Here is a 113183-nt window from a genome sequence, read left to right on the forward strand (position 1 = left end):
TGCTGCGGCGGCGGCGTGTGGCGCGGCTCCTGGGGCTCGGGCGTCGCGTAGCTCGCGGGTGCGCTGACCTGTGGCTCCGCGTAGCGCGGCTCCTGGTAGGGGGACGGGGCGGCGCGGGGAGGCTCGGGCTCGTGGAAGGCCGCGGGGGCGGGGTCGGGGGTGAAGCGGGGGGAGAAGTGGTCGGGCAGGTTGCCGGTCGGGGCGACCCTTAACGGCGGCGGCTCGGCCAGGTCGTAGTCGTAGTCGCGCGGCGGCACCGGGGCGAGCTTGCCCGCTATCCGGGGCACGAACGGCCGGACCGTCGCCTCTTCGGCCTGCGGCTCGACGTAGTCGTCGGCCGACAGGCGCATCGCCTCGTCGTCGTAGGGGGAGACGTGGCGGCGGCGCGGGTCGAAGAGCCACTCGGCGTGGCGGGTGTGGCCGTTCCAGACGTACCCGAGCTTGATGCGCCACAGGTTGTCGTCGCGCTTGCAGGAGTCCCAGTCGATCTCGTCGGCGGGCACGCCGCGCCGGGTGAGGCGCTCGGCGACGAGCTCGCCGAGCGTGGGGCGGGCGGCGGCCTCGCCGGGGAGGCGGACGGCGCACCGCTGGGCCTGCTGGGCCATGTATTCGCGTTCCTGGAGCACCGGCCCCTCGAACCAGCGGACCCTCTCGACCGGGATGCCCGCCGTGGCGGCGATCTCCTCGGCGGTCTCACCGGCGCGGATCCTGGCCTGGATCTCCTTGGGACGCAACGGGCTCTCCACTTCGATCTCATATTGACCGAGACGGGAGAAGTTGCCGCGGACGGCAGCACGGAGCCGGTCGTCGACGGGCAGCGTGAAGCGGGTACCTCTCCCGGCCGTGGCCAGGACGAGATAGGTGCCGTCCTCACTCACCGCGACGAGACGGAGCTCCTGCATGCGAGTCCCTTCGTCGTGCGAAATCTTCCCCCGGACCCTTGAGTCTCTCGCGTGAGCCGGTTGCCTTCCAAGCACCGTACCCGGCATGTCCGAACATCGCCTTCTCCAGGGGCTGCGGAGGCGACATGAAGCCGGTCACATTTCCATAGGGCGGATTGGCGGCGCGGGCCACGGCCGGCCGGTGGCCGCCCGCGTCTCGCTTCGTCGCGTTCACCCTGCTATAGACGGGCTGGTTGAGCAAGCGATTCAGGGTCCTGGTCGGATTCTCGCGTGAGACGTACTGGATGGAGGTGAACTTGGGTCAACTGAACGGAGAACTAGGCGCCCAGGACACGGTCCAGGTAGGCGTTGGCGAAGAGGCGGTCCGGGTCGAGCCGGTCACGTAGTGCGAGGAAGTCAGTGAAACGCGGATATACCTGGGAAAGGTAGGCGGCGTCCGTGTTGTGCAGTTTGCCCCAGTGGGGCCGCCCGCCCAGCCCGGTCATGATCTCCTCGACGGCGGCGAAGTAGCCGGGGTTCGGCGTGCGCCGGTAGACGTGGCAGGCGATGTACGCCGAATCGCGGTCGTAGGCGGTCGAGAGCCAGGCCGTCGAGGGCGGCGTGACCCGCACCTCCACCGGGAACGAGATCCGCCACGGCGACCGCTCCACCAGGGCGCGGACCTCCCGCAGGGCGTCGGCCAGGTGGCGGCGCGGGATCGCCCACTCGGTCTCCAGGAACCGCACCTCGCGCACGCTGGTGAACACCTTGTACGCCGTGTCGGAGCTCTCCGACGTGCCGAGCACCACCCCCGACAGCCGGTTGACCGGCGGGATGATCGCGGGGAACCGCGCCCCCACCCGGTTGGCCGCCCCGAACAGGGTGTTCTCCACGAAGACGTCGTCGAGCCAGGTGCGGAACCGGCCCGGCGCGTGCTGCCCGCCGGTCGCCCGGTTGTTCCGCTTCACCAGGCACAGGTCGGTGTGGGGGAGCCAGAAGAAATCGAGGTGCTCGTTCTCCAGCGTGAGCGTGTCGAGGGCGTCGAGGATCTCCCCGAACCGCATCGGCGAACGCTGGTTGCGCAGCAGGAAGGCCGGCTCGACCCGGAAGGTCACCGCCGTCACCACGCCCAGCGCCCCCAGCCCGACCCGGGCCGCGTCGAACAGGTCGCCCTCCGAGACCGTCACGGTCGAGCCGTCGGCCAGCACGAGGTCGAGCGCGGTCACCTGGTCGGCCAGCCCGCCGACCGACCGGCCGGAGCCGTGGGTGCCGGTCTGGACGGCGCCCGCCACGGTCTGGAGGGTGATGTCGCCCATGTTGGCCAGCGCCAGCCCGCGCCGGTCGAGCTCGACGTTCAGCACGTGGATCGGCGTGCCGGCGGCCACGGTGACGGTGTCGTCGCCGATCGACAGGATCCCGGTCAGGCCCTCGGGCCGGAGCATGATCCCGTCGGTGAGGGCCACGCCCGTGAAGGAGTGGCCCGTGCCGACCATGCGGACCGTGCGGCCCTGCCGCCCGGCGGCGGTCACCGCCTCGGCGACCTCGGCGGGTGAACGGGGCGTGCGCGTCTCAGCCGGAGTGATCGACTGGTTGCCCGCCCAGTTCGTGAACGTCATGAACGCGAACGATACTCAGAAACGACCGGCGTGCGTAGCCACCCGGATCCCAGCAGGCCCACGAGGGCCGCCAGCAGGGCGCAGCCGAAGGCGAAGCCGTAGGCGTTGGAGGCGCCGAAGGTCTCCGCCAGGTGCCCGCCCGCCCACGCGCCGATGGCCACGCCGAACCCGATCGAGGTCGACAACCACGACATGCCCTCGTTGAGCTGCGGGGCCGGGACCAGCCGCTCGATCAGCGAGAAGCCGGTGATCAGGGTGGGCGAGATGGCCAGGCCCGCGAAGAACAGCGCGACCGCCATCGGGGCCGGCTCGCCGATCAGCACGATCGGGGTCAGGCCGACGGCGAATACGCCCAGGCCGCGCACGAACCGGCTGCGGAGGGTGAGCTTCCAGGCGCGGGAGCCGTACCAGAGACCCGAGACCATCGACCCGGCGCTGAACGAGGCCAGCAGCAGCCCCGCCACGGCCTTGTGCCCGTGCTCCTGGGCGAACGCCACGGTGACGATGTCGACCGTGCCGAACACCGCGCCCATGCCGAGCAGGACGACCGACAGCAGCGCCACACCCGGGATCGCGATCGGCGAGCCCCGGTGCTCCCGGTGCCGCACGACCGGCGGCTGGCTCGACTTGAGCAGCGAGAACGCCAGGGTGCCCGACACCGCCAGGACGACGGCGACGATGAGACCGGCGTACACGTTGAGCGAGGTGGCCACCAGCGCGGTGAAGGCCGGGCCGGTGACGAAGATGACCTCGTCGGCGACCGACTCGAACGAGAACGCGGTGTGCAGCCTGGCCGGGTCGTCGAGCAGGTGCGACCAGCGCGCCCGCACCATCGACCCGAGCTGCACCGCCGTCATGCCGGCCAGCGCGGCGGCGGCGAACAGCGTCCACACCGGGGCCTCGGCGTGGGCCAGCAGCATCAGCGCCACCAGCGCGCCGCCGTGCGCCAGCACGGCCGGCACGACGATCCGGGCCTGCCCGAAGCGGTCGCTCAGCCGCCCCATGACCGGCGCGCCCACCGCGGTGGCGAGAGCGAAGGCGGCCGCGACGGCGCCCGCCGTCGCGATGGATCCGGTGACCGCCGAGACGAGCAGGGTGATCCCGATGCCCAGCATGGACATGGGGATACGCCCGACGAAACCGGAGATGACGAAGCCCTTCGCACCTGGCGTGCGGAACAGACCTCGATACGTACGCATGAGAGCAGTCCTCTACCCGTTCCCAAGCGTCCGGGCGAGCCGATGACGGCTGCGGCCATGGGGGATTGGGATGGCACGCGGACGACTACTGCTTACTCCCCTTGAAACTCTTCTGACCATGGCTCACGGCCGATGTGGATGGCAAGTGAGTTTCCGGTCGATAAGGTACCAACGTGAACCAGGCTCCCCGTCATCCCCGGTTCACGCCGCTCCGTGCCCTCGTGACCGGGCTCGCCGCGACCATCGTGCTGACGGTTGCCGCCGGCGGTGTGTTCCTCCTCAACGACACCGGCCGTCCCGTCTCCGGCGAGGCCGCCGTGTCGCCACCGCCGCCGGCCGCGCCGCCCCAGCCGATCGCGCCGTCGGCGCCGCCCCGGCAGATCGGCGGGCCGGGCGTCCCGGTCACCCCGCCGCAGTTGCTCGGCATCGCGCCGCGGCCGGTGCCCCAGGAGACGGTGCTGCGCATCGCCAAGGTGAAACACGTCGAGAAGGTCGCCCTGGTGGGCGGCGGCGGGGTCAGGTTGTCGGGCCACCCGCTGCAACTGCTCGCGGTCGAACCGGCCCAGTTCCGTTCCTGGACGCCCGAGCCGGTCGCCCAGCATCCGGAGGTGTGGAGCGCCATCGCGCGCGGCGAGGTGGTCGCCGACCCGGCCGTGATGAAGCGGCTCGGCATGGTGCTCGGCAAGGAGTACCAGGTCGACAACGGCCCCCGCCTGCGCATCGCCGCCTCGGCCCACCTCGGCTTCCCCGACATCGACGGCCTGATCTCCAAGGACCTCGGGGCGCGGCTCGGCTTCTCCGACGGCGTCGTGGTGCTCGTGCACGGCGACAACGTGAGCGGGACGCGGGTCCGCAAGCTGATGGGCGACGGCTCCAGCGTCGTGCCCATCGGGAAGGTCAAGGAGGAGGCGGCGCGGCAGCCCGCCGCCCGGACCACCCTCGTCGGCCGCCCGGCCAGTTACCTGGAGCTGTACCAGAAGGCGGCGGCCGTCTGCCCGGGGTTGTCGTGGACGGTCCTGGCCGCGATCGGCCAGGTCGAGAGCGGTCACGGGCGCAACAACGGGCCCTCGTCGGCCGGGGCCCTCGGGCCGATGCAGTTCATGCCGGCCACCTGGCGGGCCTACGGCGTCGACGGCGACGGCGACGGGGTGGCCGACATCTGGAACGCCTACGACGCCGTGCCCGGCGCGGCCAACTACCTGTGCGCCACCGGCGCGGCCGGTGGCGGCGAGAGCCTCAGGAAGGCCGTGTGGGCCTACAACCACTCGTGGGACTACGTGAACAAGGTGCTGGGACTGGCCGGCGCCTACGCCCGCGCCTACCCCTGAGGCCGAGGGCGCGAGGGAGCGGGGCAGCAGGTGACCGGACAGGCCGTCGGCTCGGGCTCGTTCATCAGGTCGCGGATCATCTCGACGAACCTCGGGTGGGTGCCGGCCGTGCCCGCGCGGGCCAGGCGCATGCCCAGCTCGCCGGCGCGGTCGCGGGCCTCGACGTCGAGGTCGTAGAGCACCTCCATGTGGTCGGAGACGAACCCGATCGGCACCAGCACGACCGACTCGACCCCCTTGGCGTGGAGGGTCTCCAGGTGGTCGCACACGTCGGGCTCCAGCCACGGGATGTGCGGCGGCCCGCTGCGGCTCTGCCAGACCAGGTCGAAGTCGCCGGCCCCGACCTCGGCGGCGACCAGCGCGGAGGCCTCCCGCAACTGCCGCTCGTACCCGTTGCCCCGCGGCCCGGCCGAGGCGGCCATCGACACCGGGATCGAGTGGGCCGTGAACACCAGCCGCGCCTCGCCGCCGACCTCGGCGAGGGCCGCGCGGGTGCGGTCGGCCATGGCCGCCACGAACCCCGGATGGTCGTAGAAGTGGCGCATCTTGACCAGCTCGGGGCCGCCGGGCACCGCCGCGGCGGCCCGCGCGATGTCCTCGCGGTATTGGCGGCAACTCGAATAGGACGCCGTGGCCGCCGTCGCGAACGCCGCCGCCTTCCGGACCCCGTCGGCCTTCATCTGGGCGACGGTCTCCTCCAGGAAGGGGTGCCAGTTGCGGTTGCCCCAGTAGACCGGCAGGTCGACGACCTTGCGCAGCTCCTCGACCAGCGCCCGGTTCTGCGCGTTGATCGGGCTGGCCCCGCCCATCGACTGATAGTGGGCCTCGACCTCCAGCAGCCGCTCGGGCGGCACACCCCGTCCGCGCACCACGTTCTCCAAGAACGGGAGCACGTCCTCGGGCCGCTCGGGCCCGCCGAACGACAGCACGACGATCGCGTCGTAGTTCCCCATGTGCCCAGCTTAGGGGGGTAGGTTCGACGGATGAGCTCGATCTTCCAGGATGTGCGTGACTACGTCGCCGTCCCCCGGACGGCGTCGTTGCGACTCGCCCCCGACGGCTCCCGGCTCGTGGCCGTCACGCAGTCCCTGAACCCCGACCGCAAGAGCTACGGCACCGCGATCTACGACATCCCCCTCGACCCGTCCGGCGAGCCCACCCGGCTGACCCGGTCGGCGAAGGGAGAGGGAGGCGCCGTCTTCACCCCGGACGGCGACCTGCTCTTCGTGTCCGCCCGCCCCGACCCCGCCGAGAAGGACGCGGACGACCGGCCCGCCCTGTGGCTCCTGCCGAAGACGGGCGAGGCCCGCCGCCTGGCCACCCGCCCGGGAGGGATCTCCGGCGTGCGGGCCGGCGGCTCCTCGATCGTGTACGCCGCCGACGTCTTCCCCGGCGACCTCGACTCCGAGCGCGACCGCCGCAAGGAACGCGAGGAGGCCGGGATCAGCGCGATCCTCCACGAGGGCTACCCGGTCCGCTTCTGGGACCACGACATCGGCCCCGGCGGCCCCCGGTTGTTCTCGCTGGAGCACGGCGACCTGACCCCCGACGCGGGCAACGCCCTGCAGCGGACCTCCTTCGACGTCACCCCCGACGGCGCGACCGTCGTGGCGCTGTGGCGCGACGACTTCCCCGGCGGCGACTACCGCGCCCGCGTGGTCGCGCTGACGGGCGGCGAGCGCCGGGTCCTGGCGAGCGACGACGACCACAACTTCGAGGGCCCCGTCGTGGTCTCGCCCGACGGCCGCTACATTGCGTGCCACCGTGAGCGCCTCACCTCGGAGACGGTCTCGGCCAGGGGCGAATTGTGGCTGATCGACCTGGAGACCGGCGACCAGCGCGCCCTGGGCGACTCCGGCTACTCGATCGCCTGGGCCCCCGACTCCTCCTTCCTGTACGCCGCCTGCGACGACCGCGGCCGCCGCCCGATCTTCGCGGTGTCCCTCGACGGCGAGCGCCGCCGGGTCACCCCCGACCACGGCGCCTACACCGAGATCAACGTGGCCCCCGACGGCACCGTCTACGCCCTGCGCGGCGCGGTCGACCACCCGCCGGCGCCGGTCAAGCTCGTCGAGGGCGGTTACGTCGTCCTGCCGTCGCCGACCCCGGTCCCCGACCTGCCCGGCACGCTCACCGAGATCACCGCCACCGCGGAAGACGGCACCGAGATCCACGCCTGGCTGGTGCTGCCCGCCTCCGACGAGCCCGCCCCGCTGCTGCTGTGGATCCACGGCGGCCCGCTCGGAAGCTGGAACGACTGGTCGTGGCGCTGGAACCCGTGGATCATGGCCGCGCGGGGCTACGCCGTCCTGCTGCCCGACCCCGCCATGTCGACCGGCTACGGCCAGGAGATGATCGACCGGGGCTGGGGCGAGTGGGGCCCGGTCACCTTCGGCGACCTGATGGCCGTCACCGACGCGGCGTGCAAGCTCCCCGAGATCGACGAGACCCGCACCGCCGCCATGGGCGGCTCGTTCGGCGGCTACATGGCCAACTGGGTGGCCGGCCACACCTCCCGCTTCAAGGCGATCGTCACCCACGCCTCCCTGTGGAACCTCGACCAGTTCGCCGGCACGACCGACGTCTCCTCCTACTGGCAGCGCGAGTTCGGCCTGCCCGGCTCGCCGCGCTACGAACGCCTGTCGCCGCACCACCGGCTCGACCGGATCAGCACGCCGATGCTGGTCATCCACGGCGACAAGGACTACCGCGTGCCGATCGGCGAGGCCCTGCGGTTGTGGTGGGACCTCCAGCGCACGGGGGCCGAGGCCAAGTTCCTGTACTTCCCCGACGAGAACCACTGGATCCTCAAGCCCGGCAACACCGTCGCCTGGTACGAGACGATCCTCGCCTTCCTGGCCCACCATGTGCGGGGCGAGGAGTGGCGGCGGCCCGGCTCGGTGGCCTGACCCCCGCGTCGTGAGGACCGAGGCGCGAAACGAGCCGTTCAACCGGCCTCGATAGCCTGGGCGCATGCCGCTGAACCCGGACAAATTCCTCGATCTCGCCCGGAGCATCGCGATCGAGGCGGGCGACCTGCTCCTCGCCGAACGAGCCGCGCTGTCGGCCCGCCCCGAAGTGGTGGAGACCAAGTCCAGCCCCACCGACGTCGTGACCGCCCTCGACCGCGCCGCCGAGGACCTGATCCGGGCCCGGATCGCCGAGAACCGCCCCGACGACGCGATCCTCGGCGAGGAGGGCGGCGACACCCCCGGCGCGGGCGACGCACGCTGGGTCGTCGACCCGATCGACGGGACCGTCAACTTCCTCTACGGGCTGCCCGCCTGGTCGGTGTCGATCGCCGTCGAGGTCGACGGGGAGATCGTGGCCGGGGTGGTCAACGTGCCGCCGATGGGCGAGGTCTTCACCGCCGTGCGCGGCGGCGGGGCCTTCCTCGACGACCGGCCGATCACCTGTTCGACCGGGGTGCCGCTCGACCGGGCGCTGGTCGCGACCGGCTTCGGATACGCCGCCGGGCGGCGGGCCGTCCAGGCCCAGGTGCTGGCCGAGGTGCTGCCCCGGGTGCGGGACATCCGCCGCGGCGGCTCGTGCGCGGTCGACCTGTGCTCGGTGGCGGCCGGGCGGGTGGACGCCTACTACGAGCGCGGCACCAACTACTGGGACCACGCCGCCGGCGGGCTGATCGCCCAGGAGGCGGGCGCGAAGGTCGGCGGGCTGCGCGGGACGGCGTACAACGTCGAAATGGGCCTGGCCGCCGCGCCCGGGCTGTTCGGGCAGCTCCACGACCTGCTGCTGACGCTGGACCCGGAACGAGACCGGTAGGAAGACGGACCCCGCCCGGCCGGTCGGCCGGGCGGGGTCCGCCGCTGCTCGGAGTTCAGCCTGGGTCAGTCAGCGCTGAAGCGGGATGCCGTGGTCGTCGGCCAGCCTCCGAAGATCCTCGATCTCGGCGGTGAGGGTGTCGGCGAGGAAGACGTCACCGGACGACTCGGCCTCCTGGAGTCCCTTGTAGGCCTGGTCGAGCCGGGTTTCGATCGTGGTCGTGAACTCGCCCATCTCACCTTCTTTCCTATGGGGTTTCATCGAGCCGACGCGGAAGCGGACGCGCAGGCTCGGGGGTATGACCACCTCTACCCACCCCGCTTAAACGCCTAAACATGGAAATTTCTCCATCTCGGGATGCGGCTTACCGTGCACTTACGGTCACTGCCGCGAGAATGAACCCACCTGATGAAGGAGGAAGCCCGATGCGGGTGCTTGTGGTGGAGGACGAGCGGGTGCTCGCCGACGCGATCGCGACCGGTCTGCGCCGGGAGGCCATGGCCGTCGACGTCGCCTATGACGGTGCCGCGGCCCTGGAGAAGACGGGCTACATCGACTACGACGTGATCGTGCTCGACCGCGACCTGCCCAAGGTCCACGGCGACGAGGTGGCCCGGCGCCTGGTGGCGCAGCGCAGCGCCTCGCGGATCATCATGCTGACCGCCAGCGGCGACGTCGACGACAAGGTCGAGGGCCTGGAGCTGGGGGCCGACGACTACCTCGCCAAGCCGTTCGTCTTCATGGAGCTGGTGGCGCGGGTGCGGGCCCTCGGCCGCCGGTCGGCCGCCGCCCTGCCGCCGGTCCTCGAACGTTCGGGCATCCGGCTCGACCCGGGCAAACGCCTGGTCACCCGGGACGGCGGCGAGATCACGCTGACGAAGAAGGAGTTCGCGGTCCTGGAGGAGCTGCTGCGCGCCGAGGGGGCCGTGGTCAGCCAGGAGGACCTGCTCGACAAGGCGTGGGACGAGAACATCGACCCGTTCACCAACGTGGTCCGCGTGACGATGATGACGCTGCGGAAGAAGCTGGGCGAGCCCCAGGTGATCGAGACGGTGCCTGGAGTGGGGTACAAACTGTGACCGACTGGACCGAACGCAAAGAAGAGGTGACCGCGGAGCGCCCCAAGCCAGCCGACCGCATGACGTCGCCGGTGGGCACCGGCCCCTACCGGAGCCAGCAGCCCCCGCCGCCGAGCGGCCCGCCCGCCTGGGACGGGCCGCCGCCCAGCGACGCCCAGCCGGTCAGGCCGCCGCTCGCCGAGCAGGTCAAGGAGCTGGCCGGCCGCCTCAGCATCCGGTGGCGGCTGACCATCACCTACGGCGCCATGTTCTTCGCCGCCGGGGCGCTCCTGGTGTTCGTCATGTACTCGCTGGTCGGCTGGGCCATCAAGGACGCCTGGACGCCGGTGCCCCTGGGCGGCGACGTGCCGGCGGAGCTCGCGCAGATGTGGGACGACTACTGGATCGGCCAGCGCAGCGCGACCATCGAGGCGGCCCAGACCTACGTGCTCCAGCGGTCGCTGATGGCCCTGCTCGGGGTGGGCATCCTCGCCCTGATCCTCGGCTACGTCGTGGCCGACCGGGCGCTGAAGCCGGTCATGCAGATGACCGCGACCGCCCGCAAGCTCTCGGAGACCTCGCTGGCCCACGAGCGCATCGACCTCCAGGGCCCCGACGACGAGCTCAAGGAGCTGGCCGACACCTTCGACGCCATGCTCACCCGGCTCAACAGCGCCTTCGACGCCCAGCGCAGGTTCGTCGGCAACGCCTCCCACGAGCTCAGAACGCCGCTGGCGATCAACCGGACCGTCCTGGAGGTCGCCCTGTCCGACCCGGAGGCCTCCGAGGACCTGAAGGTGCTCGGCCGGACCCTGCTCGGCACCAACGCCCGGCACGAACGCCTCATCGAGGGCCTGCTGCTGCTCGCCCGCAGCGAACGCGACCTGTCGGTGCGCAAGTCCGTCGACGTCCAGGACGTCGTGAAGACCGCCGTCGACCAGCTCGCGCCCTTCGCCGCCGAAGCGGGCGTCGACGTCGCGTACGATCTCCACCCGGCCCAGGCCACCGGCGATCCGGTGCTGCTCGAACGGTGCGTCAGCAACCTGGTCGAGAACGCGATCAAGTACAACAACGAGTCCGGCGGAAAAGTCTGGGTGCGATCGGGAATCGTTGACGGGGCCTCCGTTGTTCAGGTCGCCAACACCGGCATTCTGGTCCCTGCCTACGAGGTCGACGCGCTCTTCGAGCCCTTCCGGCGGCTGCACGCCGACCGGATCGAGTCGGCCAAGGGGGCGGGACTGGGACTGTCCATCGTGCGTGCCATCGTGCGCGCCCACGGGGGGACGGTCACGGCGGTCCCGCGTGACGGCGGCGGCCTCGTGGTGACGGTGCGACTGCCGGGCTCGGCCCCCGCGGCGACTCCCTCGGCGCGGTGATCGTGCCCTGCTGCACATCCACTCGCGCAATGTGGTTGGATGTGCCGTCGAACGCGGTGGGTCATCCCGCCAATGCTGTGGTTTCGCCATATTTGGCTAACCGGAGCCGAGGTGGGGAACACCCTCGCGAGTCGGGAGGTTCAGCGTCCATTCATCCGGGGTACCGAATGCCCGGTATGGGCGCCACCCTCCCGAAGCGTCAGAGATATAGATGAGGGGGATGGAGTACGCAAATGGCTACCGACTACGACAGCCCGCGCAAGACTGACGACGACCTGAGCGAAGACAGCCTTCAGGAACTCCAGGCGCGGCGCAGCGACAAGTCGTCGGGCAGCATCGACATCGACGAGACCGATCTGGCCGAGTCGCTCGAGCTGCCGGGGGCTGACCTGTCGAACGAGGAGCTCTCGCTCCGAGTGATCCCTCGGCAGGCCGACGAGTTCACCTGTTCACGGTGCTTCCTGGTGCATCACCGCAGCCAGCTCGCCTCCGAGAAGAACGGACAGCAGGTCTGTCGCGAGTGCGCGGCCTGATTCCGGGAAGGGTCCGTTGATGGCTTCGGAAGCGGATCAGACCAGAGATCAGAACAGAGATCGCGAAGGCGACGACGAAGTCGCCGAGATCATCGGCAAGCTTGTCAGGCAGGATGAACCGGGGGAAACTGACGGCGCCGAGCGGCGCAGGCTGCTCGGCCGCCTCAGCGGGGCACTGGCCACGTCCGCCAGGAAGGCGGGCGCCAGCGGGGTCGGCCGCGGCCGCTGGCTGGCCGACCTGTTCGTGACCGTCGCCATGCGGCTGCCGATCCGCGATCTGGCGACCCTGCAGGAACATCACTACGGTCTCACCGGCGAGCAACTGGCCGACGACCTCGTCCGCACCGCGACGAAGGCCACGATGGCCGTCGGCGCCGTGGGCGGCGCCCTGGCCGCGGCGGAGTTCGCCGCGCCCCCTCTCCTCCTCTCCGCTCCGGCGCAGCTCGTCGCCGAGACCGTCGTCGTGGCCGCCATCGAGGTCAAACTGCTGGCGGAGCTCCACGAGGTCTACGGCGTGCAGGTGCCCGGCACCCGGCCCGCGCAGGCGGCGCAGTTCGCCGTCGCCTGGTCCAAACAGCGTGGGGTCGACCCCCTGACACCCTCGTCGCTCACGCTCGCCCTCGGGGCGGCGGCCAAGACCTCGCTGCGCAACCGGCTCATGCGGACCCTCGGCCGCCACCTCACCACCCTCGGCCCCTTCCTCACCGGCGCCGTCGCCGGAGGAACGCTCAACCGGCTCGCCACCAAGCGGCTGGCCCAGGCCGTGCGCGCCGATCTGCGCCGTCAGCGCGGTCTTCCCCCTGCTCCGCAGAGCTGATATCAAACCGTTACCCCATGGTCTAAACCATTCGGTAACAGGTCACGACCTGCGGGAGATCATTCTCACACTTGACGTAATGAATTGTGCACGTCGATGGGGGTATGGGCGGTTCCGGGGACCTTACGTATGGTTGTTCGTAAGGCGATAACTGGAGGGCTCATGCGTGGCACCAGCTCGTTCCTGATCGTCGCGAACCGGTTGCCGGTCGACCGTGTGGGCGAAAAACAATGGCGTCGCAGTCCCGGCGGCCTCGTGACCGCGATCGCTCCGGTGATGCAGCGGAGGGACGGGGCGTGGCTCGGCTGGCACGGCGCGGCCGGGGAGGAGCTCAAGCCGTTCGACCACGACGGGATGCACCTCATTCCCGTGCCGTTGTCGCAGCTTGAAGTCGAGTTCTATTACGAGGGATTCTCCAACGCCACGCTGTGGCCCCTCTATCACGACGTCGTCGCCACCCCCGTCTACTCGCGGGTGTTGTGGGACGCGTACCGGGCGGTGAACGACCGGTTCGCGCGGGCGGCGGCCGACGCGGCGGCCCCCGGGGCGGTGGTGTGGATCCAGGACTACCAGCTCCAGCTCGTGCCGGCGATGCTGCGCAAGCTGCGGCCCGACCTGAAGATCGGTTTCTTCCTGCACATCCCCTTCCCGCCCGCCGAACTGTTCTGGCAGCTTCCCTGGCGCAAGGAGATACTGGAAGGCCTGCTGGGCGCCGACCTCGTCGGGTTCCAGCGCCCCGGCGGCGCCTCCAACTTCGTCCGGCTCGCCCGGCGGGTGCTCAACCTGCCCGCCAGCCGCAACGAGATCCAGGTCGACGACCGGATCGTGCGTGCCGAGGCCTACCCGATCTCGGTCGACTTCGGCTCCCTCGACCAGCTCGTCCGCGAACCCCACATCATGACGCGGGCCAAGGAGATCCGGGCCGAGCTCGGCAACCCCGACCACGTGCTGCTGGGCGTCGACCGGCTCGACTACACCAAGGGCATCGGGCAGCGCCTCAAGGCCTACGGCGAACTGCTCGCCGAGGGCCGGATCGAGCCCGGCGAGGCGGTGTTCGTGCAGATCGCCACGCCCACCCGGGAACGGGTCGAGGAGTACATCCGGCTGCGCAACGACATCGAGCTCCAGGTCGGCCGCCTCAACGGGGAGTACGGCCTGTTCGGCTGGTCGCCGATCAACTACATGCACCAGTCGTACAACAGGGAGGAACTGGCGGCCCTGTACTGCGCGGCCGACGTCATGGTCGTGACGCCGCTGCGCGACGGCATGAACCTGGTCGCCAAGGAGTACGTCGCCTGCCGCCACGACCTGCGCGGCGCCCTGGTGCTCAGCGAGTTCGCCGGGGCCGCCGACGAGCTCAAGCACGCCTACATGGTCAACCCCTACGACATCGAGGGCATGAAGCGGGCCATGATGACCGCCATGCACGAACCGCCCCACGAGCTGGGCCGCCGGATGCGTTCCCTGCGCCGCCGCGTCGCCACCCACGACGTCGACCGCTGGGCCAGCGACTTCCTCAAGGGCCTCGAAGCCTGAGGGGTGAGGCACGACCGGCCTCCGGCCGGCCGCGTCTCCCGTTTCAGTCCTTGAGTTCCTCCGTCACGTCCTGGGCCATGTCCTTCCAGTTCTTCCAGCGCTTCGCCGCGGCCCTGGTGGCGACGATGCGGGTGACCTCCATGCCCAGGCCCATCACGACCGCGTAGGCGATGGCCTCGCCGAGGCTCACGTCGGGGGAGTCGACGCTGGCCGGGGGCTTCCTGCCGGTGGCCTTCTCCCAGGCGAAGGACAGGGCCTTCTTGGCGACGAAACCGACGGCCAGCCCCACCAGGCCGCCGACGATGCGCCACTGCATGTCCGGTTTCTCTTCCTTACCCGCCATGATCCCTCCTCGGTAACGACCTTATTCTGGTGCGTCCGCCAGGCCCGTACGCCATAACATCTGGTGGCATGACGACTCAGCGACCACTGCCCCCCGACAGGCCCTCCCTCGACGGCTTGGAGCAGGCGTGGGTAGACCGCTGGGCCGCCGACGACCTCTATCGGTTCGACCGGTCGCGTCCGCGCGAGCAGATCTTCTCGATCGACACGCCGCCTCCCACCGTCTCCGGATCACTCCACGTCGGCCACGTCTTCTCCTATACCCACACCGACACGATCGCCAGGTTCCAGCGGATGCGCGGCAAGGCCGTCTTCTACCCCATGGGGTGGGACGACAACGGCCTGCCGACCGAACGCCGGGTCCAGATCGTGTTCGGCGTCCGGTGCGACCCCTCGGTCCCCTACGACCCCGATTTCCAGCCGCCCGACAAGCCCGGCAAGCAGCAGGTGCCGATCTCCCGGCGCAACTTCATCGAGTTGTGCGAGCGGCTGACGGTCGACGACGAGAAGGCGTTCGAGGAGCTGTGGCGGCGCCTCGGGCTGTCGGTCGACTGGTCGATGACCTACCAGACGATCGACGCGAACGCGCGGGCGGCCTCCCAGCGGGCGTTCCTGCGGAACCTGGAGCGCGGGCAGGCCTACCTCGCCGAGGCCCCGACGCTCTGGGACGTCACCTTCCGGACCGCCGTCGCCCAGGCCGAGCTCGAAGACCGCGAGTGGCCGGGCGCCTTCCACCGCATCGCCTTCCACCTGTCGCCCGAGCAGCAGGCGCAGGGGTTCGCCGGCCGAGTCTGGATCGAGACGACCCGGCCCGAGCTGATCCCGGCCTGCGTCGCGCTGGTCGCCCACCCCGACGACGAGCGCTACCGGCCGCTGTTCGGGTCGACCGTGCGCACCCCCCTCTTCGGGGCCGAGGTGCCGGTCCTGGCCCATCACCTGGCCGAACCCGACAAGGGCTCGGGCATCGCGATGATCTGCACCTTCGGCGACGTCACCGACGTCACCTGGTGGCGCGAGCTCGAACTGCCCACCCGCGCCGTCGTCGGCTGGGACGGCCGGATGCTGCCGGACGCGCCGGAGGGCGTGAACGCGGAGCCGTACCAGGAACTGGCCGGGAAGACCATGCACAGCGCCCGCGAGCGCATCGTCGAGATGCTCGCCGCGAGCGGCGAGCTCGAAGGGCAGCCCCGGCCGGTGAAGCGGCCGGTCAAGTTCTACGAGAAGGGCGACAAGCCCCTTGAGATCGTGACCACCCGCCAGTGGTACATCCGCAACGGCGGGCGCGACCCCAAGCTGCGCTGGGAGATGCTCGACCGTGGCCGCGAGCTGATCTGGCACCCCGCCCACATGCGGGTCCGCTACGACAACTGGGTCGAGGGGCTGGCCGGCGACTGGCTGATCTCCCGGCAGCGGTTCTTCGGCGTGCCGATCCCGGTCTGGTACCAGCTCGACTCCGAGGGCGAGATCGTCTACGAGGCGCCGATCGTGCCGCCCGAGAGCATGCTGCCGATCGACCCGTCGAGCGACGTGCCGCCCGGCTTCACCGAAGACCTGCGCGGCAAGCCCTTCGGCTTCGCCGGCGACCCCGACGTCATGGACACCTGGGCGACCTCGTCGCTGACGCCGCAGATCGCGGGCGGCTGGGAGCGCGACGCCGACCTGTTCCGGCGGGTCTTCCCGATGGACCTGCGGCCCCAGGCCCACGAGATCATCCGCACCTGGTTGTTCTCCACGATGGTCCGGGCCCACCAGGAGGAGGGCGTGCTGCCGTGGAAGCACGCCGCCATCTCGGGCTGGATCCTCGACCCCGACCGCAAGAAGATGTCGAAGTCCAAGGGCAACGTGGTCACGCCCATGGGTCTGCTGGAGGAGTACGGCTCCGACGCCGTCCGCTACTGGGCCGCGAACGGCCGTCCGGGCACCGACACCACCTTCGACACCGGGATGATCAAGATCGGCCGCCGGCTGGCCATCAAGATCCTCAACGCGTCGAAGTTCGTGCTCTCCTTCGACGACAACCCCGGCGAGATCACCGCGCCGCTCGACCTGTCGATGCTGGCCGCCCTCGACGAGGTGGTCCGCGACGCCACCCGCGCCTTCGAGGCCTTCGACTACACCAAGGCCCTCGAACGGACCGAGCGGTTCTTCTGGGCGTTCTGCGACGACCACCTCGAACTGGTCAAGGCGCGCGCCTACGACGGCGACGCCTCGGCGGTGGCCGCGCTGCGGGCCGCGCTCGACACGCTGCTGCGGCTGTTCGCGCCGTTCCTGCCGTTCGTGACCGAGGAGGTCTGGTCATGGTGGCGGGAGGGCTCCGTCCACACCGCCGCCTGGCCCTCCGTCGCCGGTCGCGGCGGCGACCCCGAGGTGCTCGAAGCGGTGGCCGACGTGCTGGCGCGGGTGCGCAAGGCCAAGTCGGCGGCCAAGGTGTCGATGCGGGCCGAGGTGACCCGGCTCGACGTGCGCGGGGAGAAGGCCGAACTGGTCAGGCTCGCCCAAGACGACCTGTGCGCGGCGGGCAACGTCGAGGAGTTCGTGCTGGAGCGGGCCGAAGGCCCGCTCGTGGTCAACACCGTCCTCGAAGAAGCCTAATCCGGTTGCGCGTCCGGCCCGTTCCCGTGCCAGGCTGGACGCGTGATCGCAGAACGTGAGCACGCCCATCCGGTGAAGGGCCGGCGGGCGAGCGTGCCGCCCACCCTGAACATCGTCGCGGCCTGGTCGTGGCGGCTCATCGTCGTCGGCGTGGTCGTCTACTTCTTCGCCATGATCCTCGCGCGGCTCAGTTTCGTGACCCTCCCGGTCGCGATCGCGTTCCTGCTCACGGCGCTGCTCTACCCGATCACCAGCCGCCTGCGCCGGGCCGGGTTCCGGCCGATATACGCCACCTGGACGACCATGTTCGTCGCGCTGGCGTTCATCGGCGGGCTCGGCTTCCTGATCGGCAACCGGGCCAACGACGAGTTCCCCGGGCTGGTCGCGCAGATCCAGAAGACCGCGCGCGACGTGCAGGCGTGGCTGCTCACCGGGCCGCTCCACCTGCGCGAGGCGCAGATCGCCGACTTCGTCGAGGAGCTGACGCGGCAGATCAACGAGCAGCGCAGCCAGATCACCGACACCGTGCTGACCGGCGCGACCGCCCTCGTCGAGGCGCTGGCCGCGATCGTGCTGCTGCTGTTCGTGACGTTCTTCCTGCTCAAGGACGGCGACCGGATCTGGGCATGGTTCCTGCGGGCCTTCGGCGGCGTGGCCGACCGGGTCGACCGGGCCGGCCGGGCCGCCTGGCGCACCCTGTCCCACTACGTCCTGGGCACCGTCGCGGTCGCGGCCGTCCATGCCCTGGTCATCGGCATCGTGCTGGCCGGGATGCGGGTGCCGCTGTGGGCGCCGCTCGCGGTGCTGATCTTCTTCGCGTCGTTCATCCCGATCGTCGGCATCTTCTTCGCCGGCGGCGTCGCCACCCTCGTCGTCTTCGGCTCGCAGGGCTGGGTGTACGCCCTGATCTTCGTCGGCGTCCTGGTGGTCGAGCAGCAGTTGGAGAACCACGTGCTCCAGCCGCTGATCGTCGGCCGTGCGCTGGAGTTCCACCCGCTGGCCATCATCATCGTGCTGGCGGTCGGCGGCATCATCGGCGGCATCGCGGGGGCCGTGGTGGCCGTCCCGGTCACGGCCGTGATCTACCGGGCGCTGCCCGAGCTGCGCCGCGACCGGCCCGAGGAGCCGCCCAAGCCGGTCGAACCCGACCCGCCCGAACCAGAGCCCTCACCAGGCGCGGGAGACGCGGCTCCGGGTGGTCCCAACCGGTAGGGTTGCGATCCATGAGTGTCGAGGTGCTGATCCACCGGCTCGACCCTGAGCTGCCGCTACCCGCATACGCCCATCCGGGTGACGCGGGTGCCGATCTCTACGCGGCCGAAGACGTCGAGCTGCTCCCGGGCGAGCGGGCCATGGTCGGCACGGGCGTGGCGATCGCGCTGCCCGACGGCTACGCCGCCTTCGTCCACCCACGTTCCGGGCTGGCCGCCAAGCACGGCGTGACGCTGGTCAACGCGCCTGGAACGGTCGATGCCGGATATCGAGGCGAGATCAAGGTGACGCTGCTCAACACCGACCTCAAGGAGGCCGTCCGGCTGCGGCGCGGTGACCGCGTCGCCCAGCTGGTCATCCAGCGGGTCGAGAAGGCGGCGTTCTACGAGGTGGAGCGGCTCCCCGGATCGGCGCGCGGCGCCGGCGGCTTCGGCTCCACCGGCAGATAGGAAAGGTGACCATCGTGTTCCGACGCCGACGCGGCGCGGCCGAGACCCCGTCCGAGCCCACTCCAGGCCAGCAGACGGCCACCGCACCCGAGGGCCCCGCCCGCGAGTCCGGCCCGTGGGACGCCGCCGACAGCTACCCCCAGGCCGACCGGGTCGACCTGGGCGGGCTCCACCTGCCCATCGGGCCCGACTTCGAGGTCCAGCTCCAGGTGGCCGGCGACCAGATCGTCGGCGCGCTGGTGCTGGCCCACGAGAGCGCCCTGCAACTGCACGCCTACGCCGCCCCGAAGAGGTCGGGCCTGTGGGACGACCTTCGCGTCGAGCTCAGCCGCGACGTCGAGTCGGCCAAGGGCACCGTCGAGGAGGCCGAGGGCCCCTTCGGCACCGAGCTCCACGCGGTCGTGCCGCAGCAGAACGGCCCCGCCGCGTCCATCCGCTACATCGGCGTCGACGGGCCGCGCTGGTTCCTGCGGGCCGTGATCACCGGCCGGGCCGCCGTCGACCCGGCGGCCGCCGCGGTCCTCGAAGGCGTGGTGCGCGAGGTCGTGGTCGTCCGGGGCGACGACCCGATGGCGCCGCGCGAGGGCATCCCGCTCCAGCTTCCGCCCGAGGCCCGCCAGGCCCTGGAGGAGCAGTCCGAAGACAAGGGCTACGACCCCTACGAACGCGGCCCGGAGATCACCGAGACCCGGTGAATTCCCGCTTTGCCCGGTCGATATGGGACCGTTATGCACCTGGACGCCCATCGCCTAGGCTGAAGCATCATGAGCACACAGGAGCCCGTCAAAAAGGGCGGACTACGCGGCTTCTTCCGCCGGCTGGCCACCAGCCAGGCCGAGCTGGAGGCGGCCGAACTCCGGGAAGACCTCGAAAGCCACGGGGCCACCCCCATCGCGGCGTGTGGCGAGCGCCAGCGTTTCTGCGTGGCCGGTACCCTTCGTACGGTGACCCTCCGGCCACGAGGCGGCGCCCCGGCCCTGGAAGCCGAGTTGTACGACGGCTCCGACGTCATCGACCTGGTCTGGCTGGGCCGACGCAAGATCGTCGGCATCGAGCCGGGCCGGGTGGTCCGCGCCGAGGGCCTCGTGAGCCTGCAAGACGGTCGCAAGGTCATGTTCAACCCGCGGTACGAACTGCGCCCAACCGGGTGACGAGGAACGGTGAACCACACGTGAGCACTGCCGAAGAGGCCGCACCCCCACCCCCGGTGAGCGCCCACGAGACCGTCGAGGCCGTGGTCCGGGCCCAGATCGCCAAGGCGTTCGGCGGCAGGCGGGGCACCGTCGAGGCGGCCGTGCCGACCATCGCCTTCACGCTGACCTGGATCTTCACCGAAGACCTGAAGTTCTCCGTGATCCTCTCGGTGGCCCTGTCGGTGGTGCTGCTGGTCGCCCGCATCGTGCAGCGGTCGACGCCGCAGTTCGTGCTCAACAGCCTCTTCGGCATCGGCATCGGCGCGTTCTTCGCGCTGCGCAGCGGCAACGCGGAGGACGCGTTCCTGCCCGGCATGCTCTGGATCGCCGTCGTCGAGGCGCTGATGATCCTGTCGATCCTGGTGCGCTGGCCGTTCCTGGGTTTCCTGCTGGGGGCCACCAACCCCGACGACCCGATCGCCTGGCACCGCGACAAGGGCATCGTCGACCTGTGCGTGAAGTTGTCGTGGATCATGGCCCTGCCCGGCCTCATCAAGCTGGGCGTGCAGATCCCGCTCTACCTGGCGGGCAACGTCTTCTGGCTCGGCATCGCCAAGGTCGCCCTCGGCTGGCCGGTCTACCTGGCCGCGCTGGCCACGGTGGGCTGGATGCTGGCCCGCGGACGGACCGTCCAGCCCACCACCTGACCCGCCGGTGACCCGTCAGTGGGGCGCGAGGAGCTGGCTCAGCTCCTCCTCGACCTCCTGGCTGGCCACGAACAGCAGTTCGTCGCCGGCCTCCAGCGGGTCGTCGGCCGAGGGCACCAGCACCCGGCCCTCGCGCAGGATCGCCACCAGCGCCGAATCGGTCGGCCACGGCACCGAACCGGCCCGCTGGCCCACCACGGGCGCGTCTTCGGGCAGGGTCAGCTCGACCAGGTTGGCCTGACCCTGGCGGAAGGTCATCAGCCGCACCAGGTCGCCGACGCTGACCGCCTCTTCGACGAGCGCGCTGATCAGGCGCGGCGTGGAGACCGCGACGTCGACGCCCCACGACTCGTTGAACAACCACTCGTTCTTCGGGTGGTTGATGCGGGCGACCACCCGCGGCACGCCGTATTCGGTCTTGGCCAGCAGCGAGACGACCAGGTTGACCTTGTCGTCGCCGGAGGCGGCGATCACGACGTGGCAGGCGTTCAGCCCGGCCTCGTCGAGCGCGGAGATCTCACACGCGTCGGCGAGCAGCCACTCGGCCCTCGGCACGCTGTCGATCTTGATGGCCTTGGGGTCGATGTCGATCAGCAGCACCTCGTGGCCGTTCTCCAGGAGCTCGGCCGCGATCGAACGGCCGACGGCGCCCGCCCCGGCGATCGTGACGCGCATCAGTTCTCCTCGGTCTCGGCCGGCGTGCCGGACAGCACCTTGTTGATGTGGTCCATGTGGCCCCCCACGGCGACGACGTGGAGCACGTCGCCCTCCTGGAGCACGGTGTCCTGGGCCGGCACGACCGCCTCGCCCATCCGGTTGAAGAACGCGACCCGGCCGCCGACGGCGCTCTCCAGGTCGACGGCGCGGGTGCCGATCCAGGCCGGGTTGTAGGTGACCTCGGCCAGCACGACGGTGCCCGTCGGGTCGCGCCACAGCGGCTCGGCGCCCTCGGGCAGCACCCGGCGCAGGATCTGGTCGGCCGTCCAGCGCACGGTGGCCACGGTCGGGATGCCCAGCCGCTGGTAGACCTCGGCGCGGCGGGGGTCGTAGATGCGGGCCACGACGTTGTCGACGCCGAAGGTCTCGCGGGCGACGCGGGCGCTGATGATGTTGGAGTTGTCGCCGCTGGACACGGCGACGTAGGCCTGGGCCGACTCGATGCCCGCCTCTTCCAGGACGTCTCGGTCGAAGCCGATCCCGGTGACCCGGCGCCCCCGGAACCCCGCGCGCAGGCGGCGGAACGCCTGGGGATCACGATCGATGATCGCGACCGAATGGCCGTTGTCCTCCAGGATGTGGGCGAGCGTGGATCCCACGCGCCCGCACCCCATGATCACGATGTGCATGCTCCCCGCCGATGTCGAGACGTCGATGGGGACAGTATCCCGTCTACGGGCACCGCCGCGTGCCGTGTCCCTGGTCAGGGCGGCTACGCTTCTCAGTCGTGCCAAAGGTGACGGATCTCGTCAAGCGCCTTGTCGTCGGGCGGGCCTTGCGCAGCACCGAGCTGCACGGGCAGCTCCTGCCCAAGCGCGTCGCCCTGCCGGTCTTCGCCAGCGACGCGCTCTCCTCCGTGGCCTACGCGCCGCAGGAGATCCTCGTCATCCTCTCGATCGCCGGTGTCGCCGCCTACAACTTCAGCCCGTGGGTCGCCGTGGGCGTCGTCGTGATCATGCTGACGGTGGTGGCGTCGTACCGGCAGAACGTGCACGCCTACCCGTCGGGCGGCGGCGACTACGAGGTCGCCACGGTGAACCTCGGGCCCAACGCCGGGCTCACGGTGGCCAGCGCGCTGCTGGTCGACTACGTGCTCACGGTGGCCGTGTCGGTCGCCAACGGCGTCGACTACGTCGGCGCCACGATCCCGTTCGTGGCCACCCACAAGCCGCTCGTGGCGATCGTCATCGTGGTGGTCCTGACGCTGATGAACCTGCGGGGCATCCGCGAGTCGGGCATCGCGTTCGCGGTCCCCACCTATCTCTTCATGGCGTCGGTCATCGGGATGATCCTGTGGGGGCTGTTCCGGCTGGTCGTCCTGGGCGACCAGTTGCGCGCCCCGACCGCCGGGTTCGACGTGGTGCCCGAGGAGATGGACCTGGCCGGGTTCGCCCTGGCGTTCCTGGTGCTGCGGGCCTTCGCGTCGGGCTGCGCCGCGCTGACCGGGGTCGAGGCGATCAGCAACGGCGTGCCGGCCTTCCGCAAGCCCAAGAGCCGCAACGCCGCCACCACGCTGCTGCTGATGGGCACCGTGGCCGTCAGCATGTTCGGCGGCATCATCTTCCTGGGCCTGAAGGCGGGCGTGACGGTCGCCGAGCCGGCCCACGTCGCGGGCGGCCTGCTGCGGCCCGACGGCACGGCGGTCGGCCCGAACTACTACCAGGAGCCGATCATCTCGCAGGTCGCCTCGGCCGTCTTCGGGCCGGGAACGCTCCTGTTCATCCTCGTCTCGGCCGTGACGGCGCTGATCCTGTTCCTGGCGGCCAACACGGCGTTCAACGGCTTCCCGGTGCTGGGCTCGATCCTGGCGCAGGACCGCTACCTGCCCCGCCAGCTCCACACCCGGGGCGACCGGCTGGCCTTCAGCAACGGCATCATCATCCTGGCCGCCGGGGCGGGCCTGCTGATCTGGGCGTTCGACGCCGACGTCAGCAAGCTGCTGAACCTCTACATCGTGGGCGTGTTCGTGTCGTTCACGCTCAGCCAGACGGGCATGGTCCGCCACTGGACCCGGATGTTGCGCACCGAGACCGACGCAAAGGTCCGGTTCGAGATGATGCGCGCCCGGGTGATCAACGGGTTCGGCGGCGTGATGACCGGGATCGTGCTCGTGGTCGTGCTGATCACGAAGTTCACCCACGGCGCCTACATCGTCTGCATCGCCATGCCGGTGCTGTTCCTGATGATGAAGGGCATCCGGCACCACTACGACGCGGTCGCGACCGAGTTGTCCGCGCCCGAGGACGACATCGACGCCTCGATGCTCCCGGCCCGCAACCACGCGATCGTGCTGGTCTCCAAGATCCACAAGCCGACGCTGCGGGCCCTGGCCTACGCCCGCGCCACCCGCCCCTCGACCCTGGAGGCCGTCTCGGTCGGCGTCGACCCGGCCGAGTCGCAGCGCCTCCAGGAGGAGTGGGACCGGCGCGGCATCCCCGTGACGCTGAAGATCCTCGACTCGCCCTACCGCGAGATCACCCGGCCCATCCTCGAATACGTCAAGTCGCTGCGCCGCCGCTCCCCGCGCGACGTGGTGACGGTCTACATCCCCGAATACGTCGTCGGCCGCTGGTGGGAGCACCTGCTCCACAATCAGAGCGCGCTGCGGCTGAAGGCCAAACTTCTGTTCAAGCCCGGGGTCATGGTCACCAGCGTGCCCTGGCAGCTCCAGTCGGCCGACCGGGTCATCGGCCGGGTCGAACCGGCCGCCCCGGGGTCCGTGCGGCGGCCCTACGGATCTTCGTCCGGTCGGTCCGATGGCCAGCCCAAGGCATGATGGGAGAATGCTTGAACTGACGGTGGGCCAGGTGGCCAATGGCGGATGGTGCGTCGCCCGGCACGACGGGCGGGTGGTGTTCGTCAGGCACGCGCTCCCGGGAGAGCGCGTGCGGGCCGAGGTCACCGAGGAGACGGCCCGGTTCCTCCGCGCCGACGCGGTGGAGATCCTTGAGGCCTCGCCCGACCGGGTGACCCCGCCCTGCCCCTTCAGCGGGCCCGGCAGGTGCGGCGGCTGCGACTGGCAGCACGCCTCTCTGGAGGCGCAGCGGCGCCTGAAGGCCGACGTGGTGGCCGAACAACTCTCCCGCCTGGCGGGCATCGACCGGGAGATCACGGTCGAGGAGGTGCCCGGCGCGCCCGACGGCCTCGGCTGGCGCACCCGCGTCCAGTACGCGACCGGCCGCGACGGCCTCCTGGGCCTGCGCCGCCACCGCTCCCACGACGTCGAGCCGGTGACCGACTGCCTGATCGCCGACCCGGCGATCGAGGAGCTGCGCGTCGCCACCGAGGGCTGGCGCGGCGCCGCCTCGGTGGAGTTCATCGCCTCGACCGGCGGCGACCACGCGGTCGTCGTGACCCCCAAGCCCCATCGCGACGTGCGCATCCCCGACATCGACGCCAGCGTGATGCTCGACGAGGGCCGGCGCGGCACCCGCGTCCTCCAGGGCCACGGCACCCTCACCGAACGCGTGGGCGACCGCGACTTCCGCGTCTCGGCCAGCGGCTTCTGGCAGGTCCACCCCGGCGCCGCCGCGACCCTGCTCGACGCCGTCCTCGACTTCGCCCAGCCCAAGCCGGGCGAGTGGGCCCTCGACCTCTACTGCGGCGCCGGCCTGTTCGCCGCCGGCCTGGCCGAGGCCGTCGGCCCGTCGGGAGCCGTGCTGGGCATCGAGAGCGAGGCCCAGGCGGTGCAGGACGCCCGCTGGAACCTGCGCGGCGTCGCCCAGGTCTCCTTCGAACGCGGACGCGTGGAGGAGGCCCTCGACCGGCTGGAGATCGAACGCGCCGACCTGGTCGTGACCGACCCGCCCCGGGCGGGGCTCGGGCGCGAGGTGGTCGACCGGGTGGCGGGGCTGCGGGCCTCCCGGATCGTGTACGTGTCGTGCGACCCGGCGACTCTGGCGCGGGACATCAAGTGGTTCGGGGAGCTCGGGTACGAACTGGCGGACATCCGCGCCTTTGATCAATATCCGATGACGCACCACGTGGAGTGTGTGGCGCTGCTGGTCAGAGGCTAGGGCCTGCGGCTGACCTGGGGTTTTGCATCTCTCGATAGTTCCGCAAAACTCCAGGTCGCTCCATCAAGCGCCAAGATCATTGCGCATTGAGTGCGCACGATCTTGCCGCATCATTCCAAGATCACGACTCTGGGCCGGTCACTCAGGGTGGTCGACAACCCAGGTACCCCGGCGCGCCTCCGTCACTACCCGACCCTCCGCGCGGACGACGCTTAGCGCCTGACGAACCGTGTCCCGGGCCGCGTCGTAGATGTCCATCAGGTCCGGCTCGGAGGGAAGGCGCCGGCGCCACTCGCCCGACTCGATGCGGGCGCGCAGAAATCCAGCTATCTGCTGGTAGAGGGGTGTCTGCGAGTCCCGGTCGAGCATCCTCGGAGGCCACCCCGCCGACTTCCGGCAGGTGCTTTCACAGCGGAAGGTCGGTGAGTGAGGTGGGTTCGTGCGCCACAAAATGCCTTCTGGAGGGCTCTCTGAGGGTCTGCTCCAACCCCGCCTCACTACCTAACATCGCTCACTTTTCCAGGTCGCAGCCTTGTCGGCCCGGGTTGGCCAGGGAAGGGGATCAGTAATGCCGTTAGCGCCCCATGGTCACCCTCAGACGGAAGTCTGCGGGGTCCAGGCGGGGAACGTTGTGGGTGTTCGTGTGACCGTCTCCCAGAACGGATGCCGGAGCTTGGCATCGACGGCGGCCCGCTGGCCCGCCAAGGCCTTGGGTCACGCCTCGCGGGTCGCCGCTGCGGCGGCCGACGAAAACGGGCGCGAGCCACGCCTGCGTTCTCGCCTCAATCCCCGGAGCTGGACCGGGGGAGCGCGATTCTCGGCAGCTTGAAAGGCCCATGACCAAGGGTTCCGGTCATGGGCCTTTCAACGTGCCGGACTCTGCCGACCTGAGCGCTTACCGAGGGGCGAGCGACCCCGGCCCCGTGTCCTCGTAGGTGATGGAGCTCGTGTTCACATAGGCCGACGGGTCGGTCTTGGTCGCTGTCTGTCCCACCCCTTGATCCCTAGCTGGCACAGCGGGAGGCAGAAATCCGCCCCGGGAACGCGGAAACGCCCTGCCTCCACGAGGGAGACGGGGCGCAGCCTTGCGACGGGCGAGCCCTCGGACCGCGCATCGGCGCGGGCCTCTTTCCGATCGTCTGCCGGAAGGCACCGGCGGTCAGTAGCCGGGCTTGCCCGTGACCCCCGGCAGGCCGGGGAGCAGCTTCCCCATGTCGGCAGGGTTGGGCATGCCCGCACCCATGCCGGGGATCGCCTTCGCCAGGTCGACGAGGCTGCCAGGAGGCACCGGGGTCGCCCCGAGCATGTTCGCCGGGACCTTCGACACGGCATCACCAATGTCAGGCAGCGTCAGCGGTGCCAGCAGGCCCCCCTTGTCCGGGGCAGGGTCGGCATGAGCCGGTCCGGCCAGCATCACGGCGATGACGGCGGCTACGGCGGCGGCCACCGTGAGACCCGCCTTCACCGGGCGGAGCGTTCCCTTCGGCATCTCTAGTACCGCCCCCACGCGGGCGGGGCGACCAGGCCGCCGAGGAGGTTCGCGGAAGCGCCCGCGAATGGCTCCACCACAGGGAACAGGTCGCCGAGGACGCCGGAGGGTGACGGGTCGGCGTGGGCTGTTCCGGCCAGCATGACGGTGACGGCGGCCAGGGTGAGTCCGGCCGTCCCCACCACCCTTCGGCGCGTTCCCTTAAGCATCTGCTCGCTTCCTTTCGCTCTTGATCTTCTGGCAGCAGAAGATTGGCAGGGACGATCAGGCAGAAGTGCATGGTGCGACGGGCATGGATGAACGTTGACGGCACGCGTGCCATCTAGTGATGAAGAAGAAGCGCCCCACCCCCCGGCCTGGAGCCAGAGGTAGGGCGCTTCGTTTTGTCCAGAGCGGGCAACCGCCATGTGAAGGCAGAGTCGGGGTTACCCGATGCGGGGCGCGGTCATCTCCGGGCCGGCGTGCGGCTCGACATGGCCACGCACCTACGCTGACGTCAGGACGGCGACGAAGCCCATGACGCTGGCCACCTGCACGGCCGACCAGTCCAGGCCGAACGTCGCCCCGAGCGTGAGCAGCGCCTGCGCGACACCAAGGATGGCGGCCTGCAGCGACGAGCCGCCGTCGGTGGCCCGGGTCGCCCACGCGGTGGCGAAGCCGAGCAGGGCCGCCGCGGCGGCGTTGACGACGGCCGGCCACTGTCTCGAAGACGTCCCCAGGGGCCGGTCGCGGAGCCGGTCGGGTGCGTGCGGCTGGGTCCAGGCCATCGCACGCACCCAGGCTGCCTCGTCGGGTATCACAGTGCGGCCCCACCAGTGCATATACCGGACCTATACCGGCGTCCCCGACAGTCGTCCCACGCCAGATAATCCGCTTTCAGGCAGGAGACGACGTGAAGTCGAGGACCAGAAGAGCAGTCATCGCCGCCGTGATGGCGGCCGGAATCTCGGGAATCGGCCTGGGGGTCACGACACCCGCTTATGCCGCTCCGACGGCCGCCACGGCAGGCCCGCCCCACGACTACCCCCGCATTTACAAGGGGTATCCCACCCAGTTCGCCTGCGTCCTCAACAAGACCGTGCTGAGCAGCCAATACGGCTGGTACCAGTCCTGGTGCGAGTACAACTGGAACTCGCCGGAGGACTCGGACTACTGGCTCTGGTACGTCGAAAAGTGATGCGCCGACAGCGGGCAGGCGGCGATGAGGCCGCATCAGGCGCTCACTGCGCGTGAGCGCCGCACCGCGCCGCACCGCGCCGCACCGCGCCGCGCCACACGGACCGCGCCGTCCAGGCCGCCGACGGTGAGGTGGTGGCGGCGGTCGAGGGGGCGTGCCGGAGACCGGGCACGCCGATCGAGGTGCCGTTCGGCTACTGACGCGGGGCGGTCAGGATCTGGGCGACCGCCTCGGCCGGGGCCGCGCCTCTGATCGACAGTTCGCCCAGGCTGTTCTTGGTCTGGAAGGCGACCAGGGTCTTGGCGTCGGCGACCGTCAAATCGTCGGCGCTGGCCAGGACCGGGGTCAGGCCCAGGTGGGGCCAGGCCGGGCGGTTCAGCAGGCGGGTGAGCTGGCGGTTGGCGGCGTGGGCGGCGTCGGCGAGGGCGCGGAGGTTGTCGCGGGCGCCGGGGCTGAACGGCACCAGCACGTTCACCCTGCCGATCTCGGCGCCCGCCGCGCGGGTGGCCCTGAGCATCGCGCGGTCGGCGATCGACAGGCCCGCCCTGGTCGCGGGGAGGGTCATCGTCACCGTCAGTTCGGAGCCGACCCGGCGGGCCTCCTCCTGGAGGCGCTGGATGGCGGCGGCGCGGCGGCCCGTCGTGGCGGGGTCGGCCGAGTCGGTGACCTCGAAGTCGATCAGCTCGGGGCGGTAGGCCTTCAGGACCGACCGGTAGGCGCGCAGCAGCCGGGCGGGGCCGGCGCAGGTCGCGGCCAGTTCGGCGCCACGGGGGCCGCCGAACGACAGGCCCACGGGGCGGCCGGTCTTGTGGAGGGTCGAGACGAGGGGTTTCTTCGCCGAGGCGGGCAGGCCGCTCCACGTGGGGAGGCAGCCGGTGGCGTTGACGTGGCCGACCAGGTAGGACGGCGCCCGCGAGACCCCGCCCTCGGCGCGGATCGCGTCGACGAACGTCACGTAGGGGACGGTCTGTTCGGGTTTGGGGGCCACCGCGACGGCGGGGGCGGCGGCCACCGGCGGGGAGACCGGCGCGGCCCATTCGGGCAGCGGCTCGGCGGGGAGCAGCACCAGGGCGGCGGCCGTGGCGCCGGCGAGGGCGGTCGCCGCGGCCATGACGAGGGCGCGCGGAGGGGTGCCCACGGGGCGGGGCCGAGGAGCGGAATCCATTTGATTCACCACCGAGCGTCGCGCTACGACTACTATCCGCAAGGGACCCTAGCAAGGGCCGGACGGCGATAATGGCCGAATGAAGTTGAGGATCTTCACCGAGCCCCAGGAGGGCGCGACCTACGACGACCTGCTCGCGGTCGCGCGGGCGGCCGAGCGGCTGGGGTTCGACGCGTTCTTCCGGTCCGACCACTATCAGGCCATCGGCGGCGGCGACCCCGGGCCGGGGTCCACCGACGCCTGGCTGACGCTCGCCGGGCTGGCCCGCGAGACCACGACGATCCGGCTCGGCACCCTCGTCACGCCCGCGACCTTCCGTCTCCCCGGGCCGCTGGCGATCAGCGTCGCGCAGGCCGACCAGATGAGCGGCGGCCGGATCGAGCTCGGCCTGGGCACCGGCTGGTACGACGCCGAGCACCACTCCTACGGCATCCCGTTCCCGCCGGTGAAGGAGCGCTTCGACCGCTTCGAGGAGCAGCTCGCGATCATCACCGGCCTGTGGGCGGCCGAGAAGCCGTTCTCGTACGCCGGCACGCACTACCGCCTCACCGACTCCCCGGCGTTGCCGAAGCCGGTGCAGAAGCCCCTGCCGATCATCATCGGCGGCTTCGGCGCCACCCGCACCCCCAGGCTGGCGGCCACCTACGCGGCCGAGTACAACATCCCCTTCCGCTCCCTCGACGACGTCGCCACGGGCTTCGCCCGGGTCCGGGAGGCCAGTGCGGAGACCGGCCGGTCGCTGATCTACTCGGTGGCCCAGACCGTCTGCGTCGGTGCCGACGAGGCGGAGGTGGCCCGCCGCGCCGCCGCCATCGGGAAGAGCCCGGAGAAGTTGCGGTCGGACGGGATCGCGGGCACGCCGGAGGAGGTCGTCGACAAGATCGGCAGATTCGGCGAACTGGGCGCCGGGCGCGTCTACCTCCAGGTCATGGATTTGTCCGACCTCGACCACCTCGACCTGATCGCCCGCGAGGTCATGCCCCACGTCTGACCCTTCGAGCCACCCGCGACGCGTGAATTTCGGGCGGCGTCAGCCGCCCGGCCCCATCCGGCCATTTCCCGCGGGCGGTGGCGGGGGGACGCGCCTCGGTCGCGCCGGCCGGCCGGCCTCTGATTCGAGGGCGATTCGTACGGACGACGGTGCGGGAAACCCGGTCGCTCGCGGCATTTCCGGCAAGGCACACTTCTCCCTGTGCTGATGACCATCTCGACCACCCGTGAACCGGCGACCGATCTCGGCTTCCTGCTGCACAAGCATCCGGATCGAGTGCAGGAGTTCCCACGGGCGTTCGGGGTCGCGCACGTCTTCTATCCCGAGGCCACCGACCAGAGGTGCACCGCGGCGCTGCTGCTCGACGTCGATCCGGTACGGCTCGCGCGCACCCGCGGCAGGACGACCCCCGACTTCAGCCTCGGCCAGTACGTCAACGACCGGCCCTACGCCGCGTCGTCGCTGCTGTCGACCGCCATGGCCGAGGTGTTCCGCACGGCCAGGTCGGGCCGGTGCGACGCCCGGCCGGAACTGGCCCGGTCGGCGATCCCGCTGGAGATCGTGCTTCCGGCGTTGCCGTGCCGGGGCGGGCCGACGCTGGCCCGGCGGCTGTTCGAGCCCATGGGCTGGGACGTCACGGCCGACCCGATCCCGCTCGACCCGGCCTTTCCCGAATGGGGCGACTCCCGCTACGTCACCCTCACGCTGAAGGGCGAGCTCCGGCTCGCCGACGCGCTCAACCACCTCTACGTCCTGCTGCCGGTCCTCGACGACGCCAAGCACTACTGGATCGCCGAGGACGAGGTCGACAAGCTGATCCGCGCGGGGGAGGGCTGGCTGGCCGCCCATCCCGACCTCACCCTCATCACCCGCCGGTACCTCAACCGCCGGACCGCCCTGACCAGGGCCGCCTTCGCCCGGCTGGCCGAGGTGGGCGACGACGAGGAGGAGACGCTGGAACCGCCGGCCGAGGAGGAGGTGCGCATCCCCCTCAACACCCTCCGCCGGGACGCCGTGGTGGAGACCCTCGCCGAACTCCAGGCGCGGAGCGTCATCGATCTCGGCTGCGGGTCGGGACAACTGATCTCGGCCCTGCTCGACCAGGGCGTACCGAAGATCACTGGAGTGGACGTCTCCGCCCACACGCTCATGATCGCGGCGCGGCGGCTCAAACTCGACCGCATGGGGAGCCGGACCCGCGAGCGGGTGGACCTCTTCCAGGGCTCGGTCACCTACACCGACGCCCGGTTCGCCGGATATGACGCCGCCGTGCTGATGGAGGTCGTCGAGCACCTCGACCCGCCCCGGCTCCCGGCCATGGAGCGGGTCGTCTTCGGCGCCGCCAAGCCCACGTACGTGCTGGTCACCACGCCCAACGCCGAATACAACCCGCGCTACGCGAACCTGACCGGCCTGCGCCACCCCGACCACCGCTTCGAGTGGACCCGCGCCGAGTTCCGCGAATGGGCCGGGAGCGTCGCCGAACGGTACGGCTACCAGGTCGAACACCGCCCCGTCGGCGACGACGACCCCGACGTCGGCTCGCCCACCCAGATGGCCGTCTTCGTGAAGGAGGGTTCGGCATGACCGAGATCCGTGTCCCCGCGCTGTCGCTGGTCGTGCTGGTCGGGGTGTCCGGCAGCGGCAAGTCCACCTTCGCGCGCAAGCACTTCAAGCCCACCCAGATCGTCTCCTCCGACCACTGCCGCGGGCTGGTCTCCGACGACGAGAACGACCAGGCCGCCACGCCGGAGGCGTTCGACCTGCTGCACCACATCGTCGGCGTGCGGCTGCGGCGCGGGCTGCTGACCGTGGTCGACGCGACCAACGTCCAGTGGAAGGCCCGGGAGGCGCTGGTCGCCCTGGCCAGAAGTCACGACGTGTTGTGCGACGCGATCGTGCTCGACGTGCCCGAGGAGGTGGCGGTCGCCCGGAACGCCTCCCGGCCCGACCGCGACTTCGGCTCCCACGTCATCCGCAGGCAGCGGAACGACCTGCGGAAGTCGCTGTCGAAGATCTCCCGCGACGGGTTCCGCCGCGTCCACGTGCTGCGCGGCGGCGAGATCGACGACGCCGTGATCGGCTACGAGAAGGCGTGGACCGACAAGAGGGAACTGACCGGGCCGTTCGACGTCATCGGCGACGTGCACGGCTGCGCCTCGGAGCTGGAGACCCTGCTCGCCACCCTCGGCTACCAGGACGGCGTGCACCCCGGCGGCCGGACGGCCGTGTTCGTCGGCGACCTCGTCGACCGGGGGCCCGACAGCCCGGGGGTGCTGCGCCGGGTCATGGGCATGGTCGAGCGCGGCACCGCGTTGTGCGTCTCGGGCAACCACGAGCAGAAGCTGGTACGCGCCCTCAACGGCCGCAAGGTGCGGGTCGCCCACGGCCTGGAGACGTCGCTGGAGCAGTTCGCCCGCGAAGACGACGTGTTCACCGGCCGGGCCAAGGCCTTCATGGAGGGCCTGATCAGCCACTACGTCCTCGACGGCGGCCGGCTCGTGGTCGCGCACGCCGGTCTCAAGGAGGCCTACCACGGCCGGGCCTCGGGCCGGGTGCGGTCGTTCGCGCTCTACGGCGACACCACCGGCGAGACCGACGAGTACGGCCTGCCGGTCCGCTACCCGTGGGCCGAGGAGTACCGGGGCCGGGCCATGGTCGTCTACGGCCACACCCCGACCACCCACGCCGAATGGGTCAACAACACCATCTGTCTCGACACCGGCGCCGTCTTCGGCGGCCGGCTCACCGCGCTGCGCTACCCGGAGAGGGAACTCGTCTCGGTCCCGGCCGAGCGGGTCTGGTACGAACCGGCCCGCCCGCTCGCCTCGCGGGGCCGCGAGCCCGACGTGCTGGACATCCGCGACGTCACCGGCGACCGCTACGTCGAGACCTCGACCGGCACGGTCAAGATCAGGGAGGAGAACGCCACCGCCGCCCTGGAGATCATGAGCCGGTTCGCGGTCGACCCGCGCTGGCTGGTCTACCTGCCGCCCACGATGGCCCCGCCGGAGACCTCGAAGAAGGACGGCTACCTCGAACACCCCGACGAGGCCTTCGCCGAGTTCGCCGCCGCCGGGGTCACCCGGGTGGTGTGCGAGGAGAAGCACATGGGCTCGCGGGCGATCGTCGTGCTGGCCCGCACGCCGGCGGACGCCCAGGCGAAGTTCGGCGTCGAGGGCACCGGCACGATCTTCACCAGGACCGGCCGCCCCTTCTTCGGCGACCTCCAGGAGGAGTTCGTGGCCGGGCTCCGCGAGGCCTTCGCGCCGCTGCTGGAGGACTCCCCGTGGGTGGTGCTCGACGGCGAGCTGCTGCCCTGGTCGGCCAAGGCCGGCGAGCTCATCCGCAGCCAGTACGCCTCGGTCGGCGCCGCCGCCGGGGCCGCGCTGCCCGTGGTGGTGACGGCGCTGGAGGCGGCGGCCGGGCGTGGCCTGGATGTGGGACCGGTACTGGACCGCGCCCGGCGCCGCGAGAGCAACGCTGCCCGGTTCCGCGAGGCGTATGCCCGTTACTGCGAGCCCGTTTCCGGTGTTTCCGGGCTGCGCTTCGCGCCCTTCCAGATCCTCGCCTGCGCCGAGGGCGCCACCGCGGTGACCCGGCCGCACGACTGGCACCTCGACCGGCTGGCCGCCGTCACGCATCCGCTGGTGCGCGCGACCCGGCACACGTACGTGGACCTGGAGAAGGAGGACCGGCGCCAGGCGGCGGTCGACTGGTGGACGGCGCTCACCGACGCGGGCGGCGAGGGCATGGTGGTCAAGCCGGTCGCCCACCCCGGCGGCCGGGTGCAGCCGGGGATCAAGGTGCGCGGGCCCGAGTACCTGCGCATCATCTACGGCCCCGACTACCTGGAATCGCTCGACGAGCTGCGCCGGCGTTTTCTCGGCCGGAAGCGGTCGCTGGCGCTGCGCGAGCATAGCCTGGGGATCGAGGCGCTCTCGCGACTGGCGGCCGGCGAGCCGTTCCACCGCGTCCACGAGGCGGTCTTCTCCGTGCTCGCCCTGGAGTGTGAGCCGGTCGATCCCCGGTTGTGATCGGGGCTTCACGGGAGCGACACGTTCGTCACCCCCGGGGTCCTCTAGGAGGCCCTAACATCGGGGCAGACGACAGAGCGTGAACTTGCGATCACTCATGAATGAACGCCAACCCAGAAGGCCATGGTTCCATCTGCGTCATGACTGGCAGGACACCGAGCGCATCGGCAATGTCGTGGTGCAGCACTGCACTGTGTGCCTGAAAAGCAGAGTACGAATCCGGTAATGGCCCCTTAGTGTAGCCATTGCGCTACTTGCCGTAATTGTGGGGCAGGTAGGCTGCATGGGGGGTCCACCGGTAGCCGCGCAACGGCAGGAGCGTCTCGGCTACGTCACGTTCATCGCGGCGGCCGGTGCCATCGGCGGTTTCCTGTTCGGCTACGACAGCGCGGTGATCAACGGCGCCGTGGTCGGCATCCAGCGCTATTTCAACGTGGGCCCGGTCACCATCGGCGTGGTGGTGGCCATCGCACTGCTCGGCTCGGCCGTCGGGGCCTGGTTCGCCGGCAGCCTCGCCGACCGCTGGGGGCGCACCAAGACCATGCGCCTGGCCGCGGTCATCTTCGCCGTCAGCTCGATCGGGCAGGCGCTGCCGTTCGCGATCTGGGATCTGGCCTTCTGGCGTGTCCTCGCCGGCGCCGCGATCGGCATGGCCTCGGTCCTCGGGCCCGCCTACATCGCCGAGGTCGCCCCGCCCGCCTACCGGGGGCGGCTCGGGTCGTTCCAGCAGCTCGCGATCGTGCTCGGCATCGCCGTCTCCCAGTTGGTGAACTTCACGATCAACCTGTGGGCCGGGGGAGAGGTCAACAACCACCTCGGCCCCCTGGAGGCCTGGCAGTGGATGCTCGGCGCCTGCCTGGTGCCCGCCCTGATCTTCCTCGTCTTCGCCAGCGTCATCCCCGAATCGCCCCGCTACCTGGTCGCGGCCGGGCGCGAAGGGCAGGCCCGCGAGGTGCTGCGCGAGATCGAGGGCGACCACGTCGACCTCGACGACCGGGTGACCGAGATCAGGAGCGTGCTGCGCACCCGGCGGCCTCCCCGCCTCGCCGACCTGCGCGGACCCCGCTTCGGGCTGCTGCCGGTCGTCTGGGTCGGCGTCCTCCTGTCGGTCTTCCAGCAGTTCGTCGGCATCAACGTGATCTTCTACTACTCGACGGTGCTCTGGCAGTCGGTCGGCATCACCCAGTCGGACTCGCTGCTGATCAGCTTCTCCAGTTCGATCATCAACATCGTCGGCACGTTCATCGCCATGGCCCTGGTCGACCAGGTCGGCCGCCGCCCGCTGCTGCTGGTCGGCTCGGCCGGCATGGCGATCGCGCTGGCGGTGGCGTCGTGGTCGTTCAGCTACAGCCGCACCGTCGACGGGATCGTGCAGCTCCCCGCCACGCAGGGCGCCGCCGCCCTGATCGCGGCCAACGCGTTCGTGTTGTTCTTCGCGTTGTCGTGGGGGGTCATCGTGTGGGTGCTGCTGGGCGAGATGTTCCCCGGCCGGATCAGGGCGGCGGCGCTGTCGGTCGCGGCGGCGGCGCAGTGGCTGGCCAACTGGGTGATCACCGTGACGTTCCCGCCGCTGGCCACCTGGAACCTGGCGCTCACCTACCTGTTCTACGCCGTGTTCGCCGCGTTGTCGTACCTCTTCGTGGTCTTCATCGTGAAGGAGACGAAGGGCCGAAGACTGGAGGAGATGGGGTAGCCTCCGTCAGCCACGGGTCGAGGGCGTCGGCCTGGTCGTAGAGGGTCTCCAGCTCCGCCAGGCAGGCCGCGATCACCTCCCGCTCGACGATCCGCCGCCCGCCCAGATGGGCGCCGACGTCGTCGTAGCGGACCTCGTACATGAGGTCGCGGGACAGGATAAGGATCTCCGGGAGCGGCCCCGCCCGCTCCAGGTGCCGCACCGCTCCGGCGTCGAGCACGCGGGTGCGTTCGCCCGCCCTGGCCCGGGCCTTCAGCACCTGAAGCTCCCATCGCAGGTACGCCGTCAGCGGCCGTTCGGCGATCCGCAACCGCCGCAGCTCCACCGAATCGGGCACGTCGGCGGCGATCTCCCCGGCCGACTCCTCGATCAGTTCCATCGCCCGGTCCCAGTCTCCCTCGGACCAGGCCACCCAGCTCGGGCTGTAGGGCTCGTGAAAGTGCTGGGCCCGCTCCAGCTTCCAGAGCACTCCTTCCATCTCGCGGTAGAGGCCGTAGAACTCGGTCGTGTACGCCTGCCGGTCGAGCGTGACCCCGGGTGCGCCTTGCACGATCTCCCGCACACATCCTCCTGGCGGTCCGGCGATCCGCGCCACTCGCCGGCCCGAAGTGGTGGTCAGTTCCCGTACGAGTTGCTGCAAATGGCTGTTTCGTTACGCTCCAGGCGGCGAATGGTGATCTGCCGTCTGACGGGCGTACTGGGCGTGGCGTCGTTTTGCGACTGTTTCATCCCGTTACCTTCCGTCCCGGTTCCCCGACACGAGGTGATCGTAAAGCGGCCCTCGGAGCCGTCAAGGCCCAAAGCACGTCGGGCAGCCCGCGCGGGCGGCGTGGCGGGCGTAGACGTGGTGGTCGGGCGAGAGCAGATTGATCCCGTGGACGTAGCCCGGCGCCACCTCGGGCACCCCGGTGACCAGGGAGATGATCGCCTGCGCGACGAGATGGCCGGAGATCCCGGCCGACGTGCCGGTCACGCCGGGGCCGCCGAGATCGGGCACCCCGCCGTCGGGCCGGTGGGCCTGCTCGGCCGCGGCGACGCACTCGTAGCAGGCGCCCTTGGGCGGGTCGAAGACGCCGACGGTGACGAGCGGCCCGTTGTAGCCGCCGCCCGCCCACGGCACCCGGGCCGCCGCGCAGGCCCGGCTGGCCCAGACGCGGATGCCCTCGCCCCTGGGCTCGTCGGCGCAGAGGGCGAGGGCGTCGTAGCCGTCGACCAGTGATCGCAGGTCGGCCTCGCCGGTGACGCGGTGGCGGGCCGAGGTGACCACGATGTCGCTGTTGGCCTCGCCCAGCCGGTCGCGGGCCAGGTCGGCCTTGGGCCGGCCGACGTCGGCCTCGGTGTAGAGCAGTTGCCGGTTCAGGTTGGAGAGCTCGACCAGGTCGGGGTCGACGCAGTGGAGCCGCCCGACGCCGGTCGCGGCCAGCGCCCAGGCGGCGTGACTGCCGGTGCCGCCGAGCCCCACCACGACGACACGCGCCCGTTTCAGGGCGAGCTGGGTCTCCCACGCGCTGTGGCCGGGCACCAGGTCGACGCCCCGGAAGAAGGCCTGGTTGCGGCTGTAGCGGTCGACCTCACGCGGGGTGAGCCCACGCGGCGGGGGAGCGGTGGCCTCCTCCAGGTAGCCGGAGCCGACCAGGTCGTCGACGACGCCGCGCGCCTCGCCGGGACTGAGCTCGGGGAACATCACGATCAGCCGCGCGGCCACCGCCTCGGGCGCGCGCCGCCCGTCGAGCAGCGACAGGGCCGCCCAGACCCAGCCCTCCGGATCGTCGATCTCGGCGGCGAGCCCGTAGATCTCGCCGCCGATGCGGACGGTCCCCCCGGTGGTGCGGAACGGGCGGTGCTCCGCTTTGACCCGCGGGAACCGCAATCTCGATCTCCCCCGTGCGACGCCTTATCTGTACCGCGTGGGTGTACGGCGCCCGTGCCGCGTGGCCGCCCCCACGACCAGCGAGATGATCCACAGGAAGAACAGGACCTTGAACACCGTGAACACGCCACCCACAAGGATCATCGCGATCAACGCCCCGACGATCAAGGGCACGAACGGCCCGATCCCCGGCCCGCGCCGGACGCGGGCGTAGGGGGGACGGGCGAGGTGGTATCCCCAGTTGCCCATGTCGATCCCGGGGGGCGTGCGCATCTGGGGGACCGGAGGCGCGCCGAGGCCCTGCCCGCCGGGCAGGTCGGCCAGGACCACCCCCAGGTCGCCGGCGGTCTTGGCGGCGAGCGTGACGTCGAGGCGCTCGTCGAGCTCCTCGCGGGTGAGCCGCCCCTGCGCGAACGCGTCGTGCAGGAAGGCGGTCACCTCGTCGCGCTCCTTGTCGCCGATTCGCATCGCGGCGGGCGGAACGCCGGGCGGAACACGGTCAGCGGTCATGACGGGTCACTACTCCTCGTCGGTGTCGCCGTCGGCCAGGACCTGGTAGAGCTTGCGCCGGGTCTCGGCCAGGATCTTCTTGGCCTGACGCACCTGGCTCTCACTCCCAGTCTGCGCGATCTGGAACAAAGCGGACGCTGCCTGACGCGACAAATCAAACAATTCGTGGACGTTGTCTCCGATGTCGGGAGTCATCTCCTCCCACGGGGCGCGGACCTCGTCCTGGTGCTCGGCCACGTAGGCGCGGCCGGCGTCGGTGAGGGTGAAGGTCTTGCGGCCGTCTGCCTCCTCCGCGCGCACCAGCCCCTCGTCGGTGAGCTGCTGGAGCGCCGGGTAGACGGCGCCGGGGCTGGGCTTCCAGCCGCCCTGCGACCGCTCGGCGATCTCCTGGATGATCTGGTAGCCGTTGCGCGGCTCCTCCGACAGCAGGGCCAGGATGGCGGCCCGGACGTCGCCGCGCTTGGCCTTGCGCCCCCGGCCGAAGCCGCGCGGCCCGAACGGGAAGCCCGGGCCGAAGGGCCCGCCGGGGCCGAACCCCGGCCCGCCGCCCCAGGGGCCGCCCCGGCCGCGGTGGCCTCGATGACGGTGGTCGTGCGGGCCGCCGCCCCCGGTCTCCCAGGTGGCGGCGAAGCCGCGCAGGTTCTCCTTGAGCGCGGCCTTGAGGTTGCGGATCTCCCGGTGGAACTCGTGCGGGTGGGCCCAGGGGCCACCCGCGGCGTGGGTGTTGGTCATGTTTCCTCCAGAGTGTTACGCGATGCCTCAACGATATATCGAGAACATGTCGAATGCGAGAAAAACCCTGAAGTGACCCAAGTCACGAAAAAAGATGGGATGTCGGGGAACAGGTGCTGAGACCGCTCCGTTACATTGGGCAGAGACGGGATTGTTCCGCGCTGAGAGGGCTGGGGGGTGCTCTTGGAGCGGAGCGATCCCGTCTTGTATTTCCGGGCGGATCCGGATCCGGGGGTCCGGCCGCGCACGCGGGCCGTCCAAGTGGTTCGCCCACATGTGCCCGTTGGTCACGGCCGGGCGTAGGCGGGCCGTGTCGCCCGCTTTTTGTCGGTCCTTTGCCGTACGCTGCCGTGTCGTGATCTCGACATGATGGGCCACTCCCACGCGCTGACCGGGGCGATCGTCTGGCTGGGCATCGCGCCCGGGCTCTCCGCGCTTCCCTCGGTGCTCGACTTCCAGCCGTCGCTGGCGTTCGCCACCGCGATGTCCCCGGCCGAGTTGATCGCCGGGGCGATCATCTGCGCCGGGGCGGCCATGCTGCCCGACCTCGATCACCCCAGCGCCACGATCGCGCAGACCTTCGGGCCGGTCACGTGGCTCCTCAGCAAGGGGGTGAACTTCGTCAGCGGGGGGCATCGCAAGGCGACCCACTCGCTGCTGTTCGCGATCCTCATGGGGGTGGGGGCCCACCTGCTGGCCGAGCGGTTCACCGTGGGGCAGGACATCCTCGTCGTGTTGTCGATCGGGCTGGCGTTACGCGCGGTCGGCATCGGCGTGCCGGGGAACAAGATCGCTTCGGCGGTGGTCAACATCGTGCTGACCGGGGGCATATTCGCGGCGTTCTGGGGGCTGGGGGTGACCTACGCCTGGCTGGGGTTCGCGATCGGGATCGGCTGCTTCGTCCACGTTCTCGGCGACTGCCTGACCGAGCGGGGGTGCCCGGTGCTCTGGCCGCTCAAGCACAAGTGGCTGCTGCCGTGGGACTGGGGGCTGAAGACCGGGCAGAAGTTCGAGACCAAGATCCTCGCGCCGACGTTGTCGGTCGCCGTGTTCGCGCTGCTGTTCCTGCGGCTCATGCCGATGTGAGATCCCGCGGCGGAATGCGATATCTTGACATCAAGAGATATTCGCCCAAGGTTAGGCGAGCCTGACCGATCAACCCCTCCCGTGCGTACGGGAGGATGGCCGGGCGAGTTGTCAACAGAGAACCTTTGGGGAGGCGAGACTTCGTGTCCGCGAACAGCTTCGGCGCCCGTGACACACTGCGCGTGGGTGACGCGTCGTACGAGATCTACCGGCTGGACAGGGTCGAAGGGTCGGCGCGCCTCCCGTACAGCCTGAAGATCCTGCTGGAGAACCTGCTGCGCACCGAAGACGGCGCGAACATCACCGAGGCCCACATCAACGCCCTCGGTCAGTGGGACCCGTCGGCCGCGCCGAGCGTGGAGATCCAGTTCACCCCGGCCCGCGTGATCATGCAGGACTTCACCGGCGTGCCCTGCGTGGTCGACCTGGCCACCATGCGCGAGGCCGTGCGCGACCTCGGCGGCGACCCGGCCCGCATCAACCCGCTGGCCCCCGCCGAGATGGTCATCGACCACTCGGTCATCGTCGACTTCTTCGGCGGCCCCGACTCCTTCCAGCGCAACGTCGAGAAGGAGTACGAGCGCAACCACGAGCGCTACCAGTTCCTGCGCTGGGGCCAGACCGCGTTCGACGAGTTCAAGGTCGTGCCCCCGGGCACCGGCATCGTCCACCAGGTCAACATCGAGCACCTCGCCCGCGTGGTCATGATCCGCGACGGCAAGGCCTACCCCGACACCTGCGTCGGCACCGACTCCCACACCACGATGGAGAACGGCATCGGCGTGCTGGGCTGGGGCGTCGGCGGCATCGAGGCCGAGGCCGCGATGCTCGGCCAGCCGATCTCGATGCTCATCCCGCGTGTGGTCGGCTTCAAGCTCACCGGCAAGCTCCCGGCCGGCGCCACCGCCACCGACCTGGTGCTCGTCATCACCGAGATGCTGCGCAAGCACGGCGTGGTCGGCAAGTTCGTCGAGTTCTACGGCGAGGGCGTCTCGTCGGTGCCGCTGGCCAACCGGGCCACGATCGGCAACATGAGCCCCGAGTTCGGCTCCACCTGCGCGATCTTCCCGATCGACCAGGAGACGATCAACTACCTGACCCTGACCGGCCGCAGCGAGGAGCAGACCGCCCTCGTCGAGGCCTACGCCAAGGAGCAGGGCCTCTGGCTCGACCCCCACGCCGAGCCCGCGTTCTCCGAATACATCGAGCTCGACCTGTCCACCGTGGTGCCGTCGATCGCCGGGCCCAAGCGCCCGCAAGACCGCATCTCGCTGAGCGAGTCGAAGGAGATCTGGCGCCGCGACGTGCGCAACTACGTCACCGACTTCGACGGCGACGGCGTCGACGAGGCCGTCGAGGAGTCGTTCCCGGCCTCCGACGCGCCCGCCTCCAACGCCCGCGCCGGCGCCCCCCGCCCCCACAAGGCGGTGCCGGTCACCCTGGCCGACGGCACCAGCTTCGAGATCGATCACGGCGTCGTCACCATCGCCGCGATCACCTCGTGCACCAACACCTCCAACCCCTACGTGATGCTCGGCGCGGCGCTGCTCGCCCGCAACGCCGTCGAGAAGGGGCTGACTCGCAAGCCGTGGGTCAAGACCTCGCTCGCGCCCGGTTCCCAGGTCGTCACCGGCTACTTCGAGCGGTCGGGCCTCCAGCCCTACCTCGACAAGATCGGCTTCAACCTGGTCGGCTACGGCTGCACCACCTGCATCGGCAACTCGGGCCCGCTGCCCGAGGAGATCTCGGCCGCGATCCAGGCCAACGACCTCGCCGTCACGGCCGTGTTGTCGGGCAACCGCAACTTCGAGGGCCGCATCAACCCCGACGTGAAGATGAACTACCTGGCCTCGCCGCCGCTGGTGGTCGCCTACGCGCTCGCGGGCACCATGGACCTCGACCTGAACAACGAGCCGCTCGGCACCGGCGCCGACGGTCAGCCGGTCTTCCTGAAGGACATCTGGCCCGAGCCCGAAGAGGTCTCGCGGGTCGTCGCCGAGTCGATCGGCCAGGACATGTTCCTGCGCGACTACGCCGACGTCTTCAAGGGCGACGAGCACTGGCAGTCGCTGCCGATCCCGACCGGTGACACCTTCGAGTGGGACCCGGCCTCGACCTACGTGCGCAAGGCCCCCTACTTCGAGGGCATGCCCGCCAAGCCGGAGCCGGTCACCGACATCACCGGCGCCCGCGTGCTGGCGGTGCTGGGCGACTCGGTCACCACCGACCACATCTCGCCCGCCGGTTCGATCAAGGTCGGCACCCCCGCCGCCGACTACCTGAAGGAGAACGGCGTCGAGGTCAAGGACTTCAACAGCTACGGCTCCCGCCGCGGCAACCACGAGGTCATGATCCGCGGCACCTTCGCCAACATCCGGCTGAAGAACCTGCTGCTCAACGGCGTCGAGGGCGGCTACACCCGCGACTTCACCCAAGAGGGCGGCCCGCAGTCGTTCATCTACGACGCCTCGGTCAACTACCAGGCCGCCGGCACCCCGCTCGTCGTCCTGGCGGGCAAGGAGTACGGCTCCGGCTCCTCGCGCGACTGGGCGGCCAAGGGCACCGCGCTCCTGGGCGTGCGCGCGGTCATCGCCGAGTCCTACGAGCGCATCCACCGCTCCAACCTCATCGGCATGGGCGTGCTCCCGCTCCAGTACCCCGAGGGCGAGACCGCCGCGTCGCTCGGCCTGACGGGCGAGGAGACCTTCGAGATCACCGGCGTCGAGGAGCTCAACCAGGGCCACACCCCGGCGACCGTGACCGTCCGCGCGGGCGACAAGCAGTTCGAGGCGATCGTCCGCATCGACACGCCCGGCGAGGCCGACTACTACCGCCACGGGGGCATCATGCAGTACGTCCTGCGCTCCCTCCTCGCGAAGTAACCACGTCTCACCCCGGAAGCCGCCCGGACGCGATCCGGGCGGCTTCCGGGCTTCCATTCCGTTACGGCTCCGCCCGCCCGGCCCCTACCGCCGCCCCCGCTCCGCGCCGCCCGGGGCGCCGGCCACCCGCTCCCGCCTCGCGCCGCGACGCCGGGGAGCTCCGGCGAACACGGGCCCCACGGGATCGTATGCGCCGCCGGCCGTCGCGAATAGCGGTCGAATTCTTTTCGCCCCTCTCCGAATTGTGCGGAGATGAGCACCGGCCGTCCTGAAATCGCCGCTCTGACGCCCTTCTTCCGTGGCCTGCCGAAACGATCCGGTCGGCTTTGTTTCGCCGCTCGCCGAACCTTCGGTGCGGAGCGGACCGCATGGATTCCCTGTGCCAGGTAACTCTCCGCTACTCCGCTCGCCGAAGGTTGGGGGGCTCTACCGGCGGCTCTGGTCGATCCCACCAGAGGTCCGTCACCTACGGTAGCCATCGGCCGAAATGACCGAGCATGCACACCCCATTCCCGCATGCATTCGGTGGGTTGTCGCAGATATGAATGGCTCGTACCCAAATATCGGCGAGTGCCGTCTTGTTCGGTAAATCCGAAGCCTCGGTAAGTGTCCGCCCGCGGCAGGCGGGTTCGGCGGGGCCGGAACTCGTCGCGGTGGCCATGACGCCGGGGGGTGCCGCCGGTCATCGTGCGGTCATGATCACGTCCACCAAGCTCGGCGACCGGCTCAAGCCGCACGGCCGCCCCCGCCTGGCGGCCGGCTCCGACGCGCGGGGTCCGGGTCATCGACACGCGGCTGGTCGTGATGCGCACCGGCTTCCCGCCGGAGGGGGCGCGCCGTCGGGTTCGGGGTGCCGCCGCCGGGCGTCACCGGTTCACCGGGGGCCGCTCAGGTCTGTGACCTGGGCGGCTGCGTGGTTTTTACCCGGCCTTGGTGGGGTGGCCGGGTTCTTTGCGGGTACGTTTCTTCATTGTTACCCCGGGCAACAAACGTTACCGTCCCGTGTCTTTCCCCCAAGTTCCCTTGGGCTTACGTTGTCTCAAACAACATTCACCCATTAGGTGAGTCACACCCCCCGATAGACCCCCGGCCAGAAAGGACCCACGCATCATGCGCAAGGGGATCCTCAGCATCGGCGCCGCCTTCGCGGCCCTTTCCCTCGGTCTCACCGCGTGTGGCGGGGGTGACGAGGGCACCGGCGCAGCTCCCGAGACGACCGGCGCCGCCCCCGCGACGTCCGCCGCCGCCCCGGCTGGCAAGATCGGCGTCATCCTCCCCGACAGCAAGTCCTCCGCCCGGTGGGAGACCGCCGACCGCAAGTACCTCGAAGAGGCGTTCAAGGCCGCGGGTGTCGCCTACGACATCCAGAACGCCCAGGGTGACAAGACCCAGTTCCAGACCATCGCCGACCAGATGATCACCGGCGGCGTGACCGTGCTCGCGATCGTCAACCTCGACTCGGGCACCGGCAAGGCCGTCCTCGACAAGGCGAAGGCCCAGGGCATCGCCACCATCGACTACGACCGCCTCACCCTCGGCGGCAACGCCGACTACTACGTCTCCTTCGACAACACCGCCGTGGGCAAGCTCCAGGGCGAGGGCCTGTCGAAGTGCCTCGACGACGCCAAGGCCGAGAAGCCGATCATCTCCTACCTGAACGGCTCGCCGACCGACAACAACGCCACCCTCTTCAAGGAGGGTTACGACGGCGTGCTCAAGCCGAAGTTCGACTCGGGCGACTACGTCAAGGGCCCCGAGGACTCGGTTCCCGACTGGGACAACGCCCAGGCCGGCACCCTCTTCGAGCAGCAGCTCACCAAGGAGCCGAAGATCGCCGGCGTGCTCGCCGCGAACGACGGCCTCGGCAACGCCGCCATCGCGGTGCTGAAGAAGAACAACCTCAACGGCAAGGTCCCGGTCACCGGCCAGGACGCCACCGCGCAGGGCCTGCAGAACATCCTCGCCGGCGACCAGTGCATGACCGTCTACAAGGCCGTCAAGCAGGAGGCCGACGCCACCGCGCAGCTCGCCATCGCGCTGGCCAAGGGTGAGAAGCCCGCCGCCACCGGCACCGTCAAGGACAGCGAGACCGGCGCCGACGTGCCGGCCGTCCTGCTGACCCCGGTCGCCATCTACAAGGACAACGTGAAGGACGTCGTCGCCGACGGCTACGTCACGAAGGAAGAGCTCTGCACGGGCGACTTCGCCGCCCTGTGCACCGAGGCCGGCATCAGCTAAGTCGCTCCGCGGGTACGGCCCACGCACGCTCCCCCCGGCACAGGGCGTGGGCCGTGCCCCTTTCTGGAACCAGGAGTAGCCCATCGTGTCCACGGCACCCGTTCTGGAACTGCGCGGAATCGACAAGAGCTTCGGCCCCGTGCAGGTCCTCCACGATGTCGCCTTTTCGGTGTACCCCGGAGAGGTGACCGCTCTTGTCGGCGACAACGGCGCCGGTAAGTCCACCCTCGTCAAGTGCATCGGGGGCATCCACCCGTTCGACTCGGGCGAGTACTACTTCGAGGGCAGGCAGGTCCACGTCAGCGGCCCCCGCGACGCGGCCGCGCTCGGCGTCGAGATCGTCTACCAGGACCTCGCGCTCTGCGACAACCTCGACATCGTCCAGAACATGTTCCTCGGCCGGGAGCGCAAGCGCGGCCTGGTCCTCGACGAGGACACGATGGAGGAGATGGCGGCCAAGACCCTCGTGGGCCTGTCGGTCCGGACGGTCAAGTCCCTCCGCCAGCACGTCTCCAGCCTGTCCGGCGGCCAGCGGCAGACCGTCGCGATCGCCAAGGCCGTCCTGTGGAACAGCAAGGTCGTCATCCTCGACGAACCGACCGCCGCTCTGGGCGTCGCGCAGACCGCGCAGGTCCTGGAGCTGGTCCGCCGCCTGGCCGACAAGGGCCTGGCGGTCGTGCTCATCTCGCACAACATGAACGACGTCTTCGCGGTCTCCGACCGGATCGCCGCGTTGTACCTCGGCCGGATGGCCGCCCAGGTGAAGACCTCCGACGTCACCCACTCCCAGATCGTGGAGCTCATCACGGCCGGGCGCAGCGGGGAGCTCGGCCTGCAGAATGGCAAGGAAGCGACCGCATGACCACCACAACCGCTCCGGAGGAGAAGGCCGTCGCGACCTCCGCCGGGCTGAACCAGCAGGTCCGCGACTACGTGGAACGGGTGCGCGGAGGTGAACTCGGCGCCCTCCCGGCGGTCATCGGGCTCATCGTGCTGTGCACGGTCTTCGCGATCCTCTCGCCGGTCTTCCTGTCGCCGGTCAACTTCGCCAACCTGTTCACCCAGGGCGCGGGCGTCACCGTCATCGCGATGGGCCTGGTGTTCGTCCTGCTGCTGGGCGAGATCGACCTGTCGGCGGGCTTCGCCTCCGGCGTCTGCGCGGCCTTCCTCGGCGTGCTGCTCACCAACGAGGGCTGGCCCTGGTACGCCGCCGTGCTGGCCGCGATGCTGGTCGGCGTCGTGATCGGCCTGATCATCGGCTGGCTGGTGGCCAAGCTCGGCATCCCGTCGTTCGTCGTGACGCTGGCGGCGTTCCTGGCCTTCCAGGGCGTCGTGCTGATCCTGCTCGACGAGGGCACCAACATCTCGATCCGCGACTCGGTCATCCTGGCCATCGCCAACGAGAACATGTACCCGTGGCTCGGCTGGGCGCTCGTGGTCGTCGGTGTGCTCGCCTACGCCGGTCTCCAGCTCCTCAACAACCGCCGCAGGGCGGCCCGGGGCCTGGTCGCCGACCCGCTGTCGCTGATCGCCGTCCGCGTCGGCGCCCTCGCCGTCGCGTCGGGCTTCGCGGTGTACGTGCTGAACCTGGAGCGCAGCCGCAACCCGGGCGTCATCTCCCTGACGGGCGTGCCGGTCGTGGTGCCGATCATCCTGGTGCTGCTGCTGGTCTGGACGTTCGTGTTGCGCCGCACCCGTTTCGGCCGGCACATCTACGCCGTCGGCGGCAACGCCGAGGCGGCCCGCCGGGCCGGCATCAACGTCGACCGGATCAAGATCTCCGCGTTCGTCATCTGCTCCTTCATGGCGTCCGTCGGCGGCATCATCGCGGCCTCGCGGGCCAACTCCGTCGACCCCAACACGGGCGGCAGCAACGTGCTGCTGTTCGCGGTCGGCGCCGCGGTCATCGGCGGCACGTCGTTGTTCGGCGGCAAGGGCCGGGCCCTCGATGCCGTCCTCGGTGGCGCGGTCGTCGCGGTCGTCATCAACGGCATGGGCCTGATGGGCTACAGCTCCAGCGTGAAATACGTGGTCACCGGCGCGGTGCTGCTGCTCGCGGCGGGTGTGGACGCCCTCTCCCGCAAGCGGGCGTCGGCATCCGGCCGCCGATAGGGTGGGCGCGAACGACGACCCCCCGGCACCAGAGGCAGGACGCATGTTGCGCGCAGGTCCCTCTCAGGAGGAGATCCGCCGTCACAACCTCGGCACCCTCCTGCGCCACGTCCACCTCGGCGGCCCGACCTCGCGGGCCGAACTGACCAGCCGCATGGGGCTGAACCGCAGCACCATCATGGCGCTGACGGCCGACCTCACCGCGGCCGGTCTGGTACGCGAGGAACTGCCGAAGGAGACCGGCCGGGCCGGCCGCCCCTCGCTGGTGGTCCGGCCCGAGTCCTCGCGGGTCTACGTCCTCGCCTTCGACGTGGGCGTCGACCGGCTGGTCGCCGCCCGGGTCGGGCTGGGCGGGGTCATCCTCGACCGCCGCTGGGCGGTGCGCCCCCGCGGCGCCTTCGACCTGAACGAGTCGGTCGCCACGCTGGCCGGGTTCGCCCGCCAGATGCACCGCAAGACCAGGGCCGACACCGTCTGCGTCGGCGCGGCGGCGGCGTTCTGCGGCGCGGTCCGCAAGGCCGACGGCCTGGTCCGCTTCAGCCCCAACCTGGAGATGGAAGACGGCCCGTTCGGCGAGGAGTTGTCCAAGCGCCTGGCGATGGGCCTGCCGGTGACCGTCGGCAACGACGCCAACCTGGGCGCGCTCGCCGAGCACACCCGGGGCACCGGGACGGGCTGCCGCGACCTCGTCTACCTGCACGGCGACGTCGGCATCGGCGGCGGCATCGTGGTCAACGGCCAGTTGCTCGGCGGCGCGGCCGGCTACGGCGGCGAGGTCGGCCACATGGTGGTCAACCCCGGCGGCCGGGCCTGCGGCTGCGGCTCCCACGGCTGCCTGGAGGCCGAAGTGGGGGAGCGGGCGCTGCTCGAACACGCCGGCAGCTCCGGCGTCCACCGCCTGGCGGCGGGCCGGGGCCGCGACGGCATCCACGCGGTCGTCGAGGCGGCCGACCGCGGCGACATAATCGCTCAGGACGCGCTCCACCGGGTGGGCGACTGGCTCGGCATCGGCGTCGCCAACCTGGTGAACGTCTTCAACCCCGAGGTCGTCATCTTCGGCGGCACCCTGCGCGAGATCTATCTCGGCTCGGCCGCGCAGGTCCGCAGCCGCCTCAACCTGGCCACCCACCCCGCGCTGCGGGAGGCGCTGCGGCTGCGCACCTCGGAGCTCGGCGACGACGCGACGCTGGTCGGGGCCGCCGAGCTGGCCTTCACGAAGGTACTCGCCGACCCTCTTGAGGTGCTCGCGCGGATGAGCGGGTAGCCGGGCGCAGCACCACGAGAGCCACCACGAAGGCGACCGCGAGCAGCCCCGCCGACACGGTGAACGCCAGCCGGTAGCCCTCGGTCAGCGCGACCGCCCCCGGCGCGCCCTCACCCAGCAGGCTCTCGGTGCGGCCCGCCGCCAGGGTCGACGCCACCGCCACGCCGAGGGCCATGCCGATCTGCTGGGTGGTGTTGAACAGGCCCGAGGCCAGCCCGGCGTCGTCGTCGCGGGCGTCCGACATGCCGAGGTTCGTCAGGGCGGGCAGCACCAGCCCGCCCCCGGCGATCAGCAGCATCACCGGCAGCAGGTCGGTGACGTAGACGGCCTCCACGGGCACGCGGGTCAGCCAGCCCATCGCGGCCACCAGCAGCACCAGGCCCGTGAGCAGCACCGCGCGGGTCCCGTACCGGTTGTTGAGCCGGGCCGAGACGAACAGCGACACCCCGCCGATGGCCACGGCGGCGGGCAGCATGGCCAGGCCCGTCGCGAGAGCGCCGTACCCGAGGACCCGCTGCATGTAGAGGGCGACCAGGACCTGGAAGGAGAACATGGCCGACAGCGCCAGGATCTGCACCGCGTTCGCGCCCGACACGTTCCTCGACCGGAACACGCGCAGCGGCATCAGCGGGGTGCGCGCGGTCGCCTGGCGGACGAAGAAGCCGGCCAGCAGCGCGACCGACAACCCGCCGTAGGCGAGGGTCTGCCCGGCGCCGTGTCCTTCGATCCCGACCACGGTGTAGACGCCCAGCATCAGCCCGGCGGTGACCAGCGCCGCTCCGGCGACGTCGGCCCCGGCGGACCGGCCCGCGCCGCGTTCGGCGGGCAGCGCCCTGATCGCGAGCAGGATCGTGGCCAGCCCGATCGGCACGTTGATGAAGAAGATCCAGTGCCAGTCGAGGGTGTCGGTGAGCACGCCGCCGAGCACCTGCCCGATCGAGGCGCCGGCCGCGCCGGTGAAGCTGAACACCCCGATCGCCTTCGCCCGTTCGGCGGGGTCGGTGAAGAGCGTCACCAGGATGCCCAGCACGACCGACGAGGCCAGCGCGCTGCCCACGCCCTGCAGGAACCGGGCGGCGACCAGCATTTCGGGGGTGCCGGCCAGCCCGGCCAGCAGCGAGGCCGCGACGAAGACGGCGTTCCCGGCGAGGAACACGCGTTTGCGGCCGATCAGGTCGCCGAGCCGCCCGGACAGCAGCAGCAGGCCGCCGAAGGGGATCAGGTAGGCGTTGACCGTCCAGCTCAGGGCGGCCGAGCCGAAGCCGAGGTCGTGCTGGATGGCGGGCAGCGCCACGGTCACGATGCTGCCGTCGAGGATGGTCATCAGCATGGCGGTCGACAGGACCGCCAAGGCGAGCCAACGGGACATGGTCGTCTCCTGTTCGGGGGGAACGGAAACGACCGTATCAGATAGTTTTGTTGTAGACGATCCCCGTCGGACCTACTTGGCGCGCTGCCGTGCCCGCCGGGCGCCCTGCGGCGCTTCGACGGGGGTCGCCAGATGTCCTTCGGTCAGCCGGGTCAGCAGCCCGACGAGGACGCGCCCCTCCTCCGGGGACAGGGCGTCGAGGGCCTCGCGGTGGACGCGGTCGGCGATGCGCTGACTCCGCGCCGCCACCTCGGCGCCCTTCTCGGTGACCGCGATGATCCGGGCCCGGCGGTCGGTGCTCGACGGCCGCCGTTCGGCCAGGCCCGCCTGCTCCAGGGCGTCGACGGTGACCACCATCGTGGTCTTGTCCATGTCGCCGATCTCGGCGAGCTGGATCTGGGTGCGCTCCTCTTCGAGCGCGTGCACCAGCACGCAGTGCATGCGGGCGGTCAGCCCGATCTCGGCCAGCGCGGCCGCCATCCGGGTCCGCAGCACGTGGCTGGTGTGGTCGAGCAGGAAGGAAAGGTCCGGTTCGGTACGGGAGGGCGCCATCGCGGTCATCTGCCCAGGATAGACAACCGCTCCCGTACCGGATCGTCTCCGACGGGAGGACTAGGCGACCCGCGCGTTGGGCGCGGTCCAGGTGTTGCACGACAGGAACGACTGCGAGTCGTAGCCCCGCTCCAGCCAGAAGGCCTGGTTGCGGCCCTTGCCGTGGACGGTGTCGGAGGCGTGCTTGGCGGCCCAGTCGACGACCTGGTCCCACTCCTCGAACACGACCGGCAGGCTCTCCTGCACCGCGCCGAGGAAGACGCCGGCCATGCACTCGGCCTGCTGCTCGACCCGGTGGCTCAGGTAGTCGCGGGCCGTCTTGGTGCGCGCCTGCGCGTAGAGCCGGTTGTACGCCGGCACGATGCCGGCGCGCTGCTGGGCGTGGTGGCCGATCTCGTGGGCCATGGTCTTGGCCAGCGTGAGACCCCACGGGTTGCGGACCGTGGCCTTCGGGAGGAACTGGTAGATGGTCTGGGACGACGGGCAGTAGTGGGCGGTGTAGGTGTTGCTGAGCTTGCCGCACGGCGTCCTGGTGCCGCTGGCCCGGATGATGATCTTCGGTACCCGGTAGGCGCCCAGGCCGGCCGCCCTGAACTGGCGGGCGTACATCTGGTTCACGCAGCGGGCGACCTTGAGCAGGTAGGCCTTGAGGGAGTTCGCGCTGCCCTTGCGCGGCTCGCCGGGGGAGCAGGTGAACGAGTCGACGGCGCCCGACCGGTAGAGCCGGTTCTTCGTCAGCACTGTCGGGAACCCGCGCTTCGCGGCGGCCGGCGCGGCCATCGGGGCCTGGGCGGCGGCGGGCCCTGCGGCCGACGGTGCGGCCGACGGTGCGGCGGCCAGGGGCGGGGGAGAGGAGGTGGCCTGGGCGGCGGAGCCCGTCACGACGAGGACGGAGAGCGCGCCGGAGGCCAGTGCGATCAGGGGAATTCGCATGGTGTGCAGACCATATTGCAGGTCTTATTGGAGAGTAAAGTCGGGTAAATACGGATATTTACGGCGGCCATCCCGCGTGGATGACCGCCGCACCGCAGGTCAGGCCACCTGTGAGGCAGGAGCCTTGTAGGTGTTGCACACGCTGGGCGAACCCGCCTTGAAGCCGCGGTCGGTCCACGCCGCCCGGCTCTTGCCGCCGCCGTGGCTGGGGTCCCCCATGTCCTCCTTGATGTAGGTCAGCAGTTGCCGCCAGTCATGGGAGTCGCGCCCCGTGGAGGCCCAGATGCTGCGCAGGAACGCCCCGGAGAGGCAGTCGGCCTGCAGTTCCAGGCGGGCGTGCCACTTGTAGGCGGCCTTCGTGTTCTTCGGCATCAGCTTGTAGTGGGCCTTGATGATCCCCGACCGCTGCTGCACGTGGTGGCCGTACTCGTGGGCCAGCACGTAGAAGAGGAAGGGCGTGCCCTCGTACTCGAGCATCCAGCCGTCGACCAGGACGACGAGGCCCTGGGTGTCCTGGCAGTAGGCGCCGCCCCAGAAGCCGTCCATGTTCCCGCACGCTCGGGTCCTGGTCGGCTTGCTGATGAACTCCATGCCCGGCTGGCGGAACGGGAGCTTGGCCTTCTTGAAGAAGGAGGTCCAGGTGGCGTCGAGGCACTCGGCGCCCTCGCGCAGGTAGTTCTGCGCGGTCAGGAAGTCCTCGATCGTCACGGAGTATTCGGGACACGACCGGACCGGCAGCTTGCCGGACGTGTAGATCGGGTTCTTCGTCAGGGCGGACAGACCGGTCGGAACAGGCCGTGCGTGGACCGTTCCGGGCGCCAGCAGGGGCGCCACCAAACCTGCCACCAGTAAGGGGATGATTTTTCGCACGAATTCAGGAGGGTACGGGACAAGTCAACCACCCGTAAAGGGATTCTCCAGGCCTCGGAGCCGGAAGCCGGGCGTTGTCGAACTACACTCCTACTGTTCGACGGCGAACGGGAAAGGAATCGCAGTGGGCCTTCTGGAGTCCCTGAGCGGACCGACCGACCTCAAAGCACTCGACGCGAGCGAGCTGCCCCGGCTCGCCGAGGAGATCCGTGACCTTCTGGTCCGCTCCGTCGCGAACTCGAAGGCGGGTGGTCACCTGGGTCCGAACCTCGGGGTGGTCGAGCTGACGATCGCGATCCACCGCGTCTTCGACTCCCCCCACGACCGCGTCGTCTGGGACACCGGCCACCAGTCCTACGTCCACAAGATGCTGACCGGCCGCGCCGACCAGTTCGACGGCCTGCGCCAGGAGGGCGGCCTGTCGGGCTATCCGAGCCAGGCGGAGTCGCCCCACGACATCGTGGAGAACTCCCACGCCTCCACCGCCCTCTCGTGGGGCGACGGCATCGCCAAGGGCTTCCGCCTGACCGGAAGCGACCGCCACGTCGTCGCGGTCATCGGCGACGGCGCCCTCACCGGCGGCATGGCGTGGGAGGCGCTCAACAACATCGCGCTGACCAAAGACCTGCCGCTGGTCATCGTGGTCAACGACAACGGCCGCTCCTACTCCCCGACGATCGGCGGCCTGGCCACCCACCTGGCCAAGCTGCGCGTCACCCAGAGCTACGAGCAGGTCCTGGAGTTCGTGAAAGACAAGTTCGGCAACGTGCCGGTCCTCTACGACACCCTCCACGGCATCAAGAAGGGCCTCAAAGACGTCCTGGCCCCGCAGGTCATGTTCGAAGACCTCGGCATCAAATACGTCGGCCCGATCGACGGCCACGACGAGCCCGCGATGGAGACCGCGCTCCGCAAGGCCAAGTCCTACGGCGGCCCGGTCATCGTCCACGTCGTGACGAAGAAGGGCCAGGGCTACGAACCGGCCGAGAACCACGACGAAGACTGCTTCCACGCGCCGCAGCCCTTCGACATCCTCACCGGCGAGGAGCGGCCCAAGCAGCTCGGCTGGACCGACGTCTTCAGCGAGGAGATGGTGCGCGTCGGCGCCGAGCGCCCCGACGTTGTCGCCATCACCGCCGCGATGCTCCACCCGACCGGCCTGGCCCACTTCGCCGCCCTCTACCCCGACCGCATCTTCGACGTCGGCATCGCCGAGCAGCACGCCCTGACCAGCGCGGCCGGCCTGTGCATCGGCGGCCTGAAGCCGGTCGTCGCGGTCTACGCGACCTTCCTCAACCGCGCCTTCGACCAGTTGCTCATGGACGTCGCCCTCCACCGGCTCCCGGTCACCGTGGTGCTCGACCGCGCCGGCGTGACCGGCGACGACGGCGCCAGCCACAACGGCATGTGGGACCTGTCGATCCTCCAGGTCGTGCCCGGTCTCCAGGTCGCGGTGCCGCGCGACGCCACCCGGCTGCGCGAACTGCTCGGCGAGGCGCTGCGGGTCACCGACGGCCCGACCGTGGTGCGCTTCCCCAAGGGCGCCCTGGTCAAAGAGGTCGAGGCGATCGGCGAGATCGGCTCGATGGAGCTGCTGCGCGAGGGTGAGGGCGAACCCGACGTGCTCATCGTCGCGGTCGGCCCGATGGCCGAGGTCAGCCTCGACGCCGCCGGGCTGCTGGCCGCCCAGGGCATCTCCGTCACGGTCGTCGACCCGCGCTGGGTCAAGCCGCTCGACGAGTCGCTGACGCTGCTGGCCGCCGCCCACAAGCTGGTCGCGGTGGTCGAGGACAACGGCCGCGTGGGCGCGGTCGGCGACGCCGTGTCGCGGCTGCTGCGCGACCACGACATCGACGTGCCGGTCCGCAACTTCGGGCTGGCCCAGGAGTTCCTCGACCACGCCAAGCGGCCGAAGATCCTGGCCGACGCCGGGCTGACCGCGATCGACCTGGCGGGTGAGCTGGCCGACGCGCTGCGCCGCCGCGCCGCCGTCGAGTTCTAACGCCTCTCGACGACCCGGCTGACCACGAAGCCGATCGTGGCCGCGACCAGCGCGACCCCGGCCGCGATCGGCATGATCAGCCCCTCGTTCCGGCGGGCCGCCTCACCGGCGAGCGCGCCGAGGGCGACGTAGCCGACGACCCAGATCGTGCCGCCGGCCATGGCCCAGAGGCCGAACCGGCGGCGCGGCATGGCCAGGATCCCGGCCAAGACCGGGGTCAGCGCGTTGAGGCCCGGCACGAAATAGGTCAGCGCGATCAGCCAGCCGCTGCCGTGGAGCACCTCTTCGGCCTGTTTCCACTTCTCGTCGCCGACCCACCGGCCCAGCCGGCTCGCCCGCACGCGCGGCCCGAAGCGGCGTCCGATCCAGTGGCCCGAGAACGCACTCACCGCGACGCCGCCCACTCCGCCCGCGACCACCAGCGGGCCTTCGGCGAGGGTGTCGACCGTCGTCCCGGCGATGATCAGCGACAGGTCGCCGGGCACGATGACGCCGATGAGCAGCATGCCTTCGAGGGCGACGTACAGGAGGGTGACGGCGGCGACGAGGTAGGGGCTCTGGTCGGTCAGCCAGTCGAGGAGCTGGTCCACGGCATCGAGCATCGTCTCCCTCTGCCCAGCGGCTATCCGGTCACGCCTTGGACCACGAGCCACAACCCGGCCCCGGCCAGCAGCAGCCCGCTCGCGGCCAGCGTCGCGCGGTAGGCGCGCGGGCCCAGCCGGTGCCGCCCGGCGGCGACGAGCCCGGCCAGGACCACCTTGGCGCCGACGAGGAGCAGATAGAAGCCGATCAGGAACGCGGCGGCCGGGCCGAGGCCCCGCTCCCAGGCGGCCACGACGAGCGGCCCGCCGACGGTGATCCAGAACAACCACGGGTGCGGGTTGGTCAGGTTGACCAGCACGCCTTTGCCGACCTGCGAGGGCACCCTCTCGCCGGGCGCCGGGAGGACGGCCGTGCGGGCCGCCGTGACGGCCTCGGCGCCGAGGTAGACGACGTACAGGCCCCCGGCGATCGACAGACCCCGCAGCAGACCGGACGGGAGCGCGCCCGCGAGCACGATCGACGACACCACGACGGGCAGGTCGGAGAGCAGCGGCACGCACGCCATGCGCAGCCCGGCCGGGAAACCCCCGCGAAGGCTCGCGGTGATGACCAGGCCGAGCAGCGCGCCCGGGGCGACCCCGGCGCCGAGGCCGAGGCCGATTCCGAGCATCAGTTCCCGCACATCACGGGAGCCTAGGGGAGGAACCGGGCTCCGTTGACCGCCTCGGAGACGCCCGTCCGGTCGAGGTAGGGCGTGATGCCGCCCAGGTGGAACGGCCAGCCCGCGCCCAGGATCAGGCACAGGTCGATGTCCTGCGGCGCGGAGACGACCCCCTCGTCGAGCATGATGCGGATCTCCTCCGCCAGCCCGCGCAGCGCCCGTTCCCGCACCTCCTGCTCGTTCGAGACGAACCCGCGGCCCGGGTGGAGCGTGTCGCCGCCGGTGGCCACCATCGTGGCCAGCGCGGCCGAGACCGGGAACCGGTCGGGGTAGGCGGCGTTCATGGTCTCGGCGACGTGCAGCGCGACCGCCGGGCCGACCAGCTTGAGCAGCGTGAACGGCGTCATCGGCAGGCCGAGCCCGTCGAGCGCGTGGTCGGCGACGTCGGCGGAGGTGCCCGAGTCGACCGACGCCAGCACCTCGCCCATGAACCGGGTGAGCAGCCGGTTCACCACGAACGCGGGCGCGTCCTTGACCAGCACCGCCGACTTGCGGAGCTGCTTGGCCGCGGCGAACGCGGTCGAGACGGTCACGTCGTCGGTCCGCTCGCCGCGCACGATCTCCAGCAGGGGCATGACCGCGACCGGGTTGAAGAAGTGGAACCCGACGAGCCGCTCGGGGTGGCGCAGCCGCGACGCCATTTCGGTGACCGACAGGGAAGAGGTGTTGGTCGCCAGCACGCAGGTGTCGGAGACGACCTCCTCGACCTCGGCGAACACCTGCTGCTTGACCTTCAGGTCCTCGAACACCGCCTCGATGACGAAGTCGGCGTCGGCGAACGCCTCCTTGGTCAGCGACCCGGTGACCAGCGTCTTCAGGCGGGTGGCCTGGTCGGCGGTGACGCGGCCCTTGGCCCGGAGCGTGTCGATCTCCTGGTGGACGTGGCCGACGCCCCTGTCGACGCGTTCCTGGTCGAGGTCGGTCAGCACGACCGGCACCTGCAGCCGCCGCGCGAACAGCAGCGCGAACTGCGAGGCCATCAGCCCCGCGCCGACCACGCCGATCTTGGTGATCGGGCGGCCCGGCACCCCGGGCACCCCGGCCGGCTTCTTGGCCCGCCGCTGCGTCAGGTCGAAGGCGTAGAGCCCGGCGCGCAGCTCGTCGCTCATGATGAGGTCGGCCAGCGCGTCGTCCTCGGCCGCGAACCCGGTGTCGCGGTCGCTCGTGCGGGCCCGCTCGATGAGCTCCAGGGCCCGGTACGGAGCCGGCGCCGCCCCCCGGATCTTCAGGTCGACCAGCTCGCGGGCCTGGGCCACGACGGGCGCCCAGTCGGTGGACTCGTGCCCCGGCCGCTCGACCAGGACGTCGCCGTTGACCACCCTGGCGGCCCAGCGCAGCGACTCCTCCAGGAAGTCGGCCGGCTCGAACAGCGCGTCGGCGAGCCCCAGCCCGTAGGCCTCCGGCCCCTTGATCATGCGGTTCTGCGACAGCGGATTCTCGACGATCAGCTTGATCGCCTTCTCCGGCCCGATCAGCCGCGGGGTCAGGTAGGTGCCGCCCCAGCCCGGCACCAGCCCGAGGAAACACTCGGGGAAGGCGACCGCGGGCACCCCGGCGGAGATCGTCCGGTACGTGCAGTGGAGCGCCAGCTCCAGGCCGCCGCCCATCGCGGCGCCGTTCACGAACGCGAACGAGGGGACCGTCAGCTCCCCGAGCCGCCGGAACACGTCGTGGCCGAGCCGCCCCACGAGGTGGGCCTGCTCCCGGCCGGAGATGGTGGCGGCCTCCTTGAGGTCGGCCCCCACCGCGAAGATGAACGGCTTGCCGGTGACCCCGACGGCGGCCAGGTCGGTGCGCTTCTCGATCGAGTCGAGGGCGTTCTTCAGCTCGTTGAGCCCGCCCTCGCCGAAGGTGTTCGGCTTGGTGTGGTCTTCGCCGTTGTCGAGGGTGATCAGCGCCATCGTGCCCGCGCCGTAGGGCAGTTCGACGTCGCGGACCAGGGCGTGCGTTACCAGCTCGCTCATGCCAGGTTCTCCCAGATGACGGTGCCGCCCATGCCGAGGCCGACGCACATGGTGGTGATGCCGTAACGGACCTCGGGGTGCTCGGCCATGCTGCGCGAGAGCTGCGTCATCAGCCGCACGCCGCTCGACGCGAGGGGGTGGCCGTAGGCGATCGCGCCGCCGTAGGGGTTCACCCGGGGGTCGTCGTCGGCGATGCCGAAGTGGTCGAGGAAGGCCAGCACCTGGACCGCGAACGCCTCGTTGATCTCGAACAGCCCGATGTCGCCGATCGACAACCCCGCCAGCCGCAGCGCCCGCTCGGTCGAGGGGATCGGCCCGACGCCCATCAGCTCGGGGTCGACGCCCGCGAAGGCGTAGGAGACCAGGCGCATCCGCCCGGTCAGCCCCAGTTCGGCCGCGACGTCCTCGGCGGCGACGACGCAGCCGGTGGCGCCGTCGTTGATGCCGGAGGCGTTGCCCGCCGTCACGTTGCCGTGGGGCCGGAAGGGCGTCTTGAGGTTGGCCAGCCCCTCCATGGAGGTGCCGGGCCGCATGGCCTCGTCGGCGGTGGCCAGGCCCCAGCCCTCTGCGGCCTTCCGGGTGGCCATCGGCACCAGGTCGGGCTGGATCACGCCGTCGGCGTAGGCCTTGGCGGCGCGCTCCTGTGAGAGCACGGCGTAGGCGTCGGCCCGCTGCTTGGTGATCGCCGGGTAGCGGTCGTGCAGGTTCTCCGCCGTCATGCCCATGACCAGGGCCGAGCCGTCGACCAGTTGCTCGGACAGGAAACGCGGGTTGGGGTCGACCCCCTCGCCCATCGGGTGGCGGCCCATGTGCTCGACGCCGCCGGCGATGGCGACGTCGTAGGCGCCGAAGGAGATCCCGCCCGCCACGGTGGTCACGGCGGTCATCGCGCCCGCGCACATGCGGTCGATGGCGTAGCCGGGAACGGTCTTGGGCAGGCCCGCCAGGATCGCGGCCGACCGGCCGATCGTGAGGCCCTGGTCGCCGATCTGGGTGGTGGCCGCGACGGCGACCTCGTCGACCCGCTCGGGCGGCAACGACGGGTTGCGGCGCAGCAGTTCGCGGATGACGCGGACGACCAGATCGTCCGCCCTGGTCTCGGCGTAGAGGCCCTTGGGCCCCGACTTGCCGAACGGCGTGCGAACGCCGTCGACGAAGACGACTTCACGTGACGCGGGCACGGTATCTCCCTATCTGCGTGGGCTGACACCCTAATGCTACTCGTGAGTAACCAACGGGATGTGCGGCATACTGGGAAATCGCTTTCCGGGAGGATGTCGTGGTCACGCTCGAAGACGTCGCACGCCATGCCGGGGTGTCCCTCGCCACCGCCTCACGGGTGCTGAACGGCAGTGCCCGCCAGGTGGGCGCCGGGCTCCGGGCCAAGGTCGAACAGGCCGCGGCCGAACTCGGCTACCGCACCAACGTCGCCGCCCAGACCCTCGCCCGGGGGGCCGGGAACGTGATCGGCCTGGTCGTCCACGACCTCGTCGACCCCTACTTCGCCGCCATCGCCGACGGGGCCGTGCGGGCGGCCGAGGCCCACGGGATGGTCGTCATGGTCGGCACGACCCACCGCGACCCCGCCAAGGAGATCGCCTACGTCTCCTCCCTGGGGGCGCAGCGGGCCCGCGCGGTGATCCTGGCCGGGTCGCGGACGGACGACCCCTCGGCCGCGGGCCTGCGGGCCGAGCTGGACCGTTACCGGAACGGCGGCGGCCGGGTCGCGGTCATCGGCCAGGATCTTCTCGGCACGGACACCGTCGCCGTCGCCAACCGCTCGGGGGCGGCCGCGCTGGCGGAGGCCCTGACGGCCATGGGGCACCGGCATTTCGCCATCCTGGCGGGGCCGCCCCGGCTGATCACGGCCGTCGACCGGTGCGAGGGGTTCGCGGCGGCGCTCCCCGGGCCGGCCCCGCAGATCATCCACGGGCCGTTCGACCGCGACGGCGGCCACACCGCCGCCCACTCGATCGGGCCCGACGTGACGTGTGTGTTCGCGGTCAACGACGTCATGGCGGTGGGGGCGCTGGCGGCCTTCCGCGAGCGCGGGATCCGGGTGCCCGAGGACGTCTCGCTCGCGGGCTTCGACGACATCGCGACCCTGCGCGACCTCGTCCCGGCCCTCACCACGGTCCGGCTCCCGCTGGCCGACCTGGGCGCACGGGCGGTGGAACTGGCCCTGGCCGACGACGACGGGCCCACGGTGGTGCACGTGGAGGGCGAGGTCGTGATCAGGGAGAGTGTGCGAGCCCGGTGAGATTCGCGATCAGCACGCTCGGGCTGCCGGGTTCGTCTCTCGCCGAGGCCGTCGAGGTGGCGGTCCGGCACGGGGTCGGGGGGCTGGAGCTGCGGCTTCACCCGGACATGCCGCTGGACGCCGATCCCCGCGAGGCCGGGCTGGAGGTCGTCTCGATATGCGGATACATCCGTATCGCCGAGACCGGTCCCGACGAGCCGGTGATCGACGCGCTGCGGGCACAACTCGCCCTGGCCGATCGGTTCGGGGCGCTCGGGGTGCGGGTCTTCCCCGGCGGGCCGGACGCCGAGGCCGCGCTGCGGCGGCTCGCGGCCGTCGCGGGGGAGAGCCGGGCGCGGGTGCTGGTCGAGACGCACGACCACATGGCCACCGGAGCCGCCGTGGGAGCGCTGCTCGACCGGTTCGGGCGGCCCGAGGCAGCCGGGGCGATCTGGGACGTCCTGCATCCCTGGCGGAACGGGGAGGACCCGGCCGCCACGTTCGAGGCGCTCGCGCCGCATCTCGCCTACGTCCAGATAAAGGACGCCGCCGGCGCCACGCCCCGGCCGATGGGGCTGGGCGAGGTGCCGCTGAACGTGGTCGGCGCGCTCCTGCGGGACTATCCCGGGTGGTTCTCCCTCGAATGGGAGAAGGCCTGGCATCCCGAGGTCGAGCCCCTCGACGAGGTCATACCGGGGGCTCGGGAGTGGGTGCGATCAGTCGTTCGTAGCGGGTGATCATCTCGGCCACGACCTCGTCGGGGTCCCTGGCCCAGACGTCGGCGTTGAAGATCTCGACCTCGACGTCGCCGTCGTATCCGGCCGCGCGGACCGCCTCGGTCAGCGGCCCGAAGTCGATCACGCCGTCGCCCATCATGCCCCGGCCCAGCAGGACGTCGGCCGGGAGCGGGACCAGGAAGTCGCACACCTGGTAGCCGAAGATCCTGGCGCGGGCGATCTCGGTGAGGACCTCCGGGTCCCACCACACGTGGAAGGTGTCGACCACCACCCCGACGTTCTCGTAGGGCTCGGCCAGGTCGTTGGCCTGCTTCAGGGTGGACAACACGGCCCGGTCGGCGCAGTACACGGGATGGAGGGGTTCGAGCGCCAGGCGCACCCCCGCCTGGGCCGCGTAGGGGGCGAGGACCTGGAGGGACTCCGCCACGCGGGACCGGGCGGCGGGCAGGTCCCGGGAGAAGGCGCCCAGTCCTTCGCCCGGCACCACGCCCGGAAGGCCGCCGACGACCATGACCAGGCACGACGCGTTCAGGGCCGCCGCCTCGTCGATGGCGCGGCGGTTGTCGTCGAGGGCGTCGTCTCCGCCGGTCAGGAAGCCGCCCCGGCACAGGGAGGAGACCCGCAGGCCCGCGTCGCGGACCAGCTTGACCGACTCCTCCAGGCCCTGGTCGGCGACGTTCTGCCGCCACAGGCCGATCGCCTCCAGGCCGTGCCGGGCGCAGCCCTCGACGGCCTCGCGGACGGTCCACCGTCTGGTCGTCCACTGGTTCAGGGACAGGCTCATCGGCCGTACACCGCCTCAAGCGAGCTCATGCGGGCGGCGGCGAGGTCGGGGTCGGCGATCAGGCCGGCGCGCCCGGCCAGGCGGTGCACCTCGCGGAGGTGGGGGAGGGAGCGGGCCGACTGGGCGCCGTTGACCATGACGAAGGCGTCCTGGTGGCCGTTGAGCCAGGCCAGGAAGACGATGCCCGTCTTGTAGTGGAAGGTGGGGGCTTCGAAGATCTTCCGGGACAGGTCGACCGTGGGGGCCAGGAGGCGGTCGTACTCGTCGAGGTCGCCGGCGTCCAGGGCGGTCAGGGCCGCCGACGCCACGGGGGCGATGGCGTCGAAGATGCCGAGCAGGGCGTGCGAGCCCGACTTGATCAGGGACGGGTAGTTGAAGTCGTCGCCCGTGTAGAGGCGCACCCCCTCCGGCAGCGCCGCGCGCAGCGCGACCTCGTGGGCCTCGTCGAGCAGCGAGACCTTCACCCCCTCGATCTTCGCGGCGTTCTCCCTGACCAGGGTCAGGAACTCGGCCGTCGCCTTCTCGACGTCCGGGGAACCCCAGTAGCCCGCCAGGTTGGGGTCGAACATCTCGCCGAGCCAGTGGAGGATGGCCGGGCGGCCGACCTCGGCCAGCAGGCGGCCGTAGATCCGGTGGTAGTCCTCCGGGTGCCGGGCGGCCGCCGCGAGCTGCCGCGACGCCATGATGATCACACCCGCCCCGGCCTCCTGGACGGTGGCGATCTGCTCCAGGTAGGCGTCGAGCACGTCTTCCAGGCCGGCCGGGCCGGTGAGCTGGTCGGTGCCGGCGCCGCAGGCCACCAGGTCGGGGGCCTCGGCCGCGCTCAGCCTGATCAGCTCCTTGGTCGCCGCCCAGTCGAGGCCGGCGTTGCGCTGGGCGGTGTCCATGGCGTCGGCGACGCGGAAGCCGTGGGACCACAGGTGCCGGCGGTAGTGGAGCGTGGCCTCCCAGTCGACGACGGCCGGTCTGCCCGGTGTGTTGTCGGCGAGCGGATCGGCCACGACGTGGGCGGCGGCGTACACGACCCTGCTTTTGAAGGTCTTCACGACGTCACCGCCATGCGGCGGCCCTCGGCCGCCGAGCGGAGGCCCAGCTCGGCCAGCAGCACCCCGCGCGCGCCGGAGCGCAGCGTGTAGGGGAACGGCGCGTCGTCGACCACGTGGCGCACGAACCGCTCCCACTGGACCTTGAAGCCGTTGTCGAACTCGGTGTTGTCGGGGACCTCCTGCCAGCCGTCGCGGAACCTGGCCGTGGCGGGCAGGTCGGGGTTCCAGACCGGTTTGGGGGTGGCGCTGCGGTGTTGTACGCGGCAGCCGCGCAACCCGGCGACCGCGCTGCCGTGGGTGCCGTCGACCTGGAACTCCACCAGTTCGTCGCGGTTCACCCGGACCGCCCACGACGAGTTGATCTGGGCGACCGCGCCGCCGCCGAGCTCGAACACCGCGTAGGCGGCGTCGTCGGCGGTCGCCGCGTAGGCCTGCCCGCGCTCGTCCCACCGCTCGGGGATATGGGTCGTGACGTGGGCGTAGACCGAGGTGACCGGGCCGAACAGGTTCTCCAGCACGTAGGCCCAGTGGGGGAACATGTCGAGCACGATCCCGCCGCCGTCTTCGGCGCGGTAGTTCCACGACGGGCGCTGCGCGGCCTGCCAGTCGCCCTCGAACACCCAGTAGCCGAACTCGCCCCGGATCGACAGGACACGCCCGAAGAACCCGCCGTCGATGAGCCGCTTCAGCTTCAGCAGGCCCGGCAGGAACAGCTTGTCCTGCACGACGCCGTTCTTCACCCCGGCGTTCTCGGCCGTGGCGGCCAGTTCCAGCGCCTCGGCCGAGGTCTCGGCGGTCGGCTTCTCGCAGTAGACGTGCTTGCCGGCCGCGATGGCCTTCTTCGTCGCCTCGACCCGGGCCCGGGTGATCTGCGCGTCGAAGTAGATCGTGTTGGCCGGGTCGGCCAGCGCGGCGTCGAGATCGGTGGTCCAGTCGGCGACGTCGTGCGTGGCGGCGAGCTCCTTGAGCTTGGCCTCACTCCGCCCGACCAGCACCGGCCGCAGCCTGACCTTCGAGCCGTCGGCGAGCACGACCCCGCCCTCGGCGTTGATCGCCAGCACCGACCGCACCAGATGTTGCCGGTATCCCATCCGCCCGGTGACCCCGTTCATCACCACGCCAAGCTCGGCCATGCGGTCCTCCTTCAGTGGAAAGCGCTTTCCGCACGGTACGTCGGCGCGCTCCCGGAACGCAAGGGTTCTGATTAACTAGGCAAACGACCAGCAAAAAGGGAGTGTGTGTTGAGTCAGTGGTGGCGTGACGCCGTCGTCTACCAGGTCTACCCCCGCAGCTTCGCCGACGGCAGCGGCGACGGCACCGGCGACTTCGCCGGAGCGCTGGCCCGGCTGCCCCATCTGGCCGATCTGGGCGTCGAGGCCGTCTGGTTCTCGCCCTTCTACCCCTCGCCGCTGGCCGACGGCGGCTACGACGTGGCCGACTACTGCGACGTCGACCCCCGCTTCGGCACCCTCGCCGACTTCGACGCCTTCGTCGCCGCGGCGGCCGGCCACGGCATCCGGGTGATCGTCGACATCGTGCCCAACCACTGTTCGTCGGCCCACCCGGCGTTCCAGGCGGCCCTCGAAGCCGGTCGGGGCAGCCCCGAGCGCGACCTGTTCATGTTCCGCGACGAGCCCAACAACTGGCAGTCGATCTTCGGCGGCCCGGCCTGGACGCAGGTCGACGACGGGCAGTGGTACCTGCACCTGTTCGACTCCTCCCAGCCCGACTGGAACTGGCGCAACCCGGCCGTCCCGGCGATGTTCGAGAAGGTCATCCGGTTCTGGCTCGACCGGGGCGTCGCGGGCCTGCGCGTCGACGTGGCCCACGGCCTGTTCAAGGACCCCGACCTGCCGAACGTCCCCGACCCGGCGCCCTCCGACCGCCCCTCGCCGTGGTTCCACCGCCCCGAGCTCATCGGCCACTACGCGTCGTGGCGGGCCATCCTCGACTCCTACTCGCCCGACGTCTTCCCCGGCGAGCGCACGGCGGTCGGCGAGTTCTGGGGCACCGAGATCACCCACCTGGAGCCCTACTTCCGCCCCGGCGGCATGCCCCAGGCCTTCAACTTCTTCCTGTTCCAGACCGCCTGGGACGCCGCCGCCCTCAAGCACACCATCGCCACCTCGATCGGCCTGGCCGCCGAATCAGACGTGGTCGCGCCCTGGGTGATCAGCAACCACGACGTGGTGCGCCCGGTGACCCGCTACGGCGGCGGCCCGCTGGCCACCCGCGACCTCGACGTGGACGTCGCCCTCGGCACCCGCCGCGCCCGCGCCGCAGCCCTGCTGCTGCTCGCGCTCCCCGGCTCGGCCTACGTCTACCAGGGCGAGGAACTCGGCCTCCCCGAGGTCATCGACATCCCCGACGCCTTCCGCGACGACCCCGTCTTCCACCGCACGGCGGGCGCCCGCCTCGGCCGCGACGGCTGCCGCGTGCCCATTCCGTGGTCCGGCACGGCCAAGCCCTACGGCTTCACCGAAGCGGAGTCGACCTGGTTGCCCCAGCCGGCGAACTGGGCCGCGCTGACCGTCGAGGCCCAGCGGGCCGACCCCGGCTCGACGCTGAACCTCTACAAGCGCGCCATCGCGGCCCGTCCGCGCGGGGGCGCCTTCACGTGGCTCGACAGGGGCGACGAGGTGATCGCCTTCACCCGGGGTGACGGGTTCACCTGCGTGGTCAACCTGTCGGCGCGGACGCTGCCGGTGGAGGGGGAGGTCATCCTGGCGAGCGGGCCGCTGGAGGGCGGCCTGCCGCAGGACACGGCGGTGTGGCTGCGGTCGTAGGTCGCGCGGCCTGATGGTCTGAGACTGGCAGAAGGGCATCGTCGAGGACGAAATCGCCCCTCTGCTAGATCTCGCCCTTGATCTCCAGGCGCTGGAGCGCCCGTGACATCGGATGGGCCGCCAGCCCGATCTGCCACTCGCGGGCACCCAGCGCCCGCAACCGCTCCGAGATCGCCTCTTCGTCGAGGTCGGCCGGAGGCTCCCAGGTCAGCCGGCGCACCGCGTCGGGCTGGAGGAGGTTCTCGGTCGGCATGCGGTGTTCGTCGGCCAGGGCGGCGACCACCGCGCGGGCGGCGGCCAGGCGTTTGGCGGCGGCCGGGTCGCGGTCGGCCCAGCGGTTCGCCGGGGGCGGGCCGTCGCCGGGGCCGAGGGGCTGGGGCAGCTCCGATTCGGGCATGGTGCGGCCGCGGGTGATGGCGGCCAGCCATTCGCGCAGGTGGCGGCGGGCGCTGCGGCCGGTGAAGGGGGCGATCTCGGTCAGCGACTTGGTGGTTCGGGGCAGGTCGAGGGCGGCCTGGACGATCGCCGAGTCGGGCAGCACCCGGCCCGGGGCCAGGTCGGTCTCGCGGGCCAGGGCGTCGCGGATGTTCCACAACTCGCGGACCACCGCCAGGCCGCGCAGGGCGCGCACCCGGTGGATGCCGCTGGTGCGGCGCCACGGGTCGGTGCGCGGGGGAGCCGTGGGGGCGGTCAGGATGGCCGCGAACTCCTCCATGGCCCAGTCGAGTTTGCCGGTCTCGGTCAGCTCGGCGTGGAGGGCGTCGCGGAGCTCGATCAGGACCTCGACGTCGAGGGCGGCGTAGCGGAGCCAGTCTTCGGGCAGCGGACGGGTCGACCAGTCGGCGGCCGAGTGGCCCTTCACCAGGCCGAAGCCCAGGACGACCTCGACCATGGTGCCGAGGCCGACGCGTTCGTAGCCGAGCAGCCGGCCGGCCAGCTCGGTGTCGAACAGCCGCCGCGGCCGGAAGCCGATCTCGGCCAGGCACGGCAGGTCCTGCGTCGCGGCGTGGAGCACGACCTCGGCGCCGGACAGGGCGGTGTCGAGGTCTGACAGGTCGGGGCAGGCGATCGGGTCGATGAGCGCGCTCCCACTGCCCGCCCGCCGGAGTTGCACGAGGTAGGCCCGGCCGCTGTAGCGGTAGCCGGAGGCCCGCTCGGCGTCGACGGCAACGGGGCCGGTCCCGCCCGCGAAAGCGGTCACCGCCGTCGCGAGGTCGGCGGCCTCCGCTATGACGGGCGGGATCCCTTCGCGAGGTTCCAGCAGAGGCTGAACGGCTGTCTCATCGGTCACGTACTGGTCTTCCGGTCTGTCTCTTCATCGGTGCGTCTCGGCCGCAGGGCCGTGACATCGGGCGGCAGGGGAGGTATCCCGGCGGCGATGCACATCAGGTCGCACCAGGCGGCGACGTGCGCGGAAAGATCCTCGTCGAGAGGCGACCATGACGCGCGCAGTTCCAGCTCGGTCGTGACGGGATCGTTGTCCTTGTTCCCGAAACCCTCCGACACCGCTCTGGTAACCGTACCTCCCGCGGCGGCGAACCCGGCGCCGTGGGTCTCCAGCGCGTCGGTGAGCCAGCTCCACGCCACCGGGCCGAGCAGGGGGTCGGAGGTGATCTCCGGCTCCATGTCGGCGCGCACGTAGGCGACCAGCCGGAAGGGGCCCTCCCAGCCGCGCTGGCCGTCGGGGTCGAACAGGACGATGAGCCGGCCCACGGCCAGTTCGTCGTCGTCGCGGTAGACCGACGCGCCCACGGCGCCCGAATAGGGGGCCAGCCGCTGCGGCGCCGGGATGTCTTCGAGCTCGATCTCGGGGCGTACGGTCGCGGGGCGCAGCGTGGCCATGGCACGGGCGAACGCCTCCGGCGGCCCCGGGCGGTCACCGATCGGCATGACGGGCGCGGTGGCGGGTCGCGGGACGAGACGGAGCAGGGGGGTGGTCGTCGCGGTCATCTGTGGTGATCAAGCCGCCGCCATCATCAGGAACAGGGCGCTCCCGCAGATCACGCACGACCACTCGGGGCACACCTCGTGACCCTCCTCGCAGGGCGGCTGTGTGAACTCGCGCTCGGTGTCGCAGGAGGCACAGCGCTCAGTGCGGTGTTCGGGGGAACTCCACATCGAAGTCATCGCCCTTTCATCGGAACCGGTCCGTCCGACGGTGGCACGTCGCGCCGACAAAACCCCGCATCGCGCTCGGCGTGTCTCGAAAGTGGTATTGGAATCGATGCCGGAGCCCTATTTGGCGAACACTTTGCCTAGAGCGGCGTTCACGAGGCGTTTGACCGGGGTGTCGCGAGGGCCCAACGATACCGATCATTGGGTGGTCCTGTACCCGGGGTCCTGGCACGGACCGGCGTCCGGGCGTGGGACTCTGGTGGGGTGAATCCCCAGCTGGCCGAGTCGCCTTTCCTGCTGGCCTGCCGCCGTCGGCCAGTGCCCCACACGCCCGTCTGGTTCATGCGCCAGGCGGGCCGTTCGCTGCCCGAGTACCGCAAGGTCCGCGAGGGCACCGAGATGCTGGCCGCGTGCGCGACCCCCGACCTGGTCGTGGAGATCACGATGCAGCCGGTCCGCCGCTACGGCGTCGACGCGGCCATCTTCTTCAGCGACATCGTGGTGCCGCTCAAGGCCATCGGGATCGACATCGACATCAAGCCCGGCGTGGGTCCCGTCGTCGCCGACCCGATCCGCGACCAGGCCGGGATCGGGCGGCTGCGCCCGCTCGCGCCCGACGACGTCCCCTACATCACCGAGGCCGTGACCGAACTGGTCGCGGAGCTCGGCGCGACCCCGCTGATCGGGTTCGCCGGCGGGCCGTTCACCCTCGCGTCCTACCTGATCGAGGGCGGCCCCTCGAAGAACCACGACCACACCAAGGCCATGATGTACGGCGCCCCCGAGCTCTGGCACGCGCTCATGGACCGGCTGACCACCATCACGCTGGCGTGGCTGAAGGTCCAGGCCGACGCGGGCGCCTCGGCGCTGCAGCTCTTCGACTCGTGGGTGGGGGCGGTCGCGCCGCTCGACTACCGGGAGTTCGTGTTGCCGTACACCTCGAAGATCTTCGCCGGGCTCGAAGAGCTCGGCGTCCCGCGCATCCACTTCGGGGTCGGCACCGGCGAGCTGCTGCCGGTCATGGGCGAGGCCGGGGCCGACGTCGTCGGGGTCGACTGGCGGGTGCCGCTCGACGAGGCGGCCAGGCGGGTCGGGGCCGGCAAGGCGCTCCAGGGCAACCTCGACCCGGCGATCCTGCTGGCTCCGTGGGAGGTCGTCGAGAAGCGGGCCCGCGCGGTGATCGAGGCCGGGCGGGCGGCCGAGGGCCACGTGTTCAACCTCGGCCACGGAGTGCTCCCGTCGACCGACCCCGGCCAGGTGGCCCGGCTGACCGACCTCGTCCACGAACACAGCGCCCGCTGATGAGGATCGTGGTCGACGACCTCTCGGGGCCGGAGATCGCGGCCTTCCTGGAGGAGCACATCCGGGAGATGCGCGCCACCACCCCGCCCGAGAGCAAACACGCCCTCGACCTCGACGGCCTGCGCCGCCCCGAGGTGACCTTCTGGTCGGTGCGCGACGAGGGCGTGATCGTCGCATGCGGCGCGATCAAGGCGCTCGACGACGTCCACGCCGAGGTGAAGTCGATGCGGACCGCCGCCGCGCGCAAGCGCAGCGGGGTCGCGTCGCTGCTCCTCGGCCACCTCATCGCCGAGGCCGCCCGCATGGGGTTCACCCGGCTGAGCCTGGAGACGGGCTCGGCCGAGTTCTTCGCCCCGGCCAGGTCCCTGTACGAGAAGTTCGGCTTCACCTACTGCGAACCCTTCGCCGATTACCGCCCTGATCCGCTGAGCGTCTTCATGACCAGGGAGCTGGTCTGACAGGGTGACCCCATGCGGGCCGCTCTCCTCTCGGCGTCACTGCTCCTGCTGATCGCCTCGCCCTTCCTGCCCGGGGGATACGACCCCCTGGCGCTGCCCCTGTCCACCCTGGTGCAGATCTTCGGGGGAGTGGGCCTGCTCGCCGTGGTCACCTCGGCGCCGCTGCTGGTCTGGCCGCGCAACCGGTTCTGGCGGGTCGCCCAGACCGTCAGCCTGACGATCACCGCGCTGGCGGTCTCGGCCGCCGCGGCGGCCGAGTCGGGGCTGCTCCTGGGGCTCGGGACGCTCGTGTTGTGGGTGGCCGTGCTCGCGCGGCGGCCCTCGCCGGTCTACTTCGTGGTGCTGCCGCTCGTCGCGCTGGCGGGACAGGCCGTGCTCAACCGCCCGCTGACCGCCTACGCCCGCGACACCGCCGTCGCCAACGCCGCCGAGATGATCGCGGCTGTCGAGAGGCGCCATACCGACCTGGGCGGCTACCCCGACGCGCTCACCGCCGTCCGGCCCGACTACCGGCCGGGGGTCAGGGGGGTCGGGCGGTATCACTACGCGAAGAACGGGGATTCGTACGACATCTCCTTCGAACTGCCCCGGTTCTTCTTCGACGCGTTCGGGACCAGGGAGTTCGTCGTCTACAACCCCAGCGACCGGCACCTGATGCCGGCCCACGCCTCCTGGGTGCTGCTGTGGTCCGACGCCCGGCTCCGCAACCAGCAGGGCTGGTACGAGTCCCGCGACGCCGGACCACCGCACTGGAGGTCATTCCTTTTCGACTAGCTCCTCCTCGTGCTCCCGCGAGGCGGTGACGGGGGCCGGGACCGGCTGGCGGCGGCGCATCCGGCGCCACCACGGCAGCGCGAGCAGGGCCAGGACCGCCAGCACGGCCAGCCACGGCAGCAGCGCGCCCAGAATCGTCGAGAGGGCGTCGGCGAAGTTCTTCAGGCCGGTCCAGCCCGCCTTCAGGCCGGCCAGGAAGCCCGTCTCCTCCTCGACCGGCTGGACCGGCGGCGCCGACGGGCCGACGAGGGTGATCGTCACCGTCGCCATGCCGGTCTGCTCGGCCAAAGACTTCTGCCGGGCCTGGAGGGCCTCCAGGTCGGCGGTGCGGGCCTGGATCTCCCGCTCGATGTCCATGATCTCGCCGATCTTCTCGGCCTTGGTGAGCAGCGTGCGGAACTGCGCCACCGCCGCCTCCGCCGACTTCACCCGGGCCTCGACGTCGGCGACCTCGCCGGTGACGTCCTGGGTGCCCTGGTGCAGCGACTCGGTGGTGCCGAGCTCCTTGCCCAGGCGGGTCAGCGTGCCGGGGTACCGACCCGGCGGGATCTTGAACGTGAGCGTCGACTCCTGGCGGGCGGCGAAGGAGTTGGAGCGCTCCTCCGCGACGTAGCCACCGGCCTCGGTGACCATGCGCTTGGCCGATTCGGCGGCGGCGGCCACGTCCTTGGCCCGGACCGTCATCTCGGCCGTGTAGATGATCGCTCGGTCGGCGGGGGCGAGCGTCATGTTGCCGCCGGTGTCGGCCGCCTTGGCCTCCTCGCCCGCGGCGTCTCTGGCCTGGGGCTCGGCGGCGGGAGCGGCCGCCTCCGAGCTCAGGGCGGGGGCTTCCGCCGCCCCGCCCATCGCAGGGGCGCTCGCCGACTCCGAGCCGCCGCCCGCGCACGCCGTCAGGAGGAACGCCGCAACCACAAGCGGCAGTACCGCGCGTGAGCGCAAAGTGTTCATGACCCATTGACGTTCTCCGTGCGTGATCGGTTTTGGGCGGCGCGTCACGACTCAGTCACGGCCTTAGGGTGAAGCTCATGGAGCGTTTTCACGTCGTCGTCGTGGGCGGCGGCATCGCCGGGCTCGCCGCCGCATGGCACCTGAGGAACGACCGGATCAGGGTGACCGTGCTCGACGGCGCGAGCCGGATCGGCGGCAAACTGGTCGCCACCGACGTGGCCGGGGTGCCGGTCGACGCGGGCGCCGAGTCGCTGCTGGCCCGCCGCCCCGAGGGCGTCGAGCTGGCCCGGCTGGCGGGGCTCGGCGGCGACCTGGTCGATCCCGGCACGACCAGCGCCTCCATCCTGTCCCGGGGCGAGTTGCGGCCGATGCCGAAGGGCCAGGTCATGGGCGTGCCGTCCGATCTGGTGGCGCTGGCCCGCTCGGGCGTGTTGTCGCCGGCCGGGCTGGCCCGGGTGCCGCTCGACCAGGTGCTGCCCGCGACCCTCGTGACGACCGACGTCTCGGTCGGCTCCTACGTCCGGGCGCGCATGGGCGACGAGGTGGTCGACCGGCTGGTCGAGCCGCTGCTCGGCGGCGTCTACGCCGGGTTCGCCGACCGGCTCTCGCTGGAGGCGACCATGCCGTCGGTGGCCGCGGCGGCCCGGTCCGAGGCGTCGCTGCTGCGGGCCGCCCGCGAGATCGCCGGCGCCGCGCCGGCGAACGCCGGGCACGTGTTCACGTCGTTGAAGAACGGGATGGGCAGCCTGCCGCCCGCGCTGGCCGCCGCGTCCGGAGCCGAGGTCCGCACCGGGGTGATGGTGCGTGAGCTGGCCCGTACGCCCGCCGGCTGGCGCCTGACCACCGGCCCGACCCGCGACGAGCACACCGTCGAGGCCGACGCGGTCGTGGTGGCCGTGCCGGCGACCCCGGCCGCCCGCCTCCTCGAACGCGAGGTCCCCAAGGCCGCCGCCGAACTGGCCCGGATCGAATACGCCAGCATGGCGATCGTCACCCTCGCCTACCCGATCGAGGCCTTCCCGCAGCTCCCCGGCGGCAGCGGCTACCTGACCCCGCCCGTCGAGGGCCGCGCGGTGAAGGCGGTCACCTTCTCCAGCGTGAAGTGGCCCCATCTGGGCGGTCACGGCTACGTCTTCGCCCGCTGCTCGCTCGGCCGCCTGGGCGAGGAGCGGCTGCTCCAGCGCGACGACACCGAGCTGGTCGCCCTGGCCATGAACGAGATGACCGAGATCATGGGGGTACGCGGCCTCCCGGCCGACACCCGGGTCACCCGCTGGGGCGGCGCGCTGCCGCAATACGAGGTCGGCCACAACGACCGGGTCGCCCGGGTCCGCGCGGCCGTGGCCGCGGTCCCCGGCCTGGCCGTCTGCGGCGCGGCCTACGACGGCGTCGGCATCCCCGCCACGGCCGCGACCGCCCGCGCGGCGGCCGCCCGGATTCTCGACCACCTGGATCCCCGGGCAGAATGGCGGCATGACGGACGGCACCCCGCGGCTCAAGGCGCGTGACCTCAACAACGTGATCCGCTACACCATGTGGTCGGTCTTCCGGCTGCGCGAGGGCCTCCCGGCCGAACGCGACGCCGTGGCCGAAGAGGTGGCCGAGCTCCTCGGCCAGCTCGGCGAGAAAGACGTGGTGACCCGCGGCGCCTACGACGTGGCCGGGTTCCGCGCCGACGCCGACTACATGTTCTGGTGGCACGCCCCGACGCCCGAAGACCTCCAGGAGGTCTACGCCCGGTTCCGCCGCACCGCCCTCGGGCGGGCCAGCGAGCCGGTCTGGTCGGCGATGGCGCTGCACCGCCCGGCCGAGTTCAACAAGTCCCACATCCCGGCGTTCCTGGCCGAGGAGGAGCCGCGCGGCTTCGTGTGCGTCTACCCGTTCGTGCGGTCGCTGGAGTGGTACCTGCTCGACGACTCCGAGCGCCGGGCGATGCTGGCCGAGCACGGCCAGATGGCCCGTGACTACCCCGACGTCCGCGCCAACACGGTCGCCTGCTTCGCGCTGAACGACTACGAGTGGATGCTCGCCTTCGAGGCCGACGAACTGCACCGCATCGTCGACCTGATGCGCCACCTGCGCGGCGCGAAGGCCCGGGAGCACACGCGGGTGGAGATCCCCTTCTACACGGGGTCGCGCAAACCCGTCACCGAACTGGTCAACGCCCTGCCTTGAGCAGGCAGTTGTTGGCATACTCGTGGGCAAATGATGAAAATGGCACGATCCACCGGGAAACGTCGCAGGTCGCGATCGCGCACGGCCGAAGTGGTCGTCGGCGTCTCGTGCCTGGGGCTCGGAGTGACGGCCGTCGTGGTGCCGCTCCTGGCGGCGCGGGGGGAACAGGCCCCCGTACGCACCGCCTCGATCGAGGAGCCCACGACGGCGGCGGCCGCGCCGGCGGCGCAGGCCCCGCCACCGGCGGAGAAGGCGGACGAGAAGGTGAAGCGCAAGGAGTCGAAGTACTCCGACAAGGACGCGCTCGCCTACTTCGACGAACGCTGGGACGACGCGACCCACCGCCACATCACCGACATCCGCACCACCGGCACCTACCTGCGCATCTACACCGATTTACCTGAGTCGGCCGACAACTCCCCGGCCTCGCTGCGGCTCTGCGAGCGGGGGATGCGCTATCTGGCGGAGCTCGGCGTCAAGAAGCGGGTGGTGTTCGTGCAGGCCCGCACCGGGGGCAACGGCAACCCGGTGCTGGCCAACGTGCTCGGCCCGAAGGACGACGACTGCCGGGTCACTTATCCGAAGCCGAAGTCCTGAGCGTGAGCGCGACGGAGTTGATGCAGTAACGGTCGTCGGTGGGCGTCGGGTAGCCCTCGCCGTGGAAGACGTGGCCCAGGTGGGAGTCGCAGGAGGCGCAGCGCACCTCGACCCGCACCATGCCGAGGCTGCGATCCTCGATCAGGGTCACGTGGTCGCCCGCCGCCGGCTCGTAGAACGAGGGCCAGCCGCAGTGCGACTCGAACTTGGTGTCCGAGGTGAACAACTCCGCGCCGCAGGCGCGGCAGGAGTAGACGCCCTCGGTCTTGGTGTCGACGTACTCCCCGGTGAAGGGCCGCTCGGTGCCGGCCTGGCGCAGCACCCGGTACTCCTCGGGGCTGAGCTGGGCGCGCCACTCGGCGTCCGTCTTCATGACCTTGTTCATCAGCCACCAGCCTTTTCTGGACGGGATTCCACCTGATCCAACCCACAAGGAGGGTGGAACCTTCCCGCTGGGTAGGGTTCGAACATGCCTTCGCCGTTCATCGAAATCGAGGCCGGGGAACGGACCGTCAAGGTCACCAACCCTGACAAGGTCTACTTCCCGGGCATCGGCGCGACCAAGCGCGACCTCGTCGAGTACTACCTGAGCGTCGGCGACGGCATCATGCGCGCGGTCCGCGACCGGCCGACCTATCTCAAGAGGCATCCCGACGGGGTGCAGACCGACGCGATCTACCAGAAGCGCATGCCCAGGCATCCCGACTGGCTGCGGACCGCCGAGGTCCACTTTCCCAGCGGCCGCACCGCCGACGCCTTCCGCCCGACCGAGGTGGCCGCCATCGCGTGGTGCGCCAACCTGGGCACGATCGACTTCCACCCGTGGGCGGCCCGGGTGCCCGACCTCCACCACCCCGACGAACTGCGCATCGACATCGACCCGCAGCCCGGCACCGGCTTCGACGAGGCCCGCAAGGTCGCCTTCGCGGCCCGCGAGGTGCTGGCCGACCTGGGGCTGACCGGCTTCCCGAAGACGTCCGGCAACCGGGGCGTCCACATCTCGGTCCGGCTCCAGCCGCGCTGGACGTTCACCGAGGTCAGATACGCCGGCATCGGGCTGGCCCGGGAGGTCGAGAAGCGCGTCCCCGCCCTCGCGACCACGGCCTGGTGGAAGGAGGAGCGCGGCGAGCGCGTCTTCATCGACTTCAACCAGAACGCCCTCGACCGGACCGTCGTGGCGGCATACTCGGTCCGGGCCCGGCCCGACGGGCAGGTCTCGGCGCCGGTGACGTGGGACGAACTGGAGTCGTGCGACCCCGCCGACTTCACGCTCCGCACCATGCCGGCGCGGTTCGCCGAGATCGGCGACCCCCACCAGGGCATCGACGAGGTGGCCTTCGACCTGACGGGCCTCCTGGAGGTCTACGAGAAGGACGGCCGGGGCGACATGCCCTATCCGCCCAACTACCCGAAGATGCCGGGCGAGCCCAAGCGGGTGCAGCCCTCGAAGGACCGCGACCGATGATCCGCTCTTGTGACCTTCCCGGCTCCTTTTGGGCTGGGCTCCCACCTGTGTTAAATCGGATGAACGGGTAGGGAAAATCCCGGGAAGCGAGAATGGGACCTGAATGCGCGACGTCTGGCCTGGAGAGCCTTATCCGCTCGGCGCCACCTGGGATGGTGTGGGCACCAATTTCTCGGTGTTCAGCGAAGTCGCCGAGCGGGTCGAGCTGTGCCTTTTCGACGACGCGGGCGAGGAGTCCCGCGTCGACCTCCCCGAGATGGACGGCTTCGTCTGGCACGGCTACCTGCCCGGGATCACCCCAGGCCAGCGCTACGGCTACCGGGTCCACGGCCCCTACAGCCCGCGCCAGGGCCACCGGAGCAACGCCTCGAAACTCCTCCTCGACCCCTACGCCAAGGCGATCGAGGGCGAGGTCAAATGGAACGAGGCGCTTTTCTCCTACGACTTCGCCGATCCCCGCCGGCTGAATCTCGGCGATTCGGCGCCCTACATGCCGAAGAACGTCGTCGTCTCGCCCTTCTTCGACTGGGGCAACGACCGGCCGCCGCGTGTCCCCTACCACCAGACGGTCATCTACGAGGCCCACGTGAAGGGGCTGACCCGGCTCCACCCCGACGTGCCCGAAGACCAGCGGGGCACCTACGCCGGGCTGGCCCACCCGGCCGTCGTCGACCATCTGAAGTCGATCGGCGTCACCGCGGTCGAGCTGCTGCCGATCCACCAGTACGTGCCGGAACACTTCCTGGTCGCCCGGGGGCTGACCAACTACTGGGGTTACAACACGATGGCCTACCTGGCCCCCCACAACGCCTACTCCTCCTCGGGGCAGCGCGGGGAGCAGGTGCTGGAGTTCAAGGCGATGGTCAAGTCGCTCCACGAGGCGGGCATCGAGGTCATCCTCGACGTGGTCTACAACCACACCGCCGAGGGTGACCACATGGGCCCCACGCTGGGCTTCCGCGGCATCGACAACAACTCCTACTACCGGCTGCAGGACGCCGACCGCCGCTACCACCTCGACTACACCGGGTGCGGCAACTCGCTGAACGTGCGCTCCCCCCACGCCCTCCAACTGATCATGGACTCGTTGCGCTACTGGGTGCTGGAGATGCACGTCGACGGCTTCCGCTTCGACCTGGCCGCCGCGCTGGCCCGCGAGCTCCACGACGTCGACCGGCTCTCGGCCTTCTTCGACCTGATCCAGCAAGACCCGGTGATCTCCCAGGTCAAGCTGATCGCCGAGCCGTGGGACGTCGGCCCCGGCGGCTACCAGGTCGGCAACTTCCCGCCCCTGTGGACCGAGTGGAACGGCAAATACCGCGACACGGTCCGCGACTTCTGGCGCGGCTCCTCCGCCACGCTGCCCGACTTCGCCTCCCGGCTGACCGGTTCCTCCGACCTGTACGCCACCTCCGGCCGCCGCCCCATCGCCAGCATCAACTTCGTGACGGCCCACGACGGCTTCACCCTCACCGACCTGGTCTCCTACGACCGCAAGCACAACGACGACAACCTTGAGGGCAACCGCGACGGCTCCGACGACAACCGCTCCTGGAACTGCGGGGTCGAGGGGCCCACCGACGACCCCGACATCACCGCGCTGCGCCACCGCCAGCGCCGCAACTTCCTGGCCACCCTGTTCCTGTCGCAGGGTGTGCCGATGTTGACGGCCGGCGACGAGTTCGGCCGCACCCAGGGCGGCAACAACAACGCCTACTGCCAGGACAACGAGGTCTCCTGGATCGACTGGTCGCTGGCCGGCGCCGAGTCGGAACTGCTCGGGTTCGTCCGCGAGATCGCCGCCTTCCGGCGCGACCACCCGGTGTTCCGGCGCCGCCGCTTCTTCTCCGGCCGGGAGCAGTCCGACGGGGTGCGCGACATCGTGTGGCTCACCCCGGCGGGCAAGGAGATGGACGACTCCGACTGGCACGCCGGCTACTCCAAGGCCGTGGCCGTGTTCGTCAACGGCGACGCGATCAGCGAGCCGGGCCCGCGCGGCGAGCGCATCACCGACGACTCGTTCCTGCTGCTGATCAACGCCCACCACGAGAGCCTGACGTTCACCCTCCCGGGGCGCGACTTCGCGGTGAGCTGGAAGTCCCTGTTCGACACCGCCACGGGGTCGGGCGGCACGGCCCAGCCCCCCGCCGACGTCCGGCACACGGGGGCCGACATCGACGTCGCGGCGCGGTCGTTCCGGGTGCTGCGGGCGGTCCGCCGCTAACGGGTCAGCTCGGCCGCCGCCAGCAGGGCCAGCACGAAGGTGCAGACCCCCGCCAGTCCGTGGAGCCCCACCGCCACCGCGGGGAAGTGGGTCTCGGCGCCGCGGGCGTGCCGTCCGCCCCCGAGCCAGCGGGTGAACATCACGAACCCCAGGAACGCCACCAGGCAGAGCGCGCCGAACGACCCCCAGGCGTAGGCGCCGGTGCCCGTGACCATAAAGGCCGCCCACAAACCCAGCCCGGTCACCGCCAGCAGCGGGTGGCTGAAGATCAACGCCTTGGGGAAGCGGGTCACCTTGGTGGCCTGCTGGCGCAGCCCCCCGCCGCGTAACCACAGGTAGAGCAGGTAGACCCCGACGGATGCGGCGATCAACCACACGATCAACACGACAAGCGGCACGAAAACCCCCTCCGACCACATCTGGTTCGATCCAACACCGAACCTGACAATCGGCGACCGCTTGACATCAAACCGTTACCCCCCGAGGGCCTCTCCCAGGTTGTCGGACCGCTGTGAAAGTGTGGGGTCGTGCGCCAGATACATCCCGAGCCGGCCGACGACCCCGACCTCCCGTCGGTCTACGCCTACCCTCAGGCCGAGTGGCTGCGCCTCAACATGGTGGCCAGCGCCGACGGCGGAGCCTGGCTGAAGGGCCTGTCCAAGGGCTTGTCGTCGCGGGGCGACCGGCGGATCTTCATGGTCCTGCGCGGCCTCGCCGACGTCGTCGTGGCGGGCGGCGCGACCGTCCGGATCGAGGGCTACGGCCCCTCCAAGCCCCGCGACGCGTGGCGCCCGCTGCGCGAGGGCCGCCCGGCCGCCCCGCCGGTGGCCGTGATCACCCGCAAGATCGACCTCGACCTCGGCGGCGCCCTGTTCACCGAGTGCGCCCCCGAGTCCCGCACCATCGTGATCACCACCGAGTCGGCCCCCGCCGACCGCAGGGCCGAGGCGGCCCGCCACGCCGACGTGATCGTGGCCGGGGAGCAGCGGGTCGACCTGGCCGAGGCCGTCGGCCGGCTGCGCGCCCGCGGCCTCGGCCGCATCCTCTGCGAGGGCGGCCCGCGCCTCAACGCCCACCTCGCGGCGGCCTCCCTGGTCGACGAGCTCTGCCTGACCGTCTCCCCCCTGATGATCGGCGGCGACGCCGCCCGCGTGCTCAACGGCACCGCCTCCCACACCCGGTTCGCGCTGGCCGGGGTGCTTGAGGAGGAGGGCTCGCTGTTCTGCCGCTATGTCCGCGACCCACACCAGGAGGAGGCTCGATGACCACACGCGAGCCCGAAGACGCCAAGGCGGCCGAGCCCGATCCCGCCGCGCTCGGCCTGCCCGTCCGGCCGCCCGTCTCGCCCATGCTGGCCAAGGCGGTCAAGAAGATGCCCGAGCAGGACGGCACCCTGTTCTACGAGCCCAAATGGGACGGCTTCCGCTGCATCGTGTTCCGCGACGGCGACAGGGTGTTCCTCGGCAGCCGCAACGAGCGGCCGTTCACCCGCTACTTCCCCGAGGTCATCGAGGCGGTCAAACGCGAGCTGCCCGAGCGGTGCGTGCTCGACGGCGAGATCGTGGTGACGCGCGGCTCCGTTCTCGACTTCGACCAGCTCCAGCAGCGCATCCACCCCGCCGCCTCCCGGGTGAAGCTGCTGTCGGAGACCACGCCCGCCTCGTTCATCGCCTTCGACCTGCTGGCCCTGGGCGACGAGAGCCTGATCGACCGGCCGTTCTCCGAGCGGCGGCGGCTGCTGGTCGAGGCGACCGCCAAGGCCGGCGACTCGATCCGGCTCACGCCGATCACCACCAACCAGGAGCAGGCGCTCGAATGGTTCGAGATGTTCGAGGGCGCCGGGCTCGACGGCATCATCGTCAAACCGGGCGGGTTGCCCTATGAGCAGGACAAACGCGTCATGTTCAAGGTCAAGCACGAACGGACCTGCGACGTGGTGGTGGCCGGATACCGTGAGCACAAGTCGGGGCCGATCGTGGGGTCGCTGCTGCTGGGCCTCTACGGCGACGACGGCAAGCTCCATCACGTCGGGGTGGCGGCGTCGTTCCCGATGAAACGCCGCGAGGAACTGGTGGCCGAGCTCGCCCCCTACCGGGTGACCGATCCCGCCGACCATCCGTGGGGCGAGTGGGCGTCGTGGGCCTCGGCCGGGGTCGGCGGCGGCCCCGAGGGGCAGCGGCTGCCCGGGGCGATCTCCCGGTGGAACGCGAAGAAGGACCTGTCGTTCATCCCGCTGCGGCCCGAGCTGGTGATCGAGGTCGCCTACGACCACATGGAGGGGGTGCGGTTCCGCCACACGGCCCAGTTCCGGCGCTGGCGCACCGACCGGACCCCCGAGTCGTGCACCTATGAGCAGCTCGACGTCCCGGTGGCCTACCACCTCGACGACATCCTGGCCAGGTAGCCGAGGGTCGTCGCCGGCGGAGCGGGAACGGCCGGTCGGCGCCGGTCGCGGGGCGGGCCGGGGGCGGCGGGCGGGGCCCCGGTGGGCGGAGCCGTAACGGGAAGAAAAAAGGCCTCCGCCTGGTGGGGGAGGCCTTCGTTCTCGAACGGTCTAGCTGAGGAGCTCGGCGTTCAGGGTGATCTCGGTGCCGGTGAGGGCCTTGCTGACCGGGCAGTTGGCCTTGGCGTTCTCGGCGGCGGCCTGGAACTCCTCGGCGGTGATGCCGGGGACCTGCGCCTTGACCGACAGGACGATGCCGGTGATGCCCTGGCCGGGCTGGAAGGTCACGTCGGCCTTGGTCTCGACGGTCTGCGGCGGGGTGCCCGCCTGCGCCAGGCCGTGCGAGAGGGCCATCGAGAAGCACGAGGAGTGCGCGGCCGCGATGAGCTCTTCGGGGCTGGTCTTACCGTTGGCCGCCTCGGCGCGCGACGGCCAGCTGACGTCGAACGTGCCGACGCCGGACGTGTCCAGCGACACCGAGCCGGAGCCGTCGAGGAGCGCGCCCTTCCACTGGGTCGTCGCGGTACGAGTGGTCGCCATAGCGATATCCCTTCGATAACGGTGATGCCACGACGAACATAACGCCTCAGGCGCGCGCGGCTGCCAGGTGGGCACGGTGTTCGCGCCGGACCAGGTCTTCGACCTGCGCCCGGACCGCCAGGAACTCGGCGGTCCGCTTCACCTCCAGGCCGTCGCCGGGCGGCTCGACCCGCAGGTCGCGGGCCACCCGGCCGGGGTCGCTGGCCAGGACCAGGACCCGCCGCCCCAGGAAGACGGCCTCCTCGACGTCGTGGGTGACCATGACGACCGTGGTGCCGAGATCCCGCCAGACCTGGCGGATGAACAGTTGCATGTCCTCCTTCGTCTGGACGTCCAGAGCCCCGAACGGCTCGTCGAGGAGCAGGACCTTGGGGGAGCGGGCCAGCGCCCGCGCGATCGAGACCCGCTGCTGCTGGCCGCCCGAGAGGCTCCCGGGGAGTTTCCCGGCGTGCTCGGTCAGGCCGACCTCGTCGAGGAGCCAGGCGACGCGTTCCCGCCTGGCCTGGCGGGAGAAACCCCGTGTCTCCAGGGCGAACGCGACGTTCTGCGCCACCGTGCGCCACGGGTAGAGGCTGGGCGACTGGAAGGCCATGCCCCGGTCGGGGCCCGGTCCCTCGACGGTCCGGCCGTCGAGGACGACGCGGCCCTTCGTGGGTCTGGTCAGGCCCGCGACCAGCGACAACAGGGTCGACTTGCCCGAGCCGCTGGCCCCGACGATCGTGACGAACTCGCCGGGCGGGATCTCCAGGTCGATGTCCTCCAGTACGGGGACTCCGGGGGTGTAGGCCATCGACACGCCCTCGAAACGCAGGCTCACGCCGACCACCTGCCGACCCGGGACCGGACGACTCTGAGCGTGACGTCGATGGTCAGGCCGATGAGGCCGATCACGATCAGGATGGCGAAGATCTTGTCGGTCTGGAGGAAACGCTGGGCCCGGGTGATCCGGTAGCCGAGGCCGGAGGTCGCCGCGATCAGCTCGGCCACGACGACGAGGTTGTAGGCCACGGCGGCGTTGACCCGGAGGGCGTCGAGGATGCCGGGGAGCGAGTGCGGGAACACCACCCGGGCGGCGACGCGCGCCCGCCCGGCCCCGAGGGTAGCCGACACGTCGAGCAGCCTCCTCGGGACCTGCCGGACGACGTCGGCGGTCATGAGCGTGTTGAAGAACACCACGCCGAGCACCAGCAGTGCGATCTTGGACGTCTCCCCGATGCCCAGCCAGATGATCAGCAACGGGATGAAGGCGGAGGCCGGGAGGTAACGGAGGATCCCGATGATCGGCTCGAACAGCGGCTGCGCCCAGCCGACCGTCCCCATCAGGAACCCCAGCGGGACGGAGACCAGGATCGCGAGCCCGAACCCGGCCCCGATCCGGCCGAGGCTGGCCAGCAGATCGTTCCGCAGGTCACCGCTGGCGGCCATGTCCGTGAAGGCGGCCCAGACCTGCGGGGGCGCGGGCAGGAACCGGTCGGGGACGACCCCCGAGCCGCTGACCGCCCACCACACCGCGAACGGCACCGCCACCGAGGCGATCCGCAACACCCAGGCGGTCCGGCGCGAGACCCCGGTCTTGAGGAGCCTGACCCGGGGCGCGGGGGAGGCGGCCCGCTCGACGGGAGGCGACTCCACGCTCACCACGACCTGCCTCCTGAGGGGTGGGCGCGCTCCGGTGCCTTGTCAGCCATCGCTGCCCCCGCCCGACTGTTCGACCCGCCAGGACCCGTCGGTCACGGCCACGACCACCCGGCGGGCCGCGTTGGCGACCGGGCCCGCCGGCAGGGCCTCGGCGAACTCGTGGACGACGGCCGGGACCTCGGCCGGGGTGGTCAACCGGCTGCGGTCCTGTCCCGCGAGGGCGGACGCGCCGCGGTTCCGGTCGGCCGCGGAGGCCTCACCCCGGGTGCGGGCGGTCGGGCCGGAAGAGGTCACGCGGACGCGGTGGCGGTTGGCGAGGGTCATGGCTGGACGGCCTCCACGAACTTGGACAGGAACAGGCCGTCGAGCGGCGGGGCCGCGTCGACGAGTTTGGTCGAGACCAGGAAGTCGGAGATCAGCTTCGCCTGCTGGTCGAGCGCGCCGGTGAAGGCGGTCCGGTTCTGGTCGAGGGTGAAGATCGTGGTGCCCTTGTCGTACGTCTCGTACTCCGCCGGCGTCACCCCGCCCCGCTTGGCCATGATCTCCACCGCCTTCGCGCGGTTGGCGCCGATCCACTCGATCGTGTCGAACCACGTGTTCACCAGGCCCTGGACCGCCCGTTCGTCGCGGGAGAGCAGGTCGCGGGTGACCACCAGGTGGTCGGGGATCGCGCCGGGGAAGTCGGCCGAGGTCGCGACGGCGGTGCTGCCCTCGCGTTCCAGCGCCGTCGAGGTGAAGGGCGCGAACGCGCCGACGGCGTCGACCTGGCCCGCGACGAAGGCCGCGGCGGCGGCGTCGGTGAGCATCGGGGTGAAGTTCACGTCGGCCTCGGACAGGCCGGCCTTCTCCAGGGCGAGCAGCAGCAGGTAGTGGTCGACCGTGCCCTGCTCGGCGGCCACCGTCTTGCCCTTGAGGTCGGCCAGGGTCTTGATCCCGGGGGCGGCGATGATCTGGTCGTTGCCGGTCGAGTTGTCGTTGACCAGGACGATGCTCTGCTGCGCGCCGCCGGCCACCGAGGCCAGCGTGTCGTTGAGGGTCTGGCTGTTGGCGTCGATCGTGCCGGTCGCCAGGGCGTTCAGGGAGTCGGTGTAGCTGTCGAAGTACTTCAGCTCGACCGTCACCCCGTTCTTCTCGAACAGGCCCTGCTCCTGGGCCACCTGCCACGGGAACCAGCCGGGCCAGGCGCTGAAGCCGAGGGTGATGGGCGCGGCCGTCGGCGTGGCCGGTTCGGCCGGGGCGGCGGCGCAGGCCGTGCAGAGCAGTAAGACCAAGAGCACGCGACGGAACATCACGCCGCTCCCTTCTTCTTGGGGAGGTGACCCGCGCGGACCAGGCACCCGAGGGTGTCGCAGATCACGCGGGTGGCGATGAGGGAGGTGATCTCGGCGTTGTCGTAGGGCGGCGCGCACTCGACCACCTCGATGCCGGCCAGCGGCCGGGCGTCGGCGATGAGCTGGATGAACTTCAGCACCTCACGCGGCAGGAAGCCGCCCGGCTCGGGCCAGCCGGTGCCGGGCACGAACGCGGCGTCCAGGCAGTCGACGTCGAACGAGAGCCACACGGCCTCGGCCCCGTCCCAGGCCACCTCCAGGGCCCGCTCGGCCGCCGCCTCGATGCCCATCTCGACGCAGTCGGTGACGGTCATGATGGTGGTGCCGCGCTCGCGGCCGACCTTCACGCCCGGTCGCGGCGCCTGCCAGCCGCCGATCCCGATCTGCACGAGGTTCTTCGGCGGCACGTTCGGCAGATCGGTGGCGTGGAACCAGGGTGTGGTGTGCATCCGCTCGTCGAGGTCGGTCTCCTGGGTGTCGACGTGGCGGTCGAAGTGGATGATCCCGACGTTCCCCGTGTGGTGCTCGGCCACCGCCCGGACGGTCGGGTAGCCGATCGAGTGGTCGCCGCCCAGCACGACCGGGAACGCCCCCGACGCGTAGACGTGGGAGACGCCCTTGCTGATCTGGTCGAAGGTCTTCTCGATGTTGGCCGGGATGGTGAAGATGTCGCCCAGGTCGCAGATCGTGATCGACTCGCGCAGGTCGACGCCGAGCTCGAAGCTGTAGGGGCCGTAGAGAGCGCTGATCTTGCGGATGCCCTGGGGGCCGAAGCGGGTGCCCGACCGGTAGGTGGTGCCGCCGTCGAAGGGCGCGCCGATCACCGCCACGTCGTAGTCGCCGCAGGTGCGGACGTCCTCGACGTACGGGGCCTTGAGGAAGGTGTTGATGCCGGCGAAGTGCGGCAGCTCGCCCCGGGAGAAGGTGGGGATGGTCCGGTCGACGATCGAGTCGGCGCCCGGCAGCCCGAGTTCCAGGCCGCGCGCGATCTCGCGCTGGTGCATGGTCGTGGGCAGCGCGGCCTCGCGCTCCACGGCCGACCGGGCCTCGGGGCCGTAGTTGTTGTGGAGGTGTCCCACGGGCACTCCTTTTCGGGGAAAAGCCTCAGGTGGAGAGGCAGCCGTCGTGACTGTCTCCCGGGCTTTTCCCCCGCCGTGGAACGGCCTTGCGGCCGTCTGCACCTCTCGGACCAGGCCTCACGAAGAGCGGAACCCTAGGTGCGCCTCACCCTCCGGTGAGTCCCCTTCATGAGAGCGCCGGGCCGTTTCCTCCGTGTTTCCGGCCGGTAGCGGTCCGGTGACTCAGATCCGGGCCAGGATGGCGTCGAGGTCGCGGCCCGGCCCCAGGGCGCCGTAGGCGCGGCCCGAGCCGCCGCCGAGCCGCGAGGCGCAGAACGCGTCGGCCACGCTCGCCGGGGCGAACCTGATCAGCAGCGAGGCCTGCAGCACCAGCGCCATCTCCTCCGCGAGCCGCCGCGCGTCGGCCTCGGTGGCGTGGGCGAGCGTCTTGCGCACCCGGCCGACCGATTCGGAGATCCGCGGGTCGGTGGCCAGTTCGACCTCGGTGAAGAACGCCTCCGCCGTCTCGGGCTCGCGGGTGAGTGCCCGCACCAGGTCGAGGGCGGCGACGTTGCCCGACCCCTCCCAGATGCCGTTCAGCGGCGACTCGCGGAACAGCCGGGGCAGGCCCGACTCCTCGACGTAGCCGTTGCCGCCCAGGCATTCGAGCGCCTCGGCGGCGTGCCCGGCGGCCCGCTTGCAGACCCAGTACTTCCCGGCCGCCAGCGCCACCCGCCGGAACAGCCCCTCCTGAGCCTGACCGGCCACGGCCCGGTCGGTGGCCCCGGCGAGCCGCATCATCAGCACCGTCGCCGCCTCGGACTCCAGGGCCAGGTCGGCCAGCACGTTCCGCATGAGCGGCTGGTCGGCGAGCAGCCGGCCGAAGGCCCTGCGGTGCCGGGTGTGGTGGACGGCCTGGGTCAGCCCCAGCCGCATGCCCGCCGCTGACCCGATCACGCAGTCGAGCCGGGTCATGTTGACCATCTCGATGATCGTCCGGATGCCGCGCCCCTCCTCGCCGACCAGCCAGGCGACCGCGTCGTCGTACTCGACCTCGGCCGAGGCGTTCGACCGGTTGCCGAGCTTGTCCTTCAGCCGCATGAGCCGGACGGCGTTGCGGGCGCCGTCGGGGAGCACCCTCGGGAGCAGGAAGCAGGAGAGCCCGCCCGGCGCCTGGGCCAGCACCAGGAACACGTCGCACATGGGCGCCGAGTTGAACCACTTGTGGCCGTTCAGGACGTAGGTCCCGTCGCCGAGGGGCTCGGCGGTGGTCGTGTTGGCGCGGACGTCGCTCCCGCCCTGCTTCTCGGTCATGGCCATCCCGGCGAGCACCCCGCGCTTGTCGGCCATGGGCCGCAGGCCCGGGTCGTAGGTGCGGGAGGCGAGCGCCGGCTCCCACTCGGCCGCGAGCGCCGGGGCGTGCCGCAACGCGGCCACCGAGGCGTAGGTCATCGAGATCGGGCACCCGTGCCCCGCCTCGACCTGCGACCACACGTAGAACTTGGCCGCCCGCGCCACGTGGGCCCCTGGCCGGGCCATCGTCCAGGGCGCGGCGTGCAGGCCGTGCTCGACGGCGACGGTCATCAGCTCGTGCCACGCCGGGTGGAACTCCACCTCGTCGATCCGGTGGCCATAGCGGTCGTGCGTCTTCAGGACCGGCTCGTTCTCGTTGGCCAGCCGCCCCCACTCCTGCGCCTTCGCGGTGCCCGCCAGCGTGCCGAGCTGCCGCAACTCGCCCTCGGCCCAGTCGGCGCCCTCCCGCACCAGCGCCGCCGCCAGCGCCGGGTCGGCCGCCACGTCGTGACCGGACAGCGGCGGCACCTGATTCATCACTTCATGGCTCATGTCATCCATCTGACCACCCCGGGCGAATAATGCGATGCCCGGGTCGACGAGTGGGGAGCCGCCGTGGACGACCACCTGTTCCACCGCCGGGTCGTGAGCGGCGACGAGTCCGCGCTGGGGGAGTTGTACGACCACTTCTCCGCCCTCCTCCACGGCCTGGCGCTGCGGGTGACCCGCGACCGGGTCGCCGCCGAGGACATCACCCAGGAGGTCTTCGCCACCTTCTGGGAGCGGCCGCTGGGCTTCGACCCCGCACGCGGCAGCCTGCGCACCTTCCTGGCGACCGTGGCCCACCGGCGCTCGGTTGACCACGTCAGGTCGGAGGAGCGCCGCCGCGTCGGCGCGCTCGCCCCCCGCCTGTTCGAACGCCCCCACGACCTGGAAGAGGCCGTCGTCGCCGCCGACGAGGTCGAACGGGTGCGGCAGGCCGTCGCGGGCCTGCCCGACGCCCTGCGCCAGGTGATAGAGCTGGCCTACTACGGGGGCCGCACCTACCGCGAGGTGGCGGTGGAGATCGGCGTACCGGAGGGGACCGCCAAGTCCCGCATCCGGCTGGCCCTGCGCCGCCTGGCCGAGACGCTGAACGAGGAGGCGCCGTGAGCCTCGACCGCCTCTACCTCGACCTGCTCGACGAGGCCCCCACCGCCCCGCCCCCGGGCGGCCGGGCCCGCCTGCTCGCCACCGCCGCCGCCCGCCGCCGCCCGGCGGCCTCGTGCGTCTCCTGGGCCCGCCCCTACGCCGGCCGGGTCGCCGCCATGGACGCCGTCTTCGCCTCGGCGACGGCGTGGGACGTGGAGATCGTCGAAGGCTGGAACCTCCAGGAGCTCCTGGGCCACCTGACGGCCAAGGACGGCCTGGTCGCGGCGGCCGTCGGCGCCCCAGTCCACGGCCCCCCGATCACGGTGGACGAGCCGATGGCCCGGACCGCCGCCCTGCACGCCCACGAACGCTCCCGCTCGCTGCTGGAGACCCGCCGGTCGTGGCGCGACCAGGCCGACGCCCTCTGCCACGCCCTGGCGGGCGCGGACCCCGCCCGGTTGATCACTCCCGGCGGCCTGCCCCTGCCCGTCGGCGACCAGATCCTCGGCCGCGCGCTGGAGACGTGGATCCACACCCACGACACCGCCGTGTCCGAGGGCCTGAACCTCCCGAGGCCGACGGCGGGGGAGCTCCACCCGATGGCCGGCCTGTGCGCGCGGCTGCTGCCCGTGACGGCGCTGATGAGCGGCCTGGAGGCGGGGAACCGGTCGATCCGCCTGACCCTGACCGGCGACGGGGGAGGAGACTGGCACCTTCCCCTGCTCCCCGGCGCGCCCTCCTCGGTGTACGACGGCCAGGAGGTCGCCCTCTCCCTCCGGGCCGACGCGGCCGAATACTGCTTCGTGCTGGGCGGGCGGGGAGCCGACCACGTGTGGGAGGCCGAGGGGGACCTGTCCCTGGCGGCCGACCTGAGAGCGGCTGCCCCTGGCTTGTCAGGCCCATAAACGGATATTTAATGAATTGAATATCGGGCCCATGTCGAACGATTATGCGAATCCGCAACAAGCGTTTATGTTGTGCGCCATGGCGAACCTGCCTCTTTCCAAGGGAGCCTTTGACCGGTTGGGAGAACGTCTCGCCCGCCAAGGCGGCGTCCCGGACGACGATGTGGAGCTCTTCACATCGATCGTCAGTGCTTACGAAGACACCCTGACCCAGGTCGAGGCGGTGCTCGTCGACCTGGGCTACCGGCCGAGCGCCAGGGTGAAGACGACCGCGGTCCTCATCGAGAAACTGGTCCGGGAGAGCAGCCGTCTCAGCCAGGTGCAGGATTTCGCCGGCGCGCGAATCGTGTTGGCGAATCGGCTTGACCAGGATCGGGCCGTGCAGCGGATATCCGAGAGGTTCGACGGCTTCTGCCCCCGGCCTTCCCGGGTCAAGGACCGGAGGCACGAACCCTCTCACGGATACCGCGCCGTCCATCTCGTCGTCTTTCCCGATGGAAACCCGGTGGAGATCCAGGTTCGCACCGAACTCCAGGACCGTTGGGCCCAGATCGTCGAGCGGCTCGCCGACAGTTGGGGCAGAGGCATCAGATATGGGGAACCTCCTGAAGACGCCGATGCTCTGATCAACCACCCCGACGGGTCCACGTCCACTCGCCGCGACCTGCTCGAGGCGACCAAGGCGCTCAGCCTGCTGATCAGCAAACAAGAGGAGTTGCACGTCAGCGCGTCTCGCAACGCCGACCATCGGACGCGCCTTGATCGGCTCTACCAGGAGGTGCTGGGCATGCAGGCCTCGTGGGCGGAGCCTTCGGAGACTCCGAAGTCGGAGCTGGTCCTGCCGGATGTCATCGCGGAACTGCTCAGCGGCTTGCGCACTCAGTCGGGAAACGGAGATCTGCCGGAAGTCCTCGAGTTTCCGCTTGAGACTTTGGCGGATGCCGACCGGTTGGTGATCCACCTGAAGCAGGCCAACGCGACCGCGCTGGAGAACGTCATGGCACGGATGGCTGCCGCCCATGATGAGGTCCAAGATATGGTTGCAGAGTTCGCCCGTACAGCAGAGATGAGTGTCGACTCATGAATCACTACCTGCTGGTTTACGACCGCCGCAAAGGCAAGCTGCTGCGCACGCAGAAGTTCACCGACGGCCGGGAAGCCATCCGGAATCGCTTCGCCGCGGAGCGTGACCACGTTGGGGACAAGGACATCGAGGTCGTGGTGCTCGGCGCCCGCTCGTTCGATGCCCTGCGGCAGACCCACGCGCGCTACTTCTCCTCGGTGAAGGACCTCGCGTCAAGCTTCGGAGAGCTGGCGGAGCGGGCTCTCCACAGCTAGAGGTCCAGGCCCAGCGCCCCCGCCGCCTGCAGCGCCACGTCCCTCGCGTAGACGTCGTCGCTCTCCGACAACACCCGGTGCACCCCCCGCACCGCCCGGTCGTCTCCCCGCATGGCCAGCCCGCGCGTCGCCTCCGCCGCCGTGACCAGGTCGGGGTCGGTCAGCCGGTCGAGCAGGGCCGCGCGGAGGTCGCCGTTGTCCGCGTCGAGGGCCGCCAGGCCGAACGTCGCGTAGTCGCGCACGTCCGCCGAAGGGTCCCGGGACAGTGTGATCAGCGCCGCCAGGCCGTCCTTGTCCTCGCCCGGCAGCACCGCCGACAGGGCGACCGGGTCGCGCATCGTGTGGACCCGGCCCGGCCGTTCGATCAGGGCCAGCACGTCGGGCAGCGCCCGGGGGTCGCCCTGCTGGCCGAGGGCGCGCAGGATCGAGTCGATCACCCGGGGGTCCTCCTCCCGTTCGGCCAGGTCGCGGAGGACGGGCAGGGTCCGGTCGAGGTAGGGGCGGGTGCCGGCGGTGAAGCCGAACTGCGACAGGACGTCGACGCCGAAGTCGCGTTCCATCGGGTCGTCGCGGTCGACCAACGCGACCGCGGCGGAGAAGGTCTCGTCGTCGGCGCGGCGCTGGATGGCGTGCACGGCCGCCCACCAGGTCTCCCCGTCCTCGTCCACGTCCCGGTAGGGCACCGCGCGCCGCATCAGCTCCTCGACCGGGGGGCGCTCACCGAGGGCGTCCTCCAGGAGGGTGGCGATGGCCGCGTGGCCGCGCTGCGAGATCTCCCTGCCCTCGGGGGAGGGGGTGCTCACCAGGGTCGTGCCGTCGGCCGCCAGTGAGACCTCGGCCGGCGGGTCGCAGCCCTCGGCCAGCTCGGTCAGGTCGCGGGCGGCGAGGGCGCGGGCGACCTCCAGGGCCTCGTGCAGGGGGGTGGCGCCGTGTTCCAGCAGGCTCCAGACCACTCCGTAGGCGCCGAACCGGGCGGCGGCGACCAGCGGGGAGCACAGGTCGGGGTCGGCGCCGAAGTCGAGCAGCAGGTCGGCGGTCTCCAGGTGGCCGAGGGTGGCGGCCCACATCAGCGGGGTCCACTCGTCGCACTCGGTCAGGTCGGGGTCGGCGCCGCCCTCCAGCAGGGCGCGGAGCGCCTCCTCGTGGTTCCAGCAGGCCGCCGCGCACAGGGGCAGGCCCTCCTCTTCGCCGTGGGAGGCCTGGTTCGGGTCGGCTCCGTGTTCGAGCAGCAGCGTCACCATGGCGGCGTTGCCCCGCTGGGCCGCGCGGTAGAGCGGCAGGGTGCCCCGGCCACGGTTCAGGTCGGGTTCGCGCCGCAGTGCCGCGTGGGCGCGCTCCAGGTCGTCGTGCGCCACGGCGAGCATCAGCTCACTGATCGTCACTCTTCCAGGGTACTTTATGGTGATATGTCCAGAATGTGGGCTGGCTGGATGGGGTTGTCCCCCGGTCGAATCGGTGGCTTTCCGGCTCAATCGGGCGGACGGATCTCCCTACCGTGATCGCCATGGAGAAACTTGACGGGATCGCCGGCTGGGCCGTCGGTCTGATGGAGACCCTCGGGGCGCCCGGCGCGGGCCTGGCCACCGCGATCGAGAACCTGGTGCCGCCGATCCCCAGTGAGCTCATCCTGCCGCTGGCGGGGTTCACCGCCAGCCAGGGGAACATGAGCCTGGTCGCCGCCGTCGCCTGGTCCACGGCCGGATCGGTGGCGGGGGCTCTGGTCCTGTACGGCCTGGGCGCCCTCCTCGGCCGCGACCGCACCGTCGCCCTGCTCGGCAGGGTCCCGTTCGTCACGGCCGGCGACATCGAGAAGGCCGAGGCCTGGTTCGCCCGCCACGGGCGCAAGACCGTCTTCTTCGGCCGGATGGTCCCGGTCTTCCGCAGCCTCATCTCGCTTCCGGCCGGGGTCGAGCGGATGCCGCTCGGGACGTTCACCCTGCTCACCGCGCTGGGCAGCCTCATCTGGAACTGCGTTTTCGTGCTGGCCGGCTACGTCCTGGGGGAGAACTGGGAGATCGTCCAGCGCTACTCCGGCTGGCTCACCAACGGGGTGATCGTGGTCTGCGCCGTCGCCGTGGCGGTCTTCGTGGCCATGCGGGTGAAGGCCCGGGTGAGGTAGGAATCGTCCCCAGGGAGGATCGAGCGGGAGCTCCCGGAGGGTTAGATTCTTAGCCATGACCGAACCAGCCGGCATGCGCGCGTCCGACAGCGAGCGCGAAGCCGTCGTCGAGCGGCTGCGGGTCGCCTCCACCGAGGGCCGGCTGACGCTCGCCGAACTGACCGACCGCACCGAGGCCGCCTACCTGGCCCAGACGCAGGGCGAGCTGGCCCAGCTCACGGCCGACCTCCCCGGCGGCGCCCCCGCCCCCTCCCACGCCCCCGCCAAGCCCCCGGGCAAGGCCCGTCAGTGGTTCGTCGCCGTGATGGGCGACACCAAGCGCAAGGGCAAGTGGCGGGTCGACAACGAGATCGGCGCGGTGGCCGTCATGGGCGACGTGACCATCGACCTGCGCGAGGCCGAGGTGCGCTCCAACGAGATCGACATCGTGGCGACCTGCGTGATGGGCGACATCAAGATCATCGTGCCCGACGGCGTCGACGTGCAGCTCAGCGGCGTGACGATCATGGGCGACAAGAAGGTCAAGGTGGTCGAGGCGCCGCCTGGTCAGCACGCTCCGATCGTCCGCGTCCGAGGTTACGTCGTCATGGGCGACATCAAGATCATCGGCGACTCCCACGCCGCGCCCATCCGGCGCAACGCCCTGGCCTGGACCGAATGGTGGCTCCACCGCCGCGGCCTCGGCCACGGCTCCATGCACGGCGCCATCAACCAGGCGGTCAACGAGTCGATCCGCGAGACCAACCGGATGGTCAACGACTCGATCCGCCAGGCCGTCCGCGACTCCAAGGCCTGGAAGCACAAAGACCGCTGACACCGGTGCAACGGATCGCCGGGGCCGCCGCGTCATCGTCGGTGACATGATTTCTCCGACGGTGAGGACCCCGACATGCGCGACCGGGCCGACTTCGAGCGGTACGTCGAGCAGCGGTCGGGCCGGTTGCTGCGCACGGCCTACCTGCTCTGCCGCGACTGGGCCACGGCCGAGGACCTGACGCAGACCGCCCTGGCCAAGGCCTGGCTCGCCTGGCGACGGGTCGGCGACCACCCCGACGCGTACGTCTACCGCATCCTCGTCAACACCCACAACTCCTGGTGGCGCCGCATGTGGCGGCGCGAGGTGCCCACGGACGCGCTGCCCGACCGCGCGGGTCCCGGCGGCGAGGGCTCCCGCGACGATCGCGACCTGCTGCGGGTCGCCCTGGCGGGGCTGCCGCCGGGCATGCGGGCGGTGCTGGTGCTGCGGTACTTCGAGGACCTCTCCGACGCCGAGATCGCCGGGATCCTCGGCTGCTCGGAGGTCACCGTCCGGAGCCAGGCCAGTCGCGCCCTGGCGAAACTGCGCGTCGACCCCGCCATGGACTGGAGCAGGCGATGATCCGTGAGCTTTTCGAGGACGACACCTTCAATGCCCCCACCCACCGGATCTCCCTGAAGGAGATCGACCGGCGGGCCGCGAGGATCCGCTGGGGGCGCGCCGCCCTGGCCATGGCCGCCGCGGCGACCGCCGTGGTGGCCGCCGGGTTCGTCCTGCTGCCGGTGGAGAGCCCCGGCGGCCGGGACGTCACCCTGGCGAACGCGGCCCCGGCCCCGCAGACCGTTTACATGCTGGCCGAGCGGTCGGTGGCCACGCCCGGCACCCTGCAGGGGTTGTTCTACCCGGGGAGCGAGGGCCCGGTGCAGATCTACGTGAACTGCCCCGGCTTCGCCGCCCACGCCGGAGTGTGGATCGAGGACAGGCTGGTCGCCCAGGGCCCGTGCGGCCCGCTCACCGCGCTGACCTACGACGACCACGCCGACCCCGACCGGCCCACCGGCGCGGACGGAATGGTCGACGTGCGCGTCCGCGCCTTCCCCTACGACAAGGGCGGCATGCTCCCCGAGGCCGAACTGCTGGCCCGCGCCGAGGAGGCGAAGGACTACCGGATGGGCGTCCTGGTGCACGTCTACCGCTACCCCGGCCTGTACAGCCCGCCCGTCGACTGCGAGCAGCCCCTCGTGCTCCAGCGCCCCGACGGCACGCGGGAGACGCTCGAACCGGTCCGCTGCGACCTCGACTGAGTCAGGCGCGCAGACACTCCAGCCGCCCGGCCGCCGTAGCCGCCGCGTCGTAGCGGTCGAGCACGATCCGGACCAGTTCCGGAGCCGGCCCGAGGCTGTCGGCCACCAGGTCGGCGCCGGCCGCCAGGGTCTCCCGGGCCACCTTGTCGGCGAAGAAGCCGGGCGCCAGCAGGTAGGGCGCGACCACCACACGCGGCGCCCCGGCCGCGCGCAGCATCGCCACCGCCTCCGCCGGACGGGGGCCCGAGGCGCTGGCGAACGCCGTCGTCACCGACCACCACGGCCGCGAGCGCGCCCAGTCGCGGGCGATCGCCCGGACCGTCGTGTTGGCGGCCGGGTCGCTCGACCCGGCCGACACCAGCACGACCGCCGTCCCGGGGTCGCCGACGACGGCGCCGGCCTCGGCCAGGCGGCGTTCCAGGGCGGCCGTCAGCAGCGGGTCGGGGCCCAGCGTGGAGCTGACCTCGGCCCGGGTGCCGATCCCGGCCAGCGCGCCCGGGATGTCGACCTTGCTGTGGTAGGCGGCCGTCAGCAGCAGCGGCACCACCACCGCCCGGTCGAGCGGGGCCAGGGCGGTGGCCAGCGCCGGTTTCACGTGGTCGAGATAGCTGACCCGGACGTCCAGGCCCGGACGCGAGAGCCGTACACGATGGAGCAGCGCCTCGGCCACGGCGGCGGCGCGCGGGTCGCGGGACCCGTGCGCCACGGCCACCAGGGGCGTCAAAGGTGGATACCGCACTCGATCTTGCCCAGTCCGGCCCAGCGGCCGGACCGCGCGTCCTCGCCGTCGGCGACCCGGCGGGTGCAGGGGGCGCAGCCGATCGAGGGGTAGTTGTCGTAGTGGAGCGGGTTGATCAGGACGCCGTTGTCGGCGATGTAGTTGTCGACGTCCTCCTGGGTCCACCGCGCGATCGGGTTGACCTTGACCATCTGGCGCTTGGCGTCCCACTCGACGACCTTCGTGCCGGCCCGGGTCGGCGACTCGTCGCGGCGGATGCCGGAGATCCACGCCAGGTAGGGCTCCAGCGCCCGGTTCAGCGGCTCGACCTTGCGCAGGAAGCAGCACAGGTCGGGGTTGCGGCCGTGGAGGCGCGGCCCGAGGTCGCGGTCCTGCTCGGCGACGGTCCGCGACGGGGTGATGTTGATCAGGTTGACGTCGTAGACGGCCTCGACCGCGTCGCGGGTGCCGATCGTCTCGGCGAAGTGGTAGCCGGTGTCGATGAACAGCACGTCGACGCCCGGCTTGACCCGGCTCACCAGGTCGATCAGCAGCGCGTCGGACATCGAGGAGGTGAGACACATACGATCGCCGAAGGTCGCCGCCGCCCAGCGGATGATCTCTCGGGCGGGGGCGTCCTCAAGGAACTCGGCCGCCGACTCGACGATGCTCTGGAGGTCGAGCACGCCGCGCCGGCGCTCTAGCTCAACCTCGATGTCCACCAGGGTCATCACGCTCTCCTCACGGGGGGTCACGATCGAACGCCTATCCCCAGGAACTTCACCCGGAAGGCCCGGGCACAGCTCCGGCAGTACCAGCCGTAGGCCTCCTCTTCGGAGACGTACGGCTCCAGATCTTCTTCACCGCAGTACGGGCAGTAGTACGGCGCGGCGCGTTCACTCATGCCGCGCTCCGCACGGCGGGCGAAAGCCGCTGGGATCCGGTGTCTTCCCTCGTCGCTCCGGGTCGCTTCGCTCCCCTGCGCTCCTCAGCCCAGACACCGGCGCGGCTTTCGCGTTGTGGCTGAGCACGGTAGGCCTCTGTCATTTCAGGTCCGCCTCGTCGGCTCGCTGGACCCAGGCGGCGAAGGACTCGTCGTCGCTGCGCTGCTTGGCGTAGTTGGAGGCCACTCGCTCGACGTAGTCGGGCAGGTCTTCGGCGGTGGTCTTCAGGCCGCGGACCTTGCGGCCGAAGCCGGGGGTCGCGCCCAGGGAGCCGCCCAGGTGGATCTGGAAGCCCTCGACCTGCTCGCCCTTCTCGTTGACGACGAGCTGGCCCTTGAGGCCGATGTCGGCCACCTGGATGCGGGCGCAGGAGTTCGGGCAGCCGTTCACGTTGATCGTGAGGGGGTGGTCGAAGTCGGGGAGGCGGTTCTCCAGCTCGTGGATCAGCGTCGTCGCGGTCGCCTTGGTCTCGACGATCGCGAGCTTGCAGTATTCGATGCCGGTGCAGGCCATCGTCTGCCGCCGGAACGTCGACGGGCGCACCTTCAGGCCGATCGCGTCGAGCCCGTCGACCAGCGACTCGACCCGGTCTTCGGCCACGTCGAGGATGACCATCTTCTGCTCGACCGTCATCGCGACCCGGTTCGACCCGTGGGCCTCGGCCAGATCGGCGATCTTGGCCAGGGTGTCGCCGTCGACCCGGCCGACCTTCGGCGCGAAGCCGACGTAGAACTTCCCGTCCTTCTGGCGGCGGACGCCCACGTGGTCGCGGCGCGTCTCGTCGGCCGGCTCGGGGGCCGGGCCGTCGGGCAGCGTGTATCCGAGGTATTCGTCCTGGAGGATCTGCCGGAACTTCTCGGCGCCCCAGTCGTTCACCAGGAACTTGATGCGGGCCCGGTGACGCAGCCGCCGGTAGCCGTAGTCGCGGAAGATGCCGATCACGCCGCCGTAGACGTCGCCCACCTGGTCGGGGCGGACGAACGCGCCGAGCCGCTTGCCGATCATCGGGTTGGTCGACAGGCCGCCGCCCACCCAGACGTCGAACCCGGCCTCGCCGGCCTCGTTCACCACGCCCACGAACGCCACGTCGTTGATCTCGTGGACGGTGCAGTGGGCGGCGCAGCCGCTGATGGCCGACTTGAACTTGCGGGGCAGGTTCGAGAACGCCTTGTCGCCGATGAACCGGTCGTACACCTCGCGGATCTGCTCACGGCCGTCGATCACCTCGTCGGCGTCGACGCCCGCCAGGGGGCAGCCCAGGATCACGCGCGGGGTGTCGCCGCAGGCCTCGGTCGTGGACAGGCCGACCGCCTCAAGGCGCTCCCAGATCTCCGGGACCGACTCGATCTCGACCCAGTGGAGCTGGACGTTCTGCCGGTCGGTGATGTCGGCGGTGCCCCGGCCGAAGTCGTTGGAGATCCCGGCGATCACCCGGAGCTGGTTCAGGTCGAGCTGGCCGCCGTCGATGCGGATGCGGAGCATGAAGTAGCGGTCGTCGAGCTCCTCGGGCTCCAGGATCGCGGTCTTGCCGCCGTCGATCCCGGGCTTGCGCTGCGTGTAGAGGCCGTACCAGCGCATACGTCCGCGCAGGTCGGCGGGGTCGATCGAGTCGAAGCCGCGCTTGGAGTAGATGTCGATGATCCGCTGACGGACGTTGAGGCCGTCGTCGTTCTTCTTGTTCTCCTCGTTCTTGTTCAGGGGCTCGCGATAGCCGAGAGCCCACTGACCTTCGCCGCGAGGGCGCTTGTGGTGGCGGTTCGCCGGGCGGGCCGGGGTGCTCATGCGGGACCTTTCCAGTGGTGGTCGCGCGCTTCCAGGCTTCCCCTCCCGCCTCGGCGCTGAGTGCGGGGGCATGAAAAAAGACGCCTGTCACGCGCCCTTAACAGAAAGAAGGGGCGGCGATCAACGGGCGTCGATACAGATGGCGCTGCGGACGCGCTGAAGGTCGACGTGACGGCGCACGACGAGCATCGGGTCCACTGGCATGTCCGTAACAATACCTTGCGGGTACTTGATGTCCAAGTTTGCGTCCACAGTGTGGACCCCTTCGCGAGACACGTAATGTTAACGCCGATGACCTCAGCGAACGCGCCCCGGCGCCGGTCCCGCCGCCACTGGTTCGGGCACCAGTCCCGCGCCGGCATGGCGCGCGCCCGCGTGGGGATGGAGCGTTTCGCCGGCAGCGGCTTCTGGGCGCTGGTCAAGGCCACGACGATGGCCGGGGTCAACTACCGGGTGACCGGCCTGGCCGGGGAGGCGGCGTTCTTCGCCCTGCTGTCGCTGCCGCCGTTCGTGCTCGGCCTGCTGGGTGTCCTCGGTCACCTTTCCAGCCTCCTCGGCCCCTCGACCATCACCGAGATCAAGGCCTCGGTGATCGAGCACGCCGACCTGCTGTTCACCCCCGACGCCGTGCGGCGGGTGGTCGAGCCGCTGCTGAACAACGTGTTCAACGGCGGTGAGGTCTCGCTCATCTCGGTGGGCTTCCTGCTCTCGCTCTGGTCGGGGTCGCGCGCCCTGTTCGTGTACGTCGACCTGATCTCGATCGCCTACGGCATGGGCGAGACCCGCGGCATCATCCGCACCCGGATCTTCAGCTTCGGCCTCTATCTCGCGGCCCTGCTGATCGGCCTGGTCGTCATGCCGATCCTGGTGGTCGGGCCGACCCTGCTCACCAGCGCCCTGCCGAGTTACGAGCCGCTCATCTCGATCTTCTACTGGCCCGTGGTGATCGCCGGTTCGGTGCTGATGCTCACCCTGCTCTACCACGTGAGCGTGCCCGTGCGCACCCGATGGTGGCGCGAGGTGCCCGGCGCGCTGCTGGCCCTGGTGATCTGGATCATCTGCGCGGCCGTGCTGCGCGAGGTGCTGGCCGCCTGGTTCGACCCGCTGTCGATCTACGGCTCGCTGGCCGCGCCGATCGCGGTGCTGCTCTGGCTCTACATCACCGCCCTCGCGGTCCTCATCGGGGCCACCCTCAACGCCGAGGTCGACCGCCTGTGGCCGCTGGCGGGTAACACCCGGCGGCACTGACAGCCGATAAGGTGGGGTTCTCGCTACTGGCGCTATGAGGTGGGGCACCACCGGGGAGCGGAAACCGCGTCGGCCGTGCGCCTGGGTCGACGCAGTCGTCGAGTTCCGAGGAAGGCGCTCAATGTCTGAGAAAACGCTCAACGCCGTCGACCCAGAGATCGCCGAACTGATCACGGCCGAAGAACGCCGCCAGACCGACACCATCAAGCTCATCGCCTCGGAGAACTACGTCTCCAAGGCGGTCCTCCAGGCCACCGGCACGGTCCTGACCAACAAGTACTCCGAGGGCTACCCCGGCAAGCGCTACTACGAGGGCCAGCAGGTCATCGACCAGATCGAGACCCTGGCGATCGAGCGGGCCAAGTCGTTGTTCGGCGTCAACCACGCCAACGTCCAGCCCTACTCGGGCTCGCCCGCCAACCTGGCGATCTACCTGGCCTTCGTGCAGCCCGGCGACACCGTCATGGGCATGGGCCTGCCGTTCGGCGGCCACCTGACCCACGGCTGGTCGGTCAGCGCCACCGGCAAGTGGTTCAACCCGGTCCGCTACGGCGTCCGCCGCGACACCGGCATGGTCGACATGGACGAGGTCCGCGAGCTCGCCCTCAGGGAACGCCCCAAGCTGATCTTCTGCGGCGGCACCGCCATCCCGCGCACGATCGACTTCCCGGCCTTCGCCGAGATCGCCAAGGAGGTCGGCGCGGTCCTGGCCGCCGACATCGCCCACATCGCGGGCCTGGTCGCCGGCGGCGCCCACCCGTCGCCGGTCGGCCACGCCGACGTGATCTCCACCACCACCCACAAGACCCTGCGCGGCCCGCGCGGCGCGATGCTCATGGCGACCTCCGACGAGCACGCCACCGCGCTCAACAAGGCCGTCTTCCCGGGTCTGCAGGGCGGCCCCCACAACCACACCACCGCCGCCATCGCCGTGGCGCTGCGCGAGGCCGCGACCGACGACTTCAAGGACTACGCGCGCCAGGTCGTCGTCAACAGCCGGGCCCTCGCCGAGGAGCTGCTCGGCCGGGGCTTCGACCTCGTCTCGGGCGGCACCGACAACCACCTGATCCTGATGGACCTCACGCCCAAGGGCGTCGGCGGCAAGCCGGCCGCCCAGGCGCTCGACAAGGCCGGCCTGGAGACCAACTACAACTCCGTGCCGTTCGACACCCGCAAGCCGTTCGACCCGTCGGGCATCCGCATCGGCACCGCCGGCGTCACCAGCCGCGGCATGGGCGTCGCCGAGATGCGCCAGATCGGCGCCTGGATCGACCAGGTCGTCACGGCCCTGGCCAAGGGCGAAGACGAGGCCAAGCACACGATCGTCCGCGTCCACGCCGAGGTCCGCGAGCTGACCACCCACTTCCCGGCCCCCGGCCTGAGCTAGCCCGCTGAGACGAAAGCCCCGGCCCGCTGACGGACGTGGGACCGGGGCTTTCGCCATGCCGGTCCGCATCCGGGGCGGGGAGAAGCGGACGAGCGGACCCGAAAGGTGGGGAGACGGGCGGGGGCGGGCGCGGTAATCGCGTTGCGGGGTCCTTCGCGGCTGTCCTATGGTTCTGCGTGGCCGGAACGAGCCGGCCCTTTTCCTTCAGGGAGGTGGCGACACATGCGGGTCTTTCTCCTGAGCCTGCCGTCCATCCACCTCCGGGCCGCCCGCTGACGCACGCGGGGCCTGTTTCATCCTGAAGGGTTCCACCCAAGTGTTTTTCGATCTGTCTCTTCTCGGCTGGGACGACACGCGCTCGCTCCCCGTGGACTCGATCCCCGGCCGGGTTTCCCAGGTGCACCGCGGGGCCGCCGAGGTCATCACCGAACAGGGCCAGTTCCAGGCCCACTACAGCGCCCGGGTGCGCCGTGAATCCGCCGCCGACCCCACCAGGCTCCCGTGTGTGGGCGACTGGGTGGCGCTGCGGCTCCTCGCCGAGGGCCGCCACGAACTCGACGAGGTGCTGCCCAGGGCCACCGCGTTCGTCCGGGGCGGGGTGTCCCGCGACTCGCGCGGAGGGTTGTCGGGCGACGGGCAGGGCCAGGTGCTGGCCGCCAACGTCGACATCGTGTTCGTGGCCGAACCGGCCATGCACGCGACCGACTTCGCCGACCTCGGCCGCATCGAGCGGCTGACCGCGCTGGCCTGGGAGAGCGGCGGCACGCCCGTCGTCGTCATCACCAAGGCCGACCTCTTCGAGCAGGGCCTCGACGACCTCCTGAACGACGTCAGGGCCGCCGCGCCGGGCGTCGACGTGCACGCCGTCTCGTCGTTCACCGGCGACGGGGTGGACGTCGTCCGCTCCTACCTGATGGGCTCCCGGACCGCCGTGATCCTGGGCGCCTCCGGCGCGGGCAAGTCGAGTCTCGTCAACGCCCTGGCGGGCGGCGAGGTCATGGAGACCCAGCAGGTCCGGGCCGGCGACGGCCGGGGCCGCCACACCACCGTCCACCGCGAGCTGATCCCGCTGCCCGGCGGCGGCATCGTCATCGACACCCCGGGCATCCGGCGGGTCGGCCTGTACGACATGTCCGACGGCGTCGACCGGGTCTTCTCCGAGATCGAGGACCTGGCCGAACAGTGCCGCTTCGGCGACTGCTCCCACGAGTCGGAGCCCGGCTGCGCGGTCCTGGCGGCGCTGGAGAGCGGCGAGTTGCCCGAACGGCGGCTGGAGAGCTGGCGCAAGCTCCAGCGGGAGGCGGCCTGGATGGCGCGGCGCAGCGACGCCCGGCTCCAGGCCGAGGAGACCAGGAAGTGGAAAATCATCCACAAGGAGATGAGAGGCCGCAACCGTCCCTGAACGTGTGGGTAGGACCGGGAAGGTGGAAGCCTTCCCGGACCGGGCGACCGCCGGCGCGCTCCTCGCCGAGGCGCTGGCGGGCACCCCCGCCGACATCGTGCTCGCCCTGCCGCGCGGCGGGGTGGCGGTCGGCGCCGTGGTCGCCCAGGCGCTCGGCGTGCCGCTCGACGTCCTGGTGACCCGCAAGCTCGGGCATCCCCTCCAGCCCGAGCTGGGCCTGGGCGCCATCGCCGAGGGCGGCGAACCGGTCTACGACCGGGCGATGTTGCGCCGGACCGGCTACGACGAACACGACCTCGCCGGCGTCGTGGCGGCGGAACGCGCCGAACTGGCCCGCCGGGTCGACGCCTACCGCGACGGACGTCCAGCCCCCGACCTGCGCGGACGGGACGTGATCGTGGTCGACGACGGCCTGGCCACCGGCGGCACGGCCCGGGCGGCGCTGCGGGCGGTGCGGTCGAAGAACCCGCGCCGCGTCACCCTGGCCGTGCCGGTCGGGGCCGCCGCGGCGGTCAGATCACTCGAAAGCGAGGCCGACGAGGTCGTCGCGGTCATGGCGCCCGAGCAGTTCGGTTCCGTCGGAGGCTGGTACGAACGGTTCGAGCAGCTCACCGACGACGAAACCCGGGCGTGCCTCCGCTCCGTGTGATCAACGTTCACTTACGGTGACTGGGTGGTCGCGGAGCTCCTGGGCGCCCTCCTGGAGACGGCCTGGGTCCCGACCGGCACCGCCGACCTGCCCCCGGAACCCGCTGTGGCCTGCTGAGAGGACGCCGTGACGCTCGACGACATCTGGTTCGCCGCCATCGCCGTGCTCTTCACGGGCTACTTCGTCCTGGAGGGCTTCGACTTCGGGGTGGGGGTGCTGCTGCCGTACCTGCCGAGGGAGGAGCGGGAACGCCAGGTCATGGTCGGCACGATCGGGCCCGGGCGGGACGGCGGCGAGGTCTGGCTCATCACCGCCGGCGGCGCGCTGTTCGCCGCCTTCCCCGAGTGGTGCGCCACCCTGTTCAGCGGCCTCCACCTGCCGCTGCTGCTGATCCTGCCGGCGCTGATCGTGCGCGGGGTGGCCGTCGAATACCGGGGCAGGCGCAACGGCGGACGGTGGCGGCGCAACTGGGACCGCTGCCTTTTCTGGGGTTCGCTGGTGCCCGCTTTTCTGTGGGGCGTGGTGTTCGGCAGCATCGTGCGCGGAATCGCCCTGGACGAGAAGCATGAATTCGCCGGCACGTTCTGGGACCTGCTGAACCCGTTCGCGCTACTCGGCGGATTGACGACGCTGGCCCTTTTCGTCACGCACGGCGCGATTTTCCTGGCGCTGAAAACGCGGGGGAGGATCCGCCGGAAGGCGAAGGCCGCGGCGGAGAAAAGCGGGGTGGTCGCGGCGGTTCTGGCCATCGTTTTCCTGACCTGGGCACAGGCCGCGAACGGGTCGTTCGCCGGTGTTCTGCTCGCGGTGGTCGCTATCGGCGCATGGGGCGCGGGAATGGTGGCCAACTTCTTCGGCCGGGAGGGCCGGGCGTTCCTCGGGTCGGCCGCCGCGATCGGCGCGGCCATGATCAGCCTGTTCGCGGCGCTCCATCCCGGCGTGTTGCCGCCGGACATAGAAAACGCCGCGTCCACGCCGAAGACCTTGCAGATCATGACGTGGGTCGCGGTCGTGTTCCTGCCGCTGGTGCTGCTGTACCAGTCGTGGACCTACTGGGTGTTCCGCCGCCGCATCGGAGTGCGGAACATCCCAGCGGGTCACAACTAGGGAGATGTGGCGAATGCGTAAGGCAGGTTCACCGCGCGAGCCACGGCCGGCCTTCGGCCGGCCAGGTCTCGCTTTGCCGGGGAGGGTGGTGATGCTAGGCGACGGCGCTGATTCCGGCGCTCGCGGCGCGCCGCATCCGACGGCGACGCTCGGAGGCGCGCTCGTCCTCGTTCAGGCCACCCCAGGTGCCGTACTTCTCAGGGCGGGAAAGCGCGTAGTCAAGACACTCCGCGCGGACCGGGCAACCGGCGCAGATCGCCTTCGCCTTCCGCTCACGGATGTCGCGCTCAGGCTGGCGCTCCCCGTCAGGGCCGAAGAACAGCACAAGGTCCTCTCCCCGGCACGCGGCATCATCCTGCCAACCCCAACTGGGGCGGGGGCGGGCGAGCTGCCGACGTACCTGAGACATGAGAAACCACCTTTGGTGAGAAGAGGTATTTCAGTGTTTGTGCCGCATTGGACGCTTATGGTGTCCTCTTTTGCAACGCGAGGAGCGTCCGTGGTGTTCCCGGCTTCTTGCGAAGCCTCAGGTCAAAGCCGGGGTGAGCTGCTTGAGCTCGGCCAACCTGTAGGTCGTGATCTCTTCGGCGCAGGCGAGACCGCACGGTGCCGCGAACACCGAAGGCTCGACCACTACCCGAAAACGGGACGTTCCACCAGGCGCGTTGGTTTGCACAACGCACACGGTGGAGTCACCTTCCGACCGGGAGGATTCCACGGCCACTCCGCCGACCGAGAGCTCGCCCGTGTGTGACCGGACAAAATGCTCGGCGGCTTGCGATGGCTCAGGGAGACCCGCGCGCCCCCGGAAACGGTCAAGAACGATCTTGCCGTCACGGTAGGCGTGTGCCGCCGCGATCGCGGCAGCCTCAGACATGCTGCCGTAGTAAAGCCCGTGTGGCAAGCACACGAGGTTGGCGGCGTATCGATCGCCGCCGACATGTGTGGTTTCCCACACATTCCCGGGCTGTTTCCGGGATAGTGATCTCGCGATCGGGAGACCAAAGCGGGCGCAGCACGCGTTGCGCTTGGCGTGCGTGCAGACCAGAAATACCGGCTCACTGACAAGTATGCAGGACTCCGGAAGCGCTCCGTCCACAAGTGCGCCCAGGTCAAGATCGTCGGGGTGGTCGAGCCAGGCCTCTGCCAGCCAGGGGTCACTCCCCGTGGACGATCCGACAAAAACGTGCAGCGCACGGGGGCCCGGAGTGGTCTCACGGTCGGGACGGCGGATGAGCTGCGAACGGATGCCGAGGGCGGTGGCGCGGTCGATGAGGGCCAGCACGCTCTCGGGCAGGCGGCATTCGGGCAGGTATGCGGCCCATGGGCCGTTGTGCTCGATGAGCAGCCACCGGCGGGCGCCGACCGTCGCGCTGGCGAGCACCGGCGCGTCGCCGGTGTGCAGGCCCGCCGCGTGGTCGCAACCCTTGCTCATGTGCCCGATCCGTTCCTTTGATCACCTGCGGTTAGGTAATCCTAACCTTAGACGATGGTGTCAAACGTTCAGGGCTCAAGTGACAGAACGTGCCGCGCGACTTTCAGCGCCGTCCGGCGGTCTTCCGGAACAAGCCCGATCCTGGTACGGCGGTCGAGCAGGTCGTCCTCGTCGAGCGCGCCCTCGTGGCGGACCGCCCAGACGAGCTCGGCCCAGGTGGTCGCCGCGCCGGGGAGCACCTTCGCGCCGAGCGCCCGGTTCGAGGCGATGAGCGCGGCGATGTCCTCGGCCTCCGCGCCATAGCGCTCGACCAGCCGCCACGGCGCCCTGATCCCGCGCGTGGCGGCGCCGACCAGCGGCAGCCGCGCGGTCGTGCTGCGCCGGGCGTGCGGGCAGGCCGCGTCGACCGCGTCCTCGGCCATGCGGCGGTAGGTGGTCAGCTTGCCGCCCACGACGGTCACGACGCCGTCCTTGCCCGTCAGCACCGCGTGGCGGCGCGACAGGTCGGCGGTGCGGCCGGTTCCGGTGTCGAGCAGCGGGCGCAGCCCGGCGTGGGCGCCCGCGACCTGGTCGCGGGTCACCGTCACGCCCAGCACGCCGTTGAGCGTGGCCAGCAGGAACTCCACGTCGCTCTCCGGCACGTCGGCCACGTCGGGCACCGGCCCCTCGACCGGCTCGTCGGTCAGCCCGACCAGGACGTGGCCGTCGCTCTGCGGCAGCACCAGCACGAACCGGCTCGACTCGCCCGGGATCGGCACGTGCAGCCCCGCCCGCATCGGCCCCAGCACACCCTCCCGGAGCACCAGGTGGGTGCCGCGTGAGGGCCGCAGCGTGATCTCGGGGGCGAGTCCGCCCGCCCACACGCCCGTGGCGTTCACGACCGCCTTGGCCCTGACCGTGAGCGTGTCACCCGACAGTTCGTCGCGCACCTCGGCGCCGTCGCCGGCCAGGCCGAGCGCCCGGCAGCGGGTCAGCACCCGCGCGCCGTGCGCGGCGGCGGTGCGGGCCAGCGCGACCACCAGCCGCGCGTCGTCGACCACCCGGCCGTCGTGGGACCGCAACGCGCCCCGCAGCCCGTCGGCGGCCAGCGCCGGGACCAGGCCGAGCGCCTCGGACGCGCCCAGCCGCGCCGGGCCCGGGATCAGCCTCCTCGGCGTGCCCGCGGCGGCCCGCAGCAGGTCGCCGAGCCGGTAGCCGGTCATCAGCCGCCGGGCCGTGGCCGCCGAGACGGCCGGGGTAAGCGGCAGCAGATAGGGCTGGGCCTTCACCAGGTGGGGCGCGGTGTGCCGGATCAGCACGTGGCGTTCGGCGGCGCTCTCCCTGGCCAGCCCGATCTGGCCGGACGCGAGATAACGCAGACCGCCGTGGATGAGCTTGGAACTCCAGCGGGAGGTGCCGAACGCCAGGTCGTGGGCGTCGATCGCGACCACCGACAACCCGCGGGACGCGGCGTCGAGCGCCACCCCCGCCCCCGTGGCGCCCAGGCCCACGACGAGGAGGTCGGCCACCTCGGCGCGGGCGTCGTCGAGATCGCGGGCGCGGCGGGCCGCGTTGAGGGAAGACTCCATGCGGTTCCTTGATCGGGTCGGGCATTACCCTTGGGTAACCTATCGAGAGGCCGGCATCCTGTGGAGACTCCGCGTACCCCCGTGCAGCCCATGCTCTGGTCGGGCTGGGGTGACCCCGGCAAGGCGACCGGGCTCGGTCCTGACGTGCTGGAGCTGCTCGCGGAGGCGCTGGGCGTCACGGCGCCCACCGGCGAACCGGCGGGGTTCGGCGACGTCCGGCTCCCCGCAGCCGATCTGTCACCCTTCGTGCTGTCCTCGTTGCGGTCCATCGTAGGCGCAGAGAACGTGCGTACCGATGCCGATGCCCGCATCCGTCACACGAGGGGCAAATCCACGCCAGACCTCCTCAAGATGCGGATGGGGGACGGTTCCGACGCCCCCGACGCCGTCGTGCTGCCGGGCTCCCACCACGAGGTCTCCGAGGTGCTGCGGGTCTGCGGCCCGGAGAGGGTCGCGGTGGTGCCGTTCGGCGGCGGGACGTCCGTCGTCGGCGGGGTCACCCCGCTCCGCGACGGCTTGGCCGGGGTGGTCGCGCTCGACGTGCGGCGGCTCGACCGGCTGGTGTCGGTCGACGAGGAGTCGATGCTGGCCGAGCTCCAGCCGGGGCTGCGCGGGCCGCAGGCCGAGGAGCTGCTCAACGCCCGGGGGCTGACGCTGGGGCACTTCCCGCAGTCGTTCGAGTACGCCACCCTCGGCGGGTTCGCCGCCGCCCGCTCGTCGGGGCAGGCCTCGGCCGGCTACGGGCGGTTCGACGACATGGTCGAGGGGCTGACCGTGGCCACGCCGGTGGGCGACTGGGAGCTCGGCCGGGCGCCGCGCTCGGCCGCCGGGCCCGACCTGCGGCACGTCGTCCTCGGCTCCGAGGGCGCGTTCGGGGTGATCACCTCGATGCGGCTGCGGGTGCGCCGGCTGCCCGGGCGGCGGAACTGGGACGCCTGGCGGTTCCCCTCGTTCGCGGCGGGACGTGAGGCGATGCGCGTGCTGGCCCAGGAGCGGAGACTCCCGGCGGTGCTCCGCCTGTCCGACGAGACCGAGACCATGATCGGCGGCGGTTCTGGCTGCCTGATGGTCGTCGGCTGGGAAGGGGGCGAGCCGCCGAGGTTCCCCGGCGCCGACCACCTGGGGGCCGAGCCCGCCCGCCGCTGGGCCGAGGGCCGGTTCGGCGGCCCCTACCTGCGCGACGCGCTCATCGCCGCCGGGGCGACCGTGGAGACCCTGGAGACCGCCGCCCACTGGTCGGGCCTGCCCCGGCTCTACGAGGCCGTGAGGCTCTCTCTGGAGGCCGCGCTCGGCCGGGTGATCGTGATGTGCCACGTCTCCCACCTCTACGAGACCGGCGCGTCGCTCTACTTCACCGTCGTCACCGCCGCCGGAGACGACCCGCTGGCCCGGTGGGAGGCCGCCAAGGCCGGGGCGAGCGAGGCGATCGGGCTGGCCGGGGGCACCATCTCGCACCACCACGGCGTCGGCCGCGACCACCGCGCCGCCTACGCCGCCGAGATCGGTCCGGTCGGCGTCGGCGTCATGCGGGCGATCAAGAAAAGTCTCGATCCGATGGGGATTCTCAACCCCGGTGTCCTCGTCCCCTGAAACCGAGCAAGATTGACCGTATGGCGGACATCGGCGTCGAGGCTGCGGCCGCGCGCGGGAAGCTGGTCTCCTCCCGGGTCTCCGAACACGGCGCCGGGTGGCACTGCCAGGAGATCGGGACCTTCCAGGCGCTGCGCCCCAACAAGAACACCTTCACGTGGTTACACCCCAAGACCCTGTGGCGGTCGCGCAACGAGATCCTCGCGGGGCTGTTCGGCGATCCGTCCGCGGAGGTCCGCCGCCGGTGGGTGGCGTCCATGCGGGAGAACGGCGCCGACCCCGACTTCCGGATGACCCGCCTGATGGGCCCGGAGTACTCGTTCATCGTCATCGGCGACACCGGCGAGGGCGACGCCTCCCAGTACGCCGTGATCCCGGGCCTGCTGAAAGTGGGCGAGAAGACCGACTTCGCGGTCATCGCCAGCGACGTGATCTACCCCACGGGCGCCGCGAGCGACTACTGCGACAAGTTCTTCCGCCCGTTCAAGGACTACGACGCCCCCATCTACGCCATCCCCGGCAACCACGACTGGTACGACGGCCTCGGCGGCTTCATGCGGGTGTTCTGCGGCGCCAGGCCGCTCAAGGTCGAGAAGGAGGGCTTCCGGCTCTCCCCGGCCGGGCTGCGCGGCCTGCTCTGGAAGAAACCCGAGGCGATCGACGAGGCCGCGCTGGCCGAGGCGTGGAAACTGCGCGGCAGGCCGGCGCAGGAGGCCCGGCAGCCCGCCCCCTACTGGGCGCTCGACCTGGGTGAGCTCGTGCTGGTCGGCATCGACACCGGCATCACCGGCTCGCTCGACCGCGAGCAGGGCGAGTGGCTGCGCCACGTGTCGTCGGCCGACACCCGGCCCAAGGTGCTCATCACCGGCAAGCCGATCTACGTGCGCGACGACCACAAACCCTGCCCGATCGAGGGCGGCGGCACGGTCGACGAGATCGTGCGCGACCCCGCTCACAACTACGTCGCGGCGATCGGCGGCGACGTGCACAACTACCAGCGTTTCCCGGTCAACGTCGACGGGCGGGTGATCCAGTATCTCGTCGCGGGCGGCGGCGGCGCGTTCATGCACGCCACCCACACGATCCCGCGCGTCGAGACGGTCCACGAGGACGACTTCCGCTGCTACCCGCTGCGCGGCGACTCGTTGTCGTTCTACAGCCTGCTCTACTCGCGCAAGCTGCGGATGAAGTGGCTCTACCTGACGCCCGAGGAGGCCGTGGCGCTGATGTCGCGGCAGATCGGCAACGAGCCGGTCCGCGACACCCCGCCCGTGAAGATCACCGCCCGGATGAAGTGGGCGGCCCGGTTCCTCGGCGGCTGGCCGATGCCGTTCCACCTGCCGGTGGGCCGCTTCTTCCACCGGTGGATCTCGGAGCTGACCGACTGGGACACCCCGCCGTTCTTCAAGAGCTTCCTGCACGTCTCGGTCTCCCCGGGCGAACTGCGCATCCGCTGCTTCGCGGCGACCGGGTGCCTGGCCCAGGAGCTCGAACCGCCGGTCGAGGACGAGGTGATCATCCCGCTGACCTGAGCCGCTGGTCCCGTTTTCCGGGGTCCGCCCGGCTTCGGTGCGCGCGACCGCTCACGTCCCGCTCATGCCGGTTTCTGTTACGGCTCCCGCCCGCCCTCCGGCCATCCGACGGCACGGGGCCTGCCCGGCGGACACCGAACTGTCGGTGCGGCCTGGCAGGCTGGAACCGTGCAGGTTGCGGTTTCCGGGGCGAAAGACGGCAGTGGTGAGCTGCTGCCCGGGGGCCCGGCGACCGACCTCGCGGCGGCGGTGGCCGAGGCCGAGGAGCACACGGCGCCCCGGTGGGTGTGGGCCGACACGCGGCGGATCTACCCCGGCCTCCTGGCCCGGGGCGTGCGGGTGGCGCGCTGCCACGACGTCGCGCTGACCGAGAACCTGCTGCTGGCCGCCGAGGGCCGCTACGGCGAGCCCCGGTCGGCCGAGGCCGCCCACGCCCGGCTCCACGGCCTGCCGGTGCCAGAAGACCGCCACGAGACCCCCGAGGCCGCCCAGGGGTCGCTGTTCGACCCCGAGCCCGGTCCGGCCGAGCCGGGGGCCGCCCTCGTCGAAGAGGTGGCCGCCGCGCAGGCCGCCCGGATCGCGGCGCTGCCCGAACCCGGGCGGTTCCGGCTGCTGGTCGCGGCCGAGTCGGCCGGCGGGTTGATCGCGGCCGAGATGGGCCACGACGGCATGCCCTGGCGTGAGTCGGTCCACCAGGCGCTGCTGACCGACCTGCTCGGGCCCCGCCCCGCCCACGGCATGCGGCCCGCCAAGTTGCAGGCGCTGGCCGACCAGGTGTCGGCGGCGTTCGGCCGGCCGCTCAACCCCGACTCGCCGCAGCAGATCGTCAAGGCGTTCAAGGCGGCCGGGGTGCCGGTGCCGTCGGCCCGCTCCCACGTGCTGAAAGAGGTCGACCATCCGGGGGTGGGGCCGTTGCTGGCGTACAAGGAACTGGCCCGGCTCTTCAGCTTCCACGGCTGGGTGTGGGCCGACCAGTGGGTGCGTGACGACCGTTTCCGGGCCGAATACGTCGTGGGCGGCGTCGTCAGCGGCCGGTGGGCGACCAGCGGGGGAGGGGCGCTGCAGATCCCGAAGGTGATGCGCAAGGCGGTGGTGGCCGACGACGGGTGGACGCTCGTGGTCGCCGACGCCGCCCAGCTCGAACCGCGGGTGCTGGCCGCGATGGCCGGAGACCGGGGGCTGGCCCGCGCCGCCGGGGAGATCGACCTCTACGCCGCGCTGGCCCAGGCGTTCGGCGGGCAGCGCGACGCCGCCAAGATCGCCATGCTGTCGGCCATGTACGGCGGCACCAGCGGCGACGCCCCCAAACTGCTGGCCGTGATGCGCAACCGGTTCCCCCAGGCCTACGCGTTCGTCGAAGACGCCGCCCGCGCGGGTGAGGAGGGCCGGGTGGTGCGCTCGTGGCTGGGCCGCACCAGCCCGCCGCCGTCCGACCGCTGGCGGATGGTCGTCTCGGGGCCCGACGGGGGCAGGGCGGCCCGCGACCGAGGGCGCTTCACCCGCAACTTCGTCGTCCAGGCCACCGCCGCCGAATGGGCGCTCACCCTGATGGCCGTGTTGCGCGGCCGTCTCAGGGAACCCGCGAAGCTGGTGTTCTTCCAGCACGACGAGGTCATGATCCACTGCCCGGAAGGCCAGGCCGGAGAGGTCGCCGCCGCCATCGAATCGAGCGCCGAGGAGGCGACCCGCCTGCTGTTCGGCCCGACCCCGGTCAGGTTCCCCATGGAGGCGGTGCCGGTGACCTGCTACGCCGACGCCAAGTGAGCCGTGCGCCGCCGCCAGATGACCACTCCGGTGAGCCCGGTCAGGACCGCCGTGATCAGACCGAGGACCGGGTAGGAGAGCGTGCCGACGATCGCGCCGGCCAGCAGGGCGCCGACGGCGCCGCAGACGTTCATCGTGAGGTCCGAGAGGCCCTGCACGGCCGGGCGGCGCTCCAGGTCGACCGCCTCGGTCACCATCGCCGAACCCGCCACGAGGGAGCACGACCAGCCCAGGCCCAGCAGGACCAGGCCCGCCGTGATCACCGGCACGTCGTGTCCGCCGAAGGCGGCCAGCAGGCCGGCGGCGACCAGCACGCCCATGCCGGCCGCGGCGACCACGGCCCGGCCGAGACGGTCGGCGGCCCAGCCGACCAGCGGCGAGAACATGAACATCCCGGCGATGTGCAGGCTCAGCACCATCCCGATGACCGAGATGCCGGCGTGCCCGTGGTCGAGGTGCACGGGCGTCATCGACATCACCGAGACCATCGCGGTGTGCCCGGCCGCGATCGTCAGCAGGCCGGTCCGGGCGGCCGGAGTGGCCTTCACCGTCCCGGCGGCCTCCCGCAGCGGCTGCCGCCGGCGGGCGACGGCCACCTCACGCCCCTGCCGGGCGAGCAGCAGCGGGTCGGGGCGCAGGCCGCCGTTGACGATCACCAGGGAGACCGCGAACGCGGCGGCGGCCAGCGCGAACGGCCCGGCGGCGGGCGCCAGGCCCAGGTCGACTCCCAGCGCGTCGGCGGGATGGGCCAGGTTGGGGCCCGTGACGCTGCCGATCGTGGCGGCCCAGACGACCAGCGACAGGTGACGGGCGGTCCGGCCGGGCGGGGCGAGATCGGTGGCGGCGTACCGGGCCGACAGGTTGCCGGCGCTGCCGGTGCCGACCATGACGAGCGAGAGCAGCAGCAGCGCCCACGACCCGGCCTGGATCGAGGCGACGGCGGCCACGCAGCCGAGGAAGGCGACGCCGTGGGCGAGCGTCAGGCCCGCCCTGCGCCCGCCGCCGTCGGCGGCCCTGGCGGCCGGGAGCGCCATCAGGGCGGCCCCCAGGACGGTGGCGGTCCCGGCCAGGCCGCTGATCGCTTCGGAGCCGGAGAGTTCGTACACCACGAGGGAGCTCAGCGCGAGGCCGACCGCGATCCCCACACCCGAGACGATCTGGACGGCGGACAGGACACCGAGTGTCCGGCGTTGCACCTTCTGGTGGGGTGTGAGGGGGATCGCTGTCATGAGCGAAGTCTGGCATGGCTCATGACAGCGGTTGAAACGGGTTTTACGCCGGGCTGAAGGAGTTCCACAACGTCGCGCGGACGTTCGCGGCGCTCTCGGTCCAGTCGTAGTCGGGCGCGGTGAAGGTGATCGCGTAGGCGCGGCCGTCGACCGTGACGTAGCGGACGGCCGTGTGGACGGTCACGTTGGCGGCGTCGCGGTGGGTGTACTCCCACTCGGCGGCCGGCCAGCGGTAGTCGACCTGGGCCAGCGCGAGCTGGGTGTACTCCTCGAAGGAGGCCTTGGCCTCGGTCGCCTTCAGCGCGTCGAGGTCCCCGTCGGGGATCTCCTCGATCAGGCCGCTCTGGCCGCTGTCCTTCGGGCCGGTCAGCACGACCGCGCCGTCCTGCGCGGCGGCCTTCCAGGTGTCGGGCACCGCGACGGTGACGTTGCCGACGGTGTGGTTGCGGAAGCCCTCGGGGAGCTCGCCCTCGGGCGAGGCGGGCACGGCCGGCCCGCCGGCGTCGGCGGCCGTGCCGGTCGCGGCCGGCCGGCTGCGCGGGTCGGCGGGCGGCTTGTCACCCGGTACCATGATCAACAGCACCAGCACCACGACCGCGATCACGGCGATGGCCGCGACCACGGCGAGCAGGCTGCTGCGGCTGCCCCGGTCGTCGTCGTGGTCCTTGCGGCGGCGCGAGGCGCGCGGCCCGGCGGGCCTGCGCTCGACGGCCGGTGTGTCGGCGGGCTTCCCGGCGCGCGGCTCCCTGCCCAGGTCGCCGAACTCGGGCAGGTCCTTCTGCTCGGGCGCCGGCCAGCCGCCCGGGGTCTGCCCCGGCGCGGGGGCCGGACGGCTCGGGCCGCCGGGTTTCGACGGGGTGATCGGGGCGAAGAACGACACGCCGCCCGTCGAGGTGATGTCGCCGGTGGGGCTGCTCAGCGGGTCGGGCTTGGGGGAGCCCATGTTGTAGCCGCCCGACGGGCTGTTGGGGTCGTAGGGCACCCGGACCGGCCCCGACGGGGTCTCGATGATGCGCGAGGGCATCGGCCCGGACGGCGGGTCGAGCGGCGGCAACATCTGGACCGGGGTCTGGACCGAGGTCTGGTCGGCGGGGGTCGGCGCGGGCGAGGGGCCGGTCTGGGTCTGCGCCGGGCTCTGCGGCGGGGCGGTCGGGCGCACGCCGACGCCGTGCTGGCGCAGCACGTGTTCGAGCATGTCGGACACCTGCGCGGCGGGCAGCCGGTCGGCCGGGTTCTTGCGCAGCAGGCCCTCGATGACGGGCATCAGCGCGCCCGCCCGGCCCGGCCGGTTGGGCTCCTGGGTCAGCACCGCGCCCAGCACGGCGACCGCGTCGGGCCCCTCGTAGGGAGGCCGGCCCTCCACCGCCGCGTAGAGGGTGGCGCCGAACGACCACAGGTCGGCCGCGAACGTGATCGGGCGGCCCTGGAGCCGCTCCGGCGGGATGTAGGCCGGGGAGCCCATCAGCAGGCCCGGGTGGGTGATCGAGACGTCGCCCTCGATGGCCGCGATGCCGAAGTCGGTGAGCACCACGCGGTCGGCCGTCAGCAGCACGTTGCCCGGCTTGACGTCGCGGTGGAGGATGCCGGCGGCGTGCGCGTGGCGCAGCGCGTCGAGCACCCTAATCCCGATCTCGGCCGCCTGGACGACCGGCAGCGGCCCGCTCTGGCGCACCGCCTGCTCCAGCGACCAGGCCCGGACCAGCTCCATCACGATCCACGGGCGGCCGTCTTCCTCGACGACGTCGTGGACGGTCACGATGCCCGGATGGCTCAGCCGCGCGGCCGAACGGGCCTCGCGGAGCATGCGGGTGTGGGCGGTCTGGCGG

General features: G+C 71.1%; 108 protein-coding genes and 2 riboswitches (1 of these 110 running past the window's edge). Of the genes, 57 read left to right on the forward strand and 51 right to left on the reverse strand.

Annotated elements, in window-relative coordinates:
• The 3 genes from sepH to AW273_RS04415 all read right to left on the reverse strand — a co-directional run.
• A partial coding sequence (sepH, locus tag AW273_RS04405) for a septation protein SepH (RefSeq protein WP_157555563.1) occupies positions 1–902 on the reverse strand: 902 nt, incomplete at its 3' end.
• A gap of 317 nt (positions 903–1219) precedes the next feature.
• A complete protein-coding gene (locus AW273_RS04410) occupies positions 1220–2497 on the reverse strand; it encodes a D-arabinono-1,4-lactone oxidase (RefSeq protein ID WP_062345476.1) in 1278 nt (425 codons plus the stop codon).
• Positions 2494–3696 (reverse strand): MFS transporter, encoded by a 1203-nt coding sequence (locus AW273_RS04415; protein WP_062345478.1) that lies wholly within the window; start codon positions 3694–3696, stop codon positions 2494–2496. The genes AW273_RS04410 and AW273_RS04415 overlap by 4 nt, the downstream gene beginning before the upstream one ends.
• 173 nt (positions 3697–3869) lie before the next feature.
• Here AW273_RS04415 and AW273_RS04420 point away from each other — a divergent pair, with 173 nt between their 5' ends.
• A complete protein-coding gene (locus AW273_RS04420; RefSeq protein WP_062345480.1) occupies positions 3870–5024 on the forward strand; it encodes a lytic transglycosylase domain-containing protein in 1155 nt (384 codons plus the stop codon).
• Here AW273_RS04420 and AW273_RS04425 read toward each other — a convergent pair.
• A complete protein-coding gene (locus AW273_RS04425) occupies positions 5015–5977 on the reverse strand; it encodes a ferrochelatase (RefSeq protein ID WP_062345482.1) in 963 nt (320 codons plus the stop codon). The genes AW273_RS04420 and AW273_RS04425 overlap by 10 nt on opposite strands.
• Positions 5978–6007: 30 nt before the next feature.
• Between AW273_RS04425 and AW273_RS04430 the strand changes: the two genes are divergently transcribed.
• Positions 6008–7933, forward strand: coding sequence for a S9 family peptidase (locus tag AW273_RS04430; protein WP_062345484.1), 1926 nt, complete (start codon positions 6008–6010; stop codon positions 7931–7933).
• 64 nt (positions 7934–7997) lie between these two features.
• Entirely contained in the window at positions 7998–8807 is an 810-nt protein-coding gene (locus tag AW273_RS04435) for an inositol monophosphatase family protein (protein ID WP_062345486.1), read from the forward strand.
• A gap of 69 nt (positions 8808–8876) precedes the next feature.
• Here AW273_RS04435 and AW273_RS37750 read toward each other — a convergent pair whose 3' ends face one another.
• Entirely contained in the window at positions 8877–9041 is a 165-nt protein-coding gene (locus tag AW273_RS37750) for a hypothetical protein (protein ID WP_198168003.1), read from the reverse strand.
• Positions 9042–9232: 191 nt separating this feature from the next.
• Between AW273_RS37750 and AW273_RS04440 the strand changes: the two genes are divergently transcribed.
• The 5 genes from AW273_RS04440 to AW273_RS04460 all read left to right on the forward strand — a co-directional run bounded on the left by AW273_RS04440 (position 9233) and on the right by AW273_RS04460 (position 14127).
• A complete protein-coding gene (locus AW273_RS04440; RefSeq protein WP_062345487.1) occupies positions 9233–9886 on the forward strand; it encodes a response regulator transcription factor in 654 nt (217 codons plus the stop codon).
• Between the two features lie 59 nt (positions 9887–9945).
• The gene (locus AW273_RS04445) at positions 9946–11241 is read left to right on the forward strand and encodes a sensor histidine kinase (RefSeq protein ID WP_062346100.1); all 1296 of its coding nucleotides are present in this window, start codon (positions 9946–9948) and stop codon (positions 11239–11241) included.
• 233 nt (positions 11242–11474) lie between these two features.
• Positions 11475–11774 (forward strand): DUF4193 domain-containing protein, encoded by a 300-nt coding sequence (locus AW273_RS04450; protein ID WP_030454398.1) that lies wholly within the window; start codon positions 11475–11477, stop codon positions 11772–11774.
• Positions 11775–11793: 19 nt separating this feature from the next.
• Positions 11794–12591 (forward strand): hypothetical protein, encoded by a 798-nt coding sequence (locus tag AW273_RS04455; RefSeq protein ID WP_062345488.1) that lies wholly within the window; start codon positions 11794–11796, stop codon positions 12589–12591.
• Positions 12592–12753: 162 nt separating this feature from the next.
• The gene (locus AW273_RS04460) at positions 12754–14127 is read left to right on the forward strand and encodes an alpha,alpha-trehalose-phosphate synthase (UDP-forming) (protein ID WP_062345489.1); all 1374 of its coding nucleotides are present in this window, start codon (positions 12754–12756) and stop codon (positions 14125–14127) included.
• 43 nt (positions 14128–14170) lie between these two features.
• Here the strand turns inward: AW273_RS04460 and AW273_RS04465 are convergent, their stop codons facing one another.
• On the reverse strand, positions 14171–14470 hold the full coding sequence (locus AW273_RS04465) for a DUF4235 domain-containing protein (protein ID WP_062345492.1): 300 nt from the start codon (positions 14468–14470) through the stop codon (positions 14171–14173).
• Positions 14471–14538: 68 nt separating this feature from the next.
• Between AW273_RS04465 and valS the strand changes: the two genes are divergently transcribed.
• The 6 genes from valS (at position 14539) to AW273_RS04495 (ending at position 20562) form a co-directional block, all read left to right on the forward strand.
• Positions 14539–17061 (forward strand): valine--tRNA ligase, encoded by a 2523-nt coding sequence (gene valS / locus AW273_RS04470; protein WP_062345494.1) that lies wholly within the window; start codon positions 14539–14541, stop codon positions 17059–17061.
• Between the two features lie 42 nt (positions 17062–17103).
• Positions 17104–18273: an AI-2E family transporter gene (locus AW273_RS04475; RefSeq protein WP_083949505.1), complete on the forward strand. Its 1170-nt coding sequence runs from the start codon at positions 17104–17106 to the stop codon at positions 18271–18273.
• 11 nt (positions 18274–18284) lie between these two features.
• Positions 18285–18722 (forward strand): dUTP diphosphatase, encoded by a 438-nt coding sequence (dut, locus tag AW273_RS04480; protein WP_030454392.1) that lies wholly within the window; start codon positions 18285–18287, stop codon positions 18720–18722.
• Positions 18723–18736: 14 nt separating this feature from the next.
• Positions 18737–19417: a DUF3710 domain-containing protein gene (locus tag AW273_RS04485; RefSeq protein ID WP_198168004.1), complete on the forward strand. Its 681-nt coding sequence runs from the start codon at positions 18737–18739 to the stop codon at positions 19415–19417.
• A gap of 69 nt (positions 19418–19486) precedes the next feature.
• A complete protein-coding gene (locus AW273_RS04490; protein ID WP_030454390.1) occupies positions 19487–19873 on the forward strand; it encodes an OB-fold nucleic acid binding domain-containing protein in 387 nt (128 codons plus the stop codon).
• A 20-nt stretch (positions 19874–19893) separates the two neighbouring features.
• Positions 19894–20562, forward strand: coding sequence for a DUF3159 domain-containing protein (locus AW273_RS04495; RefSeq protein ID WP_062345496.1), 669 nt, complete (start codon positions 19894–19896; stop codon positions 20560–20562).
• A gap of 15 nt (positions 20563–20577) precedes the next feature.
• Here the strand turns inward: AW273_RS04495 and AW273_RS04500 are convergent, their stop codons facing one another.
• On the reverse strand, positions 20578–21237 hold the full coding sequence (locus tag AW273_RS04500) for a potassium channel family protein (RefSeq protein ID WP_030454388.1): 660 nt from the start codon (positions 21235–21237) through the stop codon (positions 20578–20580).
• The gene (locus AW273_RS04505) at positions 21237–21908 is read right to left on the reverse strand and encodes a potassium channel family protein (RefSeq protein WP_062345498.1); all 672 of its coding nucleotides are present in this window, start codon (positions 21906–21908) and stop codon (positions 21237–21239) included. The genes AW273_RS04500 and AW273_RS04505 overlap by 1 nt, the downstream gene beginning before the upstream one ends.
• A 98-nt stretch (positions 21909–22006) precedes the next feature.
• Here AW273_RS04505 and AW273_RS04510 point away from each other — a divergent pair, with 98 nt between their 5' ends.
• Both AW273_RS04510 and AW273_RS04515 read left to right on the forward strand, forming a co-directional pair.
• Entirely contained in the window at positions 22007–24055 is a 2049-nt protein-coding gene (locus AW273_RS04510; RefSeq protein ID WP_062345499.1) for an APC family permease, read from the forward strand.
• Positions 24056–24062: 7 nt separating this feature from the next.
• Positions 24063–25295 carry a class I SAM-dependent RNA methyltransferase gene (locus tag AW273_RS04515; RefSeq protein ID WP_062345502.1) on the forward strand — a complete coding sequence of 411 codons (1233 nt, stop codon included), beginning with the start codon at positions 24063–24065 and terminating at the stop codon, positions 25293–25295.
• Positions 25296–25433: 138 nt separating this feature from the next.
• Here AW273_RS04515 and AW273_RS04520 read toward each other — a convergent pair whose 3' ends face one another.
• From AW273_RS04520 to AW273_RS04535, 4 genes are all read right to left on the reverse strand, one after another.
• Complete coding sequence (locus AW273_RS04520) at positions 25434–25664, reverse strand: GntR family transcriptional regulator (protein ID WP_062345505.1); 231 nt, start codon at positions 25662–25664, stop codon at positions 25434–25436.
• Positions 25665–26454: 790 nt separating this feature from the next.
• The gene (locus AW273_RS36965; RefSeq protein WP_157555565.1) at positions 26455–26760 is read right to left on the reverse strand and encodes a hypothetical protein; all 306 of its coding nucleotides are present in this window, start codon (positions 26758–26760) and stop codon (positions 26455–26457) included.
• 26 nt (positions 26761–26786) lie between these two features.
• Positions 26787–26993: a hypothetical protein gene (locus AW273_RS36970; RefSeq protein ID WP_157555566.1), complete on the reverse strand. Its 207-nt coding sequence runs from the start codon at positions 26991–26993 to the stop codon at positions 26787–26789.
• A 276-nt stretch (positions 26994–27269) separates the two neighbouring features.
• Entirely contained in the window at positions 27270–27551 is a 282-nt protein-coding gene (locus AW273_RS04535; protein ID WP_062345511.1) for a hypothetical protein, read from the reverse strand.
• Positions 27552–27676: 125 nt separating this feature from the next.
• Here AW273_RS04535 and AW273_RS04540 point away from each other — a divergent pair, with 125 nt between their 5' ends.
• A complete protein-coding gene (locus tag AW273_RS04540) occupies positions 27677–27961 on the forward strand; it encodes a hypothetical protein (protein WP_062345513.1) in 285 nt (94 codons plus the stop codon).
• A 193-nt stretch (positions 27962–28154) separates the two neighbouring features.
• Here AW273_RS04540 and AW273_RS04545 read toward each other — a convergent pair whose 3' ends face one another.
• Entirely contained in the window at positions 28155–29126 is a 972-nt protein-coding gene (locus AW273_RS04545; RefSeq protein ID WP_157555567.1) for a glycoside hydrolase family 18 protein, read from the reverse strand.
• 79 nt (positions 29127–29205) lie between these two features.
• Between AW273_RS04545 and AW273_RS04550 the strand changes: the two genes are divergently transcribed.
• The 4 genes from AW273_RS04550 to AW273_RS04565 all read left to right on the forward strand — a co-directional run bounded on the left by AW273_RS04550 (position 29206) and on the right by AW273_RS04565 (position 35847).
• Positions 29206–30117: an LLM class F420-dependent oxidoreductase gene (locus AW273_RS04550; RefSeq protein WP_062345517.1), complete on the forward strand. Its 912-nt coding sequence runs from the start codon at positions 29206–29208 to the stop codon at positions 30115–30117.
• 201 nt (positions 30118–30318) lie between these two features.
• Complete coding sequence (locus AW273_RS04555; protein WP_062345519.1) at positions 30319–31704, forward strand: 3' terminal RNA ribose 2'-O-methyltransferase Hen1; 1386 nt, start codon at positions 30319–30321, stop codon at positions 31702–31704.
• The gene (locus tag AW273_RS04560) at positions 31701–34154 is read left to right on the forward strand and encodes a polynucleotide kinase-phosphatase (RefSeq protein WP_062345521.1); all 2454 of its coding nucleotides are present in this window, start codon (positions 31701–31703) and stop codon (positions 34152–34154) included. The genes AW273_RS04555 and AW273_RS04560 overlap by 4 nt, the downstream gene beginning before the upstream one ends.
• A gap of 283 nt (positions 34155–34437) precedes the next feature.
• On the forward strand, positions 34438–35847 hold the full coding sequence (locus tag AW273_RS04565) for a sugar porter family MFS transporter (RefSeq protein WP_062345523.1): 1410 nt from the start codon (positions 34438–34440) through the stop codon (positions 35845–35847).
• On the opposite strand, the gene AW273_RS04570 is transcribed toward AW273_RS04565, so the two are convergent.
• The 4 genes from AW273_RS04570 to AW273_RS04585 form a co-directional block, all read right to left on the reverse strand.
• The gene (locus AW273_RS04570; protein ID WP_062345525.1) at positions 35801–36409 is read right to left on the reverse strand and encodes a DUF6879 family protein; all 609 of its coding nucleotides are present in this window, start codon (positions 36407–36409) and stop codon (positions 35801–35803) included. The genes AW273_RS04565 and AW273_RS04570 overlap by 47 nt on opposite strands.
• A 228-nt stretch (positions 36410–36637) precedes the next feature.
• A complete protein-coding gene (locus AW273_RS04575; protein ID WP_062345528.1) occupies positions 36638–37717 on the reverse strand; it encodes a HesA/MoeB/ThiF family protein in 1080 nt (359 codons plus the stop codon).
• A gap of 24 nt (positions 37718–37741) precedes the next feature.
• Entirely contained in the window at positions 37742–38227 is a 486-nt protein-coding gene (locus AW273_RS04580) for a DUF1707 SHOCT-like domain-containing protein (RefSeq protein ID WP_062345530.1), read from the reverse strand.
• 9 nt (positions 38228–38236) lie between these two features.
• Positions 38237–38959: a PadR family transcriptional regulator gene (locus AW273_RS04585; protein WP_062345532.1), complete on the reverse strand. Its 723-nt coding sequence runs from the start codon at positions 38957–38959 to the stop codon at positions 38237–38239.
• A 366-nt stretch (positions 38960–39325) separates the two neighbouring features.
• On the opposite strand from AW273_RS04585, the gene AW273_RS04590 reads away from it, so the two are divergent.
• The 6 genes from AW273_RS04590 (at position 39326) to AW273_RS04615 (ending at position 48541) form a co-directional block, all read left to right on the forward strand.
• Positions 39326–40045 carry a metal-dependent hydrolase gene (locus tag AW273_RS04590; protein ID WP_062345534.1) on the forward strand — a complete coding sequence of 240 codons (720 nt, stop codon included), beginning with the start codon at positions 39326–39328 and terminating at the stop codon, positions 40043–40045.
• A gap of 143 nt (positions 40046–40188) precedes the next feature.
• The gene (gene acnA, locus AW273_RS04595) at positions 40189–42927 is read left to right on the forward strand and encodes an aconitate hydratase AcnA (protein WP_062345536.1); all 2739 of its coding nucleotides are present in this window, start codon (positions 40189–40191) and stop codon (positions 42925–42927) included.
• A gap of 1110 nt (positions 42928–44037) precedes the next feature.
• Entirely contained in the window at positions 44038–45165 is a 1128-nt protein-coding gene (locus tag AW273_RS04600) for a sugar ABC transporter substrate-binding protein (RefSeq protein WP_062345538.1), read from the forward strand.
• An 85-nt stretch (positions 45166–45250) separates the two neighbouring features.
• The gene (locus tag AW273_RS04605) at positions 45251–46027 is read left to right on the forward strand and encodes an ATP-binding cassette domain-containing protein (RefSeq protein ID WP_062345540.1); all 777 of its coding nucleotides are present in this window, start codon (positions 45251–45253) and stop codon (positions 46025–46027) included.
• Positions 46024–47277 carry a sugar ABC transporter permease gene (locus tag AW273_RS04610; RefSeq protein ID WP_062345543.1) on the forward strand — a complete coding sequence of 418 codons (1254 nt, stop codon included), beginning with the start codon at positions 46024–46026 and terminating at the stop codon, positions 47275–47277. Before AW273_RS04605 ends, AW273_RS04610 begins: the two co-directional genes overlap by 4 nt.
• Before the next feature lie 43 nt (positions 47278–47320).
• Positions 47321–48541: an ROK family transcriptional regulator gene (locus AW273_RS04615; RefSeq protein ID WP_083949507.1), complete on the forward strand. Its 1221-nt coding sequence runs from the start codon at positions 47321–47323 to the stop codon at positions 48539–48541.
• On the opposite strand, the gene AW273_RS04620 is transcribed toward AW273_RS04615, so the two are convergent.
• The 4 genes from AW273_RS04620 to AW273_RS04635 all read right to left on the reverse strand — a co-directional run bounded on the left by AW273_RS04620 (position 48489) and on the right by AW273_RS04635 (position 52241).
• Positions 48489–49910 (reverse strand): MFS transporter, encoded by a 1422-nt coding sequence (locus AW273_RS04620; RefSeq protein WP_062345545.1) that lies wholly within the window; start codon positions 49908–49910, stop codon positions 48489–48491. The two genes, AW273_RS04615 and AW273_RS04620, sit on opposite strands and share 53 nt — an antisense overlap.
• Positions 49911–49982: 72 nt before the next feature.
• A complete protein-coding gene (locus AW273_RS04625; RefSeq protein ID WP_062345546.1) occupies positions 49983–50471 on the reverse strand; it encodes a MarR family winged helix-turn-helix transcriptional regulator in 489 nt (162 codons plus the stop codon).
• A 51-nt stretch (positions 50472–50522) separates the two neighbouring features.
• Entirely contained in the window at positions 50523–51395 is an 873-nt protein-coding gene (locus AW273_RS04630) for a neutral zinc metallopeptidase (protein WP_062345548.1), read from the reverse strand.
• Between the two features lie 99 nt (positions 51396–51494).
• Positions 51495–52241: a neutral zinc metallopeptidase gene (locus tag AW273_RS04635; RefSeq protein ID WP_198168006.1), complete on the reverse strand. Its 747-nt coding sequence runs from the start codon at positions 52239–52241 to the stop codon at positions 51495–51497.
• A gap of 148 nt (positions 52242–52389) precedes the next feature.
• Between AW273_RS04635 and dxs the strand changes: the two genes are divergently transcribed.
• Positions 52390–54267 (forward strand): 1-deoxy-D-xylulose-5-phosphate synthase, encoded by a 1878-nt coding sequence (gene dxs, locus AW273_RS04640; protein ID WP_062345552.1) that lies wholly within the window; start codon positions 52390–52392, stop codon positions 54265–54267.
• Here the strand turns inward: dxs and AW273_RS04645 are convergent.
• The 4 genes from AW273_RS04645 to AW273_RS04660 are packed head-to-tail and all read right to left on the reverse strand — an operon-like array spanning position 54264 to position 58676.
• On the reverse strand, positions 54264–54869 hold the full coding sequence (locus AW273_RS04645) for a DedA family protein (protein WP_062345554.1): 606 nt from the start codon (positions 54867–54869) through the stop codon (positions 54264–54266). The two genes, dxs and AW273_RS04645, sit on opposite strands and share 4 nt — an antisense overlap.
• A gap of 20 nt (positions 54870–54889) precedes the next feature.
• Positions 54890–55492, reverse strand: coding sequence for a LysE family translocator (locus AW273_RS04650; protein ID WP_062345557.1), 603 nt, complete (start codon positions 55490–55492; stop codon positions 54890–54892).
• 11 nt (positions 55493–55503) lie between these two features.
• Positions 55504–57495 (reverse strand): 3-hydroxyacyl-CoA dehydrogenase NAD-binding domain-containing protein, encoded by a 1992-nt coding sequence (locus AW273_RS04655; protein ID WP_062345558.1) that lies wholly within the window; start codon positions 57493–57495, stop codon positions 55504–55506.
• Entirely contained in the window at positions 57492–58676 is a 1185-nt protein-coding gene (locus tag AW273_RS04660) for a thiolase family protein (RefSeq protein ID WP_062345561.1), read from the reverse strand. The genes AW273_RS04655 and AW273_RS04660 overlap by 4 nt, the downstream gene beginning before the upstream one ends.
• 98 nt (positions 58677–58774) lie before the next feature.
• Here AW273_RS04660 and AW273_RS04665 point away from each other — a divergent pair, with 98 nt between their 5' ends.
• Both AW273_RS04665 and AW273_RS04670 read left to right on the forward strand, forming a co-directional pair.
• Positions 58775–59755 carry a LacI family DNA-binding transcriptional regulator gene (locus tag AW273_RS04665; protein ID WP_062345563.1) on the forward strand — a complete coding sequence of 327 codons (981 nt, stop codon included), beginning with the start codon at positions 58775–58777 and terminating at the stop codon, positions 59753–59755.
• Positions 59752–60471 carry a sugar phosphate isomerase/epimerase family protein gene (locus AW273_RS04670; protein ID WP_062345565.1) on the forward strand — a complete coding sequence of 240 codons (720 nt, stop codon included), beginning with the start codon at positions 59752–59754 and terminating at the stop codon, positions 60469–60471. The genes AW273_RS04665 and AW273_RS04670 overlap by 4 nt, the downstream gene beginning before the upstream one ends.
• Here AW273_RS04670 and AW273_RS04675 read toward each other — a convergent pair.
• Genes AW273_RS04675 through AW273_RS04685 form a run of 3 tightly spaced genes read right to left on the reverse strand, consistent with a single transcriptional unit; the run spans position 60422 to position 63434 of the window.
• Positions 60422–61255, reverse strand: a complete 834-nt coding sequence (locus tag AW273_RS04675) for a sugar phosphate isomerase/epimerase family protein (protein ID WP_062345568.1) — start codon at positions 61253–61255, stop codon at positions 60422–60424. The two genes, AW273_RS04670 and AW273_RS04675, sit on opposite strands and share 50 nt — an antisense overlap.
• A complete protein-coding gene (locus tag AW273_RS04680) occupies positions 61252–62301 on the reverse strand; it encodes a dihydrodipicolinate synthase family protein (RefSeq protein WP_083949509.1) in 1050 nt (349 codons plus the stop codon). Before AW273_RS04680 ends, AW273_RS04675 begins: the two co-directional genes overlap by 4 nt.
• Positions 62298–63434, reverse strand: a complete 1137-nt coding sequence (locus tag AW273_RS04685) for a Gfo/Idh/MocA family protein (protein ID WP_062345569.1) — start codon at positions 63432–63434, stop codon at positions 62298–62300. The genes AW273_RS04680 and AW273_RS04685 overlap by 4 nt, the downstream gene beginning before the upstream one ends.
• A gap of 105 nt (positions 63435–63539) precedes the next feature.
• Between AW273_RS04685 and AW273_RS04690 the strand changes: the two genes are divergently transcribed.
• Complete coding sequence (locus tag AW273_RS04690; protein WP_062345570.1) at positions 63540–65087, forward strand: alpha-amylase family glycosyl hydrolase; 1548 nt, start codon at positions 63540–63542, stop codon at positions 65085–65087.
• Positions 65088–65151: 64 nt separating this feature from the next.
• On the opposite strand, the gene AW273_RS04695 is transcribed toward AW273_RS04690, so the two are convergent.
• Both AW273_RS04695 and AW273_RS04700 read right to left on the reverse strand, forming a co-directional pair.
• Positions 65152–66378 (reverse strand): HRDC domain-containing protein, encoded by a 1227-nt coding sequence (locus AW273_RS04695; protein WP_062345572.1) that lies wholly within the window; start codon positions 66376–66378, stop codon positions 65152–65154.
• The gene (locus AW273_RS04700; protein WP_062346105.1) at positions 66375–66977 is read right to left on the reverse strand and encodes a DUF3000 domain-containing protein; all 603 of its coding nucleotides are present in this window, start codon (positions 66975–66977) and stop codon (positions 66375–66377) included. Before AW273_RS04700 ends, AW273_RS04695 begins: the two co-directional genes overlap by 4 nt.
• 489 nt (positions 66978–67466) lie before the next feature.
• On the opposite strand from AW273_RS04700, the gene hemE reads away from it, so the two are divergent.
• The 3 genes from hemE to AW273_RS04715 are packed head-to-tail and all read left to right on the forward strand — an operon-like array spanning position 67467 to position 69736.
• Positions 67467–68504 carry a uroporphyrinogen decarboxylase gene (hemE, locus tag AW273_RS04705; protein ID WP_083949510.1) on the forward strand — a complete coding sequence of 346 codons (1038 nt, stop codon included), beginning with the start codon at positions 67467–67469 and terminating at the stop codon, positions 68502–68504.
• Positions 68504–68962 carry a GNAT family N-acetyltransferase gene (locus AW273_RS04710; protein WP_062345574.1) on the forward strand — a complete coding sequence of 153 codons (459 nt, stop codon included), beginning with the start codon at positions 68504–68506 and terminating at the stop codon, positions 68960–68962. The genes hemE and AW273_RS04710 overlap by 1 nt, the downstream gene beginning before the upstream one ends.
• A gap of 12 nt (positions 68963–68974) precedes the next feature.
• Positions 68975–69736, forward strand: a complete 762-nt coding sequence (locus AW273_RS04715) for a hypothetical protein (RefSeq protein ID WP_062345575.1) — start codon at positions 68975–68977, stop codon at positions 69734–69736.
• Here the strand turns inward: AW273_RS04715 and AW273_RS04720 are convergent.
• Positions 69719–70648 carry a DUF4349 domain-containing protein gene (locus tag AW273_RS04720; RefSeq protein WP_198168007.1) on the reverse strand — a complete coding sequence of 310 codons (930 nt, stop codon included), beginning with the start codon at positions 70646–70648 and terminating at the stop codon, positions 69719–69721. The genes AW273_RS04715 and AW273_RS04720 overlap by 18 nt on opposite strands.
• Positions 70649–70761: 113 nt before the next feature.
• On the opposite strand from AW273_RS04720, the gene hemG reads away from it, so the two are divergent.
• Genes hemG through AW273_RS04735 form a run of 3 tightly spaced genes read left to right on the forward strand, consistent with a single transcriptional unit; the run spans position 70762 to position 73456 of the window.
• The gene (hemG, locus tag AW273_RS04725) at positions 70762–72192 is read left to right on the forward strand and encodes a protoporphyrinogen oxidase (RefSeq protein WP_062345580.1); all 1431 of its coding nucleotides are present in this window, start codon (positions 70762–70764) and stop codon (positions 72190–72192) included.
• Complete coding sequence (gene hemQ / locus AW273_RS04730) at positions 72158–72859, forward strand: hydrogen peroxide-dependent heme synthase (RefSeq protein ID WP_062345582.1); 702 nt, start codon at positions 72158–72160, stop codon at positions 72857–72859. Before hemG ends, hemQ begins: the two co-directional genes overlap by 35 nt.
• 39 nt (positions 72860–72898) lie before the next feature.
• The gene (locus tag AW273_RS04735; protein WP_157555568.1) at positions 72899–73456 is read left to right on the forward strand and encodes a hypothetical protein; all 558 of its coding nucleotides are present in this window, start codon (positions 72899–72901) and stop codon (positions 73454–73456) included.
• On the opposite strand, the gene msrB is transcribed toward AW273_RS04735, so the two are convergent.
• Positions 73431–73841 carry a peptide-methionine (R)-S-oxide reductase MsrB gene (msrB, locus tag AW273_RS04740; protein ID WP_062345586.1) on the reverse strand — a complete coding sequence of 137 codons (411 nt, stop codon included), beginning with the start codon at positions 73839–73841 and terminating at the stop codon, positions 73431–73433. The two genes, AW273_RS04735 and msrB, sit on opposite strands and share 26 nt — an antisense overlap.
• An 84-nt stretch (positions 73842–73925) precedes the next feature.
• Between msrB and ligD the strand changes: the two genes are divergently transcribed.
• Both ligD and glgX read left to right on the forward strand, forming a co-directional pair.
• On the forward strand, positions 73926–74921 hold the full coding sequence (gene ligD, locus AW273_RS04745; RefSeq protein ID WP_062345588.1) for a non-homologous end-joining DNA ligase: 996 nt from the start codon (positions 73926–73928) through the stop codon (positions 74919–74921).
• Positions 74922–75024: 103 nt separating this feature from the next.
• Entirely contained in the window at positions 75025–77145 is a 2121-nt protein-coding gene (gene glgX / locus AW273_RS04750; protein WP_062345590.1) for a glycogen debranching protein GlgX, read from the forward strand.
• Here the strand turns inward: glgX and AW273_RS04755 are convergent.
• Positions 77142–77543 carry a hypothetical protein gene (locus AW273_RS04755; protein ID WP_062346109.1) on the reverse strand — a complete coding sequence of 134 codons (402 nt, stop codon included), beginning with the start codon at positions 77541–77543 and terminating at the stop codon, positions 77142–77144. The two genes, glgX and AW273_RS04755, sit on opposite strands and share 4 nt — an antisense overlap.
• A 129-nt stretch (positions 77544–77672) precedes the next feature.
• Between AW273_RS04755 and AW273_RS04760 the strand changes: the two genes are divergently transcribed.
• Both AW273_RS04760 and AW273_RS04765 read left to right on the forward strand, forming a co-directional pair.
• On the forward strand, positions 77673–78410 hold the full coding sequence (locus tag AW273_RS04760; protein WP_062345591.1) for a pyrimidine reductase family protein: 738 nt from the start codon (positions 77673–77675) through the stop codon (positions 78408–78410).
• Positions 78407–79549 carry an ATP-dependent DNA ligase gene (locus AW273_RS04765; protein WP_062345593.1) on the forward strand — a complete coding sequence of 381 codons (1143 nt, stop codon included), beginning with the start codon at positions 78407–78409 and terminating at the stop codon, positions 79547–79549. The genes AW273_RS04760 and AW273_RS04765 overlap by 4 nt, the downstream gene beginning before the upstream one ends.
• Before the next feature lie 150 nt (positions 79550–79699).
• Here the strand turns inward: AW273_RS04765 and AW273_RS04770 are convergent, their stop codons facing one another.
• From AW273_RS04770 to AW273_RS04800, 7 genes are all read right to left on the reverse strand, one after another.
• Positions 79700–80128 (reverse strand): OsmC family protein, encoded by a 429-nt coding sequence (locus tag AW273_RS04770; protein ID WP_030454323.1) that lies wholly within the window; start codon positions 80126–80128, stop codon positions 79700–79702.
• Between the two features lie 46 nt (positions 80129–80174).
• Complete coding sequence (locus tag AW273_RS04775; protein WP_062346111.1) at positions 80175–80945, reverse strand: ABC transporter ATP-binding protein; 771 nt, start codon at positions 80943–80945, stop codon at positions 80175–80177.
• Positions 80942–81769 (reverse strand): ABC transporter permease, encoded by an 828-nt coding sequence (locus AW273_RS04780; RefSeq protein ID WP_062345595.1) that lies wholly within the window; start codon positions 81767–81769, stop codon positions 80942–80944. The genes AW273_RS04775 and AW273_RS04780 overlap by 4 nt, the downstream gene beginning before the upstream one ends.
• A 39-nt stretch (positions 81770–81808) precedes the next feature.
• Positions 81809–82090 (reverse strand): hypothetical protein, encoded by a 282-nt coding sequence (locus tag AW273_RS04785; protein WP_062345597.1) that lies wholly within the window; start codon positions 82088–82090, stop codon positions 81809–81811.
• On the reverse strand, positions 82087–83043 hold the full coding sequence (locus AW273_RS04790) for an ABC transporter substrate-binding protein (protein WP_198168008.1): 957 nt from the start codon (positions 83041–83043) through the stop codon (positions 82087–82089). The genes AW273_RS04785 and AW273_RS04790 overlap by 4 nt, the downstream gene beginning before the upstream one ends.
• Positions 83044–83054: 11 nt before the next feature.
• Positions 83055–84176, reverse strand: coding sequence for an agmatinase family protein (locus tag AW273_RS04795; protein WP_051760438.1), 1122 nt, complete (start codon positions 84174–84176; stop codon positions 83055–83057).
• Between the two features lie 52 nt (positions 84177–84228).
• A riboswitch (guanidine-I (ykkC/yxkD leader) is annotated at positions 84229–84325 on the reverse strand.
• Between the two features lie 73 nt (positions 84326–84398).
• The gene (locus AW273_RS04800) at positions 84399–86000 is read right to left on the reverse strand and encodes an isovaleryl-CoA dehydrogenase (RefSeq protein ID WP_062345601.1); all 1602 of its coding nucleotides are present in this window, start codon (positions 85998–86000) and stop codon (positions 84399–84401) included.
• Positions 86001–86063: 63 nt separating this feature from the next.
• Here AW273_RS04800 and AW273_RS04805 point away from each other — a divergent pair, with 63 nt between their 5' ends.
• Genes AW273_RS04805 through AW273_RS04820 form a run of 4 tightly spaced genes read left to right on the forward strand, consistent with a single transcriptional unit; the run spans position 86064 to position 88822 of the window.
• Positions 86064–86600, forward strand: coding sequence for a sigma-70 family RNA polymerase sigma factor (locus tag AW273_RS04805; protein WP_062345602.1), 537 nt, complete (start codon positions 86064–86066; stop codon positions 86598–86600).
• Positions 86597–87484: a maleylpyruvate isomerase N-terminal domain-containing protein gene (locus tag AW273_RS04810; protein ID WP_062345603.1), complete on the forward strand. Its 888-nt coding sequence runs from the start codon at positions 86597–86599 to the stop codon at positions 87482–87484. The genes AW273_RS04805 and AW273_RS04810 overlap by 4 nt, the downstream gene beginning before the upstream one ends.
• A gap of 31 nt (positions 87485–87515) precedes the next feature.
• A complete protein-coding gene (locus AW273_RS04815) occupies positions 87516–88568 on the forward strand; it encodes a RelA/SpoT-related domain-containing protein (protein WP_062345604.1) in 1053 nt (350 codons plus the stop codon).
• On the forward strand, positions 88565–88822 hold the full coding sequence (locus AW273_RS04820; protein WP_062345607.1) for a hypothetical protein: 258 nt from the start codon (positions 88565–88567) through the stop codon (positions 88820–88822). Before AW273_RS04815 ends, AW273_RS04820 begins: the two co-directional genes overlap by 4 nt.
• On the opposite strand, the gene AW273_RS04825 is transcribed toward AW273_RS04820, so the two are convergent.
• On the reverse strand, positions 88819–90204 hold the full coding sequence (locus AW273_RS04825) for an ankyrin repeat domain-containing protein (RefSeq protein WP_157555569.1): 1386 nt from the start codon (positions 90202–90204) through the stop codon (positions 88819–88821). The two genes, AW273_RS04820 and AW273_RS04825, sit on opposite strands and share 4 nt — an antisense overlap.
• Before the next feature lie 122 nt (positions 90205–90326).
• Here AW273_RS04825 and AW273_RS04830 point away from each other — a divergent pair, with 122 nt between their 5' ends.
• The 4 genes from AW273_RS04830 (at position 90327) to AW273_RS04845 (ending at position 93002) form a co-directional block, all read left to right on the forward strand.
• On the forward strand, positions 90327–90941 hold the full coding sequence (locus tag AW273_RS04830; RefSeq protein ID WP_062346115.1) for a DedA family protein: 615 nt from the start codon (positions 90327–90329) through the stop codon (positions 90939–90941).
• Positions 90942–90996: 55 nt separating this feature from the next.
• The gene (locus AW273_RS04835) at positions 90997–91755 is read left to right on the forward strand and encodes a DUF1707 SHOCT-like domain-containing protein (RefSeq protein ID WP_063909836.1); all 759 of its coding nucleotides are present in this window, start codon (positions 90997–90999) and stop codon (positions 91753–91755) included.
• A 75-nt stretch (positions 91756–91830) separates the two neighbouring features.
• Positions 91831–92319 (forward strand): SigE family RNA polymerase sigma factor, encoded by a 489-nt coding sequence (locus AW273_RS04840; protein ID WP_062345608.1) that lies wholly within the window; start codon positions 91831–91833, stop codon positions 92317–92319.
• The gene (locus AW273_RS04845; protein WP_062345611.1) at positions 92316–93002 is read left to right on the forward strand and encodes a hypothetical protein; all 687 of its coding nucleotides are present in this window, start codon (positions 92316–92318) and stop codon (positions 93000–93002) included. Before AW273_RS04840 ends, AW273_RS04845 begins: the two co-directional genes overlap by 4 nt.
• A 1-nt stretch (position 93003) precedes the next feature.
• Here the strand turns inward: AW273_RS04845 and AW273_RS04850 are convergent, their stop codons facing one another.
• From AW273_RS04850 to AW273_RS39275, 5 genes are all read right to left on the reverse strand, one after another.
• Positions 93004–93726, reverse strand: a complete 723-nt coding sequence (locus AW273_RS04850) for a sirohydrochlorin chelatase (protein ID WP_232327069.1) — start codon at positions 93724–93726, stop codon at positions 93004–93006.
• Positions 93723–94451 (reverse strand): phosphoadenylyl-sulfate reductase, encoded by a 729-nt coding sequence (locus AW273_RS04855; RefSeq protein WP_062345613.1) that lies wholly within the window; start codon positions 94449–94451, stop codon positions 93723–93725. The genes AW273_RS04850 and AW273_RS04855 overlap by 4 nt, the downstream gene beginning before the upstream one ends.
• Before the next feature lie 20 nt (positions 94452–94471).
• Complete coding sequence (locus AW273_RS35995) at positions 94472–94624, reverse strand: DpnI domain-containing protein (protein WP_083949513.1); 153 nt, start codon at positions 94622–94624, stop codon at positions 94472–94474.
• Between the two features lie 139 nt (positions 94625–94763).
• Positions 94764–96446, reverse strand: a complete 1683-nt coding sequence (locus AW273_RS04860; RefSeq protein ID WP_063909837.1) for a nitrite/sulfite reductase — start codon at positions 96444–96446, stop codon at positions 94764–94766.
• Between the two features lie 120 nt (positions 96447–96566).
• Positions 96567–96650: a putative leader peptide gene (locus AW273_RS39275; RefSeq protein ID WP_353051387.1), complete on the reverse strand. Its 84-nt coding sequence runs from the start codon at positions 96648–96650 to the stop codon at positions 96567–96569.
• Between the two features lie 87 nt (positions 96651–96737).
• On the opposite strand from AW273_RS39275, the gene AW273_RS04865 reads away from it, so the two are divergent.
• The 5 genes from AW273_RS04865 (at position 96738) to cydB (ending at position 102239) form a co-directional block, all read left to right on the forward strand.
• Complete coding sequence (locus AW273_RS04865; protein ID WP_083949514.1) at positions 96738–97694, forward strand: YihY/virulence factor BrkB family protein; 957 nt, start codon at positions 96738–96740, stop codon at positions 97692–97694.
• A 12-nt stretch (positions 97695–97706) separates the two neighbouring features.
• A riboswitch (ZMP/ZTP riboswitch) is annotated at positions 97707–97788 on the forward strand.
• 27 nt (positions 97789–97815) lie between these two features.
• Positions 97816–99081 carry a serine hydroxymethyltransferase gene (gene glyA / locus AW273_RS04870; RefSeq protein ID WP_062345618.1) on the forward strand — a complete coding sequence of 422 codons (1266 nt, stop codon included), beginning with the start codon at positions 97816–97818 and terminating at the stop codon, positions 99079–99081.
• 316 nt (positions 99082–99397) lie between these two features.
• Entirely contained in the window at positions 99398–100483 is a 1086-nt protein-coding gene (rsgA, locus tag AW273_RS04875; protein ID WP_198168009.1) for a ribosome small subunit-dependent GTPase A, read from the forward strand.
• Between the two features lie 22 nt (positions 100484–100505).
• Positions 100506–101132 carry a phosphoribosyltransferase gene (locus AW273_RS04880; RefSeq protein ID WP_062345621.1) on the forward strand — a complete coding sequence of 209 codons (627 nt, stop codon included), beginning with the start codon at positions 100506–100508 and terminating at the stop codon, positions 101130–101132.
• A 126-nt stretch (positions 101133–101258) separates the two neighbouring features.
• Positions 101259–102239, forward strand: a complete 981-nt coding sequence (cydB, locus tag AW273_RS04885) for a cytochrome d ubiquinol oxidase subunit II (RefSeq protein WP_062345624.1) — start codon at positions 101259–101261, stop codon at positions 102237–102239.
• Positions 102240–102333: 94 nt separating this feature from the next.
• Here the strand turns inward: cydB and AW273_RS04890 are convergent, their stop codons facing one another.
• The 3 genes from AW273_RS04890 to AW273_RS04900 form a co-directional block, all read right to left on the reverse strand.
• Positions 102334–102648: a WhiB family transcriptional regulator gene (locus AW273_RS04890; RefSeq protein ID WP_081898622.1), complete on the reverse strand. Its 315-nt coding sequence runs from the start codon at positions 102646–102648 to the stop codon at positions 102334–102336.
• Positions 102649–102765: 117 nt separating this feature from the next.
• Positions 102766–103674 (reverse strand): sucrase ferredoxin, encoded by a 909-nt coding sequence (locus AW273_RS04895; RefSeq protein WP_062345626.1) that lies wholly within the window; start codon positions 103672–103674, stop codon positions 102766–102768.
• A 68-nt stretch (positions 103675–103742) separates the two neighbouring features.
• A complete protein-coding gene (locus tag AW273_RS04900) occupies positions 103743–105242 on the reverse strand; it encodes a glycerol-3-phosphate dehydrogenase/oxidase (protein ID WP_062345628.1) in 1500 nt (499 codons plus the stop codon).
• Between the two features lie 90 nt (positions 105243–105332).
• On the opposite strand from AW273_RS04900, the gene AW273_RS04905 reads away from it, so the two are divergent.
• From AW273_RS04905 to AW273_RS04915, 3 genes are all read left to right on the forward strand, one after another.
• Complete coding sequence (locus tag AW273_RS04905; RefSeq protein ID WP_062345630.1) at positions 105333–106832, forward strand: FAD-binding oxidoreductase; 1500 nt, start codon at positions 105333–105335, stop codon at positions 106830–106832.
• Between the two features lie 20 nt (positions 106833–106852).
• Positions 106853–108364 carry a metallophosphoesterase family protein gene (locus AW273_RS04910; RefSeq protein WP_062345632.1) on the forward strand — a complete coding sequence of 504 codons (1512 nt, stop codon included), beginning with the start codon at positions 106853–106855 and terminating at the stop codon, positions 108362–108364.
• 168 nt (positions 108365–108532) lie between these two features.
• A complete protein-coding gene (locus AW273_RS04915; protein ID WP_062345633.1) occupies positions 108533–110128 on the forward strand; it encodes a bifunctional 3'-5' exonuclease/DNA polymerase in 1596 nt (531 codons plus the stop codon).
• On the opposite strand, the gene AW273_RS04920 is transcribed toward AW273_RS04915, so the two are convergent.
• Together AW273_RS04920 and AW273_RS38385 are read right to left on the reverse strand one after the other, a co-directional pair.
• On the reverse strand, positions 110110–111357 hold the full coding sequence (locus AW273_RS04920; protein WP_063909838.1) for an MFS transporter: 1248 nt from the start codon (positions 111355–111357) through the stop codon (positions 110110–110112). The two genes, AW273_RS04915 and AW273_RS04920, sit on opposite strands and share 19 nt — an antisense overlap.
• A gap of 43 nt (positions 111358–111400) precedes the next feature.
• On the reverse strand, positions 111401–113183 hold the 3' portion of the coding sequence (locus AW273_RS38385) for a serine/threonine-protein kinase (protein WP_062345635.1). Its footprint extends 209 nt past the window's final position; only the last 1783 of its 1992 coding nucleotides appear in the window; its start codon lies off the right edge, out of view; it ends in the stop codon at positions 111401–111403.

The sequence above is a fragment of the Herbidospora yilanensis genome (assembly GCF_001570565.1).
GTDB lineage: Bacteria > Actinomycetota > Actinomycetes > Streptosporangiales > Streptosporangiaceae > Herbidospora > Herbidospora yilanensis.

Bases quoted from the DNA above. Each gene is read 5' to 3' on its own strand.
- AW273_RS04410 (WP_062345476.1), bottom strand. From the start codon at position 2,497: ATGACGTTCACGAACTGGGCGGGCAACCAGTCGATCACTCCGGCTGAG.
- AW273_RS04415 (WP_062345478.1), bottom strand. From the start codon at position 3,696: ATGCGTACGTATCGAGGTCTGTTCCGCACGCCAGGTGCGAAGGGCTTC.
- AW273_RS04425 (WP_062345482.1), bottom strand. From the start codon at position 5,977: ATGGGGAACTACGACGCGATCGTCGTGCTGTCGTTCGGCGGGCCCGAG.
- AW273_RS04430 (WP_062345484.1), top strand. From the start codon at position 6,008: ATGAGCTCGATCTTCCAGGATGTGCGTGACTACGTCGCCGTCCCCCGG.
- AW273_RS04435 (WP_062345486.1), top strand. From the start codon at position 7,998: ATGCCGCTGAACCCGGACAAATTCCTCGATCTCGCCCGGAGCATCGCG.
- AW273_RS37750 (WP_198168003.1), bottom strand. From the start codon at position 9,041: ATGGGCGAGTTCACGACCACGATCGAAACCCGGCTCGACCAGGCCTAC.
- AW273_RS04440 (WP_062345487.1), top strand. From the start codon at position 9,233: ATGCGGGTGCTTGTGGTGGAGGACGAGCGGGTGCTCGCCGACGCGATC.
- AW273_RS04445 (WP_062346100.1), top strand. From the start codon at position 9,946: ATGACGTCGCCGGTGGGCACCGGCCCCTACCGGAGCCAGCAGCCCCCG.
- AW273_RS04450 (WP_030454398.1), top strand. From the start codon at position 11,475: ATGGCTACCGACTACGACAGCCCGCGCAAGACTGACGACGACCTGAGC.
- AW273_RS04455 (WP_062345488.1), top strand. From the start codon at position 11,794: ATGGCTTCGGAAGCGGATCAGACCAGAGATCAGAACAGAGATCGCGAA.
- AW273_RS04460 (WP_062345489.1), top strand. From the start codon at position 12,754: ATGCGTGGCACCAGCTCGTTCCTGATCGTCGCGAACCGGTTGCCGGTC.
- AW273_RS04465 (WP_062345492.1), bottom strand. From the start codon at position 14,470: ATGGCGGGTAAGGAAGAGAAACCGGACATGCAGTGGCGCATCGTCGGC.
- valS (WP_062345494.1), top strand. From the start codon at position 14,539: ATGACGACTCAGCGACCACTGCCCCCCGACAGGCCCTCCCTCGACGGC.
- dut (WP_030454392.1), top strand. From the start codon at position 18,285: ATGAGTGTCGAGGTGCTGATCCACCGGCTCGACCCTGAGCTGCCGCTA.
- AW273_RS04490 (WP_030454390.1), top strand. From the start codon at position 19,487: ATGAGCACACAGGAGCCCGTCAAAAAGGGCGGACTACGCGGCTTCTTC.
- AW273_RS04500 (WP_030454388.1), bottom strand. From the start codon at position 21,237: ATGCGCGTCACGATCGCCGGGGCGGGCGCCGTCGGCCGTTCGATCGCG.
- AW273_RS04505 (WP_062345498.1), bottom strand. From the start codon at position 21,908: ATGCACATCGTGATCATGGGGTGCGGGCGCGTGGGATCCACGCTCGCC.
- AW273_RS04515 (WP_062345502.1), top strand. From the start codon at position 24,063: ATGCTTGAACTGACGGTGGGCCAGGTGGCCAATGGCGGATGGTGCGTC.
- AW273_RS04520 (WP_062345505.1), bottom strand. From the start codon at position 25,664: ATGCTCGACCGGGACTCGCAGACACCCCTCTACCAGCAGATAGCTGGA.
- AW273_RS36970 (WP_157555566.1), bottom strand. From the start codon at position 26,993: ATGCTTAAGGGAACGCGCCGAAGGGTGGTGGGGACGGCCGGACTCACC.
- AW273_RS04535 (WP_062345511.1), bottom strand. From the start codon at position 27,551: ATGGCCTGGACCCAGCCGCACGCACCCGACCGGCTCCGCGACCGGCCC.
- AW273_RS04545 (WP_157555567.1), bottom strand. From the start codon at position 29,126: ATGGATTCCGCTCCTCGGCCCCGCCCCGTGGGCACCCCTCCGCGCGCC.
- AW273_RS04550 (WP_062345517.1), top strand. From the start codon at position 29,206: ATGAAGTTGAGGATCTTCACCGAGCCCCAGGAGGGCGCGACCTACGAC.
- AW273_RS04560 (WP_062345521.1), top strand. From the start codon at position 31,701: ATGACCGAGATCCGTGTCCCCGCGCTGTCGCTGGTCGTGCTGGTCGGG.
- AW273_RS04565 (WP_062345523.1), top strand. From the start codon at position 34,438: ATGGGGGGTCCACCGGTAGCCGCGCAACGGCAGGAGCGTCTCGGCTAC.
- AW273_RS04580 (WP_062345530.1), bottom strand. From the start codon at position 38,227: ATGACCGCTGACCGTGTTCCGCCCGGCGTTCCGCCCGCCGCGATGCGA.
- AW273_RS04585 (WP_062345532.1), bottom strand. From the start codon at position 38,959: ATGACCAACACCCACGCCGCGGGTGGCCCCTGGGCCCACCCGCACGAG.
- AW273_RS04590 (WP_062345534.1), top strand. From the start codon at position 39,326: ATGATGGGCCACTCCCACGCGCTGACCGGGGCGATCGTCTGGCTGGGC.
- AW273_RS04600 (WP_062345538.1), top strand. From the start codon at position 44,038: ATGCGCAAGGGGATCCTCAGCATCGGCGCCGCCTTCGCGGCCCTTTCC.
- AW273_RS04610 (WP_062345543.1), top strand. From the start codon at position 46,024: ATGACCACCACAACCGCTCCGGAGGAGAAGGCCGTCGCGACCTCCGCC.
- AW273_RS04615 (WP_083949507.1), top strand. From the start codon at position 47,321: ATGTTGCGCGCAGGTCCCTCTCAGGAGGAGATCCGCCGTCACAACCTC.
- AW273_RS04620 (WP_062345545.1), bottom strand. From the start codon at position 49,910: ATGTCCCGTTGGCTCGCCTTGGCGGTCCTGTCGACCGCCATGCTGATG.
- AW273_RS04625 (WP_062345546.1), bottom strand. From the start codon at position 50,471: ATGACCGCGATGGCGCCCTCCCGTACCGAACCGGACCTTTCCTTCCTG.
- AW273_RS04630 (WP_062345548.1), bottom strand. From the start codon at position 51,395: ATGCGAATTCCCCTGATCGCACTGGCCTCCGGCGCGCTCTCCGTCCTC.
- AW273_RS04645 (WP_062345554.1), bottom strand. From the start codon at position 54,869: ATGCTCGATGCCGTGGACCAGCTCCTCGACTGGCTGACCGACCAGAGC.
- AW273_RS04655 (WP_062345558.1), bottom strand. From the start codon at position 57,495: ATGAGCGAGCTGGTAACGCACGCCCTGGTCCGCGACGTCGAACTGCCC.
- AW273_RS04675 (WP_062345568.1), bottom strand. From the start codon at position 61,255: ATGAGCCTGTCCCTGAACCAGTGGACGACCAGACGGTGGACCGTCCGC.
- AW273_RS04685 (WP_062345569.1), bottom strand. From the start codon at position 63,434: ATGGCCGAGCTTGGCGTGGTGATGAACGGGGTCACCGGGCGGATGGGA.
- AW273_RS04700 (WP_062346105.1), bottom strand. From the start codon at position 66,977: ATGCCGATCGGTGACCGCCCGGGGCCGCCGGAGGCGTTCGCCCGTGCC.
- AW273_RS04710 (WP_062345574.1), top strand. From the start codon at position 68,504: ATGAGGATCGTGGTCGACGACCTCTCGGGGCCGGAGATCGCGGCCTTC.
- AW273_RS04715 (WP_062345575.1), top strand. From the start codon at position 68,975: ATGCGGGCCGCTCTCCTCTCGGCGTCACTGCTCCTGCTGATCGCCTCG.
- hemG (WP_062345580.1), top strand. From the start codon at position 70,762: ATGGAGCGTTTTCACGTCGTCGTCGTGGGCGGCGGCATCGCCGGGCTC.
- hemQ (WP_062345582.1), top strand. From the start codon at position 72,158: ATGACGGACGGCACCCCGCGGCTCAAGGCGCGTGACCTCAACAACGTG.
- AW273_RS04735 (WP_157555568.1), top strand. From the start codon at position 72,899: ATGGCACGATCCACCGGGAAACGTCGCAGGTCGCGATCGCGCACGGCC.
- msrB (WP_062345586.1), bottom strand. From the start codon at position 73,841: ATGAACAAGGTCATGAAGACGGACGCCGAGTGGCGCGCCCAGCTCAGC.
- ligD (WP_062345588.1), top strand. From the start codon at position 73,926: ATGCCTTCGCCGTTCATCGAAATCGAGGCCGGGGAACGGACCGTCAAG.
- glgX (WP_062345590.1), top strand. From the start codon at position 75,025: ATGCGCGACGTCTGGCCTGGAGAGCCTTATCCGCTCGGCGCCACCTGG.
- AW273_RS04765 (WP_062345593.1), top strand. From the start codon at position 78,407: ATGACCACACGCGAGCCCGAAGACGCCAAGGCGGCCGAGCCCGATCCC.
- AW273_RS04770 (WP_030454323.1), bottom strand. From the start codon at position 80,128: ATGGCGACCACTCGTACCGCGACGACCCAGTGGAAGGGCGCGCTCCTC.
- AW273_RS04785 (WP_062345597.1), bottom strand. From the start codon at position 82,090: ATGACCCTCGCCAACCGCCACCGCGTCCGCGTGACCTCTTCCGGCCCG.
- AW273_RS04800 (WP_062345601.1), bottom strand. From the start codon at position 86,000: ATGAGCCATGAAGTGATGAATCAGGTGCCGCCGCTGTCCGGTCACGAC.
- AW273_RS04815 (WP_062345604.1), top strand. From the start codon at position 87,516: ATGTCGAACGATTATGCGAATCCGCAACAAGCGTTTATGTTGTGCGCC.
- AW273_RS04820 (WP_062345607.1), top strand. From the start codon at position 88,565: ATGAATCACTACCTGCTGGTTTACGACCGCCGCAAAGGCAAGCTGCTG.
- AW273_RS04830 (WP_062346115.1), top strand. From the start codon at position 90,327: ATGGAGAAACTTGACGGGATCGCCGGCTGGGCCGTCGGTCTGATGGAG.
- AW273_RS04835 (WP_063909836.1), top strand. From the start codon at position 90,997: ATGACCGAACCAGCCGGCATGCGCGCGTCCGACAGCGAGCGCGAAGCC.
- AW273_RS04840 (WP_062345608.1), top strand. From the start codon at position 91,831: ATGCGCGACCGGGCCGACTTCGAGCGGTACGTCGAGCAGCGGTCGGGC.
- AW273_RS04845 (WP_062345611.1), top strand. From the start codon at position 92,316: ATGATCCGTGAGCTTTTCGAGGACGACACCTTCAATGCCCCCACCCAC.
- AW273_RS04855 (WP_062345613.1), bottom strand. From the start codon at position 94,451: ATGACCCTGGTGGACATCGAGGTTGAGCTAGAGCGCCGGCGCGGCGTG.
- AW273_RS35995 (WP_083949513.1), bottom strand. From the start codon at position 94,624: ATGAGTGAACGCGCCGCGCCGTACTACTGCCCGTACTGCGGTGAAGAA.
- AW273_RS04860 (WP_063909837.1), bottom strand. From the start codon at position 96,446: ATGAGCACCCCGGCCCGCCCGGCGAACCGCCACCACAAGCGCCCTCGC.
- AW273_RS39275 (WP_353051387.1), bottom strand. From the start codon at position 96,650: ATGCCAGTGGACCCGATGCTCGTCGTGCGCCGTCACGTCGACCTTCAG.
- AW273_RS04865 (WP_083949514.1), top strand. From the start codon at position 96,738: ATGACCTCAGCGAACGCGCCCCGGCGCCGGTCCCGCCGCCACTGGTTC.
- glyA (WP_062345618.1), top strand. From the start codon at position 97,816: ATGTCTGAGAAAACGCTCAACGCCGTCGACCCAGAGATCGCCGAACTG.
- AW273_RS04890 (WP_081898622.1), bottom strand. From the start codon at position 102,648: ATGTCTCAGGTACGTCGGCAGCTCGCCCGCCCCCGCCCCAGTTGGGGT.
- AW273_RS04895 (WP_062345626.1), bottom strand. From the start codon at position 103,674: ATGAGCAAGGGTTGCGACCACGCGGCGGGCCTGCACACCGGCGACGCG.
- AW273_RS04900 (WP_062345628.1), bottom strand. From the start codon at position 105,242: ATGGAGTCTTCCCTCAACGCGGCCCGCCGCGCCCGCGATCTCGACGAC.
- AW273_RS04905 (WP_062345630.1), top strand. From the start codon at position 105,333: ATGCTCTGGTCGGGCTGGGGTGACCCCGGCAAGGCGACCGGGCTCGGT.
- AW273_RS04910 (WP_062345632.1), top strand. From the start codon at position 106,853: ATGGCGGACATCGGCGTCGAGGCTGCGGCCGCGCGCGGGAAGCTGGTC.
- AW273_RS04920 (WP_063909838.1), bottom strand. From the start codon at position 111,357: ATGACAGCGATCCCCCTCACACCCCACCAGAAGGTGCAACGCCGGACA.